102 protein-coding genes (2 of these 102 running past the window's edge) are annotated in these 115,343 nt (G+C 46.9%); 43 read left to right on the top strand and 59 right to left on the bottom strand.

Going from position 1 to position 115,343, the window contains the following annotated elements:
- From AAC052_RS03725 to AAC052_RS03745, 5 genes are all read left to right on the top strand, one after another.
- Positions 1-798 carry the end of a PAS domain S-box protein gene (locus tag AAC052_RS03725; RefSeq protein WP_339811038.1) on the top strand. Its footprint begins 2,259 nt before the window's first position, so 798 of the gene's 3,057 nt are visible here — the last part of the coding sequence; its start codon lies beyond the left edge, outside the window; it ends in the stop codon at positions 796-798.
- A 297-nt stretch (positions 799-1,095) separates the two neighbouring features.
- Positions 1,096-4,299, top strand: a complete 3,204-nt coding sequence (gene nifJ / locus AAC052_RS03730; RefSeq protein WP_339811041.1) for a pyruvate:ferredoxin (flavodoxin) oxidoreductase — start codon at positions 1,096-1,098, stop codon at positions 4,297-4,299.
- Positions 4,300-4,309: 10 nt separating this feature from the next.
- Positions 4,310-5,350 (top strand): dihydroorotate dehydrogenase-like protein, encoded by a 1,041-nt coding sequence (locus tag AAC052_RS03735; protein WP_339811043.1) that lies wholly within the window; start codon positions 4,310-4,312, stop codon positions 5,348-5,350.
- A 45-nt stretch (positions 5,351-5,395) separates the two neighbouring features.
- On the top strand, positions 5,396-5,899 hold the full coding sequence (locus tag AAC052_RS03740) for a flavodoxin (RefSeq protein WP_339811045.1): 504 nt from the start codon (positions 5,396-5,398) through the stop codon (positions 5,897-5,899).
- Between the two features lie 4 nt (positions 5,900-5,903).
- Positions 5,904-6,968 (top strand): hypothetical protein, encoded by a 1,065-nt coding sequence (locus AAC052_RS03745; RefSeq protein WP_339811048.1) that lies wholly within the window; start codon positions 5,904-5,906, stop codon positions 6,966-6,968.
- Positions 6,969-7,082: 114 nt separating this feature from the next.
- Here the strand turns inward: AAC052_RS03745 and AAC052_RS03750 are convergent, their stop codons facing one another.
- From AAC052_RS03750 to AAC052_RS03810, 13 genes are all read right to left on the bottom strand, one after another.
- Positions 7,083-8,129, bottom strand: a complete 1,047-nt coding sequence (locus AAC052_RS03750) for a 2-oxoacid:ferredoxin oxidoreductase subunit beta (RefSeq protein ID WP_339811051.1) — start codon at positions 8,127-8,129, stop codon at positions 7,083-7,085.
- Complete coding sequence (locus AAC052_RS03755; RefSeq protein WP_339811053.1) at positions 8,126-9,973, bottom strand: 2-oxoacid:acceptor oxidoreductase subunit alpha; 1,848 nt, start codon at positions 9,971-9,973, stop codon at positions 8,126-8,128. Before AAC052_RS03755 ends, AAC052_RS03750 begins: the two co-directional genes overlap by 4 nt.
- Before the next feature lie 211 nt (positions 9,974-10,184).
- Positions 10,185-11,594 carry an NADH-quinone oxidoreductase subunit N gene (locus AAC052_RS03760; RefSeq protein ID WP_339811055.1) on the bottom strand — a complete coding sequence of 470 codons (1,410 nt, stop codon included), beginning with the start codon at positions 11,592-11,594 and terminating at the stop codon, positions 10,185-10,187.
- A 3-nt stretch (positions 11,595-11,597) separates the two neighbouring features.
- Positions 11,598-13,091: an NADH-quinone oxidoreductase subunit M gene (locus AAC052_RS03765; RefSeq protein WP_339811058.1), complete on the bottom strand. Its 1,494-nt coding sequence runs from the start codon at positions 13,089-13,091 to the stop codon at positions 11,598-11,600.
- Between the two features lie 9 nt (positions 13,092-13,100).
- A complete protein-coding gene (nuoL, locus tag AAC052_RS03770) occupies positions 13,101-15,011 on the bottom strand; it encodes an NADH-quinone oxidoreductase subunit L (protein ID WP_339811059.1) in 1,911 nt (636 codons plus the stop codon).
- Positions 15,012-15,016: 5 nt separating this feature from the next.
- Positions 15,017-15,340, bottom strand: a complete 324-nt coding sequence (gene nuoK / locus AAC052_RS03775) for an NADH-quinone oxidoreductase subunit NuoK (RefSeq protein ID WP_317491601.1) — start codon at positions 15,338-15,340, stop codon at positions 15,017-15,019.
- Entirely contained in the window at positions 15,337-15,846 is a 510-nt protein-coding gene (locus tag AAC052_RS03780) for an NADH-quinone oxidoreductase subunit J (RefSeq protein ID WP_339811061.1), read from the bottom strand. The genes nuoK and AAC052_RS03780 overlap by 4 nt, the downstream gene beginning before the upstream one ends.
- The gene (locus AAC052_RS03785) at positions 15,843-16,340 is read right to left on the bottom strand and encodes a 4Fe-4S binding protein (RefSeq protein WP_339811062.1); all 498 of its coding nucleotides are present in this window, start codon (positions 16,338-16,340) and stop codon (positions 15,843-15,845) included. Before AAC052_RS03785 ends, AAC052_RS03780 begins: the two co-directional genes overlap by 4 nt.
- Complete coding sequence (gene nuoH / locus AAC052_RS03790) at positions 16,328-17,404, bottom strand: NADH-quinone oxidoreductase subunit NuoH (protein ID WP_339811063.1); 1,077 nt, start codon at positions 17,402-17,404, stop codon at positions 16,328-16,330. The genes AAC052_RS03785 and nuoH overlap by 13 nt, the downstream gene beginning before the upstream one ends.
- Positions 17,405-17,415: 11 nt before the next feature.
- Positions 17,416-18,537: an NADH-quinone oxidoreductase subunit D gene (locus AAC052_RS03795; protein WP_339811064.1), complete on the bottom strand. Its 1,122-nt coding sequence runs from the start codon at positions 18,535-18,537 to the stop codon at positions 17,416-17,418.
- A 3-nt stretch (positions 18,538-18,540) separates the two neighbouring features.
- Positions 18,541-18,996: an NADH-quinone oxidoreductase subunit C gene (locus AAC052_RS03800; protein WP_317491596.1), complete on the bottom strand. Its 456-nt coding sequence runs from the start codon at positions 18,994-18,996 to the stop codon at positions 18,541-18,543.
- Complete coding sequence (locus AAC052_RS03805) at positions 18,993-19,607, bottom strand: NADH-quinone oxidoreductase subunit B (protein WP_339811065.1); 615 nt, start codon at positions 19,605-19,607, stop codon at positions 18,993-18,995. Before AAC052_RS03805 ends, AAC052_RS03800 begins: the two co-directional genes overlap by 4 nt.
- On the bottom strand, positions 19,598-19,948 hold the full coding sequence (locus tag AAC052_RS03810; protein ID WP_317491595.1) for an NADH-quinone oxidoreductase subunit A: 351 nt from the start codon (positions 19,946-19,948) through the stop codon (positions 19,598-19,600). The genes AAC052_RS03805 and AAC052_RS03810 overlap by 10 nt, the downstream gene beginning before the upstream one ends.
- 596 nt (positions 19,949-20,544) lie before the next feature.
- On the opposite strand from AAC052_RS03810, the gene AAC052_RS03815 reads away from it, so the two are divergent.
- The 5 genes from AAC052_RS03815 to AAC052_RS03835 all read left to right on the top strand — a co-directional run bounded on the left by AAC052_RS03815 (position 20,545) and on the right by AAC052_RS03835 (position 24,409).
- On the top strand, positions 20,545-22,233 hold the full coding sequence (locus AAC052_RS03815) for an FAD-dependent oxidoreductase (RefSeq protein ID WP_339811067.1): 1,689 nt from the start codon (positions 20,545-20,547) through the stop codon (positions 22,231-22,233).
- A gap of 106 nt (positions 22,234-22,339) precedes the next feature.
- A complete protein-coding gene (locus AAC052_RS03820) occupies positions 22,340-22,525 on the top strand; it encodes a general stress protein CsbD (RefSeq protein WP_152000033.1) in 186 nt (61 codons plus the stop codon).
- Positions 22,526-22,690: 165 nt separating this feature from the next.
- Complete coding sequence (locus AAC052_RS03825) at positions 22,691-23,086, top strand: hypothetical protein (protein ID WP_317491593.1); 396 nt, start codon at positions 22,691-22,693, stop codon at positions 23,084-23,086.
- A gap of 158 nt (positions 23,087-23,244) precedes the next feature.
- On the top strand, positions 23,245-24,036 hold the full coding sequence (locus tag AAC052_RS03830; RefSeq protein ID WP_339811069.1) for a HipA family kinase: 792 nt from the start codon (positions 23,245-23,247) through the stop codon (positions 24,034-24,036).
- The gene (locus AAC052_RS03835) at positions 24,014-24,409 is read left to right on the top strand and encodes a DUF3037 domain-containing protein (protein ID WP_317491591.1); all 396 of its coding nucleotides are present in this window, start codon (positions 24,014-24,016) and stop codon (positions 24,407-24,409) included. The genes AAC052_RS03830 and AAC052_RS03835 overlap by 23 nt, the downstream gene beginning before the upstream one ends.
- Positions 24,410-24,489: 80 nt before the next feature.
- Here AAC052_RS03835 and AAC052_RS03840 read toward each other — a convergent pair whose 3' ends face one another.
- Both AAC052_RS03840 and AAC052_RS03845 read right to left on the bottom strand, forming a co-directional pair.
- Positions 24,490-25,353 (bottom strand): RNA polymerase sigma factor RpoD/SigA, encoded by an 864-nt coding sequence (locus tag AAC052_RS03840; RefSeq protein ID WP_152000029.1) that lies wholly within the window; start codon positions 25,351-25,353, stop codon positions 24,490-24,492.
- A gap of 221 nt (positions 25,354-25,574) precedes the next feature.
- The gene (locus AAC052_RS03845; RefSeq protein WP_339811072.1) at positions 25,575-26,588 is read right to left on the bottom strand and encodes an AraC family transcriptional regulator; all 1,014 of its coding nucleotides are present in this window, start codon (positions 26,586-26,588) and stop codon (positions 25,575-25,577) included.
- A 197-nt stretch (positions 26,589-26,785) separates the two neighbouring features.
- On the opposite strand from AAC052_RS03845, the gene AAC052_RS03850 reads away from it, so the two are divergent.
- The 3 genes from AAC052_RS03850 (at position 26,786) to AAC052_RS03860 (ending at position 28,931) form a co-directional block, all read left to right on the top strand.
- Complete coding sequence (locus tag AAC052_RS03850) at positions 26,786-27,451, top strand: c-type cytochrome (RefSeq protein ID WP_339811075.1); 666 nt, start codon at positions 26,786-26,788, stop codon at positions 27,449-27,451.
- Positions 27,452-27,476: 25 nt separating this feature from the next.
- Positions 27,477-27,980, top strand: coding sequence for a hypothetical protein (locus AAC052_RS03855; RefSeq protein WP_317491588.1), 504 nt, complete (start codon positions 27,477-27,479; stop codon positions 27,978-27,980).
- A gap of 225 nt (positions 27,981-28,205) precedes the next feature.
- A complete protein-coding gene (locus AAC052_RS03860; protein WP_339811077.1) occupies positions 28,206-28,931 on the top strand; it encodes a hypothetical protein in 726 nt (241 codons plus the stop codon).
- Between the two features lie 26 nt (positions 28,932-28,957).
- Here AAC052_RS03860 and AAC052_RS03865 read toward each other — a convergent pair whose 3' ends face one another.
- From AAC052_RS03865 to AAC052_RS03875, 3 genes are all read right to left on the bottom strand, one after another.
- The gene (locus tag AAC052_RS03865; protein WP_152000024.1) at positions 28,958-29,452 is read right to left on the bottom strand and encodes a GNAT family N-acetyltransferase; all 495 of its coding nucleotides are present in this window, start codon (positions 29,450-29,452) and stop codon (positions 28,958-28,960) included.
- Positions 29,453-29,535: 83 nt separating this feature from the next.
- Complete coding sequence (locus AAC052_RS03870) at positions 29,536-29,886, bottom strand: DoxX family protein (protein ID WP_339811079.1); 351 nt, start codon at positions 29,884-29,886, stop codon at positions 29,536-29,538.
- Entirely contained in the window at positions 29,887-31,632 is a 1,746-nt protein-coding gene (locus AAC052_RS03875) for a serine hydrolase domain-containing protein (protein WP_339811080.1), read from the bottom strand.
- Positions 31,633-31,794: 162 nt separating this feature from the next.
- On the opposite strand from AAC052_RS03875, the gene AAC052_RS03880 reads away from it, so the two are divergent.
- The 3 genes from AAC052_RS03880 to AAC052_RS03890 are packed head-to-tail and all read left to right on the top strand — an operon-like array spanning position 31,795 to position 33,540.
- The gene (locus AAC052_RS03880) at positions 31,795-32,601 is read left to right on the top strand and encodes a hypothetical protein (RefSeq protein WP_339811083.1); all 807 of its coding nucleotides are present in this window, start codon (positions 31,795-31,797) and stop codon (positions 32,599-32,601) included.
- Positions 32,591-33,103: a DUF350 domain-containing protein gene (locus tag AAC052_RS03885; RefSeq protein WP_317491582.1), complete on the top strand. Its 513-nt coding sequence runs from the start codon at positions 32,591-32,593 to the stop codon at positions 33,101-33,103. Before AAC052_RS03880 ends, AAC052_RS03885 begins: the two co-directional genes overlap by 11 nt.
- Before the next feature lie 23 nt (positions 33,104-33,126).
- On the top strand, positions 33,127-33,540 hold the full coding sequence (locus tag AAC052_RS03890) for a nuclear transport factor 2 family protein (RefSeq protein WP_339811085.1): 414 nt from the start codon (positions 33,127-33,129) through the stop codon (positions 33,538-33,540).
- Positions 33,541-33,558: 18 nt separating this feature from the next.
- Here AAC052_RS03890 and AAC052_RS03895 read toward each other — a convergent pair whose 3' ends face one another.
- Entirely contained in the window at positions 33,559-35,760 is a 2,202-nt protein-coding gene (locus AAC052_RS03895; protein WP_339811087.1) for an acylase, read from the bottom strand.
- A 164-nt stretch (positions 35,761-35,924) separates the two neighbouring features.
- Between AAC052_RS03895 and AAC052_RS03900 the strand changes: the two genes are divergently transcribed.
- The 3 genes from AAC052_RS03900 to AAC052_RS03910 all read left to right on the top strand — a co-directional run bounded on the left by AAC052_RS03900 (position 35,925) and on the right by AAC052_RS03910 (position 38,829).
- A complete protein-coding gene (locus tag AAC052_RS03900) occupies positions 35,925-37,010 on the top strand; it encodes an alpha/beta hydrolase-fold protein (RefSeq protein ID WP_339811089.1) in 1,086 nt (361 codons plus the stop codon).
- 139 nt (positions 37,011-37,149) lie between these two features.
- Positions 37,150-38,478, top strand: coding sequence for an ammonium transporter (locus AAC052_RS03905; RefSeq protein WP_339811092.1), 1,329 nt, complete (start codon positions 37,150-37,152; stop codon positions 38,476-38,478).
- A 6-nt stretch (positions 38,479-38,484) separates the two neighbouring features.
- Entirely contained in the window at positions 38,485-38,829 is a 345-nt protein-coding gene (locus AAC052_RS03910; RefSeq protein WP_317491577.1) for a P-II family nitrogen regulator, read from the top strand.
- A gap of 69 nt (positions 38,830-38,898) precedes the next feature.
- Here AAC052_RS03910 and gndA read toward each other — a convergent pair whose 3' ends face one another.
- Positions 38,899-40,296 carry an NADP-dependent phosphogluconate dehydrogenase gene (gndA, locus tag AAC052_RS03915; RefSeq protein ID WP_339811095.1) on the bottom strand — a complete coding sequence of 466 codons (1,398 nt, stop codon included), beginning with the start codon at positions 40,294-40,296 and terminating at the stop codon, positions 38,899-38,901.
- A gap of 162 nt (positions 40,297-40,458) precedes the next feature.
- On the opposite strand from gndA, the gene zwf reads away from it, so the two are divergent.
- The gene (gene zwf / locus AAC052_RS03920; protein ID WP_339811097.1) at positions 40,459-41,979 is read left to right on the top strand and encodes a glucose-6-phosphate dehydrogenase; all 1,521 of its coding nucleotides are present in this window, start codon (positions 40,459-40,461) and stop codon (positions 41,977-41,979) included.
- 6 nt (positions 41,980-41,985) lie between these two features.
- A complete protein-coding gene (pgl, locus tag AAC052_RS03925; protein ID WP_339811099.1) occupies positions 41,986-42,690 on the top strand; it encodes a 6-phosphogluconolactonase in 705 nt (234 codons plus the stop codon).
- On the opposite strand, the gene AAC052_RS03930 is transcribed toward pgl, so the two are convergent.
- Together AAC052_RS03930 and AAC052_RS03935 are read right to left on the bottom strand one after the other, a co-directional pair.
- On the bottom strand, positions 42,687-47,846 hold the full coding sequence (locus AAC052_RS03930) for a S8 family serine peptidase (protein ID WP_339811102.1): 5,160 nt from the start codon (positions 47,844-47,846) through the stop codon (positions 42,687-42,689). The two genes, pgl and AAC052_RS03930, sit on opposite strands and share 4 nt — an antisense overlap.
- A gap of 146 nt (positions 47,847-47,992) precedes the next feature.
- Positions 47,993-50,110, bottom strand: coding sequence for a prolyl oligopeptidase family serine peptidase (locus AAC052_RS03935; RefSeq protein WP_339811105.1), 2,118 nt, complete (start codon positions 50,108-50,110; stop codon positions 47,993-47,995).
- Between the two features lie 184 nt (positions 50,111-50,294).
- On the opposite strand from AAC052_RS03935, the gene AAC052_RS03940 reads away from it, so the two are divergent.
- Positions 50,295-52,613 (top strand): acyl-CoA dehydrogenase, encoded by a 2,319-nt coding sequence (locus AAC052_RS03940; RefSeq protein ID WP_339811108.1) that lies wholly within the window; start codon positions 50,295-50,297, stop codon positions 52,611-52,613.
- Between the two features lie 2 nt (positions 52,614-52,615).
- Here the strand turns inward: AAC052_RS03940 and AAC052_RS03945 are convergent, their stop codons facing one another.
- From AAC052_RS03945 to AAC052_RS03970, 6 genes are all read right to left on the bottom strand, one after another.
- Positions 52,616-53,968 (bottom strand): nucleotide pyrophosphatase/phosphodiesterase family protein, encoded by a 1,353-nt coding sequence (locus AAC052_RS03945; protein WP_339811110.1) that lies wholly within the window; start codon positions 53,966-53,968, stop codon positions 52,616-52,618.
- A 16-nt stretch (positions 53,969-53,984) separates the two neighbouring features.
- Positions 53,985-55,190 carry a metabolite traffic protein EboE gene (gene eboE / locus AAC052_RS03950; RefSeq protein WP_339811112.1) on the bottom strand — a complete coding sequence of 402 codons (1,206 nt, stop codon included), beginning with the start codon at positions 55,188-55,190 and terminating at the stop codon, positions 53,985-53,987.
- Positions 55,191-55,192: 2 nt separating this feature from the next.
- On the bottom strand, positions 55,193-56,362 hold the full coding sequence (locus AAC052_RS03955; RefSeq protein WP_339811115.1) for a 3-dehydroquinate synthase: 1,170 nt from the start codon (positions 56,360-56,362) through the stop codon (positions 55,193-55,195).
- A 49-nt stretch (positions 56,363-56,411) separates the two neighbouring features.
- Positions 56,412-57,296, bottom strand: a complete 885-nt coding sequence (gene eboC / locus AAC052_RS03960) for a UbiA-like protein EboC (RefSeq protein WP_317491568.1) — start codon at positions 57,294-57,296, stop codon at positions 56,412-56,414.
- Between the two features lies 1 nt (position 57,297).
- Positions 57,298-58,203, bottom strand: coding sequence for a TatD family hydrolase (locus AAC052_RS03965; RefSeq protein WP_317492355.1), 906 nt, complete (start codon positions 58,201-58,203; stop codon positions 57,298-57,300).
- A 104-nt stretch (positions 58,204-58,307) separates the two neighbouring features.
- Entirely contained in the window at positions 58,308-59,198 is an 891-nt protein-coding gene (locus tag AAC052_RS03970) for an EboA domain-containing protein (protein ID WP_317491567.1), read from the bottom strand.
- A gap of 198 nt (positions 59,199-59,396) precedes the next feature.
- Here AAC052_RS03970 and AAC052_RS03975 point away from each other — a divergent pair, with 198 nt between their 5' ends.
- The 3 genes from AAC052_RS03975 to AAC052_RS03985 all read left to right on the top strand — a co-directional run bounded on the left by AAC052_RS03975 (position 59,397) and on the right by AAC052_RS03985 (position 62,218).
- Positions 59,397-60,899 (top strand): peptidase S10, encoded by a 1,503-nt coding sequence (locus AAC052_RS03975; RefSeq protein WP_339811119.1) that lies wholly within the window; start codon positions 59,397-59,399, stop codon positions 60,897-60,899.
- Between the two features lie 155 nt (positions 60,900-61,054).
- Entirely contained in the window at positions 61,055-61,855 is an 801-nt protein-coding gene (locus tag AAC052_RS03980) for a hypothetical protein (protein WP_339811121.1), read from the top strand.
- A 129-nt stretch (positions 61,856-61,984) separates the two neighbouring features.
- Positions 61,985-62,218 (top strand): hypothetical protein, encoded by a 234-nt coding sequence (locus AAC052_RS03985; protein WP_339811124.1) that lies wholly within the window; start codon positions 61,985-61,987, stop codon positions 62,216-62,218.
- On the opposite strand, the gene AAC052_RS03990 is transcribed toward AAC052_RS03985, so the two are convergent.
- From AAC052_RS03990 to AAC052_RS04010, 5 genes are all read right to left on the bottom strand, one after another.
- On the bottom strand, positions 62,208-63,596 hold the full coding sequence (locus AAC052_RS03990; protein WP_339811127.1) for a c-type cytochrome domain-containing protein: 1,389 nt from the start codon (positions 63,594-63,596) through the stop codon (positions 62,208-62,210). The genes AAC052_RS03985 and AAC052_RS03990 overlap by 11 nt on opposite strands.
- Positions 63,597-63,614: 18 nt before the next feature.
- On the bottom strand, positions 63,615-64,532 hold the full coding sequence (locus AAC052_RS03995; RefSeq protein ID WP_339811131.1) for a TIM barrel protein: 918 nt from the start codon (positions 64,530-64,532) through the stop codon (positions 63,615-63,617).
- A gap of 9 nt (positions 64,533-64,541) precedes the next feature.
- A complete protein-coding gene (locus tag AAC052_RS04000) occupies positions 64,542-66,029 on the bottom strand; it encodes a DUF1501 domain-containing protein (RefSeq protein ID WP_339811134.1) in 1,488 nt (495 codons plus the stop codon).
- Between the two features lie 2 nt (positions 66,030-66,031).
- Entirely contained in the window at positions 66,032-68,743 is a 2,712-nt protein-coding gene (locus AAC052_RS04005; RefSeq protein WP_339811137.1) for a DUF1553 domain-containing protein, read from the bottom strand.
- A gap of 102 nt (positions 68,744-68,845) precedes the next feature.
- Positions 68,846-69,901: a hypothetical protein gene (locus AAC052_RS04010; RefSeq protein ID WP_339811140.1), complete on the bottom strand. Its 1,056-nt coding sequence runs from the start codon at positions 69,899-69,901 to the stop codon at positions 68,846-68,848.
- A gap of 97 nt (positions 69,902-69,998) precedes the next feature.
- Between AAC052_RS04010 and AAC052_RS04015 the strand changes: the two genes are divergently transcribed.
- From AAC052_RS04015 to AAC052_RS04030, 4 genes are all read left to right on the top strand, one after another.
- A complete protein-coding gene (locus tag AAC052_RS04015; RefSeq protein WP_339811143.1) occupies positions 69,999-70,589 on the top strand; it encodes a TetR/AcrR family transcriptional regulator in 591 nt (196 codons plus the stop codon).
- Positions 70,590-70,627: 38 nt separating this feature from the next.
- Positions 70,628-71,554, top strand: a complete 927-nt coding sequence (locus tag AAC052_RS04020) for an alpha/beta hydrolase (protein ID WP_339811146.1) — start codon at positions 70,628-70,630, stop codon at positions 71,552-71,554.
- A 156-nt stretch (positions 71,555-71,710) separates the two neighbouring features.
- On the top strand, positions 71,711-71,905 hold the full coding sequence (locus AAC052_RS04025; RefSeq protein WP_151999994.1) for a hypothetical protein: 195 nt from the start codon (positions 71,711-71,713) through the stop codon (positions 71,903-71,905).
- On the top strand, positions 71,905-72,162 hold the full coding sequence (locus tag AAC052_RS04030) for a type II toxin-antitoxin system RelE/ParE family toxin (RefSeq protein ID WP_339811150.1): 258 nt from the start codon (positions 71,905-71,907) through the stop codon (positions 72,160-72,162). Before AAC052_RS04025 ends, AAC052_RS04030 begins: the two co-directional genes overlap by 1 nt.
- A gap of 31 nt (positions 72,163-72,193) precedes the next feature.
- Here the strand turns inward: AAC052_RS04030 and AAC052_RS04035 are convergent, their stop codons facing one another.
- From AAC052_RS04035 to AAC052_RS04050, 4 genes are all read right to left on the bottom strand, one after another.
- Positions 72,194-73,042 (bottom strand): DUF2306 domain-containing protein, encoded by an 849-nt coding sequence (locus tag AAC052_RS04035; protein WP_339811153.1) that lies wholly within the window; start codon positions 73,040-73,042, stop codon positions 72,194-72,196.
- A gap of 255 nt (positions 73,043-73,297) precedes the next feature.
- Positions 73,298-73,651, bottom strand: a complete 354-nt coding sequence (locus AAC052_RS04040; RefSeq protein ID WP_339811155.1) for a hypothetical protein — start codon at positions 73,649-73,651, stop codon at positions 73,298-73,300.
- Entirely contained in the window at positions 73,648-74,208 is a 561-nt protein-coding gene (locus AAC052_RS04045; RefSeq protein WP_339811157.1) for an RNA polymerase sigma factor, read from the bottom strand. The genes AAC052_RS04040 and AAC052_RS04045 overlap by 4 nt, the downstream gene beginning before the upstream one ends.
- Positions 74,209-74,577 (bottom strand): hypothetical protein, encoded by a 369-nt coding sequence (locus AAC052_RS04050; protein WP_317491552.1) that lies wholly within the window; start codon positions 74,575-74,577, stop codon positions 74,209-74,211.
- A gap of 187 nt (positions 74,578-74,764) precedes the next feature.
- Here AAC052_RS04050 and AAC052_RS04055 point away from each other — a divergent pair, with 187 nt between their 5' ends.
- The 5 genes from AAC052_RS04055 to AAC052_RS04075 all read left to right on the top strand — a co-directional run bounded on the left by AAC052_RS04055 (position 74,765) and on the right by AAC052_RS04075 (position 81,421).
- Positions 74,765-75,916 (top strand): helix-turn-helix domain-containing protein, encoded by a 1,152-nt coding sequence (locus AAC052_RS04055; protein ID WP_339811161.1) that lies wholly within the window; start codon positions 74,765-74,767, stop codon positions 75,914-75,916.
- A gap of 151 nt (positions 75,917-76,067) precedes the next feature.
- The gene (locus AAC052_RS04060; RefSeq protein ID WP_339811163.1) at positions 76,068-78,155 is read left to right on the top strand and encodes a glycoside hydrolase family 3 N-terminal domain-containing protein; all 2,088 of its coding nucleotides are present in this window, start codon (positions 76,068-76,070) and stop codon (positions 78,153-78,155) included.
- 537 nt (positions 78,156-78,692) lie between these two features.
- Entirely contained in the window at positions 78,693-79,445 is a 753-nt protein-coding gene (locus AAC052_RS04065; protein ID WP_339811164.1) for an MBL fold metallo-hydrolase, read from the top strand.
- 245 nt (positions 79,446-79,690) lie between these two features.
- A complete protein-coding gene (locus tag AAC052_RS04070) occupies positions 79,691-81,145 on the top strand; it encodes a sulfatase (protein ID WP_339811166.1) in 1,455 nt (484 codons plus the stop codon).
- A gap of 78 nt (positions 81,146-81,223) precedes the next feature.
- A complete protein-coding gene (locus AAC052_RS04075; protein WP_339811168.1) occupies positions 81,224-81,421 on the top strand; it encodes a hypothetical protein in 198 nt (65 codons plus the stop codon).
- 30 nt (positions 81,422-81,451) lie between these two features.
- Here the strand turns inward: AAC052_RS04075 and lysA are convergent, their stop codons facing one another.
- The 4 genes from lysA to AAC052_RS04095 form a co-directional block, all read right to left on the bottom strand.
- The gene (gene lysA / locus AAC052_RS04080) at positions 81,452-82,615 is read right to left on the bottom strand and encodes a diaminopimelate decarboxylase (RefSeq protein WP_339811170.1); all 1,164 of its coding nucleotides are present in this window, start codon (positions 82,613-82,615) and stop codon (positions 81,452-81,454) included.
- A 130-nt stretch (positions 82,616-82,745) separates the two neighbouring features.
- Positions 82,746-83,810 carry an aminotransferase class I/II-fold pyridoxal phosphate-dependent enzyme gene (locus AAC052_RS04085; RefSeq protein WP_339811173.1) on the bottom strand — a complete coding sequence of 355 codons (1,065 nt, stop codon included), beginning with the start codon at positions 83,808-83,810 and terminating at the stop codon, positions 82,746-82,748.
- Between the two features lie 6 nt (positions 83,811-83,816).
- A complete protein-coding gene (locus AAC052_RS04090; protein ID WP_339811175.1) occupies positions 83,817-84,827 on the bottom strand; it encodes a dipeptide epimerase in 1,011 nt (336 codons plus the stop codon).
- A 5-nt stretch (positions 84,828-84,832) separates the two neighbouring features.
- Positions 84,833-85,903, bottom strand: a complete 1,071-nt coding sequence (locus tag AAC052_RS04095; protein WP_339811177.1) for an LD-carboxypeptidase — start codon at positions 85,901-85,903, stop codon at positions 84,833-84,835.
- Positions 85,904-86,063: 160 nt separating this feature from the next.
- Between AAC052_RS04095 and AAC052_RS04100 the strand changes: the two genes are divergently transcribed.
- A complete protein-coding gene (locus AAC052_RS04100; RefSeq protein WP_339811179.1) occupies positions 86,064-87,104 on the top strand; it encodes a serine hydrolase domain-containing protein in 1,041 nt (346 codons plus the stop codon).
- 152 nt (positions 87,105-87,256) lie between these two features.
- Entirely contained in the window at positions 87,257-89,758 is a 2,502-nt protein-coding gene (locus AAC052_RS04105; RefSeq protein ID WP_339811181.1) for a DUF5916 domain-containing protein, read from the top strand.
- A 280-nt stretch (positions 89,759-90,038) separates the two neighbouring features.
- On the opposite strand, the gene rplT is transcribed toward AAC052_RS04105, so the two are convergent.
- The 13 genes from rplT to AAC052_RS04170 all read right to left on the bottom strand — a co-directional run bounded on the left by rplT (position 90,039) and on the right by AAC052_RS04170 (position 104,669).
- The gene (rplT, locus tag AAC052_RS04110) at positions 90,039-90,383 is read right to left on the bottom strand and encodes a 50S ribosomal protein L20 (RefSeq protein ID WP_151998594.1); all 345 of its coding nucleotides are present in this window, start codon (positions 90,381-90,383) and stop codon (positions 90,039-90,041) included.
- Between the two features lie 86 nt (positions 90,384-90,469).
- Positions 90,470-90,664 carry a 50S ribosomal protein L35 gene (gene rpmI, locus AAC052_RS04115; protein WP_151998595.1) on the bottom strand — a complete coding sequence of 65 codons (195 nt, stop codon included), beginning with the start codon at positions 90,662-90,664 and terminating at the stop codon, positions 90,470-90,472.
- Between the two features lie 22 nt (positions 90,665-90,686).
- Positions 90,687-91,238 carry a translation initiation factor IF-3 gene (infC, locus tag AAC052_RS04120; RefSeq protein WP_151998596.1) on the bottom strand — a complete coding sequence of 184 codons (552 nt, stop codon included), beginning with the start codon at positions 91,236-91,238 and terminating at the stop codon, positions 90,687-90,689.
- Between the two features lie 104 nt (positions 91,239-91,342).
- Positions 91,343-93,304, bottom strand: a complete 1,962-nt coding sequence (gene thrS / locus AAC052_RS04125; RefSeq protein ID WP_339811184.1) for a threonine--tRNA ligase — start codon at positions 93,302-93,304, stop codon at positions 91,343-91,345.
- A 9-nt stretch (positions 93,305-93,313) separates the two neighbouring features.
- Entirely contained in the window at positions 93,314-94,420 is a 1,107-nt protein-coding gene (locus tag AAC052_RS04130) for a hypothetical protein (RefSeq protein WP_339811187.1), read from the bottom strand.
- Position 94,421: 1 nt separating this feature from the next.
- Positions 94,422-96,926 carry a DUF5686 family protein gene (locus AAC052_RS04135; protein WP_339811190.1) on the bottom strand — a complete coding sequence of 835 codons (2,505 nt, stop codon included), beginning with the start codon at positions 96,924-96,926 and terminating at the stop codon, positions 94,422-94,424.
- A gap of 67 nt (positions 96,927-96,993) precedes the next feature.
- On the bottom strand, positions 96,994-97,638 hold the full coding sequence (locus tag AAC052_RS04140; RefSeq protein ID WP_317491536.1) for an ElyC/SanA/YdcF family protein: 645 nt from the start codon (positions 97,636-97,638) through the stop codon (positions 96,994-96,996).
- Positions 97,639-97,653: 15 nt separating this feature from the next.
- Positions 97,654-98,334, bottom strand: coding sequence for an RNA methyltransferase (locus tag AAC052_RS04145; RefSeq protein ID WP_339811192.1), 681 nt, complete (start codon positions 98,332-98,334; stop codon positions 97,654-97,656).
- Positions 98,335-98,348: 14 nt separating this feature from the next.
- Positions 98,349-101,084 carry a DNA gyrase/topoisomerase IV subunit A gene (locus AAC052_RS04150; protein ID WP_317491534.1) on the bottom strand — a complete coding sequence of 912 codons (2,736 nt, stop codon included), beginning with the start codon at positions 101,082-101,084 and terminating at the stop codon, positions 98,349-98,351.
- Positions 101,085-101,087: 3 nt separating this feature from the next.
- The gene (locus AAC052_RS04155) at positions 101,088-101,420 is read right to left on the bottom strand and encodes a hypothetical protein (RefSeq protein WP_317491533.1); all 333 of its coding nucleotides are present in this window, start codon (positions 101,418-101,420) and stop codon (positions 101,088-101,090) included.
- Positions 101,417-102,046: a SatD family protein gene (locus AAC052_RS04160; protein WP_339811194.1), complete on the bottom strand. Its 630-nt coding sequence runs from the start codon at positions 102,044-102,046 to the stop codon at positions 101,417-101,419. Before AAC052_RS04160 ends, AAC052_RS04155 begins: the two co-directional genes overlap by 4 nt.
- A gap of 91 nt (positions 102,047-102,137) precedes the next feature.
- Positions 102,138-104,015 carry a DNA topoisomerase IV subunit B gene (locus tag AAC052_RS04165; RefSeq protein ID WP_339811196.1) on the bottom strand — a complete coding sequence of 626 codons (1,878 nt, stop codon included), beginning with the start codon at positions 104,013-104,015 and terminating at the stop codon, positions 102,138-102,140.
- A gap of 174 nt (positions 104,016-104,189) precedes the next feature.
- Positions 104,190-104,669: a hypothetical protein gene (locus AAC052_RS04170; RefSeq protein WP_317491530.1), complete on the bottom strand. Its 480-nt coding sequence runs from the start codon at positions 104,667-104,669 to the stop codon at positions 104,190-104,192.
- A 90-nt stretch (positions 104,670-104,759) separates the two neighbouring features.
- On the opposite strand from AAC052_RS04170, the gene AAC052_RS04175 reads away from it, so the two are divergent.
- From AAC052_RS04175 to AAC052_RS04195, 5 genes are all read left to right on the top strand, one after another.
- The gene (locus AAC052_RS04175; protein ID WP_339811198.1) at positions 104,760-105,986 is read left to right on the top strand and encodes a sterol desaturase family protein; all 1,227 of its coding nucleotides are present in this window, start codon (positions 104,760-104,762) and stop codon (positions 105,984-105,986) included.
- Positions 105,979-106,371 (top strand): hypothetical protein, encoded by a 393-nt coding sequence (locus tag AAC052_RS04180; protein ID WP_317491528.1) that lies wholly within the window; start codon positions 105,979-105,981, stop codon positions 106,369-106,371. The genes AAC052_RS04175 and AAC052_RS04180 overlap by 8 nt, the downstream gene beginning before the upstream one ends.
- 68 nt (positions 106,372-106,439) lie before the next feature.
- A complete protein-coding gene (locus tag AAC052_RS04185) occupies positions 106,440-106,937 on the top strand; it encodes an RNA polymerase sigma factor (RefSeq protein WP_339811202.1) in 498 nt (165 codons plus the stop codon).
- Positions 106,934-107,239: a hypothetical protein gene (locus AAC052_RS04190; protein ID WP_317491526.1), complete on the top strand. Its 306-nt coding sequence runs from the start codon at positions 106,934-106,936 to the stop codon at positions 107,237-107,239. The genes AAC052_RS04185 and AAC052_RS04190 overlap by 4 nt, the downstream gene beginning before the upstream one ends.
- Positions 107,240-107,249: 10 nt before the next feature.
- Positions 107,250-107,969, top strand: coding sequence for a hypothetical protein (locus AAC052_RS04195; protein WP_339811205.1), 720 nt, complete (start codon positions 107,250-107,252; stop codon positions 107,967-107,969).
- Here the strand turns inward: AAC052_RS04195 and AAC052_RS04200 are convergent.
- The 4 genes from AAC052_RS04200 to uxaC are packed head-to-tail and all read right to left on the bottom strand — an operon-like array spanning position 107,966 to position 112,122.
- A complete protein-coding gene (locus tag AAC052_RS04200) occupies positions 107,966-109,264 on the bottom strand; it encodes a TRAP transporter large permease subunit (protein WP_317491524.1) in 1,299 nt (432 codons plus the stop codon). The two genes, AAC052_RS04195 and AAC052_RS04200, sit on opposite strands and share 4 nt — an antisense overlap.
- On the bottom strand, positions 109,261-109,734 hold the full coding sequence (locus AAC052_RS04205) for a TRAP transporter small permease (protein ID WP_317491523.1): 474 nt from the start codon (positions 109,732-109,734) through the stop codon (positions 109,261-109,263). The genes AAC052_RS04200 and AAC052_RS04205 overlap by 4 nt, the downstream gene beginning before the upstream one ends.
- Positions 109,709-110,671, bottom strand: a complete 963-nt coding sequence (locus tag AAC052_RS04210) for a TRAP transporter substrate-binding protein (protein WP_317491522.1) — start codon at positions 110,669-110,671, stop codon at positions 109,709-109,711. Before AAC052_RS04210 ends, AAC052_RS04205 begins: the two co-directional genes overlap by 26 nt.
- A 47-nt stretch (positions 110,672-110,718) precedes the next feature.
- Positions 110,719-112,122 (bottom strand): glucuronate isomerase, encoded by a 1,404-nt coding sequence (gene uxaC / locus AAC052_RS04215; protein WP_339811209.1) that lies wholly within the window; start codon positions 112,120-112,122, stop codon positions 110,719-110,721.
- A gap of 442 nt (positions 112,123-112,564) precedes the next feature.
- On the opposite strand from uxaC, the gene AAC052_RS04220 reads away from it, so the two are divergent.
- The gene (locus AAC052_RS04220) at positions 112,565-113,230 is read left to right on the top strand and encodes an ABC transporter ATP-binding protein (RefSeq protein WP_339811212.1); all 666 of its coding nucleotides are present in this window, start codon (positions 112,565-112,567) and stop codon (positions 113,228-113,230) included.
- A 44-nt stretch (positions 113,231-113,274) separates the two neighbouring features.
- Here the strand turns inward: AAC052_RS04220 and AAC052_RS04225 are convergent, their stop codons facing one another.
- Complete coding sequence (locus AAC052_RS04225; protein WP_339811214.1) at positions 113,275-114,636, bottom strand: GntP family permease; 1,362 nt, start codon at positions 114,634-114,636, stop codon at positions 113,275-113,277.
- Positions 114,637-114,713: 77 nt separating this feature from the next.
- On the opposite strand from AAC052_RS04225, the gene AAC052_RS04230 reads away from it, so the two are divergent.
- Positions 114,714-115,343, top strand: the 5' portion of a protein-coding gene (locus AAC052_RS04230; RefSeq protein ID WP_339811216.1) for a uracil-DNA glycosylase family protein. Its footprint extends 72 nt past the window's final position; 630 of the gene's 702 nt are visible here — the first part of the coding sequence; it begins with the start codon at positions 114,714-114,716; the stop codon falls past the right edge of the window.

A 115,343-nucleotide genomic window follows, 5' to 3' on the forward strand; every position in this document is an offset into this window, starting at 1 on the left:
GCACTTAGAAACCAGGCGGAGGAAGTTTCTGGTTTTATCGGCATTGCCACTGACATTACTGAAAGGTTTGAGGATCAGAAAAAGCTGCTAGAGGCAAAAAACAACCTGGAAATATTGGCAGAGCGCCTAACAAAACAGAATTCCCAACTCACTAATTTCACCCACATTATATCGCACAACCTGCGATCTCCCGTTGGCAACCTCACGTCCTTACTTCATCTGTATGAGATTTCAGAGGAAAAGGAAGAAAAAGAGCTGATATTCAGCAAATTTGAAATCGTTATCAACCACCTTTCCTCTACTCTAAACACATTAATTAACACGTTAAAAATAAAAACAGAGGATGCCAATATACTGGAGCCTGTCAGGTTCGACGAAGTACTTAGAAAGACAATGGAAATCATTACGGTTCAAATAGAAGAGTCGGAAATAGCCATTAAAAGTGATTTTTCCGCTGTGGCCGAAATACAATACAACCGCAGCTACATGGAGAGCATTTTCCTCAACTTGCTTACCAATGCCATTAAGTACCGGTCAAACCAAAGAAGCCCGGAGGTAACTATTTCAACTTCAAAAGTAAAAGGCAATATTGTTCTGAAGTTTTCCGACAATGGTTTGGGAATAGATATGGCTAAGTTTCGTGATAAGCTATTCGGTTTGAATAAGACTTTCCACGGCAATGACGAGGCCAAAGGCGTAGGATTGTTCCTAACAAAAACCCAGGTCGAGGCCATGGGTGGATCAATATCAGCGGAAAGCGAGGCCGGAAAAGGGACAACTTTTACTGTCAACTTCTGAAACATTAGCGAAAGTATTTCAAGCAAACTGGCATATTTCACCTGACTGAACAGCCAAACCATGCGCTCTTGCTAACTCTACGTCACCAATTGGTAAGCCATCCCACACGATTTTTGTGCGCCAGTACCTCGCTTGACCAAAAGGGATTCTCGATATAGTTTCTCAAACCATTAACCTCCTGATGAAAATCAGCGAATGCGCTGACCATTGACAGCTATAAGCACTGCTATTGGGGCTAAGTTTGGTATGATAACGTTCAGGTCTTTTGAATGGAGTTGATACCTAAATCCTAAGTAGATGCAATCATCAAAATATATCAATATCGATGGTAATACGGCAGTGGCCAACGTGGCTTACGCTTTTTCCGAAGTAGCTGCCATTTACCCAATTACACCCTCTTCTGATATGGGTGAAAGAGCCGATAGCTGGAGCGCCGAGGGAAGAAAAAACCTTTTCGGCCAGAAGGTTGACGTTACGCAGATGCAGTCGGAAGGTGGAGCTGCGGGTGCCATTCATGGTGCGCTTTCAGCTGGAGCCATGGCAACTACTTTTACCGCTTCGCAAGGGCTTATGCTTATGTTGCCCAACATGTTCAAAATGGCTGGCGAAATGCTGCCGGTAGTTTTTCATGTATCTGCCCGTTCTTTGGCCTATCAGGCGTTGTCCATTTTTGGTGACCATTCCGATGTTATGGCCGTGCGGGGAACAGGGTTTGCCATGCTTGCTTCATCAAACGTGCAGGAGGCCCAGGATTTGGCAGCGATTGCCCACCTTTCTACACTGGAGTCCAAGATACCCTTCCTTCACTTCTTTGACGGCTTCCGCACCTCGCATTCCATCCAGAAAATTATTCCCATCGACTATGATGACTTGTTGAGCATGGTAGACATGAAGTACGTGGAAGAGTTTCGTGCACTGGCGCTGAGGCCGGAATCACCCGTTTGTAAGGTGGGGGCTCAGAACCCGGATGTTTACTTCCAGGGAAGAGAAACAGTCAACAAATACTACGATGCTTGTCCGGGCATTGTGCAGAAGTACATGGACATGTTTGCGAAGAAGACCGGACGGCAATACAAGCTTTATGAGTATATAGGTGCTCCTGATGCTGAGAATATACTAATTTCTATAGGCTCCTCTAGTGAAACGATTGAAGAAACTATCAACTACCTCACTAAAAAAGGTGAAAAAGTAGGGCTGCTGAAACTGCGGTTATTCAGGCCATTCTCAGTAGCCGACTTCGTTAAAGAAATACCCAAAACTGTTAAGAGAATAGCCGTACTGGATCGCACCAAAGAGGCCGGATCAGTCGGTGAACCACTTTACCTCGATGTGGTGGCAGCCATGTCTAATGAAAGGCCGGGCGTTCGCATTATTGGTGGCCGCTATGGCCTTTCATCAAAGGAATTCACTCCTTCCATGGTCAAAGCGGTATATGACCACCTCAAAAATGACGGCTGGCACAATTTCACAATTGGTATCAACGATGACGTTACCTATAAATCTATTACTGTAAAAGAAGAGATCGATGCTGAGTTGCCTGGGGTGGTTCGTTGCAAGTTCTGGGGTTATGGCTCCGACGGCACAGTGAGCGCCAATAAAAATGCCATCAAGATCATAGGCGATAGCACCGACATGTTCGTTCAGGGCTACTTCCAATACGACTCCAATAAGTCGGGCGGCTGGACAATCTCTCACTTGCGTTTTGGTAAGGAAAAGATCCAGTCTGAGTACCTGCTCAACAAGGTCGACTTTGTGGCGCTCCACAGGTCGCAGTACATTGGGAAATATGACATTCTGGAAGGCATCACCAAAGGCGGCACTTTCCTTATCAACTCCAGCCAGAAGCCAGAAAATATTTTTAGGCTTTTCACCAAAGAAATGCAGGATACCATCAGGGAGAAAAAGATAAAAGTTTATGCCATTGATGCCTCAAAGATTGCCAAAAGTGTCGGGCTAGGAGGAAAAATAAGCGCTGTCATGCAAACGGCCTTCTTCAAGGTGTCGGGTGTGATGCCTGAAAAAGAAGCCATTGACCTAATCAAAAAGTTCGTAGAAAAGCAATTTGCCCGCAAGGGACCCGAAATAATTGAAATGAACTGGAGAGCCATCGACGAATCCGCTGCGGCTGTTGTGCCAGTTCCGATACCTGCTGAAGAAGAGAAACATGCCGAAATCAGCACAGTAGTGCCTGAAGGCTCCGGTTGGTTTGCCGATCACATTATCGACCCCATCCTCCGGCTCAAGGGAGATAGCATTCCCGTGTCAGCCATGCCTTTGAATGGAGTGATGCCCACAGGCACCAAGAAACTTGAGTTCAAGGGTGTTCCGGGCAACCCCGCCATTTGGATTGATAAACTACCCTTTGTTGCCGAGCCAAATATTGCGGCGCCCTATATGGAATACCCACCAAGCTGCTCCGGCTGTGGTGAGGTGCCTTACATCCACCTCGTTACCCAGTTGTATGGCGACCGAATGATCATTGCTAACGCCACAGGGTGCACATCCATTTACGGAGGCACCTTCCCCACCACTCCGTACACCAAAGATAAGAATGGTAAAGGACCAGCCTGGGCCAACTCCCTCTTTGAAGACAATGCTGAGTTTGGCCTGGGCATGAGGCTTGCCGTGGACGCCAACCGCCGGCAGCTAAAAGCAAATGCCGAAGAGCTGTTGGCCTCTCAAATAAGCCCTGGGCTGAAAGCAGCATTGCAAAAAGCACTCACCCTCTTCAATGAGGTGACCAATGAAGCCAAGGACCATGCTGATGAGGTGAAGAAGCTGCTGTCCGTTGAAAAGGAAACCTCGGAGAGAAGCACCATACTTAACAAGACCATCGAGCTGCAGGACTACTTTGTTGACAAAAGTGTCTGGATTTTTGGAGGCGATGGTTGGGCCTACGACATCGGTTTTGGTGGGCTCGACCATGTAATGGCTTCCAACAGAAACGTAAACATACTGGTGCTCGACACCGAAGTATACTCAAACACTGGTGGCCAGGCATCCAAGTCAACGCCGAGAGGTGCGGTAGCCAAATTTGCCTCGGACGGCAAAAAGCTGAGCAAGAAAAACCTCGGACTGATGATGGCTACCTACGGCAATGCCTATGTGGCCTCCATTAACATGGGGGTTGATCGTGAGGAGGCAGCGCTGGCCATGGTGGAGGCAGAAAAACACAACGGACCCTCTATAGTCATCGCCTACTCTCCCTGCATCGCCCATGGGTACGACATGAGGCTGACTAAAAAGCAATCAGAGAAAGCTTCAAAATGCGGCTACTGGCCCATGTACAGGTTCAATCCCGATCCACGAAAAGAAGGAGAGTCTCCTTTCACCTGGGACGGCGTTGAGATAGACACCAAATTTTCGGACTACGTTGCCGAAGAGATGCGCTACAAAACGCTGAACCTCACCAATCCGGAAGAATCGGTCCGGCTTGAGGAACTGGCAGTGAAAGACAACGTGCGGCGGTTCAGGGACATCCAGCAATTATCAGAATTTTAAACCGACAATCATGAGTATTAATCTTTCAACATTTTACGGGGGACTCACGCTGAAGAACCCGATAGTAGTTGGAGCCAGCAACCTGGTGACAGACGTTGACAACCTGGTTAAACTCGAAGAAGCAGGTGCAGGGGCCATTGTATATAAGTCGTTATTTGAGGAACAAATCCAATTGGAAGCCTTCCAACTGGAACAAATGCAGGAGTCGTACAGCTACTGGGACCAGGAGCACAATACAATTTTTCCAACGGCCAATCACGCTGGACCCGCTGAGCACCTCAGGCAGTTGAAGGAGGCCAGAAAATACCTTACTATTCCTCTCATTGGAAGCCTTAACTGTATCAACAACGACTCATGGTTAAAGTTTGCCCTGAAAATGGAGGATACGGGTATCGATGCACTGGAACTTAACTTCTATAACAGCCACCTTGACTTCAACTCCACCTCCGAAATGATTGAAGCCAGGCAAATCAAAACCCTGGAACTGGTGAAGGCCGGTGTGCGGCTCCCGGTATTCGTCAAGCTGAGCCCCTTCTATTCCAACACTTTGAAACTGATAGCCAGCATGGATGCCCTTGATGTGGCCGGATTCGTGCTTTTCAACAGGCTATTTCAACCTGATATCGATATCGAAAAAGAAGAGCACCATTTTCCTTACAACTTCAGTAGTGAAAGTGATAACAGGCTGGCCCTGCGTTATGCCGGGCTATTGCACAAAAAGATAAAGGGAAGCATCGTTTGTAATACGGGCATTCTTAGCGGACATGATGTCATCAAAATGTTGCTCGCAGGGGCAGATGCCGTGCAGGTAGTCAGTGCTATCTACAAAAAGGGCATCCACACCGTGACACAGATGCTGACCGAAATCGAAACCTGGATGAAAAAACACAAGTACCAATCTCTCGATGACTTTCAGGGTAAACTAGCAAAGGAAAACCTGGATGATCCTTTTGCTTATAAGAGAGCTCAATACGTGGATATTCTCATGAAATCGGAAGTTTTTATGAAGTATCACCCCAAAGAAACCGACGATGAAGCAAAAGATGACTAGCATTTCAAAAAAGCAAAACGTATACAACCATTAAATTTAAAAGACATGGCTAAGATTGGAATTTTCTTTGGATCTACAGAAGGACACACCGAAGGTGTGGTGAATAAGATTCAGGAGTTATTTGGAGACGACGCTGAGTTGGTGAATGTAAATTCAGCCTCAGCCGACGATATGGACCCCTTCCCCTACCTTATTCTGGCATGCCCTACATGGGAAATTGGTCGACTGCAGGAAGACTGGGATGGGTTTATCGACGAAATTGAAGAGGTGAACTACGAAGGCAAAAAAGTAGCTTACCTGGGCCTTGGCGATGCCGATGGCTACCCCGACACGTTCCTTGATGCTCTAGGCATTATTCATGACAGGATCAAAGACAAAGGTGCCACGTTTGTTGGGGCCTGGCCTACCGAGGGCTACAACTTCGAAGCTTCCAAAGGAGTGGTGGACGGAAAATTCCTCGGCCTAGCCATCGATGAAGACAATCAGAGTGACCTCACTGACGCAAGAGTAAGGCAATGGGTAGTTGATTTAAAGAAGGAATTCACCTGAAAAGATGCCAAGAATCCGGTTCAAGAAACCTTCTTATCCGGTAAGCAATTCGCTGCGAAAGTACCTCCTTGAAACCGGTCGTGAAAGGGAGGTTCCCATTTCCTACAACGAATTGCTTCGCTACAGTAGCTCTGTTCCTTTGTTTGACAATAAGGGGACCGACACTTACTGGGAAACCGTGCTGTATAACCAGTCGGATCGGGCCTTCATTCATGACAGTCTGATAATGATATATGCCCAGCTGAAAGTTGCCGGGGATGTTAAAAGTTTTGAACATCTGTTTATTGACAGAATTGACTATTGCCTTTACGCCAACACCCACCCTTTCAGGGTTCGGGTGGTCAACCGGCTCAACGACCTCTTCGATTATTTTTATGTGAAGCAGGCCGACATGTCACGCATATATGGGATGGAGCTGGAGCACCTGTTGTCGCCCAACAAGATCAACTACATAGTGAAAGGTACAACGGTAATTGAGGAGCACATTCAGGGGATTCCCGGCGGGGCATTTATCAAACACTTTTTACCTTCGCAGGAGTACAACCCACTTCGTGTGGCCAAGGAGTTTGTCAAGTTCAACGAGCGCAGCCTGGTGCAGCTGCAGGGCGATATGCGTAACGATAACTTTGTTGTGGAGGTGATCCCTGACTTCGATGACCTTTATTTCAGGTTGCGGGCCACCGACTTTGATCAGCACTGCTACGAAGGTGACCTCAAGATTTACATGCCTCAGTACTTTATCGAAAACAACCCGATTATCAACCTGGGCTTCAAATCAATGTCTCCGATACTGGAGCTTCAGTATCAGAAAGAAGAAAGAACCCGGCTGCAGATCAGGGTGCAGGCGGCAGGCCGACAGCTCGACAACCTGATAGAGGCTATGCGGAAGGAGGAATTGTCAAAGGAAGAAAATATTCTCTCCCTTCGCTCAGGACTGGCCAGTCTTTATCAGGACGATAAGTTTTTAGAAGCCCAAACTATGGGTGAACTGGTTGCCACAAGCTTGCAGATGCTTGAGAAATACCCGGTTCGAAAAAGAAACGGGCTGGCAACGAAAGAGGTGAGCTGACAGTCAAGCCATCAGAATTGTTTCAACCCCCTGGGTATGTTTACCGCAACAATAAGATACCAGTAAAGGGAGTTGAGTATTCTTTCATCCAAATAGCCAACTCCCGTACCTGTGTTACACCAGCCAGCTGGATTCTCCGGTAAGGAGGCTTTGCAGGTCACCCTCTCCCTTCGTAACGATCTCGTGTTCAATCTGATTTACTACCCGCTCTTCATAAGACGCACGCTGCACAGCCTGAATAACTCCCATGGGCCTGGGCAGCTCTTCGCTGTAGGTCATATTGGCTAAAATAAAGGCCAGGGTGCTGTCCTTTTCATTGTGAATCAGCAGGTCGTTAATACTGTATTCGCCCTGGTCCAGGTTCACAACTTTCGGCGTATAACCATCAAGGATAATCCCCTTGTTCCTGGTCTTGCCAAAAACCAGTGGTTTTCCATGCTCCAGCTCAATGGTGTAATTATCTCTGGTTTCAACACTTGTATACAGGTCAAAGGCACCATCGTTGAAAATCCGGCAGCTAGTGTAGATCTCAACAAAGGAGACGCCTTTGTGCTCATAAGCCCGCTTGAGCAAATCATGAAGTTTAGTGCGGTCTTTGTCGTGGCCCCTTGCTACAAAGGTGGCTCCTGCTCCGAGGGCCAGGGCCGCCGGATTAAATGGATCGTCCAAAGCGCCTAGGGGCGAGGACTTGGTGATTTGCCCCCGATGAGAAGTAGGTGAATATTGACCTTTCGTGAGGCTATACACCTCGTTATTGAACATCATGACGTTCAGGTCCACATTTCTCCTGCAGGTATGTATGAAGTGATTGCCTCCAATACTCATGTTGTCTCCATCGCCCATAACTACCCACACGCTCAGGTCCGGGCGGGCAATTTTTAGCCCTGAGGCAATCGGAAGTGCCCGCCCATGAATAGAATGGAAACCGTAGGTGTCCATGTAGTAAGGAAACCTGCCGGAACAGCCAATCCCGGAGATATAAGCTATCTTCTCCTTAGGAATGCCCAGCTCGGGCATCAGTCTTTGTGATGGAGAAAGGACGGAAATTGCCCCGCACCCCGCACACCACCGAACGTCTACATTTGGTTTAAAATCTTTGGCTGTGTAGTCTGTTTGGCCCTGATGTGGCTTCTCGAGCAGATCATTTAATTGCGTTTTCATACAAGAATTTCTTTTTCGGTGAGCAAATTGACTAGTTTCTCTTCAAGCTCTCTTGACTTGAAAGGTTTCCCCTGCACTTTATGAATACCGATAATTCGCTTCAGGTATTTGGCCTGAAGAAGAAACTGAAGTTGTCCGCTGTTTAATTCCGGCAGGGCAATCCGCTCAAATCGGTTTAGAATATCGCCAAGGTTGCGTGGAAATGGGTTCATATACCTTAAATGAACAAACGAAAGGATGTGCCCGCTGGCTCTCATGCGCTCATAAGCCGTTTTGGCTGCACCATAGGTACTTCCCCAGCTAAGCATGAGCAAATCTCCTTCCTGCTCCCCTTCCACTACTGCCTCAGGTATATCCTGGGCCACCCTGTCAACTTTTTCCTGACGGAGGTGCACCATCTTCTCGTGGTTGGCCGGGTCCTGACTTACATTGCCGGAAACGTCTTCTTTTTCTAACCCACCAATCCTGTGCTCCATTCCCTCAAAACCGGGAATGGCCCACTGTCGACGCAAAGTTTTTTCATCACGCTTATAAGGCGAGAAGTCAGTTGGATCAGTAGCAAAGTAGGCCTTTATTTCAGGTAGGCTTTCAACGGTTGGCGCTTTCCAGGGTTCCGAAGACTGCCCGATATACCCATCACTTAAAATAAGCACCGGGGTCATGTATTTCAGCGCAATCCTTGCAGCCTCCAGCGTGATATCGAAGCAGTCGGCGGGGCTGGCGGCAGCTAATATGGGCATGGGGGCCTCACCATGACGGCCAAACATGGCCATCAGCAGGTCGCCCTGCTCCGGTTTTGTGGGCATACCCGTCGACGGACCTGCCCGCTGCACATCAACAATGATGAGTGGCAGTTCTGTCATTACCGCCAAACCCATTGCTTCGGTTTTCAACGACAACCCTGGGCCACTTGTGGTGGTAACGGCCAGGTTGCCACCATAAGCGGCACCAATGGCACTACAGATACCGGCAATTTCATCCTCTGCCTGCAAATGCTTCACCCCATACTTTTTGTAGCCGGAAATGGCGTGAAGAATATCGGTGGCAGGTGTGATTGGGTAGGAACCCAGAAACAAGGGCATGCTAGCCTTTTTTGCCGCTACCACCAAGCCCAGGGCGATGGCCTCATTCCCTGTTATGTTGCGGTACCTCCCCGGCGACAAAGCCGACCGGTCGATCACATATTGCGTCTTAAAATCAGGATTCTTTTGTGCATAATTCCATCCGGCCCTCAACGCATGCACATTGGCCAGAATGATGTCATCTTTTCCCTTGAATTTCTTATTGATCCAGGCGATTGTGGCGTCAAGCGGGCGCTGGAAAAGCCAATAGGTTAATCCCAGGGCAAAGATGTTTTTTGTCTTCCCGATAAGCTTGGAAGAAATGTCAAGCTCGCCCAGGGCTGCTTTTATCTCTTTATGGAAATCTATCGCATGCACCTCATACCCACTCAGGCTTCCGTCGTCCAGGGGGTTGGTTGTGTACTTAGCCAGTTTGAGGTTTCTTTCATCAAACCCTTCAATGTTGGCAATGATCATCCCTCCTGGCTTAATGGCCGGCAAATTTACCTTCACTGAGGCAGCGTTCATCGCTACCAGCACATCTATCGTATCGCCGGGTGTGTAGATATGATGGGTGCCAAAATGCACCTGAAAAGCACTTACCCCATAAAGCGTTCCTTCGGGAGCCCGAATCTCCGACGGGTAGTCGGGAAAAGTATTGACCTCATTGCCAGCAACTCCTGACGTTTCTGAGAATTGAGTGCCTATTAACTGCATGCCATCACCGGAGTCTCCTGCGAAACGAATGGTGGCCTCTTCTAGGTGTTCGGATGTTTTAGCCATGGACTTTTGTTTAATTGTGATACAATAAGTTACCTCTCTCCCTTCAGGATAAATATGACATTTGTTAACTCTGACACTGATTTAGATGCTTAAAAACCAGCACATTAAGATGGGAAAGGGGTCAGTCTGATTAGAGCCTGCGCCGCCCGGTGCGTTCAACACCAGCCATGAGGGAAATGGGCTCCGGCCCGGAGGTATAAGGCCTCCCAGCCTACATCACAGACCGGATATACTCAAACACCGGGCTGGCAAAGCCTATCACCAGCACGCCAACCAGACAAAGCGTCAAAGCCAGTTTTTCATAAAAGGTTGAGGTAAGCCGTGCAATAGGCGTTTCGTTTTTATTAATGAACATGGCCTTCACGACTAGCAAGTAGTAGTAAAGTGAAATGGTGGCATTGATGACAGCAAAAAACACAAGCCAATACATGCCTGCCGAGGCGGCAGCGGTGAAAAGAAAGAACTTACCAAAGAAGCCTGCTACGGGCGGTATCCCAGCGAGCGAAAACAAGGAGACCAGCATGATCAGGCTTAAGCCAGGATTGGTAGCATACAAGCCATTCAGGTCATCCATCCCCTCTTTGTCGGTTCCGTTCATAATAATAGAAAGCACGCCAAACACGGCCAGGTTTGAAAGCCCATAAATCAGCATAAAATACACAATGGTAGTCATTCCTATGGTGCCGGCATTTAAAAAGCCAAGCATCATAAATCCAGCCTGCGTGATGGAAGAAAAGGCAAGAAAACGCTTCATATTCTTCTGGCGCAAGGCAAAAAGGTTACCCACCAGCATGGTAGCTATGGCCAGAAAATAGAGAACGGATGACCATATTTCAGGCTGGCTTCCAAACACCTGATAAAGCACCAGCATCAAGGTAAACACTGCCGCTCCCTTAGAAACAACTGAAAAATAAGTGGTAACGGCCAGTGGAGCACCTTCATACACGTCGGCAGTCCAGAGGTGGAAGGGCACCAGAGATATTTTAAATGCCAGACCAGACAAGAAGAAAACAAGCCCCAGTATCATGAGCGGACTTTCATTGTAAGCTCCTGCTATTTCGGAAAAATGCAAGGTGCCGTACACACCGTATATCATGGAAATACCAAACAGCAGCACCGCAGATGAAACGGCAGAGGACATCAAAAGCTTCACCCCAGCCTCGGCCGACTTCCTGAAGTCTTTATCGAAGGCCGCCAGTAAAGTAAGTGGAATGGTTGCCAGCTCCAGTCCAAGATAGAGCATAAGGAAATCTCCGGCGGAAATCATAAAGAACATGCCCATCAGTGTGGAAAAGATGAGCAGGTAGAAGGCCCCGGCCTTTTTCTGGTGCAAGGGGTTATTCAACCAGGTTGTTGACTGCAGCAAAATGATCAACGCAGAAACACTCAGGATGTTTTTCAGCAACAATCTCAGGTCATCGCTGACATACATGTTGCCGAACAATAGAGAAGGCCTGGAAGGCAGCCAACCCACCACTGTGAATGCAGCGAATAGCAGAACAGTGATGAACACATGCCTTCTTCTGTCAACCGTTTCAGAAAGGTCTCCTATCAGCTGGTGAAGAATAAGAAGCGTTAGTAGCACTTCATGCCGCATGATGTATATGATGTCCCAGTTCATGGCTTAATAGCTAAAAATTAGAAATAAGGAAGACAGCGTCTCCCGCAGAAGATTGGAGAGCCAAAATGGCGTAACACCTATGACAACAATTGATACCAGCAGGGCCACCCCACCAACCTTCTCAAACCACATGGCATCTTTCAGTTCCAGAAAGTGATCGTTTTTGATAGGCCCTAAGAGCAGTGTGCCTATTACCCGAAGGATGTATACGGCTGTAATGACTATGGAAGAGGTGACCAAAAATGTAGCGACCCTGTGAAAAACATCGGCATGCTGGAAGGCGCCGACGAAGATGGTCATCTCAGCAACAAAACCACTAAGCCCAGGCAAACCAAGAGACGCCAAACCTGCAATTACGTAGAGCACCGACAGGAAAGGAATGACCTTCATCAGTCCCCCCATTTCATTGATCATCCGGGTATGCGTACGCCCGTAAATCATGCCTATCAAAGCAAAGAAAAGAGCCGTCATCAAACCATGGGAGATCATCTGCATAAAAGCACCGGTGATAGCAGTTTCATTCATCATGAGCAGCGCAAAGAGCACAAGCCCACAGTGGCTTACCGAAGAATAGGCGTTGATATATTTCAAATCCTTTTGGAGAATGGCGCCAAATGCCCCGTAAACAACACTGATGGAAGTTAAGATGATAAAGACCCAGGCCCAGGCATGCGACCCATCAGGCATCAGGTACATGGCCACTCTAAAACAACCATAGCCGCCAAGCTTCATGAGTACACCGGCGTGCAGCATAGAAACCGCTGTAGGCGCCGAGGCGTGGCCATCAGGCGACCAGGTATGGAAGGGGAAAAGAGCTCCCAATACGCCAAAGCCAATAAACACAAATGGAAAGAAAAAGAGTTGCGCTGAAACAGGGATGCCATTTTTCGCAATTTCCATCAGGTCAAAAGTAAGCTTCCCTCCTTCTGGTGCCGAGTTGAAATAGATGCCCAGCAGCCCTACCATCAACACGGCCGATCCACCCATCAGCATCAGGGTAAGTTTCATAGCAGAATATTCCTTTGGGCCAGTGCCCCAAATACCAATAAGCAGGTACATAGGAATTACGGCCAATTCATAGAAGAGGAACATCGTGAAGAGATCCAGGGAGATAAAGAACCCAAATACCCCGGAAGCGAGCAGTATCAACGAAATAAAGAACTCCTTTCTGAGATACTCTACCTGCCACGAGACAAACACACCTGCAAAAGTGATGATGGAGGTCAGCAATATCATCGCTACCGATATTCCATCGACGCCAAACTTCAATTGGATATTGAATGCCTCATACCAAACGGTAGTCGACATGAACAGCATTGGGTCCGTGTTACCTGCGTTTCGTTGCTGATAAAACAGGTACAGCAGCACAAACGAAAAGATCAGTTGTGCACTCATGCCAATGGCCGAGACAAGGCGTACCTGCGATAGTTCCTTTGCCACCACTATACCCGCCATGGTGACAAAAGGAATGATGATCAAAAATAACAGTAGGTTCATGATCGGTTGTTATTTTAAGTAGAGCATAATGAAAGTCAGAACTAAGGCGCCGGTGGCGAAAAACCAGATATACAGCTGCATTTGCCCTGATTGCAATTTCTTAATGGCCACCGAAAGCGACACGGTAGTATTCCCAATGAGGTTCATGCCAGCGTCTATCACATGCCGGTCGAACCAGGCTACCGGAGCCGAAATAAGGGCGAAAATCACTTTGTGCGTGATGAACTGATATGCTTCGTCTACATAGAATTTATGATAGGCTGCCCTGTAAATCCCCTTCAGCCTAACTGCCATATTCTCTGGCCTTGCGTTCTTTTTATGGTACAAAAAGGCTGCTGCCCCAATGCCCAATAGCGCAATGACGATCGAAGGCATGGCCACCAACAAATGAAATTCAGTATGAAATGGAAGGCCATCACTGGTCACCAGGGCATGAAACGGCACATATCCGGCAAAAACGGAAGCAGTGGACAGAAACATCAAAGGTACGGTCATCGTCCAGGGTGACTCATGCGGAGCATGGTGATAATCAGGCCGGCTGTTCCAGAAAATATTGAAATAGAGCCTGAACATATAAAAGGCGGTAATGCCAGCTACCAACCATTGCACAACAAACACCAGCGTATTGGCTTCAAAAGCGGCCACCAGTATTTCATCTTTGCTAAAAAAACCAGAAAAAGGGGGAAGTCCTGCGATAGTGATGCAAGCTATCAGAAAAGTAATATGAGTGATAGGCATGTACTTTCTTAGCCCTCCCATGTCGTTCATCAGGTTGCTGTGAACAGCGTGAATCACAGAGCCGGCACCAAGGAACAACAGTGCTTTAAAAAACGCATGGGTAAATAGATGGAACAGGGAAGCCATATAGCCTAGTCCGGCCTCTCCCCCATATCCTGAAACGCCCAGCGCAACCATCATATAGCCAATCTGAGAGAGTGTCGAAAAAGCCAATACCCTTTTGATATCCAGTTGTGTACAGGCAATAATGGCAGCAAAAAGTGAGGTGAAACTTCCCACATACATGATCACCTCCAGCACATCCGGCGCCGCAAAGGCATATATGGGAAAAAGCCTTGCGACCAGGTAAACACCTGCCACTACCATGGTGGCAGCGTGTATCAGCGCTGACACAGGCGTCGGGCCTTCCATGGCGTCGGGCAGCCAAATATGTAGCGGAAACATGGCTGACTTACCGGCCGCACCGACAAAAATCAGGAGCATTGCCCAGGTGGTGACAGACAGGCCCATGAATACTGCTCCGGCGGTTTGAGCGATCACCGGACCATCAAGGCTGGTGAGTGACGCAAAATCGAAAGTACCGTAGTAGAACGAAAGCAGTAAAATCCCTAGTAGAAAGCCTAAATCGGCAAATCTGGTGACAACAAAAGCCTTCTTAGAAGCAGCAACGGCGGTAGGTCGTTCGTAATAGAAGCCTATCAAAAGGTAAGACGACACGCCAACCAACTCCCAGAAGATATACATCTGGAAAATATTGTTAGCTACCACCAGGCCCAGCATTGAAAAGCTAAAGAGTGACAGAAACGCATAGTAGCGCTGAAAACCATTTTCGCCCTTCATATAGCCCAGGCTATACAGGTGCACCATGAGAGATACGGTGGTGATCACCACCAGCATCATTACCGACAGCGGATCGAGCATGATGCCAAGGTGGATCTGCAGCTGATCGGTAAAAGAAAGCCACAGCACATTAAAAGCCTGAATCGCATGATAGCCTTTATCTATTTCGTTACCAGTGAAATATTGAAAGGCTGTGAAATAGGATGTTAAGGTAATGAACAGCAGGTTGATGGTTCCTATTACTCCAGCCACCATAGGCTTTAAACGCTCCCCTGCTAAGCCCAGAAACAGGAATGTAAGCAGCGGAAGGATCAGAATGAGTAGCGTAAATGAGTAGCTCATGGCTTTTAATATTTCAGTTCGTCGACATCGTCTACATTGACCGTGGCAAATTTCCGGTAGATGTTGATAATCAGGGCAATGGCTACTGCTGCTTCAGCGGCTGCTATAGCCATGACTATCAGGGAAAAGAAGTGCCCTTCCAGCCTGTTAGGATATAAGTAGTGGTTGAATGCCACAAAATTGATATTGACAGCATTCAGCATCAGTTCTACCCCCATCAGCATGGTGATAAGGTTTCTGCGCATGATCACTCCTGCCAATCCTATAAAAAAGACCAGCGTGCTCAGTACAAGCATATACTGCAATGGTATTTCCGATTGTAAGTTCATGACCGGGATTTTCGTGCGATATAAATGGTGCCAACCAAGGCCGCCAGCAACAAAATACTAATGACTTCAAAAGGCAAAGCATAGCCATGCTCTCCCGTATCCAGCAATTGCAGACCGATAACTCTCATATCCGGCACTAAGGGAGTGGCATTGGATGGAATGAAAGCAAACTGAAGAAAGGTAACCAGGGATAGGGCGATGCCGCCGATGGCCGTGGCGCTCCCAGCCAGTAAATGACTCCATTTGGGAGCTTGTAGCTTACTATCGATCTGACTGGTAAGCAAAATGGAGAAGATGATGAGCACCACAATTCCGCCTGCATACAGAATGAGCTGGACGGCTGCCAGAAATTGGAAATTCATCATATAAAACAGCCCTGCAATGGCCACTAACACAAAAAGCAGATAAATAGCTGCACGAAGTATTCTTCTGTCGAAAATGGATGCGAGAGAAAACACCACGATGGAAGCAGCCAGTATAAAGAAGATGATTTTAGGGCCGGTCATTCTGAAGAGGGTTTAGCGGTTGATCCTGGTTTGTTTAGTTGCTTTACGAGGTTGTCTCTATTGAAAACCGCATGTTCGAACTCTTGACTAAATTCGATAGCTCCTTCCTCGCAGGCCTGCACACACAAGCCACAGAAGGTACACATGTCCAGATGGTAGATATACCTATCCAGCACTCGTTTCGACCTGCCATCTTCCCCTTCTACCCTGGCTGAAATAACTTCAATCGATCCATTAGGGCATTTTCGGGCGCAGCTGTTGCACGCAGTACATTTGTTTTGGTTGTTTTCGTCGTGTGGCATCACCAGCTCCCCTTTGAAGCTGTCGAACATCTGAAGGGTAGCCCTGTTTTCCGGGTACTGCTGCGTCACCACCTCTCCCGGGCTGACCATGTATTTGCCAGTCACTTTCATCCCCCTGAGCAGGGAAGCCACTCCATCATAAATCTCATGGAAGTAATTGGCTATCGATTTGAATGTTTTTAGAAGTGCCATTGCATGAGGGTTAAGAAGGCGATCACAAGAAGGTTCATCAGGTTAAGTGGCAAAAGGTATTTCCACTCAAGCGTCAGCAACTGATCGATGCGCAATCGGGGGAAAGTCCATTTGAACCACATCATCAGGTAGACCACAAAGGCAGTCTTTCCAAAGAACCAGAAGATCGGAGGAACGAAATCCATGATCCGGTTAAATCCCTCCAGGTTGTAAAGATGGAAAGGGAGCCAGCCACCCAGGAAAATGGTGGTCGCTATGGCTGCAATGATGAACATGTTCATGTACTCAGCCAGGAAGAAGAAAGCAAATTTGATCCCCGAATACTCTGTATGAAAACCAGCGGTAAGCTCTGATTCGGCCTCTGCCAGGTCAAATGGACCTCTATTAGTTTCCGCTGTTCCCGCAATGAGGTAAATCACAAACGCAATCAGTGCAGGGATATGCCCTTTAAAAATCCACCAGCCGTCTTCCTGTGACGAGATAATTTCTGACAGCTGCATAGAGCCGGCAAACACAATCATACAGAGCAAAGCCAGTCCTACCGATAGCTCATAGCTGATGACCTGAGCACCACTTCGCATCGCCCCTATCACGGAGTATTTACTGTTACTAGCCCAGCCAGCGATCAATATCCCAATGACTCCCATACTGGAAATGGCCAGAATATAAAGCACACCGATGTTTAAGTCGATGGCCTGTAGTCCTTTAGCAAAAGGAATGGAGCCAATTGCCATAATGGAGGCTACTATTACAATGAATGGTGCTATGTTAAACAGGAAGGAGTCGGCATTTCGAATGTAAATCAACTCTTTCAAAAGCAATTTGATCAGGTCGGCGATCGTTTGGAACAGGCCCATGGGACCTACCCTATTGGGGCCAATTCTGTTTTGCATTCTGGCGCAAATTTTACGCTCGGCATACACCAGGAACAGGCCCAGAAAAGCATAAAACATCAAAATAACCATACCAAGCAAAAGCATGGAGACTACACCTGCCCAGAACCCAGAGAAAGTTGCCTGAAGATATCCGCTTATTGCGTCGACGAAAGAAGTGAAGTCATACATACAATTATCATTTATCGGTCTATGTCAGGTATAATCAAATCCAATGAGCCGCTAATGGCCACCAAATCCGCAATCTTATGCCCTCTCGACAGCATGTCTAATACAAACAGGTTGGAGAAATTTGGCGAGCGGTACTTGATACGGGCGGGCTGCGGCCCTCCATCACTGATGATATACACGCCCAGCTCTCCACGAGCAGTCTCTACCCGTTGATAATAATCACCCTTAGGGGCTTTGATGGCTTTCAGTTCCAGCATCGTCTCGCCCTCTGGGATGTTGTCGATCAGCTGCTCAATAATGCTGAGTGATTCCCACATCTCTTTCATGCGCACCAGATACCGATGATAGGTATCACCCTCCGTATAAGTAATCTCTTCGAAATTGACCCATTTATAAGCGCTGTAAGGCTCAATTTTCCTGATGTCACAATGAAAGCCAGAAGCCCGGCCACTTGGGCCTGTTACACCGTAGCCGATCGCATCCGCCTTAGAAAGCACGCCAATACCCTTGGTACGCTCTCTGAAAATGACATTGCCCGTAAGCAACTCATCGTATTCAGGTAGTTTCTTTCTGAAATATTTAATGAACTCGGTCACCCGCTTTTGAAAGTTGGGGTGGATGTCGTTCATGAGTCCGCCGGGAATGATATAGCTTTGAATAAGTCTGGACCCGGTAGTTTCTTCAAAGATGTCCAATACCTTTTCCCTGTCACGCAAGCCGTAAAAGAAGGTGGTAAGCGCCCCCAAATCCATCCCAAAAGCTGACCACCACAGCTGGTGTGAGGCAACACGGTTAAGCTCAGCCATGATCGTACGAATGTACTTCACCCGATCACTTACTTCCACCTCCATGGCATTTTCGACACACAACGACACAGCCTCATTGTTGATATGGGCTGAGAGGTAGTCCATGCGATCGGTCAGGTGCAATAGCTGAGGGTAAGAGAGCTTTTCGCTCATTTTCTCGATGCCTCTGTGTATATAGCCACAGTGCGGAATCAGGTATTTTACTTTTTCGCCCTGCAGGCAAAGCTCAAGCCGAAGCACACCATGCGTGCTGGGGTGTTGAGGCCCCATGTTAATGATGTATTCCTCTTTTTCCTTCAGATCGTAGTCAAGTATTGTCTCTTCCATGGCTCAATGTTCAAGCGTGAATTCGTCCTTGTAATCTTTTCGCAAAGGAAAACCTACCCAGTCATCTTCAAGAAAAATTCTTCTCATGTCAGGGTGATCAGTGAACTTGATTCCGAACAAATCAAATACCTCACGTTCGTAATATTCCGCAGCCTTCCACAGGTCGCTCACCGTAGCTACTTCGGGATTTTCTTTGTCGGGCAGCACTACTTTCACCAGCACCGAATGCCGGAATTCAGTAGAAGTTAAATGATAGATCACATGCAAGCCATCCTTACGATCTGCCGCAGTAAGGCAAAAAAGGTAGTCCATCTTCAATATTGGCTCGTTTTTCAATGCGGCGGCGAAGGCATGCATTTTTTCCGCTGGCACCACAAACTCCGGAAACTGCTTACTTGGGCCTGCAATCAGGTCGGGAACTAAGGCAGTAGCAAATTCGGTGATAGCTTCTCTTGTCATGATGCTGGCTCTTCTGAAGGTGGAACATCCGCTTCTTTGGGCTTTTCGGTCCTTAGCACTGGCTCACTCTGTGCATTGGACTGCTTCATGGTGATGGCCTGAATCTTCCGCTGCAATTGCATCACACCGTACAGGAGCGCCTCCGGCCTTGGCGGGCAGCCGGGAATGTATACATCCACAGGGATCACCTGGTCGACGCCTCTCACTACCGAATAGGAATTATAATAAAAAGGCCCGCCAGACACGGCGCAGGCACCCATCGCAATCACGTACTTAGGGTCGGCCATTTGGTCGTAGAGCCGCTTTAGTACAGGCGCCATCTTTCTCACGATGGTACCTGCCACCACAATCACATCCGCCTGGCGTGGGCTGGCACGGTAGACTTCAATGCCAAATCTGGCGAAATCATGCCGTGGAGCACCCGTAGCCATCATTTCTATGCCGCAGCAGCTCGTAGCAAATGTAAGTGGCCACACGGAATTAGATCTTCCCCAATTAATTAAAGAGTCGATAGTGGTCAGCATCACATTGCTGCCACTTTTTGTCAGTTCCTCAAGGGCCTCATTGTCATTGAAGTCCTCATAAGGGATCGATTTGATGTCTATTCCCATATCAGTGCTTTTTTCTTCCAGGCATAAAGGAGTCCCAGGCCCAGGATGGTAAGAAAGATGAGTATTTCCGCAAATGCCTTCATTCCCACCTCTTTCATTACCACTGCCCAGGGGTAGAGAAAAACGGTTTCCACATCGAAGATCAAATAGATGATGGCAAACAGGTAATAACCCACGTGAAACTGTATCCAGGTGGGGCCCACGGTGGGAATCCCGCATTCGTATGGTTCTGATTTAACAGCACCCGGTTTATAGGGAGCAACGAAATAGCTGAAGGTGATGGCACCGCCGACAAGAAGAGCGGCTGTAAGAAAAAGTGTTAAGAGTTGGTAGCTTTCCATAAATATTGCTTCATCATTTTATATTTCAACAATGAACGCAACTTTAGTCTGCTGGCCGGAAATGACTATTTCAACATTAAAAGCGCCTTTTCCGGAGTGGCTAAGGATGCTCATTTGATGGGGATAAAGTAAGGCGATTAAAAAATGAGTGAACATGATTGAAATGCCCTTCCCGGCTGACTTTTGTCATAAGCTGAGCTAAGAGCCAGCACATCCAACAATTTGTCTACATATGCCATCAATTGAGTGTTGGTGTCCTCAATCGCTTACCTTTTCGAATATTCCTTCATCTGCGCCACCTGCAAAACCTTGTGCCTATTATAAATCATTTGTCCGCCACCAGGAATACGGAGAACATTCAAGGCCTGAATTAGGAAATAGCTCGGGGCGGAAAGAAGAAGGACATGAAAGCTGAATTTTAGAAGAACCACCGATTATATATCACAATAACAAATGGGGTACAAAGTCGCCTCCTTTCAATTTGCATAGCTGTACTCCACCAGGAATTGACAAATATCATAACCCATCTGTTACAATTGTCACAGTACACTAGCCTTGCCCTATGCAAATTTGCGATCCATTTATTGAGACAAAAAATGAGAAGAACTAGAATAGTAATCGTAGGCGGTCTTTCCGCAGGCCCCTCAGCAGCAGCAAAGGCCCGACGGACAGACGAAAACGCAGAAATCATCATGTTTGAAAAAACATCACATGTGAGCTATGCGACCTGTGGTATCCCCTACGCTCTTTCTGGCAAAATAAAAACCAGGGATAAGCTCATCGTAGTGCAACCGGAGCTACTTGAAAAGAGGTTTGGAGTAGAACTTCATCTGGATGAGCCAGTAACAGATATTGACCCGGAAGCCCGCATTGTATACACCAACAAGGGCGCCTATGAATACGACAAACTTGTATTTGCGACTGGCGGCCAGGCGGTTTTGCCTCCTATTAAAAACATTGAGAGCTTTGAAAGCTGGGCCCACGCCAAAACACTTGAAGACTTTGACAGGGTGATGAAAAGTGGTGTGATGGACACTGCAAATCACTTCACCATTCTAGGTGCCGGTCTCATAGGCTTGGAAACCGCCGAAAACCTTGTTCATGCTGGCAAAAAAGTGACAGTAATAGAGCTTGGAAACCAGGTATTGGCAAACTGGGACGTGAAATTTGCCCACCTTGCAAAGAAAGTGCTGGAAGATAATGGCATTGATGTCCGCCTTGGCGTGTCAGTCGTGGAAGTTGACCGCACCACAAATGAATTGATCCTTAGCAACGGAAACCGCCTCTTTACAGACTACCTTTTGGTAGGCATCAGCATTAAGCCTAATACGCAAATGCTCGTTCGAAAAGGCGCCAGGCATCTACCCAACGGTGCACTGCTGGTGAACAAGCATATGGAAACCTCCATTCCAGACATTTATGCGGCTGGTGATTGTGCAGCGATCAACAACATGATAACGGGTGAGCATAGCTGGTACCCCATGGGCACTCATTCCAACAAAGGAGGCCGGGCCGCTGGTGCGAATGCAGCCGGGGGCAATGTAACCTTTGAGGGGGGCTATGGCACGGCAATCATGAAAATATTTGACTATGCCATTGCCCGAACAGGCATGGGACCCAAATCACTCGAAAGGGCTGGCATCCCGTTCAAATCAACTTTAATTATCGCAGGTTCCACTCCTGGTTTCTTTCCCGATCAAAAAGACCTGTTACTAGAAATTCACTACGACCCCGAAACCGGCGTTTTGCTCGGGGCAGAACTGTTCGGCGAGCATGGGGTTGACAAGCGGGTTGATGTGCTGGCCACCGCCCTGTATGCCCGACTAACCATTGATGACCTACCCCGCCTCGATCTGGCCTATGCGCCACCCTTCTCGGCCGCCAAAGACCCCGTGGTAGTCGCTGGGTTCGTAGCAGGCAATTCGATGAGGGCCAGTTACCAAGAAGTGTCGGTCGTTGAGGCAGCCAGGGCTCTTAATCAGTCTGTCTCCCCCGCAAGCTACACACTGCTTGACGTCAGAAACCCTACCGAGATTCATAAAGAAGGATATATTCAACACTCTATCAACATTCCTCTTGACGAGTTGCGACTGAGAATCAATGAAATTGATCTTGATAGGCCCACCTATGTTTACTGTGCGAAAGGATTAAGGGGCTATATGGCTTCTTTAATATTACTTCACCACAACTGCAAAAAAGTTTACAATGTAGCCGGGGGATTTACCGCATGGAAGACGATAGTTGGCGAGGTAAAGCAGGTGGAAGAAGTGTCACCCGTGTCTTGAAAATGGAACACCACTCGTGCTGAAGAAAACGAGGAAAACCTACAACTCTAGAATGTAAAATCCAAATAACAACAAATATTCCCCAAATATGCTTACCTTGCAGCATATGGAGATCGTTAGAAGCTGGAGAGAGCAAAAGGTAATGTTGAAATGGAGATTTCCTGACCTCAATGACAGCGACTTTTTCCTGGCTGATACTGACCGGGAAAGTATGCTGGTTAAGCTTGAAGAAAAGCTAAAAAAGACCAGAGCAGAGCTGGAACACATATTCGCTGAACTTCAGCGTTACTAGATTTGTTCCTATTTAGAATCCACAACATGTAATTATCTGCTCTAAAAAATACGACTATCCATATCAGCCCCGAACTGAGGGTGATACATAAGTCGACTACCGTTATAAACTCGTCGGCAATAAATATTCATAGAAAAACAATTTGTAAATAATCAATATAGTTCAATGGCCAATTATTCTTCTGAAGTTTCCCACACTTACACTTATTTGTGGAACAAGTACAGACCGGCAATTCTCAAGCACATGATAGACTCGGCAGAAGGTCCACAGACCTACAAGATGTCTAAACATGAATTTACCATCATCAACCCTAAGGAAAAGGGTGGTTATTCTTTCTCTTTGAATGTATTCAAAGGAAAGGCCCAAAATGACATTAGAACTTCTATCGTAGCAAAAGACCTTCTGGTGATTTTGCAGTCTTCAAAAACTGCCAATGATCTGGTAAGCACTGCTACTTATGAATTCGTTATGGACAAACACTTCGTGCTGCATATCAACCGGGGCGAGGAAATTGTTGAAGAAGAAACAGAGGTAGAAGAGACTGCTGAAAAAGAAGCTTAAACAGCAAGCGATCAGCGCTGATGATATTAGTGGGGAAATATGTCGACAAGACATGTTTCCCCCTTTTTTTTGGCCTATGGCGACTCCGTTTCCCGAAGATTGCTTTTTATTAACAGGCAGCGTTGTGTTACATTTGCCGCAACGGTTTACAACAATTGATGGCACACGCAGCTGAAATTCGTACTGTTAGCGTTACCCGCTACGTCACCCCTCTCCGGGAAGGTGGTTCACTGCCTGCCATTGTTGAGGCTGATGATGAATTTCTATATGTACTGAAATTCAAAGGAGCCGGCCAGGGCAAGAAAGCACTGATAGCAGAGCTTATTGGTGGCGAAATTGCCAGGCTATTAGGGTTCAGAGTGCCGGAAATTGTTTTTGCAGACCTAGATATTGCCTTTGGCCGTATTGAAGGTGACGAAGAAATACAGGATCTGCTGAAGGCCAGCGTCGGTATTAACCTCGGGCTGCATTATCTGTCTGGCTCAATCACCTATGACCCGGTGGCGACTAAGCTATCGCCTTTGCTGGCGTCTCAGATAGTGTGGCTCGACAGCCTGCTGATGAACGTCGACCGCACGGCCCGCAACACCAACATGCTCTGGTGGCACAAAGAGCTTTGGCTGATCGATCATGGTGCCTCCCTGTATTTCCATCACAGCTGGGACAACTGGGACAAGCCAAAAAAACCTTTTCAGCTGATTTCAAAGCACGTACTGCTTCCCATTGCCAGCGAGCTTGATGCTGTCGACAAACAGTTCGCACCTGTGTTGACTGAGCAGGCCATCAAAGCCATTGTGGCCCTAATACCCGACGACTGGCTGGTGGAGGACTCTCCGTTCGACAACCCCGAACAGCACAGGGCCGCCTATATTCAATTTTTGACTACACGGGTAGCCAACTCTTCTTTTTTCGTCAACGAAGCAAAACATGCAAGAGAGACAGCTATTTGAATACGCCGTCGTTCGTGTGGTGCCACATGTCGAGCGTGAAGAGTTTCTGAACGTGGGGGTTGTGCTGTTGTGCTCAGGGCAAAAGTTCTTGCGGGCTCGATTTGACTGGAACGAGTCGAGATTGGCCGGGCTTTGCCAAAAGACAGATTTTAACGAACTGAAGGTGTATGCAGACTCCTTTGAGAAGATTTGCCAGGGAGGGAAAGAAGCGGGCCCGATTGGGCAGCTCGGAATAACCGAGCGTTTTCGCTGGCTGACAGCAGCAAGAAGCACAGTGCTCCAGACCTCCAAAGTACACCCTGGGTTGTGTGTGAATGCTGGGGAGACGCTTGACAGGTTGTTTGAAGAGCTGGTGAAGCTACCTGAGGCCTAACAGCCCCGATTCCAACAAAAAAGCACCTACCCTCCCGGGTAAGTGCTTCTTATATTTTTGCACGGAAATTATTCCGTAGACTACTCTAAGAACGATTTCAATATTTTGCTTCTGGTGCCACTACGGAGCCTGCGGGTAGCAGTTTCCTTGATCTGGCGAACTCTTTCACGAGTGAGGTTGAACTTGTCTCCAATTTCCTCCAGGGTCATGCGCTGCTCACCGTTAATACCATAGTAGAACGATACTACCTCAGCTTCTCTGGCAGTAAGCGTTGATAAACAACGCTGAATTTCTTTTTGCAAAGAAGCCACCATTAGGCCGGCATCAGGTCTTTCTTCATTTTCGTCCACCATCACATCAAGCAAGCCGTTTTCTTCACCACTCACAAATGGTGCATCAATACTTACCTGACGGCCTGACACTTTCTGTGTTGCAAGCACTTCGCTCAAACTGACATCAAGCACTTCGGCCAACTCCTCAGCCGTAGGCTCACGCTGAAACTTTTGCTCCAGGTCAGAAAATGCCTTCGATATTTTGTTCAAAGACCCTACCCTGTTCAAAGGCAAACGCACAATTCTTGACTGCTCGGCCAACGCCTGCATAATAGACTGGCGAATCCACCAAACAGCGTACGAGATGAATTTGAAACCACGGGTTTCATCAAAACGTTGAGCCGCTTTGATCAGACCAACATTGCCCTCACTGATAAGGTCTCCAAGGCTAAGGCTGCCTGTTTGATATTGTTTAGCTACCGAAACAACGAAGCGCAAATTGGCTTTTGTTAGTTTTTCAAGTGCTATTTGATCTCCTTCTCTGATCTTTTGGGCTAAGATCACTTCCTCATCTGCGGTGATGAGGTCTACTTTTCCAATTTCTTGTAAATACTTGTCGAGAGACTGACTCTCCCTGTTGGTAATCTGTTTACTTATTTTGAGTTGTCTCATCCAAGCTTTTTAAATGTGAAGACAAAGGTAACCTTTAATTTTGAGAACGTTTCTCTTTCTGAGGCAATTAGATGAAATAAAGATGTTCTTTCTGCCTTTCAGAGAGCAACAACTAAAGTTTGCTGCGATAGTAAAATGACATTTGGTGTTAAAAAGTTCTTCATTTGGCACGATAGGATAAAAAAACATCTTCAGAAGCCAAAATTGCCGGAAAATAGCCGTTAGTATGTTGGTTTATACCTGAATTCAGTAGGCACAACGCCATAAATCCTTTTGAAAGCCGTAGAAAAATGGTTAGGATTTTTGTAACCGAGGGTTCGTGCAACCTGCAAAACTTTTACGTCTTCGTCCTGCAGAAGATGCACCGCATGTTGCATTCTCAGGTCGCTGATGTACTCAAAGATGCTTTTTCCTTCCACGGCCCTGAACACCGACATAAGTTTATTGCCATTAGTTGCAAACTGCCTGGCGAGGCCAGCAATGGAATGATCCTCGAGATAGTTGTCCCGCAGATATTGCTTGAGAGCATGCACCAACTCCTGATCCCTTCTATGTGTTGGGTTCTTATCAGTCATTTTGTACTCTTCGCCGAAAAGAGCGTGTAACTGAAGCAAAATAATCTGGGTTACCGAAGTCTCAACCATCATTACACCCAAACTCCCAACCAACGGACAATCGGTCAGGGTTTGAATGGCTCTAAGCTGAGCAAGGCTGAGCGGCTGATACTCTTTACCAAAAACCCTTTCTTTTTTGGCTATCTTTTCCCTCACCCAGTCAGCCCAGGGCTCGTTTTGCGGCAAAAAGCTATCCAGGTATTCCGGTGCATACGACACGTGAACATAATGAAGCTCGCTGTTTGCAGCTATATGATGACGGTATTCGTTGTTAGGATCAAATTTGAAGTTTTGAGAAGACTGCTTAGTGGCTATGAACTGGCTCGATCCTTTCAGATATGTCTTTACATCAGCCTTCATCAAAAGGCAGCTTCCGGGAAGATCCGCTCCCTCACTTCGGAGATTTTTAAGCACGACATCCCTTGAGAATATCCCTTCGACCTCCCTAATGGAGAAATTTGGAAGGTACATGTCTCTCGATTTGAAAGATGCAAGTTCCGAATCCGGTAGCGTATTCGGTTCAGCAGGAGACTTGATAAAAACTCCATAGGGAATTGTGTTGCTCTCCCCATGCCTCAATATCGGGACATTGGGTGAGTCAAGGGTAATGTAGTCACTCATATTAAAAAATACCGACCATCAGGCCAGCAACAAAGCTCTTCCACGAAAAACACCGCCCATAAGTTTCAAATCTGAAAAGAAACATGCTAACAGATGCGAATAGAAGGAAAGTGTTTTCACGTACTATTCTCTCTTTTTCACGTAGGCCGGCCCGTCAATAGTTTCGTAAAACCCGCCAAACCATCAATAATTCAACAATGAAAATGCTCGACAATTTTCGATCAAACAATGTGAATGCAAAAAACAAGCGTATAAAGGCGCTGCACTCAGGAATCCTTCAGATCGCAAACTTTGTGGCTTTAGCCGCAGCTATGTGCGCCTGCTCCCCGTCGGCCAATGTAAGCGAGAAGCCAGTATCGCCGGACGTGATGAAAAGGGAAGCCATACTACGTGGCGAATACCTTGTTAACACCAGCGCTTGCCACGATTGCCATACGCCTAAGGTAATGACTCCACAAGGACCTGCACTGGATACCACTCGTCTTTTATCAGGTCATCCGGCAAGCGAAGGGATTGCCAGCATACCAATGCAGCAAGATTGGATACTGTTTTCTCAAGGTCTCACAGCCGCTGTTGGCCCATGGGGCATTTCGTTCTCTGCGAACCTAACCCCCGACGATGCCACCGGAACTGGTCGTTGGACCTACGAGCAATTCGAAACTGCCATCAGAAAAGGTAAGTCGAAGGGATTAGAAAGAGCACGTGACCTGCTACCGCCAATGCCCTGGCAGATGTACCAGCAAATGACGGATCAGGATTTGAAAGACATATTCGCTTACCTGCAATCCATAAGGCCCGTTGCAAATGCAGTTCCGGCACCGATCGCCCCGCAGGACATCGTAGCTGTCAGCCTGAAGAATTAGAGTTTGTTTTTTAACCAAATACCAAATGAAAGCGTTAGCTATTTTTTCAACTTTGTTACTCGGAGTACATTTTGCAACGGCTCATTCGCCTGAAGAAGAGAAAGGCACAGCCGCTGAAAACCTGGGCAGACAAATACTGGTCACTTTTCAGAACAAATCCATCAAAGAGTATTATCACCTGTTTCCATCACTGGAAGAACTCCATGGTCTAATGATGGCCAATTCAGATGCTTACAGTGTGTTTCTCGACGTGGCAAAAAAAGACTTTGCCAAAGTTTACCAAAAGAGAATAAAGCCTGAGATTGAGTCGGCCTATTTAAGAACGTTCTATGCCGGCTGTGAGCTTGGCATTGAGTGGTCCGAAGTAATATTTGTCGGCGCTTACGAAGCGGAATCTCCCCGGGCCGATGGCACAAGTTCGCTTGTTATCGAGTTTTTATCCGGACAGAAAAATTACAAACTTTTGGTGGAGAAAGTGATGATACTCAGTGGCGAGTGGAAAACGACACAATACATTAACCTGATTTGATTTTTTTGTTTAAATGTTGTGCTAATATAGTAAAAGGGCTCCTTTTGAGCCCTTTTTATCATTGCTAACAGATGTGCTCCCGACAATTTTTCCTCTGCCCAGTCAAATTTTTCTGGCGGCAGCGGCGATGCTGCTTAGGTTTTCAGAAAATGATTTTATGCCGATCGCTGTTTTTTTATCTTTACCATAGATGTTTATCCCTTTTTACACCGAATACCTACTGCTATGAAGTCAGTCCCTGGATATAGTCCCCACGTCAGGAAGCTCGCTATGGTTAGCTTTCTACTGCTGCTTTCCACTGGGGTGATGAATGCCCAAATAGTGTCCTACAAGGACAGGAATGTAGTAGACTATCAGGACTACATCAATTACTCAAAAGCAATTACCGGAGCCAACAAGGGTGAAGATTACGAGGGCTCTCCGTATATGGACGACGAATTTAAAGACGGCATTGTCTTTATAGAAAAGGATCGAAAAACAAATCCGGTGCCCATGCGATACAATATGTACGCCGACCAAATGGAATTTAAGCGAGGAGACTTCACCTATCTGATGGAGCCTGTTTTAAGTATCGACATGATCTCGGTGGGTGAACACTTGTTCATATTGGGAGAGTTTATTGAGGCAAACAAGTACAACCTCGGCTTCTTTGAGGTAATTGACACGGGAAGGTTGAATGTGATGATGAAACAGGTGGTGCGACTGAGACCAGGGCAAGCTCCTAAAGCCATGGAAAGTGCGCCAACGCTCCCCACCTACCTCAAGCTCGGGTTCGAGTATTACTACCAGCTCGACAAGGGCGAGGTGTTCAAGATATCAAAGGTGAAAGCGCTGGTTGAAAGCTTACCTGACCATCAGGATGAGATGAGGCAATTTGTGAAAAAAGAGAGAATCTCCCGGAAGAAGGAAGATTTGAGAAAACTGGCAGCCTACTACAACAGTCTAAAGTAGACCTCCTTAAAACAATCACCGATACGTTAGACTTCTGTGTCAGCCATTACCCATTCGATAGAGTCATCTTTCGAAACCTCACCGATCAGCTGAAATCCATTTCTCTTGTAAAAGGAGGTTAACCTGTAATCATCTATTGTGAGCCAGAACGGCTTGCCGTCAAAAACCTTTCTTGCCTGCTCAATCCATTTAGAGCCAAGGTTGCATCCCCTCATCTCTTCCGAAATCCACAAAAACCCAATATAAAGCAGGCCTTTGTCAAAAAGCGCTTGAGCCATTTTTTCATCGAGTGTATCTGGCGGAATTGTGCTGAATACTATGCCTCCTCCCAGCACTTTTTCATCACTTAGCAGGCAAAACACACGGGCTGTAGCAGCGTATTGGGCCCAGAACGGCACTATACATTCCTGCCAATCGTCAGGAAGTATGTCGAAAAGAACTTGAGGGGTGTTTGTTACTTCCTTAAACTCCTGTAAATCAGGTGTTTTTACTTCAACCAGCAGGCTGGATTCTGTTTCCATATTGTTATTAAAACTGCTGCAAAATTAATGGAAAGTAAAGCAGCTTTTTACCATGGAGTTCATAATATTTTTTGTTACCAAATTCAGACGTACTGCCATGCCCACCAAATCAACAGACCCTGTGCCGGAAGCCTCAGCCACAGCCCCCAAATGGGCACCTTCATTCCGGCTCCTTTCTGCATAAGATGATACACATTGGCGGGAAAGATAGCGATCAAAAGAGCGATAACACCAATGGCAGCCATCGGTCTGTAAGAAGTCAGCAGTAATATGCCTAGTAAGATCTCAGCGGCTCCGCTTATGCTATTGATCAACTGCTTGTATTTCAAAACAGGCGGAATAATGCGGAGATAAAATGTTGGGTTGATAAAATGATTAATGCCCGCCAAAATATAAAGCACGGCCATCACGTACAAATGCCATTGCGTTTCCATTTACTGCTTTTCAAAAGCCACCTTTCTTACCCTGCCGGCGTTCACTTTGAAGCCATAAATTGCATTGCTGCTGTTCCTGGTAAAATCGATGTTTCCAGTCCACCAGGCTGATGATGAAAACCCATCTTTTTGCTTAATGGTCAGTTTAATATCATCGTGCCGTTGATGGTGAGCTACAAGCGTATCGTTGACTACCTCAAGGGTGTAGGCTGTTTCAAGCTCAGGACTGTAGAACCGGCCTGTATATTCCGACAGGACTACCGAAGATGTCTCGAAGGCTTCTTTTGGTTGGTCATCCCCAGCCGGAGGAGCCTCCGATGGTTTAGGAGGTACCTCTGTTAGCTGATCAGCGAGGTAGATGTCTGCAATTTGATAGGCAATATTGCCGGGATTGAATGACGCCAGGTTGCTGAAAACAATCACGGAAAAGCGCTGCTCAGGAAACCGATTGATAAATGTTCGGTAACCTGCATCAGCGCCACCGTGCGTTTTGTTGACCAGCCCCTTGTAGCTCCCTATTCCCTGCCCGAACCCATAGCTCATGGTGTCGCCTTTGTTGAGGATATAACGCTCATCCATCATTTTCATAATGTTGTCGTTACCTACACTAACATTTTCAAAATTGACTGCCCAAAGTGCCAGGTCTTCTACAGTAGTAAACAGACTGGTGGCACCCACGTTGGCATAGCTGAGAACCGATTTCTTTAGCTCTCCCTGGTCATTTTTGTAATATGAGTAGGCTCGTCCCCTCACAATCTTCTCATGGTCGTCGTAAAACAGCGTATTCTTCATTCCCAGCGGATCAAACATATTGGCCTTTGTCCACTCAGCAAATGACTGCCCCGTAACCCTCGACACAATCTCCGCCAGCAGTGTAAAACCCGTGTTGCAATACAGCATTTCCTCACCCGGCTCAAAGTTGAGTTCCTTCTGGTTAAAAATCAGTCTCAGCACCTGCTCTCTGGTGATTACATCATCCAACCTCCAGCCTGCAAGCGCCAGCAAGCTCCATTGATCCCTCAGCCCGCTGGTGTGGTGTACCAGGTGACTGAGTGTGATCTTTTTGCCGAAGTCGTGCATTTCTGGCAGGTACTTTCTGATGTCGTCGTCCATCGACACCTTGCCCTGGTCGGCCAGCATAGCGATGGCGAACCCTGTGAACTGTTTGGAAACTGACGCCACATGAAAAATAGTGGTTGACGAATTTCTTATATCATATTCGAGATTGGCAAAGCCATAACCTTTACTAAAAACTACTTTTCCATCCTTGACTACTGCAACGGTCGCTCCGGGAACGGTCTCGCCAGCGCCCATGGCAAACCTCATGAGCTGATCGATTTTACCTTCCTTTGTGGTAGCCACTGCTTCTACCCTGTCCAGCATCATCACGTAGTCACCCTCGCCCTCCTGAAACGGCGTAACAACTATTTGGTAGACGCCGCCTTCACTTGTAAATTGAAATGGTTCGGGGCCCCTGGCCGGGCTGTCAAATTCACGTAACAGTTGACCTTCGGGGCCAAATACTTTCACTACCACATCTACAGACACCTGGTCCGCAAACCCACTGGCAAGCGCACCTTTTTCAAGGTGAACCCTGAATGTATCAGTGGCCCCTTTTGCTAATTTTGATTCAAAAGGAGACGAAACAGACAAATCAGACCCCTCCGTTATCAGCAGAGTGGTGCCTGACCGCTCACAGCCGAACGCCAAAGACGCCGCCAGCAGCAGGTAGTTATATTTCTTCATATTATTGTAAGGCCGGGTTATTTGTATTTTTAATGAATGTATCGATTTTAGGTGAAAAATCAGCTTATTGCTACCCCAATTAAACTGTTAAGTCCAGGGCTGAGGCCACCTATTGATGAAAATGAAGTCAAGGACACATGTAAGCTTAAAGCCGAATAAGCGATGAAGGTTGCAGTGAGGTTAATAGGGCTCTTTTTTCTGCTCTTCTGGATCATCAACATACTCATAGACGGGCTCAAGCATTCAGAGATGGGCTATGAGGTCGATTTATGCGAGGATTACACGGAGTTTGATTCTTTGACTTCGGACAGGATCCATTACCGAAACTGGGATTTGATTGACTACCGAGCCTCCTATTGCACTCATTACCGCAGTTACGAAGACCTTGCAAACCAGAGCCGGAAAAAAAGGAATCTTATCAATCCGTCAAACAATGAATATGGAGCTTATTGGGGAAGTGTTTACAGGCAGCTAGTGGAAGAAAACGATGAATGGGTAAGCTTTATGGCCGACAGTCTTCTGCAAACTGCGTTGCTTGACAGCCTCGACGCTGCTTCGCTGGCAGAGTTGACAGTATCATTTGTGCAGGATATTCCCTACCATTTTATTAGTTCAGGAGACTGTTCCGAAGCAGACGCAACGAAACATCCTTGTGTGGCATTGGCCAAATTTGGCATCCTGTCACCTTATGAGTTTTTGCATACCCTGTCTGGTGATTGTGACACCAGAGCGGTGTTGCTCTTTTCTTTGCTTCGCAAACTCAACTTTGACCCAATGATTGTGGTGAGCTATGAATACAGGCACGCCATGCTGGCGCTCAATATCCCGTCTTCAGGCGATCACATTACTTTAGGTAGAAAAAACTACTATTTTTGGGAAACAACCGCTAAGGGCTGGCCTGTTGGCATGCTACCGCCTGATATGCAAAACATTGATTACTGGGAAATCGCATTAGTGAATGAACTATAACATCGCCATACTTGGGCTCATCGAAATAGTGTCGGCCGTTACTATCGGCATCTTCATCCTTGCCATTACCTACAAAATATTGCAATGGGTGGGTAGAAGGTATTATAAGATCTCCGAAAGCAACCTGGCCTACAGTATTTTCACTGCCAGCATCATGTTTTCGGTTGGTTTTATGATCAATGAGGTAATTCAGCCACTTATTTCCTCGTTCAGGCTTCTAAATCAGGACGCTGCCAGCTATGTGTTGGCCTTGAGGTATATTGGGCAGGGCGCTGTTTACATTGCCATTGCCTACTGCGCTTCCATTGTGATAGCGCTGCTGAGCACCTCCCTGTATGCCCGGCTCACTCCTATCGATGAATTTGAAGAAATAAGAAAAAACAATGTAGGCATTGCCATCATCATTGGTAGTATCATCATAACCCTTACCTTGCTTACCAAAAGTGGTGTAGGGCTTTTGATAGAGTCCATCATTCCCTACCCTCAATTACCTCCGAAATAACTGAACACTTAAACTATAAAAATATGCGTACACAATTATTGACTGTCTGTCTGGCTATGTTTGCTTTGACAGCTTTTGGCCAGAAGGAACTACTGGATGCTGAAAAATACCGGTTCGAGGTGATGGCAAAAAAGGATACCAAGACACTTGAGACGATTCTTGCCGACGACTTGATGTATACTCATTCGCACGGTGGCGTTGACGGCAAAGCCAAAATCATTGAATCGGTGGCCGCTGGCACCTACAAAAATGTGGAGATTCTTGAGCAAAACCCAATCTCATGGGGAAACACAGGTGTAATATCTGGCAAGGCAAGGTTCCTAATAGGAGACCCTAAGGGCGATCGTACCATTGTCCTCAAGTATACCGACGTTTACCGCAAGGAAAAAGGTACCTGGAAGCTGGCCGCCTGGCAATCTTTGCTGGTTACTGAATAAAGCAAAATGCCGGGGGAGCTATTCTCCCGGCTTATATATTTTCTCTGCGACTGCCTCAACGTCAGCTCTGTAGAACAATACATCTCTGAACTCCCCTTTCCTGTACATTTCGGCCTGGTCATTGAAATGCGGTGAAGCCGGATCGCTCTTTTGCCCGCCAGTGACTATCGCCTTGGCTTTCACGGTGTCACCAAACTCAACTACTGCCACAAAGCTGTTGCCACCTGTTCCGTACCACCGTTTAGTGCCTGGATATGGCCTGCTGCCGAATGCCGACAAAGCCCCCCACATGCTGCTGGTGTAGGCAATGGGGTTGCTTGCCAATTCATCGTTGAAAGGCTCCCTGATGGCACCCTCCACCCGCTGAAAGCGATTGATTTCTCCCCAGGCTGTTTCCCAGCTACCAAAATCGGCTGTCAGCTTGTCAACTGCTTTTTTCAATGCAGTGAGCTTCATTTGTGGCTCCACTTCGGTAGTCATATAGTCAATCATAGCCAGTTGCCTTAGCCGAACACCTTTTGTTTCGTACAAGTCCCGCATTAATTCCTGGGCCCAGAAGATGGCCAGCGCCGTACCTACCGATTCCTCCCCAAAACGTAAATCCCACTCTTTAAGCACTTTGATCGGGGCTGCCAGCTCAGCGTTTTTATCAGTAGATTTTTCATAGGCTTGCACAAGCGAAGGAACAAGATTTTCGAAACCCACCAAATACGGATCATATGCTGCTTCAATCAGCTTGTCAAGTGTAAAGTTCGTTTTCCCTTCCAGCACCCGAACGGCGTGAATGCCTCTTGCATTTTCCGAGTCAGGTGCCATGTATACGGGATAATGTTCAGGCTTGGGACTAAATCCGGCAGCTGCCGTAAATGGTGTCGAATTGCAGTTTTGAAGCCAACCGCTTTCGGGGTTCCGCAAACTAACGAGTTCTTCGATTTTGTGGAGCCCCTGCCAGTCGGTGGCCGGGTTGCTGCCATCAATAACGCCCGAATAATCAAACCGGGGGTCACGGATGGGCATAAAATTGCCATGGTAATAGCCAATATTGCCCTGATCATCCGCATACACCGTATTATTCGACGAGTTGGTCCGAAGCCGCATATTGTTGTTAAAGTCGTTGTACGTCACAGCCTTTGTCCGCATGTATGATTGACTGAGGGCATTCAATGGATCCTGCATCAGACCTACAGCAATCCATTTACCACCTTCTTCCCCTACAATTGGCCCATGGTGCGACTTGTAGATGGTGAACGTTTTGCTGGCGATTTGCTCGCCATCCTTGTACTTCAAAGTGACTTCCGAAGCCTCCAGGGCTCTCTCCTCTTCTCCATACTTGTAGAAATATTTGCCGTCCTTTTCTACAATTGTCTCGGCAAATTCGTCAATTACATCAGCTGCGCTGGAAGTATGCATCCAGCCGCAGTGCTCGTTGAAACCCTGATAGATAAAATATTGCCCCCAGGTAACGGCACCGTAGGCATTCAGCCCCTCTTCACTTACCACATGCTGTTCCGAGCGAAAAAAGAAAGAGGTGTGCGGATTGATAAGCAGCAAAGAATTGCCAGAGGCACTGTTGGAAGGTGCGATGGCAAACCCATTGGAGCCAGTTGGCTCAGGTTCGGGTTCGTAGGTGTACACTGAAGAAACCGGAGAAGCTGGCTTCCCCCCATAGAACGCCTCTAAGTTTTCAGTTGAAATGGATTCGATGTCACCACCAATGCTCCCTTCACTAAAAGTGAGGGGCATCCACGGTTCAAACCTGGTGAGCAGCATCGGCTTCACTTCAGGATGCTTGTAAAGGTAATAGTTGATACCATCAGCAAAGCCCTTCATTTGTTCTTTCATCCCCTCCGGGGCCTGATCATAAAGGGCCTTTATCTCCTCTTCATTGATAAAAAGCCGTTGCCGAAGGTCAGTATACAGTGCTTTCTCGCCTTCCACCTCAGCCATCCGCCCAATAGAGGTCAAATAATTGGTCTCAATACGCTTAAAGTCGTCTTCACATTGTGCATACATCATACCAAAAATGGCATCTGCATCGGTCTTCCCATAAATGTGGGGAATGCCCCAGTTGTCCCGAATAATGGTGACACGAGAGGCGGTGGCCTCCCAACGGTTGATTTCGTCAGTGGTGAATTCTGAAGCGCCCTGCTGTGGCGATTCGCACCACTGGAAAATAAACAGGGAAACTAAAATAAAGGTCAGTTGGATTGGACTTCTCACGATTGATCACAATTTGGTGGTTGAACAATATACAGGTTGGCCATTAATATAGTAAAACCGCTCAGGTAAATAAGCGTCGCCGCAAGATCGACCAACCAGGCCAGATCAAAAATGATTTTTTCTACAAATAAGTACTTTTATATCCTGAGTTGTCCTATCGTCATATGAGAGCACTTTATCAGATTGCGTTCCTTGCAGGCATCCTATTCAGTTGCGCCTGCAGCGATTCCAACCCGTCGCCGTCAGATGATGACAACAAACCGCCTTCTTCGGGAACCTCAAGTTTTACCATTACTACACTTGAGTTATCCAACGATCTAACGATCGACATTTATGTGCCGAGCGCAGAAAATGCTTCCGGGAAATACCCCATTATTTACTTCAATGATGGCGACGTTTTCAAAGGAGCCATTGCCAGCCTGACTTCTTACCAGTTTGAAGCTACTTCCACGGTAGAGCCCTTCATGATGGTGGGGATATCAGCAGGAGGCCACAGATACGGCAGGTATATACCCTACAACGACCCATGGATCAAAGAAAACTGGTCGGAATACTCTCCCGGTTCGATTAACTACACTGAAAGGCTCATCAATGAGGTGCTTCCGATGGTGGAGGAAGACTACCCTGTTGACCCGAAAAGAAGGGCGATATTTGGCTTCTCGCTTAGCGGGCTTTATGCCGCCTGGGCCGGGATAAATTATCCCGAAGTCTTTTCCTTTTCGGCCTCCATGTCACCGTCTTTCTGGGTAGCCGACTATGCCATTTTCGATGAGCCACGAGAGTTATCAAACACCCGGTTCTACTTCGACATCGGCACAAAAGAATGGAACTATTACGTGCCGATGATTGAAAGCCTGGAAAATCAGGGATTTGAGTATGGCAAAGATATTTTCTACTATGAGGTGCCCAATGGTATCCATGCTGAAAGTGATTGGGCCAGCAGGTTACATATTCCTCTTGGGCTGTTCTTGAATGGGGCTCCGGCGGAAGTAAAAGACTACGAGGTTATAAAAGAGTGTATTCCCAGTCAATCGACTGCTGGTCTGGTTTTCCAAAGGCTTAATCCTATCATTACTTTTACGAATGGTATTAGATATTCGCTCTCCACAAGCGCCGCATTTCAGGTCGTCAGCGGCGATGGTGTTGTGTTGGAAGATGGAAGGTTCGATGCAAAGGGAAGGAATATGACCGTTGAAATAAGCCATGATAACTGGAGTGAGCATATAGACCTGACAGACTGCAATAATTAGCCTTTTATTGGTGCCGACCCTGGTCGGCCCGAGGTTTAATACCAACCCTTTCAGGAAGTTTAAATCTGAATTCCTATATTGCATCACCCTAAACAACATGTCCCAAAAAGCTGGTGATTGAATTTTAAACACACCCTACATGAAGCTTTTTGTTCGACCAATTCTATTGAGTGGATTGGCTATTATTGCCTCTTCTACTGTTGCGCTTGCCCAGGAAACGTCTGAGATCGACTCAGGCGCCACCGCCTGGATGCTGACTTCTACCACACTTGTGCTCCTGATGATTCCCGGTCTCGCCATGTTTTATGGTGGCCTGGTCAGGACTAAAAACGTGCTCGGCACGATGATGCACAGTTTCACCGCCATGGGAATCATGACAGTTCTGTGGGTGGTCTGCGGCTATAGCATGGCTTTTGGTGAAAATGTGCTGGGGGGCTGGTTTGGCTGGAATTCCGACTATGTGATGCTTTCAGGCATCGACGACAGCATTATCGACGGCATCCCCGAATATGTATTCTCCATGTTCCAGGCAAAATTTGCCATCATCACCCCTGCCCTTATTGCCGGTGCAGTGGCTGAAAGAATCACGTTCAAAGGATACTGCTTTTTCATAGCACTATGGGGCCTCATCGTTTACAACCCTCTTTGTCACTGGGTATGGGCGTCTGACGGCTTCCTGTTCAATCTTGGAGCCAATGGCGCCATTGACTTTGCCGGAGGCACTGTGGTGCATATCTCTGCTGGCGTTAGCGGGCTTGTGGCTGTGCTCTTTATTGGTGCCAGAAAATCACATCCCCATTTACCCATGCAACCCAATAACCTGGTGATGACGATGATCGGCGCCGGCCTTTTGTGGGTAGGTTGGTTTGGATTCAATGCGGGTAGCAGCATTTCAAGTGGATTGAGCACCGCTCAGGCATTAACAGTTACACAAATAGCCGCTGCTGCTGGCGCACTTACCTGGTTAATAGTGGAAGGTTTTCATCAAGGGAAAGCAACGGCTCTTGGTTTTGCGTCGGGCATCCTGGCTGGTTTGGTCGCCATTACCCCTGCAGCTGGCGTTGTTCAGCCCGGTGGGGCCCTGGTACTGGGAGCTCTCTCTACCATTGTGTGTTACCTGGCAATTATACTAAAAAATAAACTCGGCTATGACGATACGCTAGACGCTTTTGGTATTCACGGCGTTGGAGGTATCATCGGTGCCATTTTCCTTGTGTTCTTTATCAGAGAAAGCTGGATGACAGACGCTGCAACGGCTGCAGGTGGCACGTGGACTGTAATGCAACAGCTGGGTGTACAACTTACGGCGATAGCAATAGCCATCGTTTATGCGGGGGTTGGCACCTTCGTCATCCTTTTTGTGCTCAACAAGTTTGTCAAAATCCGGGCCAGTGAGGAAGACGAAATGAAAGGCCTAGACAACGTGTACCATGGTGAGAAAGGATACGGAATGATCACTCCTAATTAACAGAGAATGAAACTTATTATAGCCATCATAAGAGAAAACCAGCTCGATCAGGTGAGGGAGTCACTGATTCAAGCAGGCATATCGAGAATCACCGTCAGCAACGTATCAGGTCACGGGCGGAGAGTATCCGAGGAGGTCTACAGAGGCCAGAAAGTGATTCCCAACCTGGTTTCTAACGTCAGACTGGAGATAGCTGTAAATGACAGCTTCGTTGAAACTACCTGCAACGCCATTATGGATGCTACTCAGGCCCACGACGGCGATATGATAGGCAGCGGCAAGATTTTTATCACGCCACTGGAAGAATGCATAAGAATCAGAACCGGTGAACGAGGTTCTGACGCTATATAACAACCCCAAGAATGTATTTTGGAAATATAGGTAATGAAAAGGCTGAGCTACTAACTCAGCCTTTTTCTTTTACCACTCGGTGTGGAAAATCCCTTCCCTATCGGTTCTCTCATAGGTATGTGAACCAAAGTGATCCCGTTGTGCCTGGATCAGGTTCAGCGGCAAACGGCCGGTGGTGAACGCATCAAAATAACTCAAACCTGCCACCATTCCTGATACCGGAATGCCCTGGCCAATGGCGTAAGCAGCTACTTTTCTGGCCGACACTTCACAGCTTTTAGCTTTGGCAGCAATGTCTTTATCCAGCAACAGGCTACTAAGTGCTTTATCCCTGGCATACGCCTTTCTCATATCCTCCAAAAGGCCTGAGCGGATGATGCAACCACCCCTCCATATTTTGGCGATGGTTTCCATATCGCAACCGTACTTATATTCCTTAGAGGCCGCCCATAGTTGCGTCATACCCTGAGCGTACGTAACGATGTAAGCAAAGAAAAGAGCGTCCTCCACATCTTTTACCGTGAGGCTGCTATCTCCTTTGATGGCCTTGGCTCCGTAAAGCGATTCAGCTTTTTCCCGATCAGCTTTCATTGAGGATATTTCCCGCATACTAACCGCCACATCGATGGTAGGCACCGGAATACCAAGATCCATGGCATTCTGAGACGTCCACTTACCTGTGCCTTTTTGCTTGGCCTTGTCAAGAATCACGTCAACCAAGTCTTTGTTGGTTAGCTCATCCTTTTTTGTAAATATCTCTGCTGTTATTTCAACCAAAAAAGACTGAAGCTTCGACTTGTTCCACTGATCAAAAGTATTGTGAAGTTGCTGATTACTCAGGCCCAGCCCCCGCTTCATTACGTCATATGCCTCGGAAATGAGCTGCATCAACCCGTATTCAATACCGTTGTGAACCATTTTCACGTAATTGCCAGCTGACCGGGCACCCATATAGTCCACACATGGCTCGCCATTGACTTTCGCCGAAACAGCTTCAAAAACCGGCCTTACAATTTCATAGGCATCTTTGTCACCTCCCGGCATAATACTAGGGCCAAAGCGGGCGCCCTTGGCTCCACCGGAAACCCCTGTACCAAAGAAGTAGATGCCTTTTGACTCCAGGCTTTCGGCTCTTCTGTCAGTGTCGGTAAAAAAAGAATTTCCACCATCAATGATCAGGTCACCTTTATCAAGCAACGGAGACAAATCGTTGATAACTGCGTCAACGGGGCCACCTGCAGGGACCAGCAACATGATCTTTCTTGGCCTGGAAAGTTTAGAAATAAACTCCTTTTTGTCGGTAGTGCCATCAACAACCTTTCCTGCTCCTTCTTCCCTCAACGACTTTACCTTTTCCGAATCCGTGTCCAGCCCATAGGCGGAGAAATTATTGTCTGCCACGTTCAAGATGAAGTTTCTTCCCATCACTCCGAGGCCTACGAGGCCAAAGTCATATGTTTTTTCCATTCCAGTCCTTTTTTTCCTTCCACATGTGGGCCGTGGTGCAACCAACTGCCTTCACACGATGTTAATTGCTTGTTTTTTAGCGAATATCAAGAGATTCAGACCAAAAATACTGATCTTCGCCAATTAAATTGAATTTTGCCATCATCCCTGTGTAGTACCTAAATGAAAAAAACTGATAATCAGATACTTACTATTTTCGGAGCCTCTGGCGATCTTACTGAGCGTAAACTGATTCCTGCTGTTTTCAATTTATTCAAAAGAGGTTTTTTGCCTGAGAATTACGCTATTCTTGGTGTAAGCCGAACAGACTTCAGCGACGAGGAATACAGGAAGAAAGTTGTTTTCGACAACCCGCACCTGAAAGCTTCCAAGGACAACCCTGGTGAGTTGGAAAACTTCGCAAAGATGGTTTTCTATCAGTCGATTGATACGAAAGCGGTAGTAGACTATCAGTTGCTGGCCAATCGGCTTAAAACGTTGTGCAATGACTGTCATACGGATCAAAACTATATTTTCTACCTTTCTACTCCCCCTTCACTTTACTCTGTGATTTCTAAGAATTTGGGCGAAGCTCAACTTAATACAGAGGAAAAGGGCTGGAAAAGGTTGATTGTTGAGAAGCCTTTTGGTTACACACTGGAAAGTGCAAAAGAACTAAACAACCAGCTGCTCGAGTCGTTCAAAGAAGATCAGATTTATAGAATCGACCACTACCTGGGTAAAGAAACCGTACAGAATACGCTGGTGGCCAGATTTGGCAACACTATTTTCGAGCCGCTTTGGAACCGCATATACATTGAGAAAGTAGAAATTACGGCTGCTGAGAGTGTTGGTGTGGAGAAGCGAGGCGGTTACTACGATGGCTCTGGCGCATTAAGAGACATGATCCAAAACCACTTGCTACAGTTGGTGTCGCTGGTGACCATGGAGCCGCCAGCAAGAATGGATGCAGAATCGATCCACAATGAAAAGCTAAAGCTATTCAGGTCCTTACGGCCTTTAACTCAGGATGACATCAGGGATAACGTAATCAGAGGCCAATACCTCAATTCAACTATTGGAGACAAACAATATCCCGGTTACAGAGAGGAATCTGGGGTTGATCCTGATTCAAGAACTGAAACCTTTGCGGCTTTGAAATTCTATATCGACAATTGGAGGTGGGCTGACGTGCCCTTCTTCGTCCGCACCGGCAAACGACTGCCAACCAGGGTTTCGGAGGTGGTGATTCACTTCAAACCCAACCATCACCATTTGTTCAGTCAGCGACGAATTGCTAACTCACAAAATGTGCTGGTCTTTAGAATTCAGCCCAACGAGGGTATTTTATTGAAGTTTGGCCTGAAGGTCCCTGGCAATGGCTTTAAGGTCGAAACGGTGAATATGGATTTCCAATACGATGGGCTGACGGATGCTTATGTGCCTGAAGCCTACGAAAGGCTGCTGCTCGATTGCATGCAAGGCGATGCCACCCTCTACGCCAGAGGTGACAGTGTTATTGCTGCCTGGGAGTTTGTTGACCCCATTCTAAAAGCATGGAAGGACGATCCTGACCTTCCCGTATACGGGTACCCCTCGGGCACCTGGGGGCCAGAACAAGCAAATGCGCTAATTGAAAATGGCCATGGCTGGCGGAATCCTTGTGCCAATTTGATTGATGACGGACTTTATTGCGAACTATAATAGCTGATGGAATTACATATTTCTAAAACCCCCAGGGCAGTAGCGGAGGATTTTGCCACCTTTTTGGTTGATCTCAACAAAAACAGTGACAAGTTAAACATCGCTCTCTCCGGAGGCTCCACCCCACAACTACTGTTTGACATTCTTGCTGCTGATTACAAAAAGGCAATAGATTGGTCGAAGATGCATTTCTATTGGGGTGATGAGCGTTGTGTCCCTCCTACCGATAAAGACAGTAATTATGGCATGACTAAGGCGCATCTGTTTGACAAGGTTGGTATTCCTGAAGCGAATATTCACCGCATCCTTGGCGAAAACGAACCCAGACAAGAGGCTCAGCGATATAGCCACGAGATCAAAAAGAACGTAACGTCGTCCGACGGGCTGCCCAGGTTCGATCTGGTAATACTTGGCCTTGGCACCGACGGTCACACTGCATCGATCTTTCCTGATCAAATGGAGTTGTTAAAGGCTACCGAAACCTGTGTTGTGGCCACACACCCTGAAACAGGTCAAAAGAGAATCAGCCTTTCCGGCCCAGTGATTAACAATGCCAAAAGCATCTCCTTTTTGGTAACTGGCGAAACCAAGCAGCCTAAAGTGAGGGAAATACTGAAGCACAGAGGAAAGTTCAGGACCTACCCTGCCTCACATATAAAGCCAACGAATGGTGTCCTTTATTGGTTTTTGGACGAAGCGGCTAGTGCCTAGTCTTTGACGATACGAGTACTGAAACTATCCCCTGAAGAAGTCGAAACGAGCAAGAGATAAACTCCAGGACGGATATGGCTTGTAGCCAACGCATATTCACTATTAGGTTGGACATTCTCCAGATTATCTTCCGTGAGTGTTTGCCCCACCAGGTCAACGATGCTTAGCATGATTTGCCCACTTATTTGGTTTTTAAACCGAATGTTTAGGTAATCATTAACTGGAACTGGGTAAACATCAATAAACTGAGACAAACTATCCTGAATGCCACTTATTGCATTCACCATGATGATTAGATTATAAGCCAGACTGGTGCTGTTTGGGTCACTCACTACGACCGGCACTTCCAGCTCCCCAATGTAGTCCAAAGCAGGAGTTACCGTTTGCCCTGATATGCTATAATTTTCGCCAACTCCTATTTTCAACGAATGGTTGGTTGGGAATTCATCATCATCGTCATCAACAAATACATATTGAGGCAGAATTTTTAGCGAAGTATTTTTGTCAATACTCAGTTCCTGTTGACCAATAATTTGCGGAACGTCGTTGCTCAGGTTTACTGAAAACTCAAACAGGTCGCTGTCATCAATGCCATCAGTTACTGTTACATTGATTTTTAACACTCCAACAAAGTTAGCTGATGGCTGAATCTTACCTTCAACAATCTGGTAACCATTCCCCTCAACCAGTTTCAGGGTCAGACTATCCAGCGGATCATCCGCATCAGTCACAGTTAGCAGCCCCAAATCGATACCAATCGGCGTATTTTTGCCAAGCGTCGTCGCTACCTGACCCGTAATTATTGGCTTGTGGTTAACAATGTCTACTGCGAACTCAAAAACCGGGCTATTATCCACCCCATCACTCACTGTCAATGGAATAACTATGGTACCGACAAACCCTGCGACCGGCCGAATCATGCCGTCTTCGGTACTAGAAAAGTCCTCGCCTTGCCCGATCGAAAGCTGGTAAGCAAAATCAGGCCCATCGTTCTCATCAATGATTTGTAAGTCATCAATTGATACAGAAAAACTATTGTTCTTAGTCACTTGCTTTGGCTGCTGCCCAACGATCGATGGCGCAACATTCATCACTTCAATTTTCAACTCAAATATATTACTGTCGTCAGCTCCATCGTTCACAACAACCGAAGCGGTTAATATACCTTTAAAATCATTCGGTGGTGTAACCACGTTTCCTTCCAACTGTCCACTTGAAACAGCCAATACCTTTACCACAAATCCATCAGGATAATGGTTATCTGAATCTTCAACAATAAGATCATCTACTCCGACCTCTCTTGATGCTGACTTCCAAATACTTGTAACTTTCTGGCCTGTGATCAGCGGAGGCTCATTTGTTACCTGAATTTCAAACTTATATACTGCACTGTTTGAAAATCCATCATCAACAACAATGTTTACCTGAAGTTTACCTCCATACGTTTCGTCAGGAAAGACCGTCATACCTTCCACTACATAGTGCTCGCCAGGCAGAACAAGTAGCGTATGTTTTGTTGGGTAAATGTCATCGGCGTCTGTCGCAGTGATATCTGAGAAGGACAAAGTATAGGAGCTATTTTTAGCTATTTCAACGGCCACTTGTCCTGTAATAACCGGAGGCTGATTGACAACTTTAATATTCAATAGAAATGGCGCACTACTATCATAACCATCACTAACCGTAACGGGAACCTTAATTGTGCCAACGAAATCCACCGGCGCTAAAATCTTTTTGCCATCAAAAGCATAATTATCCCCATTTTCCACAATGAGGCTCATCTCAGAAGCATTGGAATCGTCATCCAAAATGATCAAGTCATCCAAAGATATCTCGTGAGAGGCACCTCTGAATATGGTGACTGGCTGCTGGTTAACAACTTCCGGAATTTTGTTCGCTTTTACGAACAGCGCAGAGGTCATTACATATTGCATGGAGTCGCCGGAAGCACCCTTGGCCACTAGTTTTATATCATAGTATGTATCGGCAGATGGCTTGTTGAAAACACTCCCTTCGAACACTTTTCTTCCATCGAGGTTTTCGGTAGTAACAAATTCCACTGGAACGGTCTCGTAGTCATCCGAACCACTCTTCTTGATGTAAAGTTGGCTGCTAACAAGCGAAGAAAACCCAGGCCTTACTGAAAACCTTACCTTACCATCCAATACCTTTTCAAATTGGTTAGTAAGCTCGCCCGATTTATCTTGAAAATAAAACCCCGGCATAAAAGGGGACATAACACTGCCGCCTTCATTTTGAACAATGGAATTGGTTGTGTATTTGATGATGCCTTCCTGGCCAGGCATTTGTTCATGTGGAACAGTGAAATCAAATTGATACTGTCCGGCCTGATAAAACCCCCAGTCTGAGAAAAAGTCTCTTCCTGTTCCATTGAAAAGAACCAAGTCGTTCGCCGAAACTTTCACATTCATCTGATCATACAGGAAATAGGTTTCCTCTCCGAATGATCCCAAAAAAGCACTTGAACGGATATCGTAATTATTAAGGTAGGTCCCTGGGTGCAGAACTCCACCGCCAAAATTGATTGTTTGCCCCACATTCATTCCCGGCGTGTCGCTCAGTGGCCATTTGCCGTCGAAGCTCACAATCTTATCATCAAAGACCCTGAGTAGTTTAGTTCGCAACGAATGATATGAATCGTTGACATTCTTAGAAACATGTGCATCAAGCCCTAAGCCCCAGTTGTTAATAACTGAGGACTCAGTAATATATGCGTCTGCATGCCATATGTCTACAGGCAAATTTAAACTACTGCCCCAATTCCAACCAAAACCAACGGTATTTCCGCCCCCACCATAGTCGTCAAACCAATGCGCATTAACAAAGAAGGTAATATCATGAACAGCAGATGGGCCCGGTAAATCAAAATCAAGACCAAAGTGGTAAAGATCTTGCGGGTTTCGCTGAATGTCTACACTTTCAGAGAGTCCATCAAAAGCACCCAACTCTATGTTATACAACTTGTTGCCAGCCTCATTCCGAACATCAAATGTGTAGTTTGTTATAGCGAAGTACTCGGAGGAAAAATCGGAAAAATTTAATTCACGAAGCGCAGTGCCGTAGGAAACAATATTTCCAAACCTGCTGCTTTTTGACTGGATCAGTAAGGTTAAGGTTCCCTGATACCTGCCTGCTAAACTTTCACCATTCTCATCTGAAGCAGCAAAGGTTATTTTGTTTTCTACATCGGCCGAGGTTATCGAAATAGCGGTACTTCCATCAACGACAATATTTTCTTTCAGCGCAATCTTGCTCCAATCTTCAAACAGGAAAAATGCATTGTAAGTAGCGTTGGGCACAAGAAAGGTTGCAGTTAACCCATCTTCCGAAAATGAAGCATCGTTGGCCCCATAAGAAAAATCGTCGTTGAATAATTGGATTAGCTTATTGTAATCCCTGTTCAATTGATTGTCCTCAAAAGCAATTCTGACAATAGTCCCGCTAACGAAGGCCCAGGGTATTACAAGCATATCTTCTTCGCCTGCAATTGTCACCCTACCTCCGGTGGATTGTGAGGCCTTGGGCTCCTGTTCAAATACATTATTGTCAACGGCAAGAGAAAAGCCTACGGTGGTTGACTGGCCGGAACTTAGCGTAAAAGCTGTCTCAGTTGGAGTCAGTGTTACCCCTGCTTGCGTTCCTGTCACTGTTATGGAATACGATTGGTCAGAAACACTATTATTCGTAACAGTCACCGTCCTTGATCCACCCCAATTGGCTTGATCGGTTGCATTTAGTCCATAACTCAATTGGGTTGGATATGCAGTACAGCTGACACCTGCAGCTTTCACTGCATCTAACCTGCCAGAACCCTGTTGCATTACTTCCAACCCGAGGTCTTTGGCGGTTGTTGTGAGTGCTGCCTTTACCTGATCTACAGTCCAGTCGGGATGAATGTCTCTTAAAAGGGCAGCTACTCCCGCAACGTGAGGGGTAGCCATGGATGTTCCATTAAAATTCGCAGTACCTCCTCCAGGAACACTCGACGTTATATTTACGCCTGGAGCCAACAAATCGGGCTTGATTGCATAATTCCCTGCATTTGGGCCCTTGCTGCTAAAGTAGGCTAACATGTCGTTGTCGTCGCTGGCTCCAACTGTGATGGCTCTTTCCGCTGTGCCTGGGCTGCCGATTGTCTTAAAACCACCAGAATTACCAGCGGCTACGCAAAAAACAATTCCCATTTCCACAGCAGCATTGACAGCAATCGCTGTTGGCGACTGGTAGTCACCTGGCCCGCCAAGGCTCATATTCACAACATCCAGCCGGTCGCTATAATCGCCGTCACCATTGGGATCAACTGCCCATTCTATGGCATCAAGGATGTCGTCATCATACCCAAATCCATATTGGTTTAATACTTTAAGTGCCACTAGCTTAGCCTCAGGCGCAACGCCCACAAGCCCACCTCCATTGGCTGCAACAATACCAGCTACGTGTGTCCCATGTTCATTGTCATCGAAGGGGTCATTATCATCGTTCACAAAATCATACCCACCAACTACTTTAAAATCAGGACCAAAGCCACCACCCAGAGCGGGGTGATTGTAATCAATACCTGTATCAATTATACCAACAACAATTCCCTCCCCCCGTGTATCATAAGTGTCCCACACCTCCGGGGCACGAACTAAAGGTACACTAGTATCCAGAAAAGCCTTTACAACACCGTTTGGGTGGACGGATTCGACATAGTCCAGTTTTTGTATTTCTTCAACCAGCTCTTCACTAACTCTTATATGGGCCCCAAAGAAAGCTTTTGAATACTCCTTTTCAAGCGAAGAAACAGTCGATGTATTTTTACTCCCTTTTGTTCGGGCCGAGTGCAGCAAATTCAGGTCTGAACGTAACTTATCGAACAGAGCCGGATCCTTGAAAGGCTTGGCATTAAATCCACTTTGCTTGCTTTGCGAAGCAGAGGGTATGCCTTGTTTGAATTTAACAATAAATTCACCACGCTTTGCCTCTGGTTCTGTTAAGGCATTCGATGATCCTTTCGCATACAGTGTTACTCCCAGGGTATCTTTGTTGGAAAAGGTGTTTGCAACGTGGCTCCCGCTACCGTAGGAATTTGAATATCCTAATTTGTCTCTAACAGACAATACCTGTTGCGCTGATGCCTTGTGAATGTACATAAGGCATATAAAAGACACAAAAAGAAGTTGTCGGTTCAAAAGTTTCACTGGTTAAAAGTAAATATTTTAAAAATCTTTACTTCATAAACCGGAAACTAAATACATACCCTTAGCAATAAAAATATTAACTATTATAGTAGACTATCTTACTTCTTTAACTTCCTCACAAAGAAGTCAGCCGTCGCTTTTCCCGCTTTTAAGGAGTTCCCATGCTTCATCCAATGATGGGTGTCGTCGACGATGACGATGGTTTCCATCTCCACTCCTTTTTCAAGCAGTCGTTGCACCAAATCAGTGCTTTGGCTAAAACGGACATTTCTGTCATCATCACCATGTATTATCAGCACTGGCGAAGTCCAGCCGCCAACTGTTGATGCTGGAGAAGACTCCCATGCTACCTGGGCAGCTTTCTCGGCGTCCGGCGCTTTTTCATATTGATCTGGATACAGGATATCTCCGATCCTACCGGTCGTTCTCTCATGCACACCGTGAATATCGACGCCAGCGGCAAAAATATCAGAGTTTCGTCCCAGTGCCATGGCCGTCAAATAGCCACCGTATGACCCACCGTAAATGCCAATCTTAGATGCATCCACACCTGGCTGCTTGCCAAGCCAAAGCCCCGCTGCCTTAATGTCTTTGTACTCACTGGCTCCCCAGGTACCTGCATCTGCCGGGTTGTGAAATTCGTAGCCATAACCTATCCCCAGTCTGTAATTGACAGCAAGCACTGTGAAACCCAAACTAGCCAGGTACTGGTTTGTGACGTAGGCATTCGTGTAATAGTCGGAGTAATGCCAACCCAGCAACATTTGCCTCGGCGGCCCACCATGCACGTAGATGATGGCAGGGCCTTTCGCTGACCTATTGGTCGGTGTAAACAGCTGACCGTGGATGGTAAATCCGTCCTCAGATGTAAATATGGCCTGCGTGGGAGTTACCAGGTTTTTGGATGGGAAATCGGAAGGAATGCGATCTTCGGCGAGCAGCTTCACTTTGCCTCCGTTAGCCGGGAGCACAACCGGAAGCGGCGGCCGTTGCGCTGTTGCGTTGATCATTGCTATGCTTTTGCCGTCGCCGGTCATTACGGGTGTCCACTCAAGGCCCGTCCCAGGGGTAAGTACCTTCATATCGGCCTTGTCCACCGACACCTGAACTGCATGACGCCGGTCGAGATCGAGTGGATCGGGGCCTGTATTCCCGCTAAACAGCAATGTGCCACGGTCGCTGCTTAGGCTCACATGCTCAGCCATGAAATTTCCGGGTGTAAGCAACATGGGCTCGCCACCATTTTCGGGCATTGAATACATGTGAGGCCAGCCGTCTTTGTACGACATAAAGACGATCTTGCCTTTGGCAGCCCAATGGAGGTTAGCCCCACCGTGAGTGTTGGGTGTTGAGCCAGCCAACGTTTTGGGTGCCTCCCAGAGCTTTTTGGCCTGAGCCGTTGACACATCGGCTGACCAAATGGCCCACGGGCGATGCTTTCTTGCCAGTATCGAGTCGGGCGCACCACCCGCACCCGGGGTGCGAACAAAAACGATTCGTGTGCCATCGGGCGACCAATCTGGAGATCTGTCAAAATTGAAAGAAGGGGCCAGCCAGGTAATCGGCGTTTCTTTGTTGGTGAAAACCCCAACAAATGAATGGTCGCCCCTATTGGATACGAAAGCCATTCTTGCACCATCTGGTGACCAGGTGATGCTGCCGTTTCGTCCTCTTGCCGTAAACATTGCCTCGCCTTTCGCAGAGCCGTCAATGGGTACAGACAATATCTGCCCGGCTTTAACATAGGCCACCGTTTTTGAATTTGGCGAAACAGAGGGCAAGTCCCCATCTGCCAACATTTTTGGCTCTCCGCCTGCAAACGGAATGCTCCAAACCTGAACTTTTGGCGGCTCCGGAAGGAAAGAGGTATTCACCGGCGCATCGTCGTCCCAATTAGAGCCATGGTCTCCCCCTCTCACATAAACCACCCACTGACCATCAGCACTCACTGCCAGGCTCGATATCTCCTGTCCACTGTCGTCGTTGTATTGCGTAAGCTTTCTTACTTTGAAATCATGGCCTTCAGCTACGTAGATGTTTCTTTGACCTTGTTCGTTGAAAGTCCATGCTATTTTGCTACCCGTAGCAGCGGCAGTCAGGTCAGCCGGAAACGGATACGATTTAATGGATTCGAAAGAAAAAGGCTGAGCATGAATGTTTGCTACTGACAAACAGCAAAACAAAAGGAACAAAAAGATGGTAACAAATGGTCGCATGGCTTGTTAGAGTTAGTCGAATTAAACTAATCAAATTCGAGTGGTATTTAACAACTCTTTTTTCGAAAGGTTAAATTCAGTTATGGCCTTTTTTGGAAGTAAGTTCGATGCAAGCTTAGGCTGAAATAAATTATCATTGTTTTAAAACATTTAAAGAGCAAAATTTAGACAAACGATAACACCCATGATCAATTCCCCCTTACTCAAAGCCAACCCATCGCTGTATTCTTTCCTACCCATGTTTTACATGGTGTGGGCGGATGACGTGCTTACGCCAAGTGAGATAAAAAATATCCAAAGTTTGATCAACAAGCAGTCGTGGCTGAAAAACGAGGAAAGGGAATTGCTGCTGTCTTACCTGAACCCAGCGAAGCCGCCGTCTCCCAACGAGATAAAAAGCTGGCTCACAGAAATAAAACGTATCTCTCAGGAGCTGTCACCCGAAATGAAAACAAGCCTGGTTGACATTGGCAACAAGCTTGCAGAGCTTAATAGTATCGGCAGAGATGAAGTAGCCTTTCAGAATGCTCAGCAGCCACTGCGGGATATTGAAGATGCCTTGGGCATTATTAGCAGGGAGTCGGCATTCCATCTGGCGTCCAACGACAGGGCTGCTACCGAAGCGGAAACACTCGCATCTCAAAAAACATTTTCCGTTGATAAACTCAGGGCAATTTTGGATGGTGATCAAGCTGCCCTCATTGCTAAAGTAAAGACACTCCTATCCGACCCCGAGTTCAAATATCTGGACACCGGAGACCTTACCGAATACCGTGAAAAAGTACTCCATTGGTGCAAAATCCTTGCATCGCAAGGCTATGGCAACCGTGCTTACCCTAAAGAGTTTGGTGGCACTGATGACATGGAAGGCTATTTCACCATCATGGAGACTCTTAGCTACCACGACCTGAGCATGGTCATTAAGTTTGGGGTACAGTTTGGGCTTTTCGGTATGAGTATCTACTTCTTGGGCACCCAAAAACACCATAAAAAATACCTGGCTGATGCGGGTACGCTCAATCTCCCGGGCTGTTTTGCAATGACAGAAACAGGCCATGGTTCAAATGTAAAGGGTATTGAAACCACTGCCACCTATGATCACAAGTCGGGCAAAATCACCATTCACACACCCAACCCCAAAGCCCAGAAGGAGTACATTGGCAACGCAGCGCTGCATGGCCAAATGGCCACGGTATTCGCCAAGCTGATCATTGACGGAACCGACTACGGGGTTAGTGCCTTCGTTGTCCCCTTAAGAGACAAAAAAAGCAATATGCATACGGGCGTGACCATTAAGGACTGCGGCAGAAAGATGGGCTTGAACGGCGTCGACAACGGGGTGATACGTTTCGACAATGTGGTGATTCCAAAGGAAAGCATGCTGGATCGCTTTGCCAGCATCGATGAAAATGGGCAGTTCGCCAGCCCAATCAGCAGCGACAATCGCAGGTTTTTCACCATGCTTGGCACTCTTGTGGGCGGCAGAATAGGCATTCCCCGGTCTGGACTAAGTGCCACCAAATCTGGGCTTACCATAGCAATAAGGTATGCCGACGGCAGAAAGCAATTCGGGCCGGAAGGTGGTAGTGAGGTGCCTATTCTCAATTATCGCACCCATCAGCGCCGCCTTATGCCGCTGCTTTCCAACGCATATGCTTTGCATTTCGCCTTGCAATATCTTACTCAACGGTTCCTTAAAAGAACCGAAGAAGATATGCAGGAAATCGAAGCCCTGGCAGCCGGACTAAAGTCGTGGGCGACATGGAACGCAACCGCCAGCTTGCAGGAGTGCAGAGAAGCGCTTGGTGGCAAAGGCTATTTAGCTGAAAACCGCATCGCTGCTTTGAAAAATGACACAGAGATTTATACCACTTTCGAGGGCGATAATACCGTGCTGATGCAGCTGGTTGCCAAAAGCAGGCTGTCTGAGTTCAGGCAGGAGTTTGGCCACATGAACCTGTTCGGCATGCTGAACTACGTGACCGACCAGGCCAAGGTGAGCATCCAGGAAATGAACCCCATCACCATCAGAAATACTGATAAAGAGCACTTGCTGGATTTTGAGTTTCACCTGGCTGCATTCAGGTACCGGGAAAAAAGCATTCTGGCCTCTTCCGCCAAGCGGTTGAAGCACTACATCGACCAGGGAATGGACTCTTTCGACGCTTTCAATCAATGTCAGTATCACCTCGTCATGGTAGGTCATGCATACATTGAAAGGATTATTCTGGAACAGTTTCAGGAGAAAATTAGCGAAGTGACCGATGAGGGCAGCAAGCACATTCTCACCAAGCTTTGTCAGCTATTTGCCTTGTCTCAAATAGAGAAGAACAAAGGCTGGTACCTGGAGGCTGACTACATGGCCGGTGCCAAAACCAAGGCCATTCGCCAGCTGGTCAACACACTTTGTTTGGAGGTTCGGCAAAACGCTGTGGCGTTAACTGACGCTTTTGGAATCCCTGACACTTTGCTAGCAGCACCTATTGCTGTAAGAAACAGCTAAACTCAGCTTGTAAGAGATTGCCAGATAATGTCATGCACCGATGTTGCTGGCACTGGCGAATCACTTACTTTCTCATCAGTTATAAGCACTGGGTGGTATTTGCTATCTACCAGAGGGCTTCCATGTGAGCCTTTTATCAAATTGGCATCCAATGGGATCACGTCCATCACATAGCGGAAGCCAAGCTTCTTGCGAAGTAGTTTATATCCGGCCCTGAGCTTCGAACTCATAAACATCTCCACAGGATCGTAGCCAGGTTTCTTATGGATGTCTACAGCCCTGGCGTAGTCAGGTGCTTTGACATCGTCGAGCCAAAAATAGTAGGTGAACCAACTATGCTCGTCGGCTATGAGCACGAGGTCACCAGATCTTTCGTGGTTAATATGATGTTTCTTTTGCTGGGCTCTGTCCAACACCAACCTCACTCCCTGAGTAGCTTCGGCCAGCCGTTTTACCTCTTCCATTACCGATGGATCGTTGACATAAACGTGTGCAACTTGATGGTCGGCTACGGCAAATGCTTTCGAGGCACCAGCATCCAGTAACTCCAGCCCCCTTTCCTCCCGGATACTAAGAAGCCCCTTTTTGCGCAGCAGTCTGTTAAAGTGAACAGGCCTACTCACCGGGCTTATGCCGTATTCCGACAACAAGATAATATTAGCCTTCTTTTTTGTGTAGTAATCCACCAGCCCTTTTACCACCTGGTCAATTTCGGTGAGCTCCTTTCCTACCAACTCGAAGTCGGGACCGAATTTTTGTAAGCAGTAGTCGAGATGAGGCAAATAGATGAGTGTCAGCGTGGGGTCATATCGGCGATCGGTGAAAACGGAGGCATCGGCTATCCATTGGGTGGATTTGATGTTAGCACCAGGCCCCCAAAACTGAAACAAGGGAAATTGACCCAACTCCTTCTGCAACTCATCCCTAAGACCGGCCGGCTGCGTATAGCAATCAGGCATTTTTCTCCCATCGGCCAGGTATTGTGGCCTGGGTGTTGCAGAAAAATCAGCCGAGGAGTACATATTGTACCACCAGAACATTTTGGAGCAGGTAAACAAAGGGTCAACTTTCTTCGCCTTCTCCCATATTTTCTCTCCTGCTACCAGTTTATTGGATTGCTTCCAAAACTTTATTTCTGAATCCTGATTGTCGTACCAACCATTGCCGACGATGCCAGTTTCAGTGGGCCATTTGCCAGTAACATAAGTCGACTGAACTGAAGTGGTAACCGCAGGCAGCATCGGCACAATGGACTGCACCTGCCTTCCCTTTATATAGTCTTGAAGAAATGGTGTATGCTCTCCTATCAGATGGGCCGATAGTCCTACGACATCAATAACGACGGTTTTTTTCATTTGCTGCTTGATGGAACTAGCCATTGAGCTGATTAATCACCCATTTCATTTCCCTTACTATGGATTCATCTATTGGTAATTTCAGCCCATCTGGCAACACTTCCCAGGTGTAGGTTTCAATTTCAAGGTGATAGGTGAATGGCTTCGTCTTTTGTAGGTCAAGCACCTTCACAATGTCTTCTTGCGTCGATTTCAATACGCCGTAGTCTTCCACAAATAATGGCACATGAAAATGAGAACGCCATTCTTTTATGTCCTGATTGTCGGCGTCGGCAAGAGCTTCCGGTAAATCAGGATAGCGTTTAAAACCATCGCTTTGGGTGCGGGCAACTACTTGATGGAGATAGGTCGATTCGTTGAAGCCTTTGAAGGCAGCAATCACTGGGTTCCTCGACTCTCCTGATGCCATCGGGGCTTTTAACGCAGCACTGATCTGAATTTTACCTGTTTTAATACCTAAAGCGCTTAACTTGTTGACCACTTCCTGGTGATTTTCATAACCCACCGCAAAGTGACACACGTCATAGCAAAGCTGCACATGACGCTTGATAGTTGCCTCTGCCTCTGCTACAGATAGATCAAATTCCTTTTGCAACTCAGCTACCCCCAACGGAAGCAAGTATTTTTTGTACCAATCAATGAACTCTGGCCCGGATTCCAAAAGACCATCTGGCTCGGGTTCAATATCCAGGTGAAGTAGCTGCCCCGTGGTGTCATGTAGCCGTTTGAGGTGCTTGGCTACCTCAATCATTTTCATTGTGGCAACTTCAAAAACGTTGTGGAGTTCTTCAGGCTTGTGCCAATAACGATAAGTCAAAGGTGAGGTGGAGATTCCGCCTTCCATGCCTGCAGGCAGCAGCCGAGAAAGTATATCGAACAGGCGGGTGGTGTAATTCACCCTGTCGTTTGTAGTCCAGTCGGGGGCATGAACCTGCTCTTTCACACGAGTGTTGTGAAAGCCGCCGTAGGGAAACCCATTCATGGTGAAGACATAACAGTTAGAAGTGGACAACCAGTCTTTAAATTCAACCAAAGCGCCCTCTTTAGCAAGGTCTATCGATGCCTCATTAGATAAGCGCAGCCCTATCCCAAAAGGCTGGTCTGGGCTGCATTTCACTTTCACCGAAGGAATGAACTTCCTGAGTGCAGCGAAATGATCTGCCCAGCTTTCGCCGGCGTGTATATTGGAGCAGTAGGTTAAATAGCCAAAATCTGTTTTCATAGTCAGAGCCTGATGGTTTGTTCGTGAGCGTACCTTTCCAGCCACTCACTGGACTCACGAATAAGTTTCTCATTCATTTCATGCACTTCTTCCCCTGTCCCAATAGCTATCAATAGCATAATGGTAAGTTTACCCCCCAGGTGCTCCCGGAACTCGCTAAGCCCATCAAGTAGTGGACTATTGCCCTCTTCAAACTTCAGCAATGGATGTTGCAGAGGAAAGCCAAGGTTTTGAAGCACCACAAGAATTCTCCTGGCATCGTCCTCCGATAGTCGCTTGGTAAGCATTGAGTAGACTGTGTCGAGGGCGATACCAATCGCCACAGCCTCACCATGCCTGATGGAAAAGTCGGCCAGCGCTTCCAGTTTGTGTGCACTCCAGTGGCCAAAGTCGAGCGGCCTGGAAGAACCCGTCTCAAAAGGATCCTTGCCTGCAATATGGTCAAGGTGGAGTGCAGCACACCGTTTCACCAAATATTTCATGGCCCCCATATCACGGGCTGCCAGCATGGTGGCGTTGTGCTCAATCCAGTCAAAGAAGGAAGCATCCTTGATCAGCGCCACCTTTACGGCTTCAGACATCCCCGACCGCCAGTCGAGGTCAGATAAAGTAGTCAGAAAATGATAGTCGTTGAATACTGCAACAGGCGGAGCAAATGTGCCGAGGAAATTCTTTTTCCGATAGAAATTGACGCCATTTTTCACACCCACCCCAGAATCGTTTTGAGAAAGGACAGTCGTTGGAATGCGAATATGACGAACGCCTCTGTGTGAAATAGCGGCTGCATAACCCACCATATCGAGAACAGCACCGCCGCCAATAGCCACCAGATAAGAATGACGGTCTATGCCGTGAGCGTTCACCGCATCAATAACCTGATACAGGAGGCTTTCATCGTTTTTAGCTTCTTCACCACCCGGCACGACTAGTGTCTCAAGAATGAGGTGGATATTATCGACAGTCTCAAAATAGTCTTGAATACCTTGCTTTAGACCGGGATGCGCTTCGTCCACTCCCTGATCCAAAACAAACAGTACCTTCTGGATGGTACCTTCTTCCATTCTTTCTTTCAGAAAACTTGAAAGTGTATCGTTCGACCTATCGAAAAGGTTTGTGGTGAAATACACTTTGTAGTCAAACTTCACACTGAAGGACTGTTGTAAAAACTCCATAACTATGCTAATTGCCTGACGTCAGGCTGAAAATTTAAAACAAACAAATTCACGTTACAGCAAAGGCTTTCGCCAGCAATAACGACAAGGGCAACAAAAGTACAATACCCAGGGCAAAATACGTAACGCCAAAAGCTGATGCCCACGCAGCATTCATCAATATCAACGCAATGACTCCAGCTTTCACTGCCTTTCCTATATTTTTCCCAATAGGATCGGCTATCGCTTTGAATAACGGCAAAGCAATCATTCCACCAAATGCGAGAACAAAGGGCAATGTGAGATAAAACGTATTGTTTTCTATAGAGAACCATAAAACAGCGCTAATTACCACAGCGTAAAGCACCAGCGCATTGTACAGGGTCAATTTGCTTCCTCCATGCACTTCGCCCCGGCTGACCATGGTAATAGCGGCGATGTAAATCACTGGCACAATACCGAGCCACCAATACGTATCCAGCACACCGGGAACGATGCTTATACCAAGCGTCAGGTTCAACCCCCTACAGAGTCCCATGTTGATTGGCCCAAAAATGAGCTGATGCTTGCCCCACTTGTCGTAGACAACCGAGGAGAAGGCAATAGCCGCAGCAATCACTCCAGACGGCATCCAATTCACTTTGCCAGCGGCTAAAATACCGATACCCAAAAGCACCATCCCAAGCATTGCTGCCATAAACCTGGAAACCACACCACTGGGAATTGGCCGTTCTGGCCGCTCCACGGCGTCAAGTTCGGCATCAAACACGTCGTTGAACACAACGCCGCCACCATATAAGCCCATGGTGGCCAGGCTCAGCCAAATAATGGGCGTTGCACCGTAGGTGAAGCCAGCCAGGTAGCCCGAAATAGCCACACCAGCCAAAATGTCGGCTACCGCAGTGACAATATTGGCCGGCCTGGTAAGGCGCAGAAGTCCGATAATTTGCTTCAAATTATTTAATGATCAGGGAGTTCTTGTCCATACGTGGCTGCTGGCCGCCACGCAAAACCGTATTACCTTCGAATTTTTGGCTTTGGTCGATGTCTTTCACTGAGGCAAAGTCAGCCTCGTCGATTTGCCCACTCTGGCCAAACGCCGTGATGGCATTTTGGTAGGTAACCAAACGAATAACTTCATCGCTGATACCATGCTGTTTCATCAAAGCAGCTGTTTTTGGCACTGCCAACGGATCACTGATGCCCCAGTCGGCAGCGGAGTTGATCATTATTCTGTCGGGGCCGTACTGTTTCACCACTTCGACCATCCGCTCGTTACCCATTTTGGTGAACGGATAAATGGTGAAAGCTGCCCAAAAGCCACGATCCAATACTTCGTTTACCGTCTCTTCATTGTTGTGGTCAACAATCACCATCTTGGGGTCAAGGCCTTGCTCCAGGGCGATGTCCATACTGCGTTGGGTGCCTCGTTTTTTGTCCCGGTGAGGTGTATGAATTTGCACAGGCAGCCCTGCTTCTTTAGCCAGGTCAAGCTGTGCCCGATAGTATTTCTCTTCTGCCGGTGTCTGGTCGTCGAAACCTATTTCACCGACACCCACTACGCCTTCTTTGTAAATAAACAGTGGCAGGATTTCCATCACCTGCTCAGCCAAAGCCTCATTGTTGGCTTCCCGGCTGTTCAGCCCTATCGTGCAGTAGTGCTTGATGCCAAACTGCGAAGACCTGAACCGCTCCCACCCGATCAGGCTGGCATAGTAGTCACGGAAGGTGGCAATGCCCGTTCTGGGTTGCCCGAGCCAGAAGGCAGGCTCAATGAGGGCCACCACACCGGCGTCCGCCATGGCCTGGTAGTCGTCCGTCGTGCGGGATGTCATGTGCACATGTGGGTCGAAAAACTGCATGCCCTTTACACTATCGAGATAAACAGGGTTGGCGTCCCTTTTTTGTAAATCCGCCTCAGTAAAATTATCACTACAACACATAATCGTTCTGTTTTTATTCTGAGCTAAACCAGCTCTGTTTTCTTTGCTATACTTTCCCAGGAAATGTCACCCGATTTAACCAACGCATTCAGCTGCTTGTTCCTATCCAGGAGTTCAGCGGCAGCAGGAAATTGGCTCACACTACAGGCAAGAGCCGCAGCTTCTCTTTCGGTGCTATCGACAGACAGCACCAGGCGCTCCATGTCTCCAATTGTTTTTTCATTGATAAAAGGCCCGACACATCTCCACAACATAGGAGGTACAATCCTGTGTGCCGCCCATCTTTCATGCGCAAAATCGGAGAGCGTGTTGGCCAGCTCCAAATTTGCCCTGTCGTCTAACCCAATAATCAAATGCAACGGTTTTTCTGTAAATATTGCCTTCAGCACCAGTTGATTCCAGGCAGCTTCATCGAGTTGCTCAGAGGGGTATGGGTTATTACACATAATTGCCTCCAGCACATCACCGATATTGCTTCGTATCCCTTCGGCACACTGGGCTTTCCACGCTTCGGGGTAAGCTACTACAGGCAGCGCAGAATACAACGCCACCAGCTCATTCATTTCCGCCGCCAGAAACAAGTTTTGAATCCTGACTGTGTAATTGGTCTTGCTTGAAGCCGGCACCTGAATCAGTACCCACACCCGACACAAGCGGTCAATTGACCAATTGGTTATTTGAAAACCAGGTCTGATTTGTTGGATGTTAGTCACAGCACCTTCGCTAAGGCTCAAATGATTCTTGCCAATCTTTCTGGGAATAGCAGCGAAAGCCACATTTAATGCTGATCCGGTTTCAGAAGAAGAGATATCAGCCGCTTTTTCTTGAAGCCATCGCCAGGCATCGTCAGACACGGAGGACTCGATAATGGCTGACAAAGCGGCACTAAGCACCCTGGCATCGTATGAAAACATCTAAAATAGGGTTTGTTTAATTAAAATCGCTATAACCGACAAATATCAAAGGTTTTGACAAGTATAAAAATACCGTCCGACACATTGCGTGACATTACTCACATCACAACATATTTTTCGCTGCCCATTGTTCTGCTGTAATAAAAAAGTTTGATCAAATTGTGGACACAAAACATCCAACTCAAAATGATGAACTTGATGAAAACCATTCTATGCGCTTTCACTTTGCTTGCCCTCGTTCATTTATCCTGTGCACAGAAGGCTGACTCGATAATAAAAGAGATACCTGCGCCGAAATCATTTATCACACAACACCAGGGCACCTTCAATGGAAAGGCCCTGCGGTACAAAGCCGTCGGGAAGGAAACACACCTGAAAAATGATCAAAACGAAGCTATCGGAGCGCTGTGGGCGGTCTCCTATTTGCAGGAAGGAGTCACTGACTATAGCAAGCGGCCCGTCACTTTCATTTTCAACGGTGGCCCCGGCTCAGCTTCCGTTTGGCTACACATGGGCTTTCTGGGGCCTCGAATTGTAAAAATCGCCAGCAATGCAGATACCGACGACGGCGGTGCTCCCTACCCTATTGTCAACAATCAACAATGCCTGCTCGACGTTACGGACCTGGTTTTTGTAGACCCCATAGGCACGGGATTCAGCGTTCCTGTTGGCAAAGGAACGGGCAAAGATTTCTGGGGCCTAAACGAAGACGCCAACTCGGTTGCGCAATTTATCAGACTTTGGATTACCGAAAACAAACGGTGGAACTCCCCCAAATACATGTTTGGCGAAAGCTTTGGAACAACACGGGCAGCTGCGGTGACCAATGCGCTGGAAGGAAGTGGACAAAGTGTATCAATGAACGGCCTTGTCCTGATTTCTCAGGCAGTCGACTATCAGGGCTCTACATCTATTCACGACAACATAATTTCCTACCTTACCTACCTGCCAAGTATGGCTGCCACTGCGTGGTACCACAAGAAAGCCGGACAAGGCAAAACTTTGGAGGCTTTTGTGCAGGAGTGTCGGGTATTCACGACGGATGAATATGCGCCGGCATTGCTCAAAGGGAGCATGCTTACTGCAGATGCACAAAATCAAATCGCTGAAAAACTTTCCTATTTTACCGGGCTATCAAAAGACTACGTCTTAAAATCAGACCTGCGAGTACTTGTTCCACGGTTCCAGAAAAAACTGATGGAGCAGGAAGGACTCGCCATCGGCAGACTCGACGGAAGGTTCAAAGGCGATGAGGCAGACGACGTGGCGGAATCTCCAACGCTAGGCGATGCTTCCGACTACCAAATGGATGCAGCTTATACGGCAGCGCTCAATCACTATTTTGCCTCAGAGCTAAATATTGAAATGGACAGGCCCTATGTCACCTCCAGCGAAGAAGTTGGAGCTAACTGGCGCTGGAGAGATGCGCCGGAAGGTGAATACTGGGAACCGATTTATGTGAATCTAGCCAGAAAGCTTGCTGAGAGCATGCGACGTAACAAGGATCTTAAGGTATTGGTGGCTTGCGGCTATTATGATCTGATCACACCCTTTTTTGATGCAGAATACACCTTTGCACGCAATGGAATTCCTAAAGAGATGGTTCAGTTGACCTACTACGAAGGCGGCCACATGATGTACAACCACCAGCCTGATTTTGATTTGTTAGTGAAAGACATCAGAGTATTTATGCAAAAATAGCAAAACAAGCTGCCCTATTTTGTCATTCGGATAGTAAATGCACGTTCAAAGCAGCTGGGCCTGGTTTTATTTAAAATATTATATTTAATATTCGTTTAATGCAACTTATAGCTTTTGCGATCGTTAATTCTATAGTTGTACCAATAAATTTCAACATGAGAAAACTAGCATTTCTATTATCATTTTCAATTCTTTTTGTGTCATGTAACAAAGATGAAGAAGTAGACCCGGGTACTGCTCCGGCAATGCCTCCCAGTACGAGCATGGCTCCCAATTTTGATGATTTTAGTGGCAGTGAGGGCGATGGAGGTGGAAGGCAAATGGTTGTCAGGAATTGGGTATATGCTGCTACAAGTGTTGGAGTGTATTCTGGCATCCTTTCCGGAGCGCTGGTTGTTCCTGTTACTGCGTTTAAACTAGCGGTGAATCAAGAGGCTACATTTGATACAGGAACTAAATTATGGGTTTGGACTTATGATATATCTGTTCCTAACAGTGGCTCTTACTCAGTAAAACTTACTGCTGACGTGGATGGCAGTGATGTTACCTGGACAGGCTATATTTCGAAAGCAGGTGGTTTTACCGACTTCGTCTGGTTTACGGGGGAGTCCAATTTCATGGCCAATGCCGGCACCTGGACACTCTATGAAGGGCCTGACAAGCCAAATCCATGGCTGTCATCTGAGTGGTCCAAATCGGAAGTTGACGGAGTTGCAGACGTGACCTTCACAGTTGAAAAGCCGGGCGACAGTTTCGGAAGTTCGATTAGCTATATGGTTGATGCCGGCGCCGAACTGAACAGAAACGTCACCATCATTGACACCAATACCGAAAATTCAATAGAGGTGCTCTGGAGCGCCGAGAACAGCAATGGGAAAATCAAAAGTCAGGTCTTTTTTGAGGATAACTTGTACCACTGCTGGGATATAACATTGAACGACGTAGCCTGCGAGTAAATCCTAACAGGCAGCGATACCAGGGCCTTTGATTCCTTTGAATCAAAGGCCTTACTTTTTGCTGCGGGAGTAACTTATGTCACTCATCTCTACTTTCGGCTAACTTACCTTTGCAGAAAAAAAGAAGATATGAAGCTATTCTCCGTAAAAACCATCCTGCTACTCTGCCTCACTCTGGGTCTGGCTCCCTTCTTCCCTGAGCCGCACATTTGGGGTAAAATCAAGTGGATTGCAGGTGGCGCTGTCGGCATGCAGCCTATGGACTGGTTCGATACAATTTTTCACGGATTCCCCTGGCTATTGCTGATCGGCTTTGGCATTGGTACCCTCATCAAAAAAAGGCAAGGGCACCTCAATAAATAATTTTACTGGTATCAGCCTCAATCAGCGGCATTTCGTAGCCACCAAGGTCTATCGAAGCATTTTCAAACATTTCCCGTAAAGCTGCAGTATCTGTCGGCTGCACCTCTGTTTGAAAGAGGAACAATTGCTGAAGACCGGCGCTACCTTGTAAAGTCTTGATGCCGTCTGCTGTCACTGGATTATTAACAAGGTTCACGTATTCCAATCTCGACAAAGGCTGCAATTTTGACATAAGGCTATCGTTCAATCCACAGTCTCTGAGACTCAGCTTCGTCAAGTTTTGCATCTTCCCAAGGTATTCAAGGTGTTCTGGCTGAAGAGCTTTTCCTGTCAAGTCCAGCCACACACACTGTTTATTCATGGACGTAAGCAACTGAAAAGCCTCGGTCATGTACTGCTGCGGTACATGTAAGAAGTTCACATTCAAATAGTTACTACCATCGCTCACAGGCACAATACTCACGCCCAGCGTGTCGAGTCTCGTCACCAAAGCTGCATCTACAGGCTGAACCTTGTCCTGTGGAATATAGGTGTAACTAGCTGGTTTGTTGGACGTAGCTACATTGTACGCCAGAATCAGGCTATCGCTCCACGCCAGTTCATCGACGGTTTTGTCAAAATAAGCACCTGTGGCCACCCACTCCACCAATATAGCCATCTCGGCCTTACTCAACTGGCTCTTCTCTTTAGGTGGCATATGGTCATCATTATCAATCGGTAAGAGGATGTTTTCTATCAGGTGACTTTCGTCTGGTGAAGAAGCCACTATCACTTCTCCGTGCTTCCCTCCTTTCAGTATTTCTTCAGGTGAATCGAGCCTCAACTTTCCCTTCTGGGCACCGGGGCCGTGACAACTCTTGCATTTTCTGTCCACAATATTGGCAATGGCCTCGTAGCCCAGCATCTCTTTTGTCAGAACAATAGGGGGAACAGCTGCTCCCTCTTTTGCAAACCACTCCGAGAGCGGTGGCGGCGTCAGAAAGCCGTCTCCATGCGTAATGCTGCCTCCCAAGTGCCCGGTAATAACCAAAAGCATTCCTGAAACAACCAGCGCCATTTTAAAAGCTTTCTCATTTCTCGAGTGTACGAAAAATGCCACCCAGCTAATAACAACAAGGCCTATGCCCATCCACTGATGCCAGGCGATCAGTTCGTTTGCGTAACCACCCGATTGTGAAAGTATCCAGCCTGTGAAAGCTGACAGCGTGGCTGAAACCGCCGCAAGAAAAAGCACAATGTGGTTAGCTCCCTTGAGGTAACTGTAGTTTTCCTTTAAGCTCATGAAGCCAAAAAGGATGGCAATCATCAGCATACCAATAGGCAGGTGCACCAGCAGCGGGTGGAATTTTCCAATAAACGAAACAATACCGTAGTCCATAGAAGCCGAGCAGCTGGGTTATGAAGTGTATCGGTTTCTGATCAACTCTAGCATATAGCGATTGATGTCCCACTGGTTGGCAACGGGTTGTCTGGTGTAGGGAATGGTAGGCATATAGTCAGCCGGGCCAAATTCAGTCAGGAAGGTCATCGTGTCGGCACCGGCCTTTTTCCGAAGCTCGATCACCTTGTCCCACCACGCCAGGTGCTGTTCAAGGGCCTCTTTCCATTCGGGCGCCCTTGGGTCGTTCACCTGAGGACTTTCCGGATGCCCGACACGAAGGTGAATGTGCCTGGTGCATTGCAAAGCCATGTCTACCGTTTCCTTTTGATCTTGCAGCAAAGTCTCATGTACATTACACCAATGTGAAATGTCCAGCGTCAATGTCAGATCCGGGTTTTTCTCGATGAAGTTTCTGGTAACCGGAGCCGAGTACATGATGCGGGAGCGGTGCGTTTCGTGGTGAATGCCTACGCCCGACTCCTTGCTGACCTTATTGGTCAAGTCAAGGAATTGTTTGTTTTGCTCGTAGGAAAAGAAGTCTTTGCCGGAGTGACAGTTGATGTACAAAGGCTTCATCTTTGCAGCGGCCCGAAGATTCGTTTCGAAGAGTTCAAAATGAGGCTGAAAGTCAGGCTGGTATGCACCCACAAGAATGCCGTACGCTAATCCATTGGCTTTGGTCGCATTCACCAATCTTTCTCTATCTCCGGCATCGGTTGGATACCATACCTCCAGCCCGTCATAGCCATAGCTTTTGATTTTTTTGCAAAAGTCCTCTATGGTATCTCCATCTCCCCAGTTGGTAGCCAGTATTTTAATCTTCATATCAGGTGTGTTGGTTTGTTTTCGGTTGGAGGCCAGTAGTGGTGAGGCCGCCAGCCCCACTCCTATGCCTGCCCCTAATGTGGTTCCAATAAAATCTCTTCTTTTCATCTAAATTGATCAACTCAAAATCTCCGTCAGCACCCTTCCATGCACATCAGTCAGCCTGAACGGGCGTCCCTGGAATTGGTAGGTGAGCTTCTCATGGTCAAAGCCCAACTGGTGAAGAATGGTAGCCTGAATATCGTATGTAAGCGCTTTGTCTTTCACGGCTGCATAGCCTATCTCATCGGTTTCCCCAAAGCTGAAGCCTTTCTTGATGCCACCTCCGGCCATCCAGATGGTGAATGCTTCCACATGGTGGTCACGGCCCAGGTAAGGATTAGCCTTGCCCTCCCTGTTTTCCAGCATCGGCGTTCGGCCAAACTCTCCCCCCCACACCACCAGTGTTTCATCCAGCAGACCCCGTTGTTTCAAATCAAGGATCAGTGCTGTTGTGGCTCTGTCCACCTGCCTGCATTTGCCCTGCAGGCCAGCCCCAACAGATGCGTCCGGGCCTGTGCCATGAGTGTCCCAGCCCCAGTCGTAGAGCTGCACAAAACGCACCCCATTTTCCACCAGCTTGCGAGCCAGCAGCACATTGTTGGCAAAGCTGGCCTTGCCAGGAGTCACTCCGTACATGTCTTTGATATACTGGGGCTCTGAATCGATATTCATCACTTCCGGCGCCGACATTTGCATGCGGAAAGCCAGCTCATACTGAGAAATGCGAGTCAACGTTTCCGGATCGTTGAACTCCTCATGTGTTTCCTGATTCACTTTATTGATGGCATCAATTGATGCTTTGCGCAAATCACGGGTTACATTGTCCGGATTATTGATGAACAATACCGGGTCGCCGACTGAGCGGCACTGAATCCCCTGATAAACGCTTGGCAAAAAGCCACTTCCCCACACGCTTTTCCCTGCATCGGGTGTGCTGCCACCGGAGGTGAGCACCACAAAGCCAGGCAGGTTCTGGTTCTCCGTTCCCAGGCCATAAGTCACCCAGGAGCCCATGCTTGGTCGTCCAAGCCTGGCTCCGCCTGTGTGCATCAGCAGCTGAGCCGGAGCATGATTGAACTGGTCCGTTTCCAGGGCCTTCACAAAAGTGATATCGTCGGCAATGCTGTGCAGGTGTGGCAGAAAATCAGAAATCCAGGCGCCACTTTGGCCTCGTTGCTTGAAATTGGCCTGAGGCCCCAGCATTTTGGGCACCCCCCGAATAAAGGCAAAACGTTTCCCATCGAGGAATGACGCAGGGCAGTCTTGACCATTGAGCTTTTGTAGCTCGGGTTTGTAATCAAAAAGCTCCAGTTGTGACGGAGCGCCAGCCATGTGCAAATAAATCACTGACTTGACCCGTCCGGGAAAGTGAGGCGCTTTTGGCGCCATCGGGTTGCCTGAAGCAAATGAGTTCAAATTGGAACCTGTGTCGCAGCCCCACAAAACAGACGATAAAGCCATGGCTCCCATGCCCATCCCGCAGTCTTTGAGGAAGTGCCGCCTGGTTTTGAGCCTGGCCTGCTCTATGTTCGCTTCATGAATCAGTTTCTCGTAGTTGGTCATGGCTAATTCCTCGTTACAAATTCATCCAAATTTAGAATGGCTGCGGCCACCAATTGCATCGCCTGGGTTTCAGCATCTTCCTCCCCTTCATAGCTTCTGAGTGCTTGGTTGTACAGGTTTTCTAATGTCTGCCGCTTACCTGGCGTGATAGGCTTTTTCATCGCCGCCCGGTATCCATAGTCGATATGATCCTCCGGCGACTCTCCCGATTGCTTCATCTTGAGCGCTAAGTGATGGGCAGCTTCCACATACACAGAGTCGTTGAGCAGCACCAGGGCTTGAAGTGGTGTATTAGTCCGTATCCTGCGGGCCACACACACTTCTCTGGCAGTGGCGTCAAAAGTGAGCATGGCCGGGTAAGCACTGGTGCGCTTCCAGTAAGTATACACACCACGCCGGTATTGGTCCTCTCCTTCGCTCTGCTTCCAGTCGGCGTTGGAGTAGGCAGAATTCCAAATTCCCTTAGGTTGATAAGGCATCACACTCGGGCCATACATTTTACTACTCAACAGGCCGCTAACTGCCAATGCCTGGTCACGCAGCTGTTCTGCCGAGAGCCTGGTACGTGGTGCCCTTGCGTAGTATTGGTTGAATTGGTCTTTTTCAAGCACGTCGTCGGTTGCCACTGAACTTTGCCTGTAGGTGGCCGACATCACCATGGTCTTCAGTATTTGCTTCAGGCTCCAGTCATGCTCATTCACCAGCTGCCACGACAGGTAATCCAGCAGCTCCGGATGTGTTGGCTCTATCCCCTGGCTGCCGAGATCCTCCAGCGTTTCCGCCAATCCCTGACCGTATAGTTGCTCCCAAAGTCGGTTAATGATCGTTCTTGCTGTGAGTGGGTTGGCAGGATCCGTCAGCCACATGGCCATGCCTAGTCTGTTTGCCGGTGCTCCGTCGGGCAAATCCGGGAAGACTTCAGGAACGCCGGGCTCCACCTTCTCCCCTTTTACCAGCCAGTTGCCTCTTTCGAACACATGGCTTTCTCTTGTCATCCCCGGAGGATTTTCCACCATAATGGGCGTTGTCTCTACTTTGGCGTTCACCAGCTCCCAATAAGTACTTTGGGCATCATCGGCCGCTTCACCCCCAGGAAACTGGCTGGAGAAATGAAACCAGTCAAAGAAAATACCGTTGGCCGCCGGGTTAGTAAGGCTGGGGCTTTCGTAGGAAAGATAAACATGGTGGCGTCCTTCTACACCGGCAAAAGAAAGTGTGTCGATTACCCATTTACCACCCGTATCTCTCATTTTCAGCTCTTTGAGCACACTACCGCTTTTTCGGTCGTCCAGTCTGATCGTCCAGGTGCCGTCCTTTATATTGGTTCGGTAGCGGTAAGTGAGTAAATTCCTGGCCGTCAGCTCCACGCTGGGCAGCCGTGCCACTCCATGATTTCGGAACACCAGCCACTTAGTATCGGCAAGCTCTGCATCGACGAATTCGTCGGCCGTGATAGAATTGATGGCGGGCTGCCAGGTTTTCACAAACTGGACAACTTCCTTCGTTTTGGATGGCGTCGCATTTTCTTCAAGCCAGTTCTTCAGAGAGGCTAGTTTGGTGCTGTCTTCTTCTTCAAAATGCCTCAGTAAAGGATATTCGTCATAAGTGTCTTCGTCCCTCGTATTATTGAAAAATGCGGCAAATCTATAATAGTCCTCGTGCCTGATTGGGTCATAAGGGTGACTGTGGCACTGCACACAGGCGAAAGTAGTGCCCATCAGCACCTCCCAGGTAGTATTGACACGGTCAAGCACGGCAGCTACTCTGAACTCTTCATTATCCGTGCCGCCTTCATCGTTGGTCATGGTATTTCGGTGGAAGGCTGTGGCAATGAGCTGGTCATCGGTGGGATCGGGTAAAAGGTCTCCTGCCAGCTGCTCAGTAAGAAAGTCGTCGTAAGGCTTGTCCTCATTGAACGCCTTGATCAGCCAGTCACGGTAATGCCAGATTTCCCGACCAGGATCACGCTCGTAGCCCTTAGTGTCGGCATAGCGTGCCAGGTCAAGCCACATAGCTGTCCATCTTTCTCCGTAAGCCGGATCGGCCAGTAATGCGTCCACCACCTCTTCATAGGTTATTGGGTTCTCTTCAGTCAGAAAAGCTTCTACCAACTCATCAGACGGTGGCAGGCCGGTCAAATCCAGGCTTACTCTTCGCAGCAAAATGTCTTTCGGTGCCTCCGGTGAAGGCTGCAGACCCACCTCGGAAAGCTTTTTTCTTATGAACAGGTCTATAGGTTGTTCCGAAGCGGCCACTTCACTTTCCTTCAAAGACGCAAAAGACTTGGGGGTCGGCAGTTCTGGCTTCTCTACCGGCTGATAGGCCCAATGCTCTCCCCATTCTGCTCCCTCGTCAATCCACCTTCTTAAAATGTCAATTTCTTCGTCAGAAAGCGGCTTCTTCTTGTAAGGCATTTTCACCTCAGGGTCATTGGCCAGGAGCCTTCTCATTAGCTCGCTTTCGCCGGCATGACCCGGGATAATAGCCGGCTTACCTGACTTGGTATCACCCAGGGCCTCTTCTCTGAACAGCACACTAAAGCCACCGTTCTTTTTCACACCACCATGGCAGGTAATACAATGCTGGTTAAGAATGGGCTTGACTTCCGTGCTGAAGTCGACTTTTTTGCGGGGGTACATTTGCCAGACGGCTAGTCCTATTGCAAGGGCCAGGACAGGCAAAATAAGGAACCGGTAGTTAAGCAGGTGTTTCATAAAATACGACACCCTAATTACAAAAAATTCGGAGGAAAAGCGACAGAGGATTGGATTAAAGAGGTTACTCTGTGCGGAGGCGCATAGAGTAACCTCTTTAATTTAACTCACGTCAAAAGCCGACACATAAACCGGTCCCTTCATCGTAGCCAGGTCTACCCCATTCGATTTTACGACTACATCCACCCGTTTCGGCTTGCGAAGCTTGCTCACCAACCCAAGTCCCAATGATTGCATCACAGGATAAAGCCTGGAAGTCGGGTCGATACAAATGACAGCCGAGTAGACTCCATTTGCTGCAAGCGCATGTGTCAGTAGTGTAGCCAGTTTCTTTTCGTGGCCCGGCCTATAGTACACCCCTTCGATAGTGACAAAACGATAGTTGGGGTGAAAGATCTTGCTCAGCAGTCGCACTTTTGGAAAAACATTTATCATCACTTTACCAGCCTTTCCCGGCATGTCATGCACCCGCCAATTCTCCGGATTTGCCTGAATGCCTGCCACTATTTCTCCCTGCTCTCTGACCACAAAGTAGTTCTCTTTGTAGAAAAGGTTCTCGTCCGTTACAAGCACATGGTCACTGTAAAACCTCAGCAGCATGGGCTTAAAGTCGCCCCATTCATCCGGCGACAGCTTTTTAATGTTTTTACTCAACCGTGGATTGAACCGGCTAAAGACCAGCGACACAAAGGAACCGACCTTTTCAAAACCGAAGCTCTTCACAAATGCCTCTGATCTAACATTTCCGCCATCGATGTACGCATAAAAAAAATGGGGAGCCTTTGCCTCAAAATCCGCACCGCTAAGCAACGAGCGAATCTCCCGACGCAACACCCCGTCTTCCTGTGGTCGTTCTATGTACTTGTCGCCCAGTTTTCTCAACGAAGGGTGAAAGGTAAAGTACCTCACATAATACGATTCGCCCACCACGCCTCTGTTGCTTGCTTCCCGTTTACAAAAGCAACAGGTGGCTATCACTTTGCTTCTGCGCACCAGGCTGACAAAAAATGGCTGAGTAATGATCGTATACTTCTCTGCAGCCTGCAAGTGCTGATACATCATGCTCTTTCCCGGCGTGCCAATGACATTATTATCCAGCAGCTCTTTCACCCCCTGAGCAGGCACCCTGTCAATGTTCAACAACTTCAAGTCTGGCATAAGCTGCCAAAATTAGATGTTCTATTCCTTCTATGAAACCTTTCGTGTGATAGTCCGTATTTTGATTTTAAAATACCGATCGGTATATTTGTATCTTATGAGAAACCCTGAGGTAACCAAACAGTTGATTGTGGAGAAAGCCATCTCCCTGTTCAATACGCAGGGTTACCGGGCTACATCATTGTCGGACATTACCAAAGCCGCCGGTATTACCAAAGGGGCCATTTACGGGAACTTCAAAAACAAGGATGAGGTAGCGGAAGCTTCTTTCGAATATGCCATCGAAGTGGTGATGCAGGAAATGAAAGAAAGGATCAGCGCTGCAGCAACAGCTCCACTAAAGCTGAAAGCTATTGTGAATTATCACGAAGAGTACATAAAATCACCACCTTTTTCAGGAGGATGCCCGATCATTAATACCAGCGTAGAAGCAGACGACAATTACCCGCAGCTGAGGTCGAAAGCTATCCGATCCGTCGGTATCATGAAAACCTCCATTACCAAAATATTAGCCCGTGGTATCAGGGAAGGACAAATTGATGCCAGTGTCAATGCCGAGGCTATTGGTATGATGATTTATACTTCAATCCAGGGGGCGATTGTGCTTTCCAAGGTCGAAGGTGATGGGCAGTCATACGGTGTCGTTAAGAAATACCTTCATTCACTCATTGATTCAATAACAGTTTAAATTTTTTTGCTCTATTAAATACCAATCGGTATATAGCTATGAAAAAAGTACTTATCCAAACATCAGGCGAAGAAAAGAAAATTGAAAAGCCTGCCAAAAAGACCAATGCACAAATGGAATGGCTAATCAAGGGTTTGCTTACACTACAGCATGTGTCTCCTAAATTAACCTCTTCCATTATCTGGAACCAGTTCACCAAGACCCCGAGAGTGAGGTTCAACGACAAGCAGAATGCCCTGATTGAAAAGGCCGAAATCAGCGTCATCAAGTACAGGGGAAATGACCTTAAGGCCTACCGGTGGTTGCCCGCAGACGCCAGCAACGGTAAAACCATCTTGCTGTCTCATGGCTGGGGTTCCAAAATCGCTGACTTCCGGCGGATGATTGAAACACTTGTAGCGGAGGGCTATTCGGTCGAAGGCGTTGATATGAAGGGGCATGGCTTGTCAGCGGGCACTCATACCGCACTCCCAGAAATCCGGGACGTGCTAAAAACCCACTATTCACGAAATGGCCCTTACCATGCCGTCGTCGGTTATTCCATCGGCGGATTGGCGGCCGGGCTGACGGTGAATGAAATGAGCACCGCCTTCCATCCCAATCATTTAATTATTATTGCTACGCCACCGTACACCCGGTATTTCTTCCAGGAAATCATTGACCAGGTTGGCTGCAAAGAGCGGGTGTTCACCGAAATGTGTGAATTGGTAGAAAAACACTACCATGAGTCAATCGACTATTTTGATCTCAGAAATAAGGCCGACAATCTGCAGCACCTCGACCTGCACATGATTTACGACGAGCACGACAAAACAGTACCTTTCACCAAGGGCCTCGAACTCAACGAAATGCTGCCGATGTCTTCCTTCGTGCATGTAACCGGCACCAGCCATAACCAGATTATTGCTGATGAGAAGGTGATCGGGTATATTCTGGATGCGGTGGCGGTAAAAGCTGAAGTCTGATGAGAAAATGAGCTTACTCGGCTCCCATAATAACTACCACATATTCACACGTAGCCTAAAAACAAGCGCCATTAAAGAGTCTAAACCAAATGCCATTCTACGTTTCTCCAATAAATTAATTCGTTAACTTTACACTATATCTTGAAAAATCCTGCCATGAAAGGAGTAACCTTCATTAGTGACGAAAATAATAAAAAGCGTTTCGTCCAAATAGATCTTGAACAACTTGAAGAACATCAGGGTGAAATTGAAGAATTGCTGGACGTAGTCATTTCAGAAAGCAGAAAGAATGATGATGAGATTAGCTGGGAAGAGCTGAAAAAACAGCTAAAAGCAGAAGGCAAACTCTAGTGTACCAAATCAATTTCAAACGGAAGGCGGGAAAGGAACTCCTAAAGCTACCAAGTCAAGCAGTAAATGAAATATCTTCTTCAATCGACGCTCTAGCAGAAAACCCCAGACCGGACGGCAGCAAAAAATTAAAGGGGAGTAATGAAAGCCTGTGGCGAATTCGTGTTGGTGACTACAGAGTAATTTATGCGATTGAAGACAAGATCAAAATTATCAGTGTGAGGAGAATTGCGCATCGAAAGGATATCTACAGGTAAGCTTCCTTTTCATTACTGGGTTCTTGCCTTCCTAACCCATCAACCACGCAAAAATCGCCGGCCCCCAGTACATCCTGGTGAAATAATAAGTGCCGAGCCCTAAAAAGCCCGTGGTAAGCAGCAGAATGGAAGCAACACCATAGTTGTACAGGGCCGTTCTGTTGGCTTTTTGGGAACGAACAAAAAGCTCCACCACCAGCAGGTTTGGCAAGTAGAAGAAGAAAGCCATCACCCGGTCGAATAAACCAGTGAAATGCTCGGTATGCCCAAGGCGATCGGTAAAGGAGAACCAAAAGCCGTAGTCCATCCTGTAAAGCCAGGAGCCAATGGCCAGGGCGTAGAGCCGCAAAGCCCATACCCGGTGAAGGTCGATGCGGCGGGCGGCTGCGTGCCTATAGGTTTGAATGCCTGCAATGAACATCAATACACCGTAAAGCCCAAAGCCTATGTCCATCACCGTGCCGCCAATGGTGCTCCTTACGAAGATGAAAGTCAGCCCGCCAACAGCAGCAAGCAAACAGGCGACAACATACACACGGCCAACCCAACGATGAAACACCGGGTAACTATTTCTGACAGCATCAATCAGTTGAATGCTTCCGAGAATGAGAATGATTCCCCCTGCGGCAAAGTGCAGGCCAATACCGGAAGTGGCTGCGGTGTCACCTTCCCGGTAAAGATTGGGGAGCAGGTCGTTCCATTTGTCCAGGTTACCTCCGGCCAGCGGAGCAGCATAGAAGGCCAGGATATAAAGACCAAAAAGGCCTGCGCTCACCCACACCATTGTGACGAGCAGGGTCTTTGTCCATTGGAGTATTTTATCGCTGATGACTGATTGGGGAGATGACTGTGTGCTGGAAACTGATTCGGAAAATGACATTAGCTGATCAAAAAGTTGATGTATTAAAAAGTTGGCTACAATTTAAAACAGTTTGTGTTTTTTAATGGGCGACTGCCGTTTTTTCTTGTCACTAATACGGTGCTCACCCGGAAACGAAGAACTCAGAGAAGGAGCCTGGGATAGCGCAGACCATTGTGACAGGATAAGTAAACCACGGTCTTTCACTGACCTGGCGAGGTTTTCAGGTGTTTGTCGGTAGTGGAGTATTACTGCGGCTACTTTAAGAGAGCATAACTAATCATCAAGTACATCCATCTCACCCCGGCTCAACCTGCGGGCTTTGTAGATGCGATCGATTAGAAACAATAAAAGCAAAACGAAGGGAACCTGCAGCACAACCGGCGGGATGGTCACCTCCCACTCTCCCCAGGAAAATACCACATTAGAAATTGAAAACATAGCGACCAGGCCAAGTACGAATCCGGCACCAAAAAAAACATACATCTTTCTCACGTATTGCCCGGCAATTGAGCTTCGTAACTCTTCTTTGAGAATCTGATCCATGACCATTTCTTCAAAGTTGTCGTCAAGCACAGGCAAGTCTTTTTTGGCCAGCAACTGTTTGAATTTGTCGTTATCTGTTGTCATAGCAGCTCTCTTGTTTCGGATTTTAACAGCTTATTCAAATGAACATAGAAGGCTTTTTTCCCTCTAAGTAGCAGCATTTTCACTTTAGATTCCGACCATCCCGTCATTGTTCTGATTTCATTGATGCTGTTCTCCTGTAAATAGAACAACTCCAATGCCAGGGCATACTCTGTCGGCAATTTTTCCAGCGCCATAGAAATGCACCTGCTCTGGTCATTTTGCACAACCAACTGCAAGGTGTTTTCGACCTGAACCATCTCGGCATCCGACAGGTCATCAATAGTTACCGTGTCCTGGCTCTTTGAAGGCTTTGTCTTTCGCAACGACTCGTTGATGACAATGCGGCCCAACCATGTTTTAAACTGTGCCTCCCTTCGGAAGGTGTTCAATTTCTGAAAGGCTTTGATAAATGATTCTTGTACTGCTTCTTCCGCCATGTATTGGCTTTTCAGAATGGTATATGCCATCGAAAAAGCGTATGTCTTGTAAGTGGTGACAAAATACTTGAATGCTGCTGTATCACCGTTGAGCACCTTCTGAAGATAGAATTCGTCCATCTATTGCCTTTTCTTCCTTTCAATGTTATTACCGGCAATTAACCCGATGGCCCCAAACAGAAACATTAGCGGTAAAGACAGGAATGGAAGAATATCGCTGTGAAAATTTGCCTGTGTTTGCTTAAGGTAAAGAAAAATAGCAAGGCCCAGTGCAAATCCCAACGAGCATCCCAATATAGTGTAGCCAAGTATGAACCAGGGAAAATGCACTTCCCTCTTTTTATACACTTCGGATATGTCGGTGCCTTTTTCTATCAGAAGCATCTTTTCGCTGTTTCTGAACTTGAGGTAGTAGTAGTAAGCAAAGAACACAGTGGCAAAGAAGCCAAGCCAAATCACTGCCTCAAATAATTTTCTGATTAAATCCATTTTTTTGTGTGTTAAGTTAAGATTCTGTTCAATTACCTGTTAGATACATCGCAGAGGAGAAAAGTCACAAACTGCTTATTACAGCACCAGTGGTTAGGGGCTTGTTTAAGTTCTTGATGGGTTACTTTTCCCCTTTTCAGGAAAGCATTAGATTAAGCCAAGTTTACCAACCTATTCAAAATACGTGATGTCTGACACAGTCAATATCATTGGATTTGTTCAATCGGTTTTTGGTGTTCTTGTTTTTTTAACAAAACGCCCGGGACACCTGAGCTTTACTTTCCTAACAATTTGGATGGCGGTGATTGCTATATTTATGGGGGCCTCCCTGCTTCCGTTTCAGGTGGTGGAGTATTTCAAACCGGGGATATTCCCACTGATGTTCCTCACAGGCCCACTGCTTTATCTCTACGTTGGTTCGCTCACCATAGAAGATTTTCGGCTCAAACCCAGCCAGCTCATTCATTTGATACCCTTCCTACTGGTAGCTATCCATCGCTCTACCATTCATGTAGTGCCAATTTCCAGCAGCCCAGATTTAGTAGAGAACCCTCAATACCTCTTCAATAAAGTATATTATACATTGTTGATTATTTCAGCCTTTACTTACTGGTTGCTGGGCTTGCAATTGATCGTTAAGCATCGAAAGAAGATGCCCCTTTACTTTTCTAATTACTCCAGCAAAAACTCGCTGAATTGGCTGATTTTTGTGTTGTCCCTATTTCTGATAGTGTTCATGGCCAGCTTTTTTAGTTTTTTTATTAACAATATATTGGGTTTAGCGCTTGTGCCATACACAACGCTGTCTTTAAACCTGACAGTTTTCACATTTATTATGGTCTACTTCGGGATCAATCAATCTGCCATTTATTCCAAGGAACGACCAAACCTGAAACCGATTCTGCAAAAAGTATCTCCCGGCGAACCAGCATCAAAAGCCGTTGGAAGTCCTCTATCTGACGAACAGATGAATGAACTCTCCTTGTTGGTGACCAATTACCTGGTTGACAAAAAACCTTACCGTAACCCAGACTACAACCTGCAGATGATGGCCGACGACCTGGCTATTTCCAGGCACAAATTGTCACACGTGATCAACACAGGCCAAAAAAAGAATTTCTATAAGTTCATCAACGAGTTTCGGGTGGAAGAAGCAAAAAAGATGCTGGCCGACCCATCCTTCGACCATTACTCTGTACTTGGAATAGCTATGGAATGTGGGTTCAATGCCAAGACGTCGTTCAACCGTATCTTCAAAGACGAAACGGGCCTCACTCCCACCGAATTCAAGCAACGCCTTGAGCCGGCAACCAATCGGCGCAGCCAGTCAATCAGTTAGCCCGCCCTCTCAAGTGATATCCTTCAGCAACTACTAGTACCAACTTATCCATTAGTACGCCTTCCACATTTTTGCTGAATAAATTTGATTGATCTCTTTCCGCAAGTGCGGCAAGACATATTCAATTTGTCATCAAACACCACTCGTAATTATGAAGTCGTCAATCAACTGTGTATTTCAGCAACCTCCGAAGAGGTTCGATGTGGGAGCTGTAGCTTCCAGCACTTCGGTCTTATTTGGGCTGGCCACATTTTTATTAGCGTCCTGTACTGAGAAAAGCAGCTTTGTTCAACCCACGCTAGGCACCCGATCAGCTCAATTGATAGAAGTGGATGGCTTTCAGTTCAAAGACCTTAATAAAAACGGCACACTCGACAAATACGAAGACTGGCGATTAACGCCTGAAGAAAGAAGCCTGGATTTGCTTGCTAAAATGTTGGTGGAAGAAAAGGCAGGCTTTATGGCGATCAACTCATTGAGTATGCTCGGGAGTCGGAAGGCTAAGATTTCCGAAGGAAAATACCAGGCAAGTGACCTGGACGAAGGGCAGGTAAAAGATGACCGACCTGCTGGTGCAGGCAATTTTATTGGCGCCATGAACGAAGTCACCAGCACAACTCAACGGGTAAAGGAATTTCATAACCGCCATTTTATCCTGCGACTTAATGAAAGTGCCGGAGTGATCGCCGAATGGAACAATAAGCTTCAGGAGCTTTGTGAGAGTGAGCCACTAGGTATTCCGGCCATCATTACCTCCAATCCCCGTAATCACATTTCCAGCAACGCATCGGTCGGTACGGCACTCAACGCCTCCGTTTTTACTGCCTGGCCTGGTGAGCTTGGCCTATCTGCTACACGTGACCTGGCCCTGATCCGTGAATTTGCCAGTGACTCACGCCAGGAATGGCTGGCAGCCGGGATTAGAAAGGGATACATGTATATGGCTGATTTGTCCACCGAGCCTCGCTGGTCGAGGGTCGATGGTACTTTCGGCGAAAACCCTGAATGGGTCGCACAGGTGATCAAAGAGATAGTGATTGGCTTTCAGGGAACAAAGTTGGATACCAATTCCATCGCACTGACCATGAAGCATTTTCCAGGCGGTGGATCAGGCAAGGGCGGCCAGGATTCTCACTTCGACTGGGGGAAAGAACAAGTATACCCTGGTGGCAGATTTTATGACAACCTCCTGCCCTTTCAGGCAGCCATTGACGCTGGCACTTCAGCTATTATGCCGTATTATTCGCTGCCCAAGGGTACCGAATTTGAAGAAGTAGGCTATTCGTACAACAAAGCGGTGATAACAGGTGTGTTAAGAGAGAAAATGGGATTTTCCGGCATCATCAATACCGACACCGGCCCAATCACACGCATGGTGTGGGGAGTGGAAGATCTTTCTATTCATGAGAGATACAAAAAAGCATTGGAAGCCGGTTCAAATATCATTTCAGGAGTTTCTGATCCTGCCGACCTGCTGGAAGTCATCAATAAGGGGATGGTAGACATGAGTTTGATCGACAACTCAGTACTTCTACTGCTAAAAGAGAAATTCACATTGGGCTTATTTGAAAACCCGTATGTAGATGTCGCCGCAGCAGAGGCAACAGTAGGCAGCGATCGCTTCAGAGAAAAAGCTGCGGTGGCGTTAAGAAAATCGATCGTGATGCTTCGCAACGAGAACAGCACACTTCCTGTTAAGGCAGGCACAAAAATATATGTAGAAACCCTACAGTCGCCAGGCCGCGGCGAAGAAGAAGGATCGACCAACTTTATGATGGAAGCAGACGGCAATCATGAAGTAGAATTTGTGACAACACTTGCGGAAGCTGACCTGGCCATACAGTGGATCATTCCTTCTAACTCAGTCTTCAACTCGGACGGAGCACCCATTTCAGTTTCACTTTCAAAGAAAGGAATTGATGTAGGCCACATTAAGGAAGTGATTGGCACTGTTCCTACCATTTTGGTAATTGACTATACGAATCCCTGGGTGATAGATGAAATCTACAATGATACCAACAAGGGGAACGTAGTCGGTGTTTTTGCCACCTTCGGCACCACACCGGAAGCTCTACTGGATGTGATCACAGGCAAGTTTAACCCAGCAGGTAAAATGCCCTTTTCAACACCAGTTTCTGACGAAGCAGTCGAGAACAACCTGGAGGACGTTCCGGGCTACCTGGAAGCAGATGGTTACGCCTTGTTTAACTATGATGAAGGTTTGAGTTATAAGAAATGATGCCTCGGCGGTGAAAGAATGGACAGGTACATTGCGAGTGCAACTGGCAACTGCAAAAACTACTTCAAAATGCCAGAAAGGGTGTTTTACACGAAAGTCGCCTCTCGTGAAATGATAAGCGCTTGCGTGGGTACCTCATAAGCGCTTGTCTCCCTATGTGATAAGCGCTTATCCCGGTACCTGTTAAGCGCTTGTCTCACCCCCTCATAAGCGCTTAACACGAGGCGGATAACAGCAATACATGAGGCGAATAAGCGCAATACTTGAAACGGACAGGGCATATATAAAATCGACAGGTTTTACATGAGAAGAAAGTACCTTGTAGAAGAGCCGTTTAATGCACTGCCTAGAAATACTATAGCTAGTGAAAAGCTACGCCTCACTATTAAATTTCGCACGTCAGACAAGTCGTATATCGTCAAACTTACCTTTGATAACTCCCATTATCTCACTAAAATTACTTTACGCTAAATATGGATTTTTGCTAAAACATATAGCGTCTTCAACCAGTTCTAAGGAGTATAAAAACCAAAAACTATGAAAAAGATACTCACCTACGCTTTCTCTTTGATGCTTGTTCCGTTCCTTGCCTTCAGCCAGTCCGACAAGATCAAAACCAATAAAGGAGACCTGACCATCACCCCCATTACCCATGGAACTGTAGCATTCCAATGGAATAACCTGACAGTGTTTGTCGACCCTTATGGCGGCGCTGACCTGTTCAAAGGCCTCCCCGCTCCTGACCTGATCCTTATTACAGACATCCACGGCGACCACCTGAACCAGGAAACACTGGACGGGCTGGATCTTTCCAAAGCGAAGATTGTGGTGCCACAAGCCGTCGCTGACCAAATCGCCGAGAAAAACAAAAGCCAATTGGTGATCATTGGCAATGGCCAAAGCACTGACCAAATAGGGCTCAATATCAAAGCCATTCCGATGTACAACCTACCCGAAAGCGCTGACTCCCGCCATACCAAAGGCAGGGGCAATGGCTACATCGTCAATTTCGGTGGCAAGAATGTTTACCTGTCCGGCGACACATCCGACATACCCGAAATGCGTAACCTGAAAGGCATCGATGTGGCCTTCGTTTGCATGAACCTCCCCTATACCATGGACGTGGATGCGGCCGCCAGTGCAGTGATCGATTTCAAGCCTGGCATCGTATATCCTTACCATTACCGTGGACAAGGCGGATTGAGTGATGTTGAGAAGTTCAAATCATTAGTAAATAAAGGAGCCAGTAAAGTTGACGTAAGACTGAGACAGTGGTATCCAGCGCAGTAATTGACATTAAGCCTTTCCAGCTTTTATAACATCACCAAGGCCTGTCCCCCGGCAGGCCTTTTTTAATGGCCATTCAACATGAGTTTGGTGCCACCAGCTAATGCTGTGGGCACCACTACCACTTCGCCAAGGTCTGTCCCCCGACAGACCTTTTCTATTATCGCCCATCACAAAGCAGAATAAACTTCATTCATTTTTCATTACTTTGACTTCGTTGAAAGACTTCGAACAAAAAAAACCTAGTTGTGGCATTGAAAAACACCTACCTATTCGCAGCAGGCCTATTACTTCTCAGCGCCTGCCAAACCAAACCCCAGACTGAAGAACAAGAGACTCCTACCAAGCCCAATATCGTCATCATTTTCACCGACGACCAGGGCTACAACGATGTGGGTGTTTTTGGCGCCAAAGGGTTTAACACGCCCAATCTGGATCAAATGGCGAAGGAAGGTGCCCAGCTGACCAACTTCTATGTCGCCCAGGCGGTGTGCTCAGCTTCCAGAGCTGCGTTGCTCACTGGTTGCTATTCCAACAGGGTCAGTATTCATAATGCCCTGGGGCCGGAATCGAAAATCGGTCTCAACCCCGACGAAACAACCCTTGCCGAAGTGCTAAAGGCAGAGGGATACGCAACGGCTATCTACGGCAAATGGCACCTAGGCGATGAGCCGGAGTTCATGCCGACACGCCAGGGCTTTGACGAGTACTTTGGCATTCCCTACTCCGGCGACATGTGGCCTAATCACCCCTGGCAAGGAACGGTATTCAATTTTCCGCCGCTCCCTTTGTATGAAAACGAAACAATAATCGATACGTTGGAAGGTCAAAGCCAGCTGACCACCCAGCTAACGGAACATGCCGTCGATTTTATCAAACGCAATAAGGACAAGCCATTCTTTTTGTACGTGCCACATCCGCAACCACACGTGCCTTTGTTTGTATCTGACAAGTTCAAAGGCAAATCGGAACGTGGGCTCTATGGCGATGTGATCATGGAAATCGACTGGTCGGTGGGGCAAATACTGGCCGCTTTGAAAGAGAACGGCCTCGACGACAATACATTAGTGATCTTCACATCCGATAATGGCCCCTGGCTGTCATACGGTGGACATGCAGGTTCGGCCTATCCGCTGAGAGAAGGCAAAGGCACCAGCTGGGAAGGCGGCATCCGTGAACCAGCCATCATGAGGTTCCCCGGCAAAATACCTGCCGGCAGCGTGATCAACACACCGATGATGACGATTGACCTGCTACCTACCATAGCGAAACTAGCGGGCGGCACTATGCCAGAAAAGACAATCGACGGGAAGGACGTTTGGCCGATACTAACTGGACAAACCAAAGACTCACCTCACGAAGCGTATTTCATTTATTACAGAGTGAACGAATTGCAGGCTGTAAGAAGTGGAAAATGGAAACTTTACCTACCCCACACTTACCGAACCCTGAACGGCCATGAAGGCACCAACGACGGCTTACCTATCGACTATGAACAAGCAGAGGTGACAAAGCCAGAACTGTACGACCTTGACGCAGATATGGAAGAAACCGCCGACGTAGCAGCGGCTAATCCAGAAGTGGTAGACAGGCTATTGAAGCTGGCCGATGGCATGAGAGCAAAACTTGGCGACAGCATAAGAGGTGTGGAAGGAACGGAGAACAGGGAGCCGGGGCGGGTCAGTAGGGAAGATCAGGAGTAAAACTCAGCAAGACCTTTAAACGTTCTTTACCGCCAACCAATGCTGGTTTCTGTCAGACCTATTTTCTATATTTAACCTATGAGTTCTATCGTAGTAAATCCTAAAAGCGAAAAAGAGCTTCGCTTCCTATCAGAGTTGCTGCAAAAGCTGGGCATCGACGCTAAAGTACTATCTGATGAAGAGGCTGAGGACTTAGGTTTATCGTTGCTTATCAGGGACGTTGATCGATCTGAGCTAGTTTTGGAAGGCGAAATAACTGACAAGCTAGGCGGTTAAATGCAGTTTCGTTTCCCGTACTTATTGACCCTAACTAAAATCTACATCAAAATACGTCTTCGCATTGTCCCGCAAATTGTACCTGCTCATCATCACCTCACCATATGCGCCGGCAGAACGGATGGCCAGCAGGTCTCCCCTTTTGCTCTGCTTCAGCTCAATGCCTCTCCGGAAGGCATCTGACGATTCGCAAATAGGACCTACCACATCGTAAGTTTCGAATGCCTGGCTTTGCGAAGTGATGTTTTCAATAAAGTGCTCCGCCTGATACAGGGCCGGGCGGATGAGTTCTGTCATGCCTGCGTCGATAATCAGGAACTTGATGGTCTCTCCCTCTTTGTTGTAAAGCACTTTGCTGATGAGGCTGCCGCATTGCCCCACAATGGCCCTGCCCAATTCGAAATGCAGCTCCTGGCCAGGCGCCAGTTTCATTTGTTTTTCAAATACCTCGAAGTAGCTCTTGAAGTCAGGCACGGGATTCGTTTTGGGCTCCACATAGTCGATGCCTAAGCCACCACCAACGTTCACATGCTGGAGCTCGATTCCCTTACTGCGGAAGTAAACGTTGAAGTCGTTGGCCCGCTGGGCAAGTTGTGTGTAGCTCTCCAAACTCGTCACCTGAGAACCAATATGAAAATGGATTCCGGTTAACTGTATGTTGGCAAGTTGAGGCAGCTTGTCAATCACCTCGTCGATCTCTTTGGGAGGCAACCCGAATTTATTCTCCTTCATGCCAGTGGTAATGTAGTGGTGCGTTTTAGCGTCCACATTCGGATTGATCCGCAATGCGATCTTTGCCTTCTTGCCCATCTTACCCGCCAGCTCATTGATCACTTCCACCTCCTGAGCCGACTCGCAGTTGAAACAAAAGATGTCGTTGCTCAGTCCAACAATGATCTCCTCGTCCGATTTTCCTACGCCTGCAAATACAATTTCCTCCTTCGGAAAACCAGCAGCCAAAGCTGCCTTTACCTCATTGGCACTCACTGCATCGGCGCCCAAATGGTACCGCCTGATGATTTCTAATATGCGTGGATTCGCATTGGCTTTCATCGCATAGTGCACCTTATAGCCCTTGCTCAATCCGTGTTTTTTTACCTCATCCAACGACTTTCCGAGTAGCTCCAGGTCATAGAAATAGAAGGGGGTGGGTATATTTTGGATACTGCCAAGCAAAGAAGTGATATCGGCCATTAGAACTAAATTTTACTTTAAATAATGGAAATTAACTAATTGATTAAAAGATGATTACAAAATAGTTATAGATTTCATCTATGAGTACTTTCAGGCATAAAAACCTGCGGGAAGCTGCAAAGATAGCAGCCTATTGGAAGTCCTCATAAAATGTTTTGATCTCCTCCAACAGATTTCCAATATCAGCCGGATCCAAGGCCGCATGCAGAATGATTCTGCTGATTGGGCCGGACGTTGGCTTAGGATATGGAAAATGGGAAATGATGATGTTCCTACTCAGCAGGTAAGTGTAAAGCGGCTGGCTTTTCGAAAAGAAAACAGGCAACACAGGTTGAAAATTAAAGTGCTGCTTTACCAGCGAATGGCTCCCAAATGGCATCTGAAACTTACGGAGCTTTTGCAACTGACGAGCTCTTATCTTACCTCCTTTCAGGAGCGCATGGAGAAATGCGGGTGCCGACGGAGCGGCTCCCACAAACCATGGTGATTGGCGGATCTTCTTGATCAGGTTATGAGAGCCTGCGATAAAACCCGCCGCCAGTCCGGGTGCTTTGCCCAGCGAGGAAGTCACCACCCACTGCACATGCGACGGTAACTTCCGAAGCTGCGACGCCACCCCTTCTCCGTCCTTCCCGGTCAGCCCAATGCCGTGCGAATCGTCGACCACCAGCAGCACTTCGTGCAGGGTGGAAATGTCAGTGAGCCAGTCGAAGTTAACGGGGTTGCAAAAAAGCGGATCAGTGGAATTGCAAAGTAAGACCATCCGGCGAGGCAGCATTCCTTCCAGCTGCACCCTGATCATCGTTGACCAGCTGATGAAGTCACCATTGGTAGCGTCATCTGAATTCCTCCAAAGTGCTGGATGACAGCCGGGCGCATATTCCATGCTCCATTCCATGTCTTGCAGCACCTTGATCAGGAGCTGTCCAGAGGCAAAGCCAGACGAGGTGACCACAGCATCGCCTGTCGATAACCAGTCAGCTATGTGGCGCTCGGCCGCTTCAAAGAGACGGTACTGCACGTTGCCATTCCTGGAACCGGAAAAATGCACTCCGTATTTGTCTACCCCCTCTTTGATGAGCTCCTGGTATTCTTTATCAACCGACAGGCCGAGGTAAGAAGTGCCGCTGAAATAAAGCATTTCTTTACCATTGACATGCAGCGTTCTCCCTGGAAATTCCTCTGACCGCATCATTCGTTTCTACTTAAGGCTGGCACCTGTGCCATTTTCGTTGGGAAAAATCAGTCCACTCGGAGTAACCTGTACACCATTGGCAGGATCTTCCGCCAACAGCAATGCACCATCCATATCCACATAGTCGAGCAAGGGCACTACCTGCGCTATGGCAGAAATACCGACAGAAGATTCTGTCATGCAGCCCATCATCACGCTCATGTTCAGCTCCCGTGCCCGGGCGATCATTCTTCTGGCTGGCGTAAGTCCTCCGCATTTGGTCAGCTTGATGTTGATGCCATGAAAATGATTAAAGCACTTGTCCACATCCGCTTCTACCTGGCAACTTTCATCGGCTATTACAGGCAGCTCACTTTCGGCAAACACTCTTTTCATTCCATCAAGATCATCAGCCTTCAAAGGCTGCTCGATGAACTGCACATTCAATTTTTTCAAGGCCCTACTATTGGCGATAGTTTCGTCTACTCCCCAGGCACAATTAGCATCAACCCTAAACACAGCATCGGTGTTTTTGCGTAGCTCTTCAATGATCCGGATGTCTTCTTTCGTGCCCAGCTTTATTTTGTACAATGGCCAGGGAACTTCCTTCATTTTGGCCACCATGTTTTCTACCGTATCGATGCCAATCGTGTAATTTGAAATAGGCCCTTTGCTCCCATCCAGTCCCCATATTTTGTATAAAGGCTTGCCCTGCAACTTTCCGTACAGGTCATTGAACGCCAGATCGAGGGCACAAAGGGTGAAGGCTTTCAATTTTCCCGTGCTAAGCAGGGCCTGATGAAACTCCTCAGGTGTTTTCCAACTCCCTGACTCGATTAATGAACGTACACTTTCTAGCTGCTCGGTCATTTTAGGAACTGTCACTCCATAGTATGGGTTGGCTGTTGCCTCGCCAAAGCCGCTTTTACCGTCGTGGCTCAGCTCTACAATGAAAGACTCCTGCACACTGGTGGAGCCGTGCGCAATGGTAAATGTATGCCTCAGAGGCATTTTGACAGGATGGTATGTAACTATCATAAAACTTAGAGAACGGATTCTTCTAGAAGGGTCAACGATTGTTTGTAAGTATCGAGCTCGGCAGAGATGCCCATCGGAAGCGTCGCAATATTGGACACGTGCCCAAAAGACATTCCATACAAAACGGGTATTCCCAATCCGCCTAGGCGCTCCGCAAGTGTTTCTCTCAGCGACGTTTTGTCGCCAAAATCAGGGTCAGTATCTTTTTCATCGCAGTCGTTGAACACACCCAGGACGATGCCTTTTGCAGCCTGTAGTTTACCGGCTAGCAAAAGCTGTGTAAGCATCCTGTCGACACGATAGGGCGACTCTCCTACTTCTTCCAGAAAAACCAGCTTACCAGTGAAATCGAGATCGAATGGTGTGCCGGTAAGTGAGCTAACTAAGCTCAAATTGCCTCCTACCAACTCTCCTTTTGCCACCCCTTCTGAAATTGAATAAATCTGAATATAGTCTTCCTGCTTGTCCCGGTCTTCTTTTGCCTGCTCAATCTTTATCTTCCCTTTGCCTTTGATGAGCGTATCTTCAAAGCTGCCAGCGGTGTAGTCGGTGAAGTTGGAGGCGCCTACAGGGCCATGAAAAGTCACCAACCCGGTCTTATTGAATATCGCAAAATGAAGCGCCGTAATGTCACTGTAACCAATAAAGGGCTTGGGATTGGACGCAATCAAGTCATAATCAACCGCTGGCAAAAGTCTTCCCGCTCCATAGCCACCTCTGGCGCAGAAAATGCCGTCTACTGAAGTATCGGCAAACATGGCATGAAGGTCGTCAAGCCGCTGCTGATCGGTGCCTGCCAGGAAGCCTTTACGCACCCTCATATTGTCGGAGTACTTCACCTTAAAACCAAGGGCTTCCATGTTCTCAAGTGTGCTCTCAAAGGATCCCCGGGAGATGGCACTCGAAGGGGTGATAAGGCCCATTGTATCTCCTTTGGTCAGCTTCTTTGGTTTGATGACCCGTGTTGGCCAGGTGCCTGATGTTGTAGCTTTACCTTCAGCTTTAGCCATTGTTGGCAACAGCATTCCGCCTCCGGCCGTTGCCAAACTTCCAGCAATAAACTTTCTTCTGTCCATGAGCGCTAATTAAGCGGAAAACTAACAAAAGTTTGGATGATATGGCAATCCACCCATCAAGATAAAGCCTCATTTCATCGCTCCTTTTGCCGCTTTCCCCAAAAAGCTTTCTTGTTCCTTTTTCCGGCGTTATATTATCCGCACCAAATCAAACCAATTCATGCGATCCATAGCAGTCTTCACCATCAGTATTCTTTTTCTTGGTGCCTGCACACCAAAAGAAACGCTTACTTCCCAGCTCCACAAAATGGTGGAGAAATACCATAATGAGGGTTTTTACAATGGTACCATTCTCATTGCCGATAGCACCGGCACCCTACTGAAGGAGGCCTACGGCATGGCCGACTTTGACGCAGGCGAGCCTCTCGACATTACGTCAACGTTTTATATGGCGTCAGTGTCCAAGCAGTTTACCGCCATGGCCATCATGCTGCTAAAGGAGGATGGCAAGCTGACCTTCGATGACACACTGAGCACCTACTTCCCGACATTTCCTCCCTGGGCGGACAGCGTTACCATCAGAAACTTACTCACCCACACATCGGGCATCCCTGACTATTACGACATAGGTGCGGCGGTTCCTGGCTTCACTAATTCAGATGTGGTGAACGTGGTAGAGCGCATCGACAGCCTGCATTTTGCTCCGGGCAATAAATACGAGTACTCCAATACTGCCTATGTGCTATTGTCATCCATCGTGCAGCAGATCAGTAGCAAAGGCTTCAACGAGTTTATGCAGCAAAATGTGTTTGGACCTGTAGGTATGGTCAGCACTGTTGCTTACGACGAAACAATGCCCGAAAGAACCAATCCCTGCAAAGGCTTTGATGCCAACGGGAAAGAGGACGACTATCCTTACTTTACCACTGGCGGCGGCGGGCTCTACTCTAACGTAGAGGACATGTACAAGTGGCACCAGGCTCTACAAAACTATCAGCTGGTATCGCAAGCGACGATGGAAGAAGCCTACAAACCAATGATATTGAATGATGGGAGCACCTCCTGGTATGGATTTGGGTGGATGCTCGACAAAGAAAACCCCAATAAAGTATTGCATACCGGAACACTAACTAGCTTCCGAACTTATATCGAACGAAACCTGTCCAATGGACAGGTCATCATTATGCTCAACAATGTGGGAAAAACAAAACGAGACGAACTGCTGACGGAAATCAAAACCCTGATGAATGTTAATCATTGAACAAAAGCATCGTGTACGGCAACACCGAGTGGGTTAAAGTGTAAAAAGATGTCACCAACACTCGCCATTTATCAGAATTTGGGATGAGCTAATGGCAATCATGGCTAAATTTGCAAAGACTATCAGTACAGTTCGTTTAACAAAAGCCCTTAATGTTCAAATTAGATCGTAAAGAACTCTTACCCCTTGGTTGTTTTCTTTTAGTTTTTCTTTTCCCTCCACGCCTGGTGTCAGCCGCCGATTCCGGTAAAAATGAGTTTGCCACCAAACGCATCACAAACAGCCCAAAAGTAGACGGTATCCTTGACGAAGACATTTGGAGTCAAAACCCAACACCCACTCAATTCACGCAATTCAAACCTAACAATGGCGAAAAGTCGGACTTCCTTACAGCCGTTGAGTTGGTATATGACGACAACGCCCTCTACCTTTCGGCAAGGCTCTTTGACCCTGAGCCGTCCAAAATAAGAAAGGAGTTTGGCAAAAGAGATGACTTTAACCGAAACACCGACTGGTTTGGAATTTTAGTAGACCCTTACAACAGCGGCCAGAATGCTTTCAGTTTTTTCGTCTCGGCTGCAGGTGTGCAAGGCGACTACTTCATCAATGGCGATAATTGGGATGAAAATTGGGACGCTGTGTGGGAAAGTGCCATTGCCTACGACGACCACGGCTGGACTGTAGAAGTAAAGATTCCCTACTATGCTCTCCGGTTTCCAGCTACTTCACAGCAAAACTGGGGCATCAACTTTTATCGCCAGGTAAAACGAAACCAGGAGGAATCGTATTGGAATCCGGTAGACAATTCGATTAGGGGTACTGTAAATCAATCAGGAGTGCTCAGAGGGCTTGAAGACATCAAACCACCTGTTCGCTTGTCGCTGCTGCCCTACGCCACCACCATTTACACCAACGATGGTGTCAATGGCAAAGAAAAATTCTCGTTTACTGGTGGCATGGATCTCAAATATGGCATCAACGAGTCTTACACCCTCGACATGGCACTCATTCCTGACTTTAGCCAGGTGCAGTCCGACAACGTGGTACTAAACCTATCGGCGTATGAGGTACAATACAGCGAAAACAGGCAGTTCTTCACGGAGGGAACGGAACTATTCGACAAGGGCGATCTGGTGTATTCCAGGCGTATTGGTTCTACTTTTGGAGAGGTTAGCTACAATGACGAAACAGAAGAGGTAGTCAGTTCGCCATCGGCAGCACCTCTGATCAATGCCACCAAAATCTCTGGCAGGAATGGGGAAGGCTGGGGACTTGGCTTTCTTAATGCGCTGACCAACAAGACGCACGCCAACATACGCAATATTGAGACCGCCGAAACCAGAGAGGAGCAGGTTGATCCGCTGACCAATTTCAATGTGCTGGTGGTAGACAAGATCCTGAAAAACAATTCCAACGTCAACCTGATCAACACCAACGTAACGAGACTTGATGGCGACAATGATGCCAACGTTACAGGAGCAAGCGTTAGCCTGCTCGACAGTACCAATACCTACCGATTCTCTGCATTTGGCGCTGTGTCTAACATCTACAATGCTGAAGACGCCGGTGTGTCAAGCGAATTGGAGGATGGATATAAGTACAGCGTGGGCCTTTCAAAAGTAAGCGGCAGCTTTCAGTATGGCGTCAGCAGGAATGTTGAGAGCAAAGACTACGATCCAAACGATTTTGGATTTAACAGGGCAGCCAATAGTGTCTCGCACAACGTGTCGCTCATGTACAGGATATTTAAGCCGACGGGGGTATTTAACTACTACCGGGCCAATGTCAGCGGATCATACCGGCAGCTTTTTGAACCAAGAACATTCACAAGCACCGACGTATATGCATCTACTTATGCCCAATTCAAGAACTTCTGGGGAGTGGGCATGTCGTCCAGCCTGAAACCCATTGACAGCTACGACTACTTCGAGCCCAGAGAAGAAGGCTACTATTTCGTTCAGCCTGGATCCTATAGCGTGAACTCATGGGTAGAAAGCGATTCCCGCAAAGCGGTAAAAATATATATAAGTCAAAATACCTGGAGAAGGCCCGAATGGGAGCAGGCTTATAATTCGCTGGGAGCATCTATCCGCTACAGGGTCAACAACAGGCTATCCATCGACTTCCGGGTTAGCAGAGAGAGCTCCGAAGACTCAAAGGGCTACGTTACCAAATTGTATGCTGATGACGAATCGCTTGATGAGATCATCTTTGGAGAAAGAGACGTTCTTACCACAAATAATATCCTTGGCACCAAGTACACCTTCAATAACAAAATGGGGCTGACCCTCCGGGTAAGGCACTATTGGAGCAATGTTAAGTATAACGGATTTTACGACCTGCAGGGCAATGGTCAATTGGCTGACTCTGAGTATGAAGGCATCGACGAGTCCGGACAAAAGCAGCATGATACCAACTTTAATGCACTCAATGTTGACTTTGTTTACTTCTACCAAATTGCGCCGGGCAGCTTTTTGAATGTGGTTTGGAAAGACTCCATCAGTTCAAGCGACAATAACACCGACATTAATTTTGCTGAGAACTTTGACAAAACATTGAGCCTGCCGCAAATCAACAGCTTGTCTGTCAGGCTTACTTACTTCATCGATTACAATTCAGCAAGGAAGTACCTCTTTGGAGGCAACAGTATTTAACAGCCTTTTGCGGATGGATCAAGCAATATTTCTGGCGGATTGATTTTTTTTTTCAAAAGTATTTTGTCATTACTTAAAGAAGCAAAAGGTCCAAGCGGGACGCATTGAACCATTTTGCTTCTTTATTGTCTATCGTTCACCAAATGGTACAACGTTGTTTCAGAATCTTACTCCCCAGATTTTCCGCTTGCCCCCTTTTGCTTGCGGTAAGTCATTCACCCTTAAACTAAAAAAGCCCCATCTCTGGAGCTTTTAATATTATTGATAAAGGCTTGTCGAACTATTTTACCTTGTCCACCACAGCTTTGAAAGCTTCGGGGTGGTTCATGGCCAGGTCGGCAAGTACCTTACGATTCAAATCGATCTTGGAAGTTTTCATTTTGCCCATCAATACAGAATAAGATATTCCGTGCTCTCTGGCACCTGCATTGATACGCTGAATCCACAAAGCTCTGAAGTTTCTCTTCTTCTGCTTGCGGCCTTCATAAGCATATTTCCATGCTTTTTCAACGGCATTCTTAGCTACCGTCCATACATTTTTTCTGCGGCCATAAAAACCTTTGGCTGCTTTGAGGATTTTCTTTCTCCTCGCTCTTGACGCTACGTGATTTACTGATCTTGGCATAGTAATTACATTTTTTGGTGTTTGGTGGTTCTACTCAGAACACTTGTTGACCAAAAACCTGGTGAAACATAGAACCTAAGTTTTTCTTAGATGTTGAGCATATCTCTTACTCTGTTCTCGTCTGACTTATGTACTAAAGTCATGTCAGTAAGAGAGCGCTTTTGCTTGGTTTCCTTCTTGGTAAGAATGTGGCTTTTGAAAGCATGCTTACGTTTGATTTTACCAGTCCCCGTTAGCTTAAAGCGTTTCTTTGCTCCCGATTTGGTTTTAACTTTCGGCATTGTATATATAGTTTAACAAAAATTATTTCTTAGCGACCTTAGGAGCAACGAATAGTGACATCCGCTTTCCTTCGAGCCTCGGCAGTTGCTCTACCTTTCCATACTCTTCCAATTCCTGAGCGAACTTAAGAAGAAGGATTTCCCCTCTTTCCTTAAACACAATTGTTCTACCCACAAACTGCACGTATGCTTTTACTTTGGAACCTTCCTTAAGAAAGTTGATGGCGTGCTTCAATTTGAAATTGAAGTCATGATCATCCGTGTTAGGACCAAAACGAATTTCCTTAATGACAGTCTTCTGAGCTTTGGCCTTGATCTCCTTCTGTTTCTTCTTCTGCTCGTATTTGAATTTTGAATAATCAACTATACGGCAAACAGGAGGAACTGCAGTAGGAGAAATCTCTACCAAATCCAGGTTTTGCTCTTTGGCAATTTTGATTGCATCCCGGGTTGGGATAACGCCAAGATTTCCATCTTCGGCAATTACCCTTACCTCACGGGCTTCAATTCTCTCATTAATCTTGTAAGGCTCTTCAGGTTTACCCCTAAAACCTCGTGGTCTCGGTCTTAAAATTTTATACCTCCGTATTTAGGTTTCAAAACAAGGATGCAAATATCCACAAAAATTCTACTAATCAAAAGCAGCAAGCCGCTTTTATAAATAGCCTGCAATAATCCTCAGGCTTCTTTTTCGCCTGCCAGACTCATTTTTATTCGCTTTCCAAAATAGTCAACGAATTCACTGCCCGAAAAGGTGCCAATATCTCCCTTGCCATGTTCCCTAAGGGCAATGGTTTTACTCTCCGCTTCCTTCTCGCCTACGATCAACATGAACGGGATCTTTTTGATTTCCGCATCCCTGATCTTCCGGCCGATTTTCTCATCTCTTTCATCCACATTGCCCCGGATGTCATTCTCCTGGAGCATCAGTCTAACCTGATTGGCATAGTCGTGGAATTTCTCCGAAATAGGCAGAATGGCAATCTGCTCAGGCGATAACCATAACGGGAACTCACCCGCAGTGCTTTCTATCAGAATAGCTACGAAACGCTCCATTGAACCAAAGGGTGCTCTATGGATCATTACCGGCCTGTGCTTCTGATTATCGGCTCCAACATATTCCAGCTCGAAGCGATCGGGCAAAGTGTAGTCGACTTGAATGGTTCCGAGCTGCCAGTTTCTGCCAAGAGCATCTTTGACCATAAAATCGAGTTTAGGGCCGTAAAAAGCTGCTTCCCCAAGCTCCACAGTTGTTTTCAGGCCCTTTGCTGCGGCTACTTCTATAATCGCATTCTCTGCAATTACCCAGTTCTCCTCAGTACCGATATATTTTTCTGGTGTCTCAGGATCTCTTAACGACACCTGGGCATTGTAATCGCTAAAGCCCAAAGACTTAAACACATACAATACCAGATCAATTACCTTGGCAAACTCCTCTTTCACCTGGTCGGGGCGGCAGAAAATATGCGCATCGTCCTGAGTAAAGCCCCTCACACGGGTCAAGCCATGTAGCTCGCCACTCTGCTCGTAACGGTAAACAGTACCAAATTCAGCGTACCTCACAGGAAGGTCTTTATACGACCTTGGCTTGCTTTTGTACATCTCACAGTGGTGAGGGCAGTTCATGGGTTTCAAAAGAAACTCTTCTCCCTCTTCCGGTGTGTTGATGGGTTGAAACGAATCCTTGCCGTATTTTTCGTAGTGACCAGATGTTACGTATAGCTCCTTGCTTCCTATATGCGGTGACACCACCTGGTCATAACCTGCTTTCACCTGCGCTTTGCGCATGAAATTCTCAAGGCGCTCACGAAGAATGGCACCTTTAGGCAACCACAACGGCAGTCCCTTGCCCACCTTTTCTGAGAAGGTGAAAAGCTCAAGTTCTTTCCCTATCTTTCTGTGGTCACGTTTTTTGGCTTCTTCAAGCAGCTCGAGGTACTCCTTCAACTCTCCCTGTTTGGGAAAAGTAATCCCGTAAAGCCTTGTTAACTGCTTGTTCTTCTCATTGCCCCGCCAGTAAGCACCGGCGATGTTCAGTATCTTAGTGGCCTTAATAAACCCTGTGTTTGGGATATGCGGTCCCCGGCAAAGATCGGTGAAATTGCCTTGCTCATAGAAAGAAATAGTGCCGTCAGTCAAATCTGCGATAAGCTCCAGTTTGTACGGATCACCCTTCTTTTCAAAGTAGGCTACGGCGTCTTTCTTACTAATATCTCGGCGTGAAAAGGCATTCTTCTGCCTCGCCAGTTCCAGCATCTTCTCCTCTATTTTCGGAAGTTCGGCAGCGGTAAATTCCCTGTCTCCAAAATCAACATCGTAGTAAAAACCGTTTTCAATTGGTGGGCCAATACCCAGCTTAACACCCGGGTACAGCGCTTCAAGGGCTTCAGCCATTAAGTGAGCTGAAGAGTGCCAAAAAGTTGATTTCCCTTCCTTGTCATTCCATGTGAGCAACTGAAATGTTCCGTCTTCCGTGATGGCACGAAATGCATCAATTACGTTTCCATTGAATTTGGCAGCCAAAACATTCCTGGCCAGGCCCTCGCTGATGCTCATTGCCACATCCAGCCCGGTTACCCCCTTGTCATATTCCCGAACACTTCCATCAGGGAGGGTAAGCTTAATTTTCTCGTTACTCATTCAATTCTACTAATTATCAGATTTCTTGGGAGTCAGATCAAACACTGGCATTGCTGCCTGCTGCTCCCTAAGTTTGCGCAAATATGCAATTTTTCCCGCAACAATACCCCGTTCTTCGAGGGCTATTTGGTTGGTGGAATCCAACGCCAGCGCCGACGTGTAAAAATTATAGGCATCTCCCATTCTACCCCTGCGATTAAAGTATCGGGCTTTGAGGAGTCGGCCCGGCACACTAAGCGAATCCTGCTGAATCATCCTGTCGGCATACCAAAAGGCGGAGTCGCTCATCGACGATTCGAGCATCAGGCTCCCGTACTCAAAAAGCCCGTTTTCGGAGGGTTCAGGCCAGTTCTCAGCAAAGGTGGACGCCTTATCATAATCAGCTCCCTTAAAGTAGGCACCGAGCAACTCACCCCTGTAGGTGCTATAGTCATCCGTGACTTTGCCATATCCCTCGAGCAGCGCTACCAGCTCGGTAAATTGCCTTCGCTGCTCAAATAATATCACCAGCAAACGGGTCATACTCCTATGGCCCGGATTCGCCGCAACTCCCCTCTCCAAAATGGACAACGCTTTGGTCGTATCTTTTTTCTGGAGATCCAATTCAGCTGCTACCAAAAATGCCTCCGGCAGCTTGCCTCCGGTGTCAAAATAATGATTGAGGTACCTGGCGGCCTCACCGTAGTTCCTTCTGGAGTAGTGATATTTTGACTTGATCAGCGATAGACTAGGGTGAACCGAACCCAGCCTGTCAGCCTGCTGGGCATATATCCAACTCCTCTCAAAATCGTTTCTATGTATATAGTAGTCGGCCACCAGCACCATCACCTCCGGATCTTTGGGTGCCATCCTTAAAATCGCCTCGATATTGGCGTTGGCCACCTCCGGCCATTCAAGCGTTTGATGATATGAAGCCAATTTGACCCTAAGCCCAAGGTTATTGGGGTCTTCCTGCACTTTGTCTTCCACAAGTGCTAATAGTTCACTATAGTAGGCTTTGTCGGGGTTTGGGCTGTCTGCAATTGGCAATGACGCCTGAGGAGATGAGCACCCCATCATGCACAAAACCGAGAGAAGTATTAAACCGAGAGAAGCTCTTTGTGTTCCGAACGCCATACTACAAAGAAAACTTATAGCTGAATTTAATCCCAAAATTATTTACTCCGGGACGGTTGGTATAAGTAAGTCTGTGTATGAAGTCGACTCTAAAAAACCTGAATATATTCTCCACACCATACCCTGCCTCTATATAAGGCCACTGGCCAAGAGCGAAGAAGGGTGCTATTTCGTTGCCATTAGTGTCGTAGGTGGGTGGTATCAGGTTGTAGTTCTTTTGCCCCACACCGCCGTAAAGCACATTAACAGTGCCTACAAGTCTCCACTTTAACTTTTTGATGGCGGGAATACTGTTGAGCAGAAATCCATTGAAAGAGTGATTCCATCTGAAGGCTACATGCTTGTCGGTAACGAACTCAAAGTAGTCCATCATGTTGTAGGCAAAATTAAAATAGAAAGGCGTCTGGTTTCCTATGTGTGCCTTCAGCAACGGGTAAGGCAGATTATTGAAGTTATAGCCGCCGCTCAATGTGAGATAGCCCACTCCGAAAATGCCCATCTTTTGCCGTTTTTCAATCGACAAGCCAAACTTGTGGTACGTGAAATCGCCTCCAAGAGCACTGAGGCCAAGTGTATAACGGAAATTAACAGCTGGCCAGCGAATGGTGCCCATGCTCAACCGCTGGTTATCGTTGATGACAAAAATTTCGTCACGTGCGTAGCGGGTGTCGAGAATTACCTCTGCCACACTCAGGTTGTTACGCACCGTGGGCGTTTCAGCGTAGGGGTCTTTGTAGTATTCAAAGTCAAACAATGGCTTGAAGTATTCCTGACGATATGACACTCGCTGAGAAAGGCCACGGCCCAGCACCGTGAAAAAAGTAAAGTAGTTCTTTTGCCGGAGAAAGGGATCTATCAGTGTGCCGAAGCGTGAAAAAGCATAGAAAACATTGGCATTATCAATATCATCATTAAGAAGCCAAATCTGATCGATTTCCTTTTGGTGCATGTATTTCACCTCAGTCCATGGGCTGCGGCTCAAAATCCTTCGCACATGAAACTTGTACTTCCATTCCTCATCTTTTAAGCCATAGGCTACGTTGGCGCTCAACTCCCATTTCTTGCTGAAGTCAATATTAGTTCTGCCTCCAAGCCCCAGCCTTATGCCCTCTATATTATTATTGCCAAAAAAGTAAGAATAGGAACCTATGTCGAACTTTCCGATTTTGTAGTAGCCGGTGTATCCGGTCTGAATAATGTCGGTATAAGTTTTGATCACCGGGATCTTTGTCAGCGTGTCGATCATTTCATACACATGAACCTCCGTGGCACTAAGGGTATCGTGCCTGATATCGGCCCAAAATTCGTTGTCGTCTGCCCGGTCGTTAACGTCCTCCACCATCTCAATGGGGTTTTCATAGAACTTATCGGGTTTTGGCTGATTCACCACAATGTCTTTGTTGGACACATAGAACTTAGCCAGAAACCCGGCTGATCGGTCGGTTAGCTCACTTACGTCAATCATCACCCTGGTTTTGGCAGGCAGCCAGGCACTTTCGGTAGTAGGCACCAACTCCTGTTGAATTTTTATCTTCTCAATGAAATTGACATTCGCCTCTTTACCTACCGTTACGTCAATTTGTCTGATGGCCCAGGTGTCTTTGTGAATCCACATCGAGCCACGAAAGGCCAGGTCCTGCTCCCGCTTGGGGAAGAAATCTAACCGGTAGCAGTAATAGTCGCCGAGCCAAAGACTATCTACCAGGTCATATTCGTAGTTGATCTTCCAGCCATCCGAAATCGGAGAGACGAAGTCTTTGCCCACAATGTTGAGCCAGTTTTGATAAAAATTATACTGCTGAAAAGAGGCGCCTATCACCTGCGAAGTCAGCGTACCGTCGGTTACCCCCACTCCCGTTACTTTCGTATTCAATACAGTCTCGTGCGCCATTCTGGGACTATCTTTATAATAGTACTTGCTAATGGCCTCTGAAATAAACACCGGCAGCACCGGTTTCCCATCTTCGCCTGCAATCTGCTCGATACTGTCGAGCACCGAAGTTACTTTTTGGATGATCTTACGCTGCTTAAACTTATCTGAAATGTTATCAATATCCATTTCAATTTTGGTGTACGCCTCGTATTCATAGGCAGAAAGTCTCCTTTTGTCGTTAACCTTTTTGTGGTCGACTATATTCCTCAATATTTGAAACGCCGGATTTTCGCCTGCTTCAAAAACAAGCTCCTGAAGGTTGACCACATCTTCTTCCAATTGGATATTGATGTTTTGCTCCTTTCCTGCCACAATGAATTTCGTTTTTGGAACAAATCCGATGTAGCTGAAGTGAATGGAGTCGAAGCGCTGGGTAGTGCTAAGTTTGTAATAGCCCTCAAAATCAGTTGTTGCACCAATAGAAGTTCCCTTGAAAACGACATTGGCAAACGGAATCGGGCTACCGGTAGATGCTTCGGTAACTTTGCCCCACACCACTGTTGTGCCTTGCGCCTGAGCCCAGCTAGTGACAGATAGAATAGACAACAGAAAGAGAATTTGTACTCTTTTCATAGGTTTGGTAAACCAATAACATCCTTAAGGACACTTTTCTCGCTAAATCGTTCAAAAAATGTGAGAATTATTTTCTGATCTCTATAATTTCCTTCTCACCAAGGAATTTGGGGGGTTGTTTGAGAACGTAAAGGTCTAAAATTGCTTTCGGTCTGGCAAGCCATTCTCTGCTCACCACAGACTTCATCCCTGATTTTGCCGCATCATCAGATGCGAAGGTAACTGCTTTTATCCCATAAAATTTACTAATAAAAAGCGCCCGGTAGGCATGAAATTGCTGGGTGATAATAACGATCTCGTTTTGCCCAAACACTTCCTTTGAACGCACGATGGAATCAAGGGTTCGAAAACCGGCGTAGTCCATTGTCATGTCTTGTGCAGGCACGCCCAGCACCAAAAGAGCATTGAACATATCCTGGGGCTCATTGTAGTACTTTGTGTTGTTGTCTCCGCTGAGTATCAGGTGCTTTACTTTGCCAGCTTTATATAGTTTAGCGGCGGCTTCCATTCTGGTGGTAAAAAACGAATTGGCGCCTCCATCGACACTTCTTTTCGATGTTCCGAGCACTACCCCGACGTCCACAGCCGGGATTTCTTCCACGTTGAAATGGATATCATCTGTCGTCTTCCACATGATCCATACGTTGCTGGCGATGACAAAGGCAAACACCAATGCACCCAGCATAAAAAGCATCTTTAGTAAAAACCGCATCCGTCAGCGTTAATACTAAATGCCCGAAAGAAATCTCACTTCGTGAATATCAGATCTCCTTACAATCTTACGATACCACTCCAGGGTCAACTGCTTCTTTTCTTCTTCACTCATACACCAATCAATTTCCGAGTCTTTTAACTTCCTTAACAAAACATGCAAACACAACGCAACACTTACCGACACATTGTAGCTCTTAGTAAAACCTTGCATCGGCAGGCATACCCTTTTGTCAGCCATTTCCAGCACTTCCTTCGACGCCCCGTCGAATTCTGTACCAAACACCAGGGCTATTTTTGAATCTACACCAACGTCGTTCAAGTCGACGGCAGACTGGTCAGGACTGGTTACCCAAATTTGATATCCGGCATCCCTCAACAACTGCAAACATCGAGAACTATTCGTTGACTCGTGCTCATTGTGCTTAGTAACAGTCAGCCATTTACTACCGCCTTTGGCCACATAAGCACTTAATTTATTCCTAAACTGGTTTTCGATGATATGAACATCCTGCACTCCCATCGCCTCGCATGACCTTAGAACGGCGCTTACGTTCAGAGAGTTTTCAAAATCTTCCATTACCACTGCAATGTGACGAGTCCTCTTCTCAAGCACCTGTTGCACCTTCGCTGCCCTTGCAGCGGTTACGAAACTTCCCAGGTAATTAATCAGCTTGTCTCTGGTGGCATCATCCATCTGTTATTTGCAGGTTAGAAAAGGCCAAGTTGGTCTTCTCCATTGCTTTTTGGTTTCTTAATATCCAAATCTATGCTGCTTCCCACATCAAAATTCTCATCTGTTTCTTTACTGAACTCTTCTTTCAGCTTCTTTACCGTTTCTGCTATTTCCTGCTTGTCGTCGGTTGCTTTCGAAGCAGTATCATCTTCATCTTCTTTGGTGTCCGGGCCTGAATCATCGTCGTTGCTATCCTTCTCCTCAGCCCCAGGGTCTTCGTTGGCCAGCCACTCCAGTTTTTTGATATCCGGGAAATTCAATTTGTTGCCGACTGCCTTCCACCCCTTGATGTCGATAAATTCCTCAAATACAATGATTTCTTTGTCTGTCTCCTTGCTACCTTTCTTCCTATAGCTGACTTCGAAGGATGGTGAGGGATGCGAACTCACTAGTAGCAGCCTGGATCCCTTTTCTTCAGAAATGAAGACAAATTTCTTTTCAACTGTGCTGGTTTCGATCAGGAATCGCTTACCAAAATGCACCTTCGTCTTACCATCCAGGTACACTGCGCTAACAACTGCTTTCGGATTGAACTTTTGGAGTGTGAGAATCTGATGGTAGTCGTATCTGTTGGTCAGTTCAAACGAGGTGAGCTCGTAGCTGCCATCCTGATAAAAGACGATGATTTTGTCGTCCGCCAGGAAGTTGCCAAGATACTCTCCCCTATCATCCGTATTGAGTCGCCCGATAGTAGCATCGTACCATATATCAAGCCCTCCCAACGTTGACCTCCCTGCTTCCTTCAACACGATCTTTCTCACGGGGTATTTGGTTAAAATATTACCCTGCGAGCCACGACCTTTGATCTCTATCTCTGAAAAGTCAAAATCGAAAACTTTCTTTTTAGCCTTTGAGCCAGAGGTCAGGCTGATATTAATGATTTCGGCTTCTCCGTTCGGATTAGCAGAAAAATAGAGCACTCTGGATCCTTTTTCACCTTTACTAACGTCATACTCCTTGTCACGGGTAACACCCAGCACCTGGAAGCGCTTGATCATGGACCGGCCTGACTTGCCATCTACGTAGACGGCGTTGTACACCATGCGTTCGTCGTTTTTCTTGAACACACCTGCATAGAGGATATCCTTGCCAACGAACACTTTGTCCTGAATTTTGACGACAGAAAACTTTCCGTCCCGCCTGAAGGCAATGATGTCGTCCAGGTCAGAGCACTCACATATGTACTCGTCCTTTTTCAGTCCATAACCTATGAAACCGTCTTCTCTGTTGACATACAGTTTCTGATTGTTCGCAGCCACCACAGTAGCCGCAATGGTATCGAACTGAGCTATTTCGGTGAGTCGCTCCCTTCCTTTGCCATACTTATCCAGAAGACTTTGATAATACTTGATGGCATACTCCACCAGGTTCTCCAAATTGTAGTTGACCTCTTCCAACTCTTCCTGAAGCTTCTTCATCAGCTCGTCGGCCTTGAAGGAGTCAAATTTGGAGATTCTCTTGATCTTGATTTCAGTCAGTTTCAAAATATCGTCCTGTACGATCTCACGGTAAAACTGGTCTTTGAAAGGATCAAGCCCCTTATCGATGGTGTCCAAAACAGCTTCCCAGGTTTCACATTCCTCAATATCCCGGTAGATTCTGTTTTCGATAAATATTTTTTCCAATGATGAGAAGAGCATCTTTTCCATCAATTCAGCCCTTCTTATCTCCAACTCCCGCTTGAGGAGGTTGACCGTTTGGTTGGTACAAACCTTCAGGATGTCATTGACAGACATGAATACAGGCTTGTCGTCAACAATCACGCAGGCATTGGGAGAAATGGATACTTCACAATCGGTGAAGGCGTACAAAGCGTCGATGGTGATGTCAGGCGACACGCCAGGTGCCAGGTGCACTTCAATCTCAACATCCTTGGCCGTGTTATCCACCACCTTTTTGACCTTGATCTTTCCCTTATCGTTGGCTTTCACGATGGAGTCCATCAGGTTGGTGGTGGTAGTGCCAAATGGAATGTCTTTGATAACGAGTGTCTTCTTGTCGAGCTCTTCTATTTTGGCCCTTACACGAACTCTGCCGCCTCTCTTTCCTTCATTGTAGTCTGAAAAGTCTGCCAGGCCACCGGTAGGAAAGTCGGGTAAAATATTAGTCTTCTTGCCCTTAAGCACTGCAATGGAAGCTTCAATCAGCTCCCGGAAGTTGTGAGGCAATAGTTTGGTAGAAAGGCCAACAGCAATGCCTTCAACGCCCTGTGCCAGAAGCAGTGGAAATTTGACGGGAAGAGTAACAGGTTCACGTTTACGTCCGTCGTATGAAAGCTGCCAGTTGGTGGTTTGCGGGTTGAAAACCACCTCGAGCGCAAACTTCGATAGTCTGGCCTCTATGTAACGGGGTGCTGCGGCCCGGTCTCCTGTGCGGATATCACCCCAGTTGCCCTGCGTTTCGATCAGGAGGTCTTTCTGCCCAATATTGACGATGGCATCGCCAATGGAAGCGTCGCCGTGAGGATGGTACTGCATGGTGCTACCAATGATGTTCGCCACCTTGTTGAAGCGACCATCGTCCATTTCCTTCATGGCATGCAGGATACGCCGCTGTACCGGCTTAAATCCATCTTCAATTGCAGGCACGGCCCTTTCCAAAATTACATAGGATGCATAATCGAGGAACCAGCTTTCGTACATGCCCGAAACGGCTACCACATCATGAATCTGATCTTCTCCTTCGTGACTGTTAAGGTTCTCTTCTTCCATACTTTACTTCAAAACTTCTCTCCAGATAATAAAATAGGCAATGGCCAGGCTGATCGACAGCAGGTTGCCCACTAAAAAGTAATCGTTTGATATTTTGTTTTCATCCTTAATTCTTGTTGCAATTTTTAGTGCTCCCAGCAGTGTCAACACATGGGGCAAGTCGTGCGTAAGTGCGAAAAAAAGGAATAGCCGCTCTACCATGCCTTTGAAAACAGATCGTTTACTTATGCCTGCTCCGTCCTTGCCAGTGAATATTTTTGACAAAATCCAAAACAACAGCACCGACAATGCTTCACCGCCAACTAAAACCAGTATGATGGATATCCAGTGGTTCATTCAAATGCGTTTGCTGTTGATCGTATCAAATCTTTGGCTATGTTAAACTCATCCAGTTTGAGGGAAATGCGTTTTCTCCAAACTGTGGATGGATCTTTTGAAAGCTGCTCCCCTACCCACTTGTAATCGTCCTTCTCAAAGAAGCGCTCCAGGTACTCACGGTCATTTTTTGACCAGTCACTGTAGAAAGAGTCGTACAACCGAAACAACCCATTCAGCATATCGTCGGTTTTACCGTCTGTTGTTACCATGCGATAGTGCAACTTCTTTGGCTTCATCTCTTCCAGCCCCTTTCTGGCTTTGGTAAGCCCCTCACCCAACATTCCATGCGCATTTTCCTTGTTGACTGGTGTATCAATGGGGCCATACAGCATGCTGTATCGGATCCTGAACTCAGGGTTTGTGCCAATTAGCGCCTTGTCTATATAAAAGATGATGTCCACCACTGACCTTAGATCCTTCACTACTCCCTGAAACTCATCACCTAACGTGATAGTGAGTGGAGACAATATCTGCTTCGAAAAGTTGCCATTAGCCGATTGAATGACCGATTTAAAACTAGTCATTAAAGTCGCTCCTTTCTTTTCTGAGCTGCCAACAATGTCTCCCATCAAAATAAAGTACATAACTGCAACTTTACTATTTTGTAAGATAATTACAATTATATAAATTTTGTATAAAAATTACAATAAATGGATAATTGTAATAAAAATACAATCAATCTTCTATCACAACCTCTTCCACCAAGTCCTTCTCTATTTTCAGGTTATCGATAATGAAAATCTGCCTGTCCGGCGTATTCTTGCCCATAAAGAACTCCAGTAGCTGGGGAATCTTTGTTTCTTTCTTCAAAATAATGGGCTCCAGCCGCATATCTTCCCCGATAAACTTGCCAAACTCCTCTGGTGATATCTCTCCCAGTCCTTTGAATCGGGTTATTTCCGGCTTAGACCCAAGCTTGTTGATGGCCTGCTGCCTCTCCTCATCGCTGTAGCAATAGATAGTTTCCTTCTTATTCCTAACCCTGAAAAGTGGTGTTTCCAAAATGTATACATGGCCGTTTCGAACCAGGTCCGGAAAAAACTGCAGAAAGAAAGTCAGCATCAGCAGTCTGATGTGCATCCCATCCACGTCGGCGTCAGTAGAAATGATGATTTTGCGATAGCGAAGCCCTTCTAACCCGTCTTCAATATTGAGTGCATGTTGAAGAAGGTTAAACTCCTCGTTTTCATACACAATCTTTTTCGTCAGGCTGTAGCAGTTCAATGGTTTACCACGCAAACTAAACACAGCCTGGGTTTGCACGTCCCGTGATTTGGTGATAGAGCCCGACGCAGAATCACCTTCAGTGATGAAGATCATGGAATCGTCCCGGCGCTCGTTCTTCAGGTCGTCGAAGTGGATGCGGCAATCCCTCAGTTTTTTGTTGTGGAGGTTGGCCTTTTTAGCCCTGTCATTGGCCAGCTTCTTAATGCCTGCAATTTCTTTGCGTTCCCTCTCCGACTGAATAATCCGCTTTTGCAGGGCTTCCGCCACGGAGGGATGACTATGCAGAAAGTCGTCGAGATACTTTTTAACAAAGTCGTTGATGAAAGTACGCATGGTGGGGCCTTCCGGGCCAACGCTTTGAGAGCCCAGTTTCGTTTTGGTTTGAGACTCAAACACAGGCTCCTGCACCCGCACTGCAATAGCTCCTACAATACTTGTGCGCACATCCGATGCATCAAAGTCTTTTTTGTAAAACTCCCTGACCGTTTTTACCAATGCCTCCCGGAAAGCCGCCAAATGGGTGCCGCCCTGGGTTGTGTACTGACCGTTAACAAAACTGTAGTACTCCTCACCATACTGGTTATTATGAGTGAGCGCAATCTCAATGTCCTCTCCCTTCAGGTGAATGATTGGGTAACGCAGCTCTTCTTCGTTAGTCTTGCGGTTCAGTAAGTCGAGAAGACCATTTTCTGAAAAATACTTAACACCATTGAAATTGATTGTCAATCCGGCGTTCAGGAACGCATAGTTCCAAAGCAGGTTGTCAAGATACTGCGGAATAAAATGAAAGTTTTTGAAGACCGTACCGTCGGGTTCGAAGATGGTGAGTGTGCCATTTCTTTCAGTAGTGGTAGTCTCAGGCGGATCGTTGGTCAGCTCCCCCTGATGGAACTCGGCCATTTTAGTGCGGCCTTCTCTGAATGATTGCACCTTGAAGTAGTCCGAAAGGGCGTTTACCGCCTTGGTACCTACTCCGTTCAAACCAACTGATTTCTGGAAGGCGTTAGAGTCGTATTTACCCCCAGTGTTGATCTTGGACACACAGTCGATGACTTTGCCCAGCGGAATGCCACGACCAAAGTCACGCACCTCTACCCTATGGTCGGTCACCTTTACATTAATGACCTTGCCATTTCCCATCATGTGCTCATCAATACTGTTGTCGATGATCTCCTTTACAAGTACGTAAATACCGTCATCCATCGCAGCACCGTCACCGAGCTTGCCGATATACATACCTGGCCTGAGCCTGATATGCTCTTTCCAGTCAAGTGAACGAATATTGTCTTCGGTGTAATTTGATACTGCAGCTTGTTCGTTTGCCATAAGTCCTTCAATCGCAGAAAGTTTCCATCATTTTGACCGTATCTGGGGTCAAAAATTGCAGTGAATTTAGGATAATTATGGAAATTTTCTGGAATATAATTTCTCTTAACTTGCTGTAAATGAAGGATTTATATTCAACTATTGATTGAATATCCCAGCACTAAGCTACTGATATTAAGAGGGTTGATAGCTCCGATAGCGGAGAACAAAACCGTAAGAAAGAATCCAGGCAAAAATCAGAAAAGTGCCTAAATAGACCAGATAGGCAAAATTATTAAAGTCGAGGTTCACACGATTGTTGTACACACCTATAAAGGCAGCGCCAGTTACAAAAAAAACGTTGATGAGGCTGATAAGCACTTCGAGCCAAATGAGCGTTTTGTTCTTGAATATCTCAGATGAAAACAAACCTCTTCCTTCAGTGACCGGCACGCCGTCGAGCACTTTACCAAATACAAACAACAAAAGGTTGACAACCAGAAAAAAAGCAAACGAATAATAGAAGAATTGGCTTTTGGAAATGAAGTAGATGGGCGTGCCTAGTTGATCGCTGTACAACGAAACATTTTCCGGCAGATAAGCATACACAAACAGGAGTCCGCCGAGGAAAAACAGCAATGAAATAATTCTAATAAATGAAAATATTCTCTTCATGCTACAGCCATCAATTTGGATGCAAAACTAGTTAGTATTCTTAAATAAATAGCTTTTTTAATTACATTGTTATCTGTATTTGTAACACCCATGAACATTAACCCTGTCATTCTTTCTATCCCAATCTATTTTCTGCTGATTGGTGTAGAGCTTATTATTCAGCACTTTCAGCACCGGAAAATCTACCGGCTCAATGATGCCCTCACCAATATGAGTTGCGGCATTACTCAGCAAATTACCGGAGCCTTCCTTAAGGTTCTCACCGTTACGACTTATCAGTTGGTCTACGAGAACTTTGCGCTTTTCAATGTACCCGTAACGTGGTATACTTTTATCCTTATCTGGTTGGGTGTAGACTTGTGCTACTACTGGGCTCACCGGATGAGTCACGAAATCAACCTATTCTGGGGAGGGCATGTGGTGCACCATCAAAGTGAGGATTACAATTTCTCCGTAGCGCTCAGGCAGGGCTCGTTCCAGGTGTTCTGGACCTTCTTTTTCTACCTCCCGCTGGCAATTATCGGTGTGGACACACTCACCTTTGTGCTTGTTGCCGCCATCAACACAGTTTACCAGTTTTGGATTCACACTGAAACAATTGGCAAACTTGGCTGGTTTGAATTCGTTTTCAATACTCCCTCCCACCACCGGGTGCATCATGGGCGTGACCCAAAATATATTGATAAGAACCATGGAGGTACCTTTATCATTTGGGACAGGCTATTTGGCACGTTTCAGGAAGAGGAAGAAAGGCCAACATATGGCATTACTAAGCCTGTGAACACCTGGAACCCCATCAGAGCCAACCTGCAGCATTATATCGACATGGCGGGGCAACTCAAGAAAGTCAGGTCGTTGGGTGATGGCCTCAGGATCATGTTCAACAAGCCCGGATGGCTCCCCGATTACCTTGGCGGCTATCAGGGTGTGCCTGAAGTTGATAAAAGTGCCTATCACAAATTCAACCTTCATCCGCCTTCAGCATTTTCGGTTTATCTGATCTTCCAATACCTGTTCGTTCTGGGAGGCACGTCGTTCTTTATGTTCAATCAAGGTAATTTCTCTATCATGGAAAAGTCGGTGATAGCTGTAACTATTGTAGTTTCTATCATCATTCTTGGGGGCATTATAGAAATGAGAGAATGGGCCTTCACCACCGAGCGCATCAGGCAACTTATTCAACCGCTTTTAGCTTATTTTTTGACCTATTCGTTAATTCCCGTCTATATACTGGGAGTTGTTGGCATTGCCTCCTTAATTTGGATGTACAAAATAAGAACCCCCACTTCCAAACCGGATCAAACCATCAATGCCTGACCTAAGACAATTGAAAAAGTTTAGTTTGCTGCCCATCATTGCATTTTCCCTTTACGGCTGTGGACTGCCTGCCGATTTGGATGGGTACAATGATGTGACGTGGAAAAGTGACGCCAATGGATGTAATGGAGACAGACTGGCTATGACTCAGGTGTTCGTTACTCAAAAAGACAAAATAAAAGGTCTTGATGAGCCTCAAATACTCAGGTTGTTGGGTAAACCGGACAAGCAGGAGCTTTATATCAGAAGCCAGAAGTTTTTCGTCTATTACATGGAACCAGGGCCAACCTGCGAGAACAGCATAGAACCTCCTCTCCTTCTCACCATAAGATTCAACGCACTGGGCTACACCAATGAAGTCTTTCTGGAAAACTTCACCAAGTAACCGGGCGTTTTTAGCTTTTTCATAAAGCTTGTCATATAATACTCCTCCTTTCCAGACTAAGCTAACAGATGACAACAAGGGAGCAACTGGAAGTACACCACAAAGAGGCATGGTTTTGGGCCAGACAATGCTGTCGCTTTCAGCCCGACCTGGCAGAAGACGTTCTGCAAACAGCTTACCTCAAGGTGCTGGAGAAAAGAGCACTCTTTGCTGGTAAATCGAGCTTCAAAACCTGGCTTTTCAGCGTGATCCGGTTCACCGCTATTGACATGGCAACGGCGCAGCAACTACATGTGAGTAAGCACCTCGGCATTGACGATATTCAGCTTTCGGAGATAGCCAACTCGCAGAATGAAGGTGGTGTAATGAGCTATGAGCGCATGATCAGTCAGTTGCCCGGGCGCCAGGCTGAGCTTCTATTACTGGTTTTTTACCACGACATGACGCTGGAAAAGGCAGCCGAGGTCATGGAAACGAGCATTGGCACGGCACGCACTCACTACGACAGAGGAAAAAAGAAACTTAGAGAATTGATATTGGCTTCACAATTAAAGAAAGCGATATGAAAAATGAAGACGAAGAGTTAAGAGACTTCTTTCTTGAAATGAAAAAAAGTGACGCCTCTCACGAAGCTCCACCTTTCGCTAAACTTATTGTTCAGCAAAAGCAGCGAAAACTACCCGTTTGGGCCGTAGTCGCCGCAACCATCAATATCATTCTTTTTGTTGGAGGCTTTTGGTACCGAAGTCTTCAGCCAACCGAAAGAGTGGGTGTATTGCCCCATGTTGAAACGCAGTCTTCTATTGATCAAAACAGCGATATGATGACTTGGGAAACGCCCACGGACAAGCTGTTAACCAACTTTTAATCTTACTACGATGAAAAATATAATCACAATATGCTTAGTGCTGCTTCTCGCAGGTTCAATGACCTCCTTTGCACAGACTTCTGATCCTTTTGCGGCGACACTGTATGAGCCTGATTTGGTTGTTAAATATACTGATGACATAGGACTGACTGACGCACAAGCTCGGGATATGAAAGTAACCTATGAAAAAAACATCTCGCAGTTCAACAAGAAAAAGTCAGACTGGTCCCTGGCAATGGTAGAGTTTCAGGAGATCATTTCGCAACCAAGTGTGAACTATGAAACCCTGGATAAAAAGTTCAGTGAAGTCCTTGCCCTTGAAAGTGAGATAAAGAAAATAAAGCTAAAATCTTTGGTGGAAATCAAGAATTTGCTGACAGTGGATCAGCAATCCAAACTTGATAATATCAAAAAACAGAATCCAGAGTACAACAAAGCTTTTGAGCTCACCTTAGGCTTCGAAGAGGATTCTAAAATTGTCATTAAAAAACACGAGAGTCTCAGCCCCGACACCAAAAAAGAGCCCCTCTTCATTCTATACGGTGGAGATGAAAAGCCGACAATCGATAAGAAAATATCTAGTATCGATGATGTTAAGCCCGAAGATATACAAGCATTATCTGTCTACAAGGGAACAGCCGCCACCGACAGGTTCGGGGAAGACGGTAAGAACGGAGTCATTGAAATTAAGATCAAAGGCCCCGCTCTGAAAAAGTATCGCAAGAATTAATACCCAAACAACTCCGGCAACCACAAACTCAGCGCTGGTACGTAGGTAACGAGCAACAGCACGGCGATCATAGCCAAAAACAGTGGCAGCAACGGTTTGAGTACCTTTTGAATGCTCAAACCGGCCACGCTGCAGCCCACGAATAGCAGGGAGCCAACCGGCGGTGTACAAAGACCAATACACAGGTTCATCACCATCACAATGCCGAAGTGGATGGGATTCATGCCCATTTGCACCACCACTGGCAGGAATATAGGTGTGAAAATCAGTACCGCAGGCGTCATGTCCATGAACGTACCCACAGCCAGCAACAAGAGGTTAATAATCAGCAGGATCACAACCGGGTTGTCGCTCACATTCAACAGGAAGTCGCTTACGCCCTGAGGAATATTCTCGTAAGACAATACCCACGACATACCCATGGAAGTCGCCACCAGCATCAACACGATGGTGGTAGTTAATGTAGTGTCCAGCAGAATGCGAGGCAAGTCTTTGTACTTCACCTCTTTGTAGACAACCATCGACAGGATCAGGGTGTACAGCACGGCAATAGCCGACGCCTCTGTGGCGGTGAATATCCCAGCGATAATTCCCCCAATGACGATTACCAGTAGCAAAAGGCTTGGCAATGCGCCGAAAAAGCTTTTGAAGAATATTTTTACCCCCGTCGTCTCGTTTGACTTGTATCCTTTTTTCAGGGCCACAACACCAGCAACAATCATCAATGCAAGACCAATAAGCAACCCTGGAATATAGCCAGCGAGAAACAGTGCTGCGATAGAAACACCTCCACTTGCCAGGCTGAATACGATAAGAATATTGCTTGGTGGGATAACCAAACCTGTAGAAGCTGAGGTGAGGTTCACAGCAGCACCAAAAGCTTTATCATACCCCTCTTTTTCCATTCTGGGCACCATAAATCCGCCGATAGCAGAAGCAGCAGCGACAGACGAACCCGAAATGGCACCGAAAAGCATACATGCCAGTATGTTAATAAACGCCAGGCCTCCGGGAAGTGGCCCCACCATGGCCCTCGCCAAATCGATCAGTCGACTGGCAATGCCGCCCTTGTTCATCAGCTGCCCAGCCAGCACAAAAAACGGTATGGCAAGCAGCGAGAAACTATCAATTCCTGTAGCCATTCGCTGAGCCAGTGTGGTAAAAGCTATCACCGGATCCATGGTGATCAGTATGGTGACAAGGGATGAAAGTCCGATGCTATAAGCTACGGGTACGCCAATGCCCAGCAGCACAACGAAAGTCAATACTAAAATGGCTATCTCTGTCCAGTTCATACTTCGGCCCTCCCTTTGATCAATTCATGAATACAGTAAAAACAAATTAGAAGTCCACTGACGGGCAGTGAAATGTATACGTAGGCAAGTGATACCTGAAGTGTGGCTGCCAGCTGACCGAGTGCAAACGAAATGTACACAAGCCTGATACCGCCTACAACCATGACCAGCAGAGCGAATACAAGTATTAGCAGGTAGATAAAGCGATGAAGTAAAACAGCTTTGGCACCTTCCAGTTTACCGGGAAGAATATCAATGGCGAGGTGCATATTTTTGCCTGTGGCATATGCTGCACCAATCAGTGCTACCCAAATGAGCAGGTACCTGGCCAGCTCGTCGGTAAAAGAGCTGGGGCTTCTCAATATATAACGGGAGGCTACCTGCCAAAGCACATCCAACACAAGGAGGCTCATAAGGATAACAAGCCCACCTTCGGTAATTTTGTCAATTTTCTGTCTGAGAACTTTCATCTACGGCTTCAATTCTTTCTAGTAGTTTCTTTCGGTATTCTGTATTGGCAAATGCATCCAGCATCGGCCTCACTTTTTCAATAAATGGCCCTTTGTCAGGGTATTCAACGTGAACCCCATCTGCTATCATGGCGTCCAGCGCTTCTTTCTCTGACTCTTCCCAAAGCGTGCGCTGGTGCACAGCCGACTCAAAGGAAGCTTCGCTCAACCACTTCTTTTGCTCATCGTTCAAGTCGTCCCAGGTGTGGGTGCTCACGAGCATCACATCCGGCACAAAAGTGTGTTCATTGAGGCTGTAATAGCGACAAACTTCATAGTGCCTTGTCAGGTAAAGACTCGGGGGATTGTTTTCTGCGGCATCCACAACGCCCTGCTGAAGTGCTGTGTAAAGCTCGCCAAACGGTATGGGGGTAGCAGAGCCGCCCAGCAACCTCACCATTTGAATAGCTGATGCGCTGGACTGCACCCTCACTTTGAGTCCCTGAAGGTCTTCCGGCTTCATGATGGGCTTGTCTTTGGAATAAAAGCTGCGACTGCCAGCGTCGTAAAAGCACATGCCCCGCATCCAGAACTCCTCGCCACTTGTCAAGAGCTCCTGCCCAATTTCGCCACCCAGCACTTTTCTGTAATGATCCTTACTATGAAAAACATAGGGTAAATTCACCACTGCCATCGACGGCATGAAGCTTTCCAGCACTGCCGCAGACGCTTTGGTCATTCCTATGGAGCCTATCTGCAACAATTCAAGCAACTCTCTTTCAGATCCCAGCTGTCCATTGGGATAGATATCAATGCGCATCTTGCCGTTTGACTTCTCATCTACTTTCTCAGCCAAAAAAACCATCGCCTTGTGCACTGAGTGGTTTACGTCAAGAGCGTGGCCTAGCTTAATCACTTTCACATCACTTTTCACAGCGCAGCCCGCAATCGTTAGCATTAAAAAAAAACAAAGCAGGTATCTTAGGGAAGTTGTCGTCACCTTATTTATTTATTAAATCCAAAATATGATTTAGCATTGAAATAGCAGATATTCTCCACCATTTTACCCAGCCACTCCCGGTCATTCGGTAATTCACCGTTATGAACGTCAGTTCCGATCAAATTACACAGAATCCTACGGAAATAATCATGCCGGGGGTAGGAAAGAAAACTTCGGCTGTCAGTAAGCATGCCAACAAACCGGCTAAGGAGTCCCATATTCGACAGTGCGTTGATTTGCTTTTCCATCCCATCCTTCTGGTCGAGAAACCACCAGGCCGACCCGTATTGCATCTTGCCTGCCGTGGAACCATCGTTGAAGTTGCCCGCCATAGTGGCGAAAAGCTCGTTATCCCTTGAGTTGAGGTTATAAAGAATGGTCTTGGCAAGTTGGTCTGTTGAGTCAAGCCTGTCAAAGAAGCGACTCATGGCTCTGCTATGCTCAAAGTCACCCATACTGTCAAAGCCTGTGTCAGGCCCCAGGGTATCAAGCATGCGCTTGCTATTGTTGCGAAGGGCGCCGATGTGAAACTGCTGCGTCCAGCCTTTTTCATGGTCCATGAGCGCCAGCTGGTGCAACATGAACGACTGGTAAAGCAACATATCAGCTTTTGCAGGCATTTTCCCGGATCGTAGCTCCGCAAACACTTTTGCAGCTTCGGCTTCAGTAAAGTCGGCGGCGTAGAAGGTCTCCAGCCCATGGTCGCTCAGCTTGCAACCCAGCGATGCAAAGAAGTCGTGGCGGCTTCTCAAGGCTGACAGAAGGTCATCAAGTGAGGAAATGCTTTGTGAAGCAGCTTTTCCAAGTTTATCCAAATAGGCATTGAAGCTGGCTGCATCGCTTACGACGACCACTTTGTCGGCCCTAAAAGCCGGAAACACCTTGATTTTATACCCTTCCTTTTGAAGCGTTTGATGGTAAGAGAGATCGTCGGAAGGGTCATCGGTGGTGCAAATGGTCTCCACTTTCATTTTCTCCAAAATGCTTCTTACCGTCCACTTGGCACCTAACTGTTCGCCGGCCTCATCATAAATTTCTCTTGCAGTGGAAGCGTTAAGAATTGTATGAATACCAAATGGTCTTTGTAATTCCATGTGCGTCCAGTGGTAGAGCGGATTGCGCATGGTATAGGGAACCGTTTCAGCCCATTTTTCAAACTTCTCATAGTCGGAAGCATCGCCAGTGCAATACTTTTCATTGACGCCATTGGCCCGCATGGCCCGCCATTTATAGTGATCTCCCTCCAGCCAAATCTCAGTAAGTGTTTTAAAACGTCTGTCCTCAGCAATGTCCTTGGGCGACAAATGGCAGTGGTAATCTATGATTGGTTGATCTTTGGCATGTTCAAAATAGAGGTATTCCGCAGTGTTATTGGAAAGCAGGAAATTGTGATCCAGAAAAGGCCGCATACTTACTAGCAGTGTTGTCGTTTTTTTAAAAATGAAGGCTTCAAGATAGCATAAATAATAGGAGCTGGTAAAATATTTCGTTTGGTCAGTCGTATTTTAAGTCAGGTGGTCAGAATAGTGCTCTTTAACCAACTAATACTAGCTTGAATCGATACCTGCAGATTTGTCTTCTGATCTTTAGGGAGTTTGTGGTTTACACATTGATTTTTAGTGCTCTGGCACTGGTCATATATCTCAATATAGGCTGGTTGGGGCTTATCTACATTTTCTGGACCAAGGTTGTCGGTTTCCTCTCCATTTGCGCCCTCTATCACTTCTCAAAAAGTAATCAGCTTACTTTTTTTCGAAACCTTGGCTTGTCGGTGCAAGCACTTTTGGCCGTAGCCGGGCTCTCTGACATTATACTGTTCTTAGCCTTAGTAGCAATTGTTAATTCGATTACATGACTCAACACCATGTATTAGAAGGTGACTCAATAGACTTCCGTTATGGAGACCATAGCGTGCTGACCGGTGTATACATTAAATGTGAAACTGGCAAAGTAACCGGCTTGCTGGGTAGAAATGGTACAGGAAAATCAACACTATTCAATATACTGTTTGGTACCGCCAGCCCCGGAGGCGGTTCGGTAAGATGGAATTCCAATTATGTGAGGAGCGCTTTCCGAAAAAGTGGCCTCGTCAGTTATATGCCGCAGTTTCCCAGTATTCCGGGGCACCTCAGTTTCAAAAAGCTATTGAAGTTGTTCGGTTACGATGATGATCAGGTTGAGGAAGTTTTAAGCTACCACCTGGTTAAAAAACATTTCACTACCCGATTTAGCAACCTTTCTACAGGTGAGAGAAAATTGCTGGAAGCATTGCTCCTACTTCATTCCAGAAGCCATTTCGTTTTGCTAGACGAGCCTTTCTCGTTTTTGTCGCCTTTGCAGGTCGAGCAGCTGCTGCCTGTTGTCCGGTCTCAGGCACGAACAAAAGGTATTTTACTAACTGACCATCGTTACCAGCAGGTCATCGACAGCAGCGACACCGTGCTTCTTTTGAAAAATGGTTCTGTTCATCCTATTCAGGGAATTGATGGCTTAAAAAGTTTAGGATACATTAGGTAAACCAAACTTTGCCTGGGTCAATAATATCAGACTGCTCACTATCATTAATAATGGTTTTGTGAAAGAAGGGCAAAGAAGCCTGAAATAGCGATAGCCAATATGGTCATTCCCTGCACCAGCGACATGACAGTAATCGTTCGGTAAGCGACTTTGATGTCTTTGATTCCTGAGAATTGAGCCACCACCCAAAAGAAAGAGTCGTTGGCATGAGACACAGTCATTCCTCCCCCACCAATGGCTGCCACCATGAGCACAATGCCAGTGGGATTATCAAGCCCACCAAGCGACAACAGGGGGCCAAGGATGGAAGAGGTAATCACCATAGCCGAGGTGGTAGACCCTTGCGAGGTCTTGAGGATGGCTGTGAAAGCAAAACCCGCCAGAATAAAGTAGATACCACCGGCATCTCCGCCACTTAGCCAGCCTTCCACCATTTGGGCCATTGGCGTGGCCTTTAGTACGGCACCAAACGCAGCGCCAGCACCCGTGAGAATAAGGACGGGCCCGGCTTGCACAAGGCCTTCCTGAAAAGAAGACGAGCGTTCAACCTTTCCTATATACTTTAACAACGGCACTGCTATAAGCAAGCCTGCCAGCAAGGCGATGACAGGGTTTCCTAAAAAGACTAGAGCATCTATAAGTCCATTGTGGAAACCAACAAACTGCGCAACCGAGCCAAGACCAATGAGTATCAATGGAATGAAAATAGGACTCATGGAAAGGCCCAGGGAAGGCAAAGACTGATCAGAAAGAATGGGAGTGTCACTCAGCTCTGACTCGTAGGGATATTTTTTGAAAATATACTTTGAATAGCTAACAGCAATTAAAACCACCGGGATGGAAATAAGCAGTCCTGAAATGATCACCAAACCTAAGTAGCTTTCGCCGCCCAGGTTACCTGCCGCAGCAATAGGCCCTGGCGTGGGTGGCACAAGTGTATGGGTAGTATACATGCCGCCAGCCAATGAGAGGAACAAAGAGCCGGCAGCGATATTTCGCTTTTGCGCCATCACATGACAAAGCCTTGAGAGTATAATAAAGCCTGAATCACAAAAAACAGGAATACTCACCAGGGCCCCTAAAAAGCCAATCCCCAGCTCCGGGCTCTTTCGTCCGATTGTTTGCAAAATAAACTCTGCAGTTTTTACAGCAGCACCAGATTTCTCCAGGATTACCCCCAGAATACTCCCCAATATGATCACTATCCCAATACCACCAATGATACTCCCGAAGCCGTCATTAATAAAACCAACTACTTTGATGGCTGGAATACCCACCACAATGCCTACAAGCAACGACGCCATGAGCAACATGATGAAAGGGTGCACTTTGAACACCGAGGCCCCGACTACAATCAGCACAACAGCCAAAAGGATGACAACGAGCAGCAGCGGGCCTTCTATCATGATCGAGCAGGGTTGGTTTTTACATCAATAATAAAATTTGTTCTGGATAAAAGGGCTCCATTTATCATATTCATGGCATGGAACAATCACCAGGACAAAGCAAGCTCACATTTGCAGAACAGCTCCTCGATTTTTTGGCTCACCTTGAGTGGCCTGAGGTGCCAGAAGACGTGGAAGTGATGAATCCTTATGCCGACACAACCGCCTGGGCCCTTACGCAGGCTTTTTACCGGAAATACTATTCGGACAATCAGGCCAGAACGCTCATCATTGGCATTAACCCGGGTCGTTTCGGCGGTGGGGTAACGGGCATTCCTTTCACAGATCCTTTGAAGTTGCAGGACATTTGTGGCATTGAAAACAACCTCGTAAGAAAGCAGGAGCTCTCCTCAACATTTATCTATCACATGATTGCCGCTTTTGGCGGCCCCAAAGTTTTCTACCAACACTTCTGTTTTTCGGCTGTGTCGCCAGTGGGCTTTACCATGCATGGCAAAAACCTCAACTACTACGACCACAAGGAGCTGCAAACCAAGCAATGGGTGAGCTTTATGACCAACTGTTTCGAAAGCCAGCTACAAATGGGCGTCAACCGTGAGGTGGCCTACGTGCTGGGTCAGGGACAAAATCTGAAGTTTCTTTCAAAGCTGAATGATGAAAAGGGCTTTTTCAAAAAGCTGGAAGTGCTGCCGCATCCAAGATGGGTG

Origin of the sequence: uncultured Imperialibacter sp. (genome assembly GCF_963974565.1) — a bacterium.
GTDB classification, from domain to species: Bacteria; Bacteroidota; Bacteroidia; order Cytophagales; family Cyclobacteriaceae; genus Imperialibacter; species Imperialibacter roseus.

Bases quoted from the DNA above. Each gene is read 5' to 3' on its own strand.
- AAC052_RS03810 (WP_317491595.1), bottom strand. From the start codon at position 19,948: ATGGAAAGCTACCAACTCTTAACACTTTTTCTTACAGCCGCTCTTCTT.
- AAC052_RS03900 (WP_339811089.1), top strand. From the start codon at position 35,925: ATGAGAGCACTTTATCAGATTGCGTTCCTTGCAGGCATCCTATTCAGT.
- AAC052_RS04000 (WP_339811134.1), bottom strand. From the start codon at position 66,029: ATGACCAACTACGAGAAACTGATTCATGAAGCGAACATAGAGCAGGCC.
- AAC052_RS03940 (WP_339811108.1), top strand. From the start codon at position 50,295: ATGATCAATTCCCCCTTACTCAAAGCCAACCCATCGCTGTATTCTTTC.
- AAC052_RS03735 (WP_339811043.1), top strand. From the start codon at position 4,310: ATGAGTATTAATCTTTCAACATTTTACGGGGGACTCACGCTGAAGAAC.
- AAC052_RS04220 (WP_339811212.1), top strand. From the start codon at position 112,565: ATGACTCAACACCATGTATTAGAAGGTGACTCAATAGACTTCCGTTAT.
- zwf (WP_339811097.1), top strand. From the start codon at position 40,459: ATGAAAAAAACTGATAATCAGATACTTACTATTTTCGGAGCCTCTGGC.
- AAC052_RS04005 (WP_339811137.1), bottom strand. From the start codon at position 68,743: ATGAAACACCTGCTTAACTACCGGTTCCTTATTTTGCCTGTCCTGGCC.
- AAC052_RS04195 (WP_339811205.1), top strand. From the start codon at position 107,250: ATGAAAAATATAATCACAATATGCTTAGTGCTGCTTCTCGCAGGTTCA.
- AAC052_RS03985 (WP_339811124.1), top strand. From the start codon at position 61,985: ATGAAGCTATTCTCCGTAAAAACCATCCTGCTACTCTGCCTCACTCTG.
- AAC052_RS04155 (WP_317491533.1), bottom strand. From the start codon at position 101,420: ATGAACCACTGGATATCCATCATACTGGTTTTAGTTGGCGGTGAAGCA.
- AAC052_RS04160 (WP_339811194.1), bottom strand. From the start codon at position 102,046: ATGTACTTTATTTTGATGGGAGACATTGTTGGCAGCTCAGAAAAGAAA.
- AAC052_RS03870 (WP_339811079.1), bottom strand. From the start codon at position 29,886: ATGGAAACGCAATGGCATTTGTACGTGATGGCCGTGCTTTATATTTTG.
- AAC052_RS03840 (WP_152000029.1), bottom strand. From the start codon at position 25,353: ATGAGACAACTCAAAATAAGTAAACAGATTACCAACAGGGAGAGTCAG.
- AAC052_RS04045 (WP_339811157.1), bottom strand. From the start codon at position 74,208: ATGGACGAATTCTATCTTCAGAAGGTGCTCAACGGTGATACAGCAGCA.
- AAC052_RS03780 (WP_339811061.1), bottom strand. From the start codon at position 15,846: ATGACCGGCCCTAAAATCATCTTCTTTATACTGGCTGCTTCCATCGTG.
- gndA (WP_339811095.1), bottom strand. From the start codon at position 40,296: ATGGAAAAAACATATGACTTTGGCCTCGTAGGCCTCGGAGTGATGGGA.
- AAC052_RS04210 (WP_317491522.1), bottom strand. From the start codon at position 110,671: ATGCTAACGATTGCGGGCTGCGCTGTGAAAAGTGATGTGAAAGTGATT.
- pgl (WP_339811099.1), top strand. From the start codon at position 41,986: ATGGAATTACATATTTCTAAAACCCCCAGGGCAGTAGCGGAGGATTTT.
- AAC052_RS04105 (WP_339811181.1), top strand. From the start codon at position 87,257: ATGTTCAAATTAGATCGTAAAGAACTCTTACCCCTTGGTTGTTTTCTT.
- AAC052_RS03875 (WP_339811080.1), bottom strand. From the start codon at position 31,632: ATGAAGAAATATAACTACCTGCTGCTGGCGGCGTCTTTGGCGTTCGGC.
- rpmI (WP_151998595.1), bottom strand. From the start codon at position 90,664: ATGCCGAAAGTTAAAACCAAATCGGGAGCAAAGAAACGCTTTAAGCTA.
- AAC052_RS03750 (WP_339811051.1), bottom strand. From the start codon at position 8,129: ATGAAAACGCAATTAAATGATCTGCTCGAGAAGCCACATCAGGGCCAA.
- AAC052_RS04055 (WP_339811161.1), top strand. From the start codon at position 74,765: ATGTCTGACACAGTCAATATCATTGGATTTGTTCAATCGGTTTTTGGT.
- AAC052_RS04025 (WP_151999994.1), top strand. From the start codon at position 71,711: ATGAAAGGAGTAACCTTCATTAGTGACGAAAATAATAAAAAGCGTTTC.
- AAC052_RS03995 (WP_339811131.1), bottom strand. From the start codon at position 64,532: ATGAAAAGAAGAGATTTTATTGGAACCACATTAGGGGCAGGCATAGGA.
- AAC052_RS03820 (WP_152000033.1), top strand. From the start codon at position 22,340: ATGGAGATCGTTAGAAGCTGGAGAGAGCAAAAGGTAATGTTGAAATGG.
- AAC052_RS03860 (WP_339811077.1), top strand. From the start codon at position 28,206: ATGAAGTCAGTCCCTGGATATAGTCCCCACGTCAGGAAGCTCGCTATG.
- AAC052_RS03765 (WP_339811058.1), bottom strand. From the start codon at position 13,091: ATGAACCTACTGTTATTTTTGATCATCATTCCTTTTGTCACCATGGCG.
- AAC052_RS04020 (WP_339811146.1), top strand. From the start codon at position 70,628: ATGAAAAAAGTACTTATCCAAACATCAGGCGAAGAAAAGAAAATTGAA.
- AAC052_RS03890 (WP_339811085.1), top strand. From the start codon at position 33,127: ATGCGTACACAATTATTGACTGTCTGTCTGGCTATGTTTGCTTTGACA.
- AAC052_RS03935 (WP_339811105.1), bottom strand. From the start codon at position 50,110: ATGCGACCATTTGTTACCATCTTTTTGTTCCTTTTGTTTTGCTGTTTG.
- eboE (WP_339811112.1), bottom strand. From the start codon at position 55,190: ATGAAAACAGATTTTGGCTATTTAACCTACTGCTCCAATATACACGCC.
- AAC052_RS03815 (WP_339811067.1), top strand. From the start codon at position 20,545: ATGAGAAGAACTAGAATAGTAATCGTAGGCGGTCTTTCCGCAGGCCCC.
- AAC052_RS04170 (WP_317491530.1), bottom strand. From the start codon at position 104,669: ATGAAGAGAATATTTTCATTTATTAGAATTATTTCATTGCTGTTTTTC.
- AAC052_RS03800 (WP_317491596.1), bottom strand. From the start codon at position 18,996: ATGACAAGAGAAGCTATCACCGAATTTGCTACTGCCTTAGTTCCCGAC.
- AAC052_RS04060 (WP_339811163.1), top strand. From the start codon at position 76,068: ATGAAGTCGTCAATCAACTGTGTATTTCAGCAACCTCCGAAGAGGTTC.
- AAC052_RS04200 (WP_317491524.1), bottom strand. From the start codon at position 109,264: ATGAACTGGACAGAGATAGCCATTTTAGTATTGACTTTCGTTGTGCTG.
- AAC052_RS04010 (WP_339811140.1), bottom strand. From the start codon at position 69,901: ATGCCAGACTTGAAGTTGTTGAACATTGACAGGGTGCCTGCTCAGGGG.
- AAC052_RS04050 (WP_317491552.1), bottom strand. From the start codon at position 74,577: ATGGATTTAATCAGAAAATTATTTGAGGCAGTGATTTGGCTTGGCTTC.
- uxaC (WP_339811209.1), bottom strand. From the start codon at position 112,122: ATGCGGCCTTTTCTGGATCACAATTTCCTGCTTTCCAATAACACTGCG.
- AAC052_RS04015 (WP_339811143.1), top strand. From the start codon at position 69,999: ATGAGAAACCCTGAGGTAACCAAACAGTTGATTGTGGAGAAAGCCATC.
- AAC052_RS03865 (WP_152000024.1), bottom strand. From the start codon at position 29,452: ATGGAAACAGAATCCAGCCTGCTGGTTGAAGTAAAAACACCTGATTTA.
- lysA (WP_339811170.1), bottom strand. From the start codon at position 82,615: ATGGCCGATATCACTTCTTTGCTTGGCAGTATCCAAAATATACCCACC.
- rplT (WP_151998594.1), bottom strand. From the start codon at position 90,383: ATGCCAAGATCAGTAAATCACGTAGCGTCAAGAGCGAGGAGAAAGAAA.
- AAC052_RS03930 (WP_339811102.1), bottom strand. From the start codon at position 47,846: ATGTACATTCACAAGGCATCAGCGCAACAGGTATTGTCTGTTAGAGAC.
- AAC052_RS03885 (WP_317491582.1), top strand. From the start codon at position 32,591: ATGAACTATAACATCGCCATACTTGGGCTCATCGAAATAGTGTCGGCC.
- AAC052_RS03845 (WP_339811072.1), bottom strand. From the start codon at position 26,588: ATGAGTGACTACATTACCCTTGACTCACCCAATGTCCCGATATTGAGG.
- AAC052_RS03745 (WP_339811048.1), top strand. From the start codon at position 5,904: ATGCCAAGAATCCGGTTCAAGAAACCTTCTTATCCGGTAAGCAATTCG.
- AAC052_RS03760 (WP_339811055.1), bottom strand. From the start codon at position 11,594: ATGAACTGGGACATCATATACATCATGCGGCATGAAGTGCTACTAACG.
- AAC052_RS03740 (WP_339811045.1), top strand. From the start codon at position 5,396: ATGGCTAAGATTGGAATTTTCTTTGGATCTACAGAAGGACACACCGAA.
- AAC052_RS03880 (WP_339811083.1), top strand. From the start codon at position 31,795: ATGAAGGTTGCAGTGAGGTTAATAGGGCTCTTTTTTCTGCTCTTCTGG.
- AAC052_RS04140 (WP_317491536.1), bottom strand. From the start codon at position 97,638: ATGCGGTTTTTACTAAAGATGCTTTTTATGCTGGGTGCATTGGTGTTT.
- nuoL (WP_339811059.1), bottom strand. From the start codon at position 15,011: ATGAGCTACTCATTTACGCTACTCATTCTGATCCTTCCGCTGCTTACA.
- AAC052_RS03835 (WP_317491591.1), top strand. From the start codon at position 24,014: ATGCAAGAGAGACAGCTATTTGAATACGCCGTCGTTCGTGTGGTGCCA.
- AAC052_RS04135 (WP_339811190.1), bottom strand. From the start codon at position 96,926: ATGAAAAGAGTACAAATTCTCTTTCTGTTGTCTATTCTATCTGTCACT.
- AAC052_RS04130 (WP_339811187.1), bottom strand. From the start codon at position 94,420: ATGGCGTTCGGAACACAAAGAGCTTCTCTCGGTTTAATACTTCTCTCG.
- nuoK (WP_317491601.1), bottom strand. From the start codon at position 15,340: ATGAACTTACAATCGGAAATACCATTGCAGTATATGCTTGTACTGAGC.
- AAC052_RS03855 (WP_317491588.1), top strand. From the start codon at position 27,477: ATGAAAGCGTTAGCTATTTTTTCAACTTTGTTACTCGGAGTACATTTT.
- AAC052_RS03785 (WP_339811062.1), bottom strand. From the start codon at position 16,340: ATGGCACTTCTAAAAACATTCAAATCGATAGCCAATTACTTCCATGAG.
- nuoH (WP_339811063.1), bottom strand. From the start codon at position 17,404: ATGTATGACTTCACTTCTTTCGTCGACGCAATAAGCGGATATCTTCAG.
- AAC052_RS04100 (WP_339811179.1), top strand. From the start codon at position 86,064: ATGCGATCCATAGCAGTCTTCACCATCAGTATTCTTTTTCTTGGTGCC.
- AAC052_RS04145 (WP_339811192.1), bottom strand. From the start codon at position 98,334: ATGGATGATGCCACCAGAGACAAGCTGATTAATTACCTGGGAAGTTTC.
- AAC052_RS04205 (WP_317491523.1), bottom strand. From the start codon at position 109,734: ATGAAAGTTCTCAGACAGAAAATTGACAAAATTACCGAAGGTGGGCTT.
- AAC052_RS03990 (WP_339811127.1), bottom strand. From the start codon at position 63,596: ATGGACTACGGTATTGTTTCGTTTATTGGAAAATTCCACCCGCTGCTG.
- AAC052_RS04190 (WP_317491526.1), top strand. From the start codon at position 106,934: ATGAAAAATGAAGACGAAGAGTTAAGAGACTTCTTTCTTGAAATGAAA.
- AAC052_RS03965 (WP_317492355.1), bottom strand. From the start codon at position 58,203: ATGCAGTTTTTCGACCCACATGTGCACATGACATCCCGCACGACGGAC.
- AAC052_RS03850 (WP_339811075.1), top strand. From the start codon at position 26,786: ATGAAAATGCTCGACAATTTTCGATCAAACAATGTGAATGCAAAAAAC.
- AAC052_RS04065 (WP_339811164.1), top strand. From the start codon at position 78,693: ATGAAAAAGATACTCACCTACGCTTTCTCTTTGATGCTTGTTCCGTTC.
- AAC052_RS04175 (WP_339811198.1), top strand. From the start codon at position 104,760: ATGAACATTAACCCTGTCATTCTTTCTATCCCAATCTATTTTCTGCTG.
- AAC052_RS04075 (WP_339811168.1), top strand. From the start codon at position 81,224: ATGAGTTCTATCGTAGTAAATCCTAAAAGCGAAAAAGAGCTTCGCTTC.
- AAC052_RS03905 (WP_339811092.1), top strand. From the start codon at position 37,150: ATGAAGCTTTTTGTTCGACCAATTCTATTGAGTGGATTGGCTATTATT.
- AAC052_RS03755 (WP_339811053.1), bottom strand. From the start codon at position 9,973: ATGGCTAAAACATCCGAACACCTAGAAGAGGCCACCATTCGTTTCGCA.
- AAC052_RS03955 (WP_339811115.1), bottom strand. From the start codon at position 56,362: ATGGAGTTTTTACAACAGTCCTTCAGTGTGAAGTTTGACTACAAAGTG.
- AAC052_RS03805 (WP_339811065.1), bottom strand. From the start codon at position 19,607: ATGGGAATAGACATCAAATCGATCCCTTATGAGGACTTCAATGACAAT.
- nifJ (WP_339811041.1), top strand. From the start codon at position 1,096: ATGCAATCATCAAAATATATCAATATCGATGGTAATACGGCAGTGGCC.
- AAC052_RS03980 (WP_339811121.1), top strand. From the start codon at position 61,055: ATGAGAAAACTAGCATTTCTATTATCATTTTCAATTCTTTTTGTGTCA.
- AAC052_RS03795 (WP_339811064.1), bottom strand. From the start codon at position 18,537: ATGGAAGAGACAATACTTGACTACGATCTGAAGGAAAAAGAGGAATAC.
- AAC052_RS03825 (WP_317491593.1), top strand. From the start codon at position 22,691: ATGGCCAATTATTCTTCTGAAGTTTCCCACACTTACACTTATTTGTGG.
- AAC052_RS04035 (WP_339811153.1), bottom strand. From the start codon at position 73,042: ATGTCATTTTCCGAATCAGTTTCCAGCACACAGTCATCTCCCCAATCA.
- AAC052_RS04225 (WP_339811214.1), bottom strand. From the start codon at position 114,636: ATGATAGAAGGCCCGCTGCTGCTCGTTGTCATCCTTTTGGCTGTTGTG.
- AAC052_RS04150 (WP_317491534.1), bottom strand. From the start codon at position 101,084: ATGGAAGAAGAGAACCTTAACAGTCACGAAGGAGAAGATCAGATTCAT.
- AAC052_RS04040 (WP_339811155.1), bottom strand. From the start codon at position 73,651: ATGACAACAGATAACGACAAATTCAAACAGTTGCTGGCCAAAAAAGAC.
- AAC052_RS04090 (WP_339811175.1), bottom strand. From the start codon at position 84,827: ATGATAGTTACATACCATCCTGTCAAAATGCCTCTGAGGCATACATTT.
- AAC052_RS03830 (WP_339811069.1), top strand. From the start codon at position 23,245: ATGGCACACGCAGCTGAAATTCGTACTGTTAGCGTTACCCGCTACGTC.
- thrS (WP_339811184.1), bottom strand. From the start codon at position 93,304: ATGAGTAACGAGAAAATTAAGCTTACCCTCCCTGATGGAAGTGTTCGG.
- AAC052_RS03910 (WP_317491577.1), top strand. From the start codon at position 38,485: ATGAAACTTATTATAGCCATCATAAGAGAAAACCAGCTCGATCAGGTG.
- AAC052_RS04185 (WP_339811202.1), top strand. From the start codon at position 106,440: ATGACAACAAGGGAGCAACTGGAAGTACACCACAAAGAGGCATGGTTT.
- AAC052_RS03945 (WP_339811110.1), bottom strand. From the start codon at position 53,968: ATGAAAAAAACCGTCGTTATTGATGTCGTAGGACTATCGGCCCATCTG.
- AAC052_RS04085 (WP_339811173.1), bottom strand. From the start codon at position 83,810: ATGATGCGGTCAGAGGAATTTCCAGGGAGAACGCTGCATGTCAATGGT.
- AAC052_RS04180 (WP_317491528.1), top strand. From the start codon at position 105,979: ATGCCTGACCTAAGACAATTGAAAAAGTTTAGTTTGCTGCCCATCATT.
- AAC052_RS03970 (WP_317491567.1), bottom strand. From the start codon at position 59,198: ATGTTTTCATACGATGCCAGGGTGCTTAGTGCCGCTTTGTCAGCCATT.
- AAC052_RS03975 (WP_339811119.1), top strand. From the start codon at position 59,397: ATGAAAACCATTCTATGCGCTTTCACTTTGCTTGCCCTCGTTCATTTA.
- AAC052_RS04095 (WP_339811177.1), bottom strand. From the start codon at position 85,903: ATGGACAGAAGAAAGTTTATTGCTGGAAGTTTGGCAACGGCCGGAGGC.
- AAC052_RS04165 (WP_339811196.1), bottom strand. From the start codon at position 104,015: ATGGCAAACGAACAAGCTGCAGTATCAAATTACACCGAAGACAATATT.